Source organism: Acinetobacter sp. YH12142 (assembly GCF_013418435.1).
Classification (GTDB): Bacteria; Pseudomonadota; Gammaproteobacteria; order Pseudomonadales; family Moraxellaceae; genus Acinetobacter; species Acinetobacter amyesii.
In genome coordinates, this window is sequence record NZ_VPCB01000003.1 from 57,672 (window position 1) to 173,014 (window position 115,343).

Sequence of the window (115,343 nt, forward strand, 5' to 3'; positions counted from 1 at the left end):
ATTTTGCCTTCAGGGACATTACGAACCACGAAGCCTGTTAAACGATTGCCCGGCTTTGAACTAAACGAATACGAACGAGTTTCTTCAGTCCCCGGAATGCCGACATTGACGTATTGACCTGCCAAGAAGTTAATGTCAGGTTGACCTTCATCCAGTTGAATATCAAAGGTAATCGTAGAATCCGACATATTTTCAACACGAGACAATGTGCCTTGAAACTCATGAATTTCAGTTTTACACACGTCAGATGATGCACTGATTTGGAAAACAGCATCTGAACTTGGACGACATTGGCAAGCTAAAATATAACCTTGCTCAGCTTCTTCGGGGGTTAAAGCATCTTCGATATAAGATTCTTCAGGCATGTCGTAAGTACCCGACTCACAAAATGCACGGCATGTCCCGCATGCGCCATCACGGCAATCTAGAGGGATATTGATTTTTTGACGATAGGCTGCGTCGGATAGGGTTTCACCTTGAGCAACACTAATAAAACGAGTAACGCCATCTTCAAATTGAAGTGCAACATTATGGTTTGACATGGCTGAATATCCTTTTGAAAATCTGGTATAACGTGTCCTTTCAGCCAAATATCCTTCTGGCTGAAAGTAAAACCTTGCTTAGTGAAATAAGCTTTTAGAGGTGATAAATATCAATAACTTGGTTGATATAATCGTTTTTCAGAACAACATATTTGCTGAGGATTTTTGGCTGCTCACCTGAAAAATCAATTTCATAACGTGACATGCCAAAGTAGCTATAGTTGGTTTTGTAGCGGAAACTTAAGGTGTTCCAGTTAAAACGCACCGTTACGTTGTCGCCATCACGTTCAATAATCTCGACGTTATTAATGTTATGGCTGGTTCGTGTATCCGGCATCGTGGCAGATGAACGCTCGGTTTTAATGCGGAAGACACGGTCTTCTAAACCTTGACGGTCTGGATAATAAATCAAAGAAATCTCAGACTGTGGATCTTCCGTGAGGCGGTCATCGTCATCCCAAGCCGGCATCCAAAATGATGCAGATGGGGCATAGCACTCTAGCCATTCATCCCACTGTTCATCATCTAAAAAACGCGCTTCGCGGTAGAGGAACTGAGATACAGCTTCAATGCTTACGCTGTCTAAATGTGCAGTTGCATTCATGCGACATCTCCTTGTTCATTTGCGACTTGTTCAGCTAGTTCTTTTTCTTCAGCGATGGCATGTTTCATGGTTTTTAACCAATATTGATGCTGAGCAAGGTAAAGACCTTCATCTTCGGTTTTGATGCCACTTAATAGTGGTTTTAATCCAATTTCATTGGCTGCATCATCCGGTCCATAAATCCAGTGTTTTGAACCACGGCACATGTCGTTCCATTCCAGTTCAATCCCTGCATAACCTGCTTGGCAGGCACGGAATTCTTCTAAATCGTCAGGTGTTGCCATGCCTGAAGCATTAAAGAAGTCTTCATATTGACGAATACGACGTGTACGTGCTTCTGGCTCTTCACCGACAGGGGCGATACAGTAAATGGTGACTTCAGTTTTATTGACAGAAATCGGACGTAAAACTCGAATTTGTGAACCGAATTGATCCATCAAATAAACGTTTGGATAAAGACATAGGTTACGTGAACGTTCAATCATCCATTTCGACATCGGTGCGCCGAATTTTTCGGTATATTCATCGGCTTTGCTAAAGTTTGGCCGGTCTTCTGGGTTAGCCCATTGTGTCCACAACAACATGTGACCACTGTCAAAACCATAAGAACCACCGCCTTGCTTGCCCCAAGAACCCGCACTCATGGCACGAATATTATCTGCCGCTTGTGCTTCTTTACGGTGCTGAGTGGTCGCTGCATAGTTCCAATGCACGGCTGATACGTGATAGCCATCTGCGCCATTTTCAGCTGTCAGTTTCCAGTTACCTTCATAGGTATAGGTAGATGAACCACGTAAAACTTCCAAACCGTTTTCCGACTGACCTTCGATCATGTCGATAATTTTGGTAGTTTCACCTAAGAATTCTTCAAGGCTTGGCACATCAGGATTTAAGCTACCAAATAAAAAGCCTTTATAACTTTCAAAGCGCGCGACTTTTTTCAAGTCATGTGAACCATTTTGGTTAAAGCAATCTGAATAACCCGCTTCGGCAGGGTCTTTAACTTTGAGCAATTTACCTGAGTTATTAAAAGTCCAACCATGGAATGGACAGGTGTAGGTTGCTTTATTGCCTTTTTTATAACGACATAACTGTGCGCCACGGTGTGAGCAGGCATTGATCATGGCATTCAGTTCACCATTACGGTTACGTGCAATGATAATGGGCTGGCGACCGATATGAGTCGTGTAATAATCATTGTTATTTGGAATTTGGCTTTCATGTGCCAAATACACCCAGTTACCTTCAAAAATGTATTTCATTTCAAGATCAAACAACGCTTGATCGGTAAATACTGAGCGGTGCAGTTTAAATTCACCAGTGTCAAAATTATCGACAAGAAGTTCATCAATACGATCTAGATGGCTAGTGTTAATTACAGGAATACGTGGCATGTCCATTCTCCGACTGTCCAATGAGGGGATAGTCGCCGAGTTGTCAAACTTGGATGAGACAGCTCGGCTTCCTTTGAGTGAGTAATTAAGCGCTAGCGCGTCGACGATCAACTTCAGTATTTGGTGCAGCAGCTTGTTCTTTAACTAACTCAACATTAAAGCTAATGTGTTTAAACGGTTGGTTTAGACCACGACGTGCAATTTCAGCTTCGTCTGTGATATCAACAGCAGTTGCCACCAGACCATCACGAGTTGCAAAGGCAAAATCGTCCCAAAGGTATTTATCACCTTCGATGTTGAATTGAGTGGTTAACTTGCGGTAACCCGGTGCAGAGATAAAATAATGTACATGTGATGGACGGTTACCATGACGGCCTAATTTGTCTAAAACAAATTGAGTTGTGCCTTCTGGAGGACAGCCATAACCAACTGGCATCGTGGTTTGTGCAACATATTTACCGTCTTGGTCAGAAAGAATCGTACGGCGAAGGTTGAAGTTAGATTGAGACTTATCAAAGAAAGAATAGTTACCTAGACTGTTGGCATGCCAAATTTCAACTTTAGCGCCTTCAATGATGTTGCCTTCGGTATCTGTCACTGTACCTTCAATAAACAGTGTTGGAATTTTATCGGTTTCCGTACCATCATCCATACGAGCAAAGCCCACTGATTCAGGTGCGCCAGCCACATATAAAGGGCCTTCAATGGTACGTGGTGTACCACCTGTAATACCTGCTTTCGTATCAGCTTCATCGGCACGTAAATCTAGATAGTGCTCTAAACCTAAACCTGCGGCTAAAAGACCCAATTCGTTCGCTTGACCCGCGTCTGTAAAATACTCTAGACCTTTCCATAGTTCAGTTTGAGTAATATCCAGATCTTCAATCGCTTGGAATAAATCACCCAATAAACGTACCACAACTTGCTGTACACGTTGGTCAACAGGCCCTGTCGCTGTATCTACGTTCATTTGTTTAACCAGAACATCAATCTCTTGACGGTTCATACTATATCTCCTTAAGTATGCATTTAAGTATGGGTGGCTATCACTCGATAAAAGAGGTCTTTGGCTGCCACGTTCCTTGTTTGGTTGTCTAACAATACTTTTTAAGTTGTTTCGTGTAGCGGCTGAAGCTTCTTTCAGGTAATGCACTGCACGATGTTTTTGATCTGTTGGATGGGATTAAATTTGCTTAATCCTGTCTATGTGATATACCTTAAAAGAATAAAATCTTCACGTCGAAGATCAAATTTGCATTTTATTATACTTAATAGGTATCGATAGCCATGGAACTAAGACACTTAAGATACTTTGTCGCAGTGGTTGAAGAGCAGAGTTTTACCAAAGCGGCAGAAAAACTATATATAGCTCAACCACCTTTGAGTCGGCAGATTCAAAATTTGGAACATGAGCTTGGAATTCAGTTATTTGAACGAGGTAGCCGTCCGCTTAAGACTACGGAAGCAGGCCAATTTTTTTATCATCATGCTTTAAAACTTTTGTCTAATGCAGAAGAAATAAAATCGATGACGAAACGAATCGGTTTGACAGAACGGACCGTGACGATCGGTTTTGTGAGCTCTTTATTGTTTGGTTTACTCTCGAATATTTTGTATTTATTTAAACAACAACATCCACATTTAAAAATTGAAATGGAGGAAATGGCCACCACTGAACAAATCAAAGCATTAAAAGAAGGTCGTATAGATGTCGGCTTTGGTCGATTGCGTATTTCAGACCCCGCGATCAAACGGGTTTTACTGCGCGAAGAACGCTTAGTGGTAGCCTTACATGCAAGTCATCCTTTGGCACAAAAAAAGGAAGGGGTCTATCTTGCAGATCTGATCGATCAGCAATTGATTTTTTATCCAAATCACAACAAACCAAACTTTTCGACCCAAGTGCGTGGCATATTTTCAGAGTATGGTTTGGAGCCTAAAAAAGTACGTGAAGTACGTGAATTACAACTGGCACTAGGCTTTGTTGCAGCCAATGAAGGGGTTTGTATCACCCCAATGAGTGCCCAAAGTGTGCAATTAACACATTTAACCTTTGTTCCTATCTTAGATGAAGCCGCGATCAGCCCTGTATTTATGGCTGTGCGTAATATGGATGAAAGCGAAGATATTCGTGGTTTATTTGATAGTGTTTATCAAGTGTATGATTTAGAAGCGATTCCATATGATCGTGCTGTGTTTTGAGTATGCTGTCGCTAGACGTTCAGATGAACTGCACATATGAAATGATCTATTTAAATAAAGCGGAATCAAGGGATTAATTTGTATTCAACTTTTTAGGTATACAAACATGCCTAATCGGTTTTGGACATTAAGCACCGACTTATTCATTGTGAAAAGCGAATTTTACAAGCTTCACAATTAGGAGGTGGGCTATGCAAAACCAGAAAATTAATATTAATACCTTGGTTGATGAAGCCAAATTTACGCCATTTCATTGGGGTGTTTTGATTTGGTGTCTTTTGATTATTATTTTTGACGGTTATGACTTGGTGATCTATGGCGTTGCCTTACCGTTGTTGATGCAAGAATGGTCCTTATCTGCGGTACAAGCCGGCTTACTGGCAAGTACGGCTTTATTTGGCATGATGTTTGGTGCCATGTGTTTTGGCACACTGTCCGATAAAATTGGTCGCAAAAAAACCATTATGATCTGTGTCGGTATCTTTAGTGGTTTTACCTTCTGCGGCGCTTTTGCAAGTACGCCAGTCGAGTTTGGTATTTTACGCTTTCTTGCCGGTCTAGGCATTGGTGGCGTTATGCCGAACGTTGTGGCATTAATGACAGAATACGCGCCAAAACGTATACGCAGTACCTTAGTTGCACTGATGTTTAGTGGTTATGCCATTGGTGGTATGGCTTCAGCGTTATTGGGAGCTTGGTTAGTGCCAGTATATGGCTGGAAAATCATGTTTTATATTGCGATTATTCCATGTCTTGCACTGCCTTTAATCTGGAAATTCCTCCCTGAATCATTGATGTATTTAACTTCAAAGCATCAAACAGATACGACTCGAACGATTGTCTCAAAAATTGCCCCTGAACAAGTCCTCACAACAGATACTCAATTTGTACTCAATGAGGTTTCTGAAGAAGACAAAGCTCCGTTAAAAGCATTATTTCAACAAGGCCGTAGTTTCAGTACGTTCATGTTCTGGATTGCATTTTTCATGTGCTTATTGATGGTATATGCACTTGGAAGTTGGTTACCAAAATTGATGATTCAAGCTGGCTATTCGCTTGGTGCAAGTATGATTTTCCTCTTTGCGCTGAATATTGGTGGAATGGTAGGTGCTATTGGTGGTGGTGCTTTGGCAGACCGATTCCATATCAAAAAAGTACTGAGCATCATGTTTATGTGTGGCGCGTTGGCTTTAATCTTACTGGGCTTTAACAGTCCGCAAATGGTTCTGTATACATTAATTGCTGTAGCAGGCGCAGCTACCATCGGTTCACAAATCTTACTTTATACCTTTGTCGCACAATACTACCCAACCACGGTACGTTCTACAGGTATGGGCTGGGCATCGGGCATTGGACGAATTGGTGCAATCGTTGGACCGGTACTTACTGGTGCGCTGTTAACCATGAATTTGCCGCATCAAATGAACTTCTTGGTGATAGCCATTCCCGGTGTCATTGCTTCTTTAGCAATATTTATGGTGAATTTGCAAGCGTCAGTAGAAGCGTCTACTCAAGGTCAATCGCCAAAACTCAATACGCAAGCTATCAAAAATCCAGCGAATTAAGCCGATATTTAAAGATTTAACATTACCCCAAAATTTTAAGTTTCTAGGCCCTGATGCACAGCATGAGGGCTAGTGGGAAATTGTGACAAAAAATAAGGAAAGGGCATCGCCCAAATCGAGGTCAGGATGAAAACTCAAAAGCTAAATTTAGTCAAAAAAACCTTTAAAATTAAACCGATGATACTAGCTTGTGCAGTCGCGTTCCCCATGTGGACACATGCGGCAGTCAGCGAAGCTGAAGTTGAACAGTTGCGTGATGAAGTCAAAGCATTAAAAGCCATGATGCAGCAATATGTTCAGCAGCAAAACACTTTGTCGAGTGAAATCAAAGACGTAAAACAAGGATCTGTAGTTGCTGCGCAGAATCAAAAACCGACTCAAACACCGAGCCTGAGTTTAAATACCAAATCGGGCGCTGAGTTTAGCTTGTATGGCAATGTGCGAGCAGATGCATCTTATCAGACAGAAGGCGGCAGCTTATCTCGCCTGTATAACCAAATGAATAGTGTTCCGCTAGAAGGGAATGCTGAAAGTTCAGATCGTTTAAAAGCAACAATTGCTGCCACACGTTTAGGACTAGACTTTAAAACGCCGACTCAAGTGGGACATGTAGGTGGTAAAATTGAAGTCGACTTTTTGGGTGCAAATGATGGACTACGTATTCGTCATGCCTATTTAACCTATGGTGATTGGTTGGTGGGGCAAACATGGTCTAACTTTGCTATACCTGATTATATGCCTGAAACTATTGATGCATTGGGCTATGTTGGTGGTGCTGTTAAACGTACACCTCAAGTTCGCTATAGTCACAAATTTAGTCCTGAGACAAATCTTGTGCTTGCAGCAGAAGATTCTAAGGATGACAGTTCAAATATGCGTTTGCCTGCATTAACAGCGCGGTTAAACCATAAAATGACAGATACACTCATGTTGAGCGCACGTGCGATGGGTGCTGAAAAGAAAACGGATACGGATACAGAAACCGCATGGGGACTTGGTCTGGGCGCAAAGCTAGATTTGACGGATAAAACAGTGCTCAAAGCGGATTATTACCATGTCAAAGGCGACAGCAGTTTTGTGTCATGGACCAACCAAGGTTTTGTGACCAATGCGGATAAAGACATCATCGCCACCAATGAATTTGACTCGATTACAGTAGGTTTAACTCAACAAATTTCAGCACAATGGCGCGGAACATTGGGCTATGGTTATATGAAAGCAGATAACAATGCAGATTATGTCAACTCATTAGTCGACAAAACCAAGGCCAATAAAAACTTGTGGCAAGCATGGGCAAATGTATTTTACAGCCCTGTTAAGCCGATTAGTTTAGGTCTGGAATATGTCTATGGTGAACGTGAAGCTTTTGGCGCCGCACCAAATGGCAGTACTAAGGGGGAAGATAACCGAATTAATGCGGTCGCGATGTACAACTTCTAATGCCGTTACAGAGAATTGTTTAATTTAAATTGCCTTAGAAATTTCAATATCAATTTAACGAGAGCGGGATTGGAAGTATGTTCAGGTTTTGACATCTAACTTTCCGACAATCTTTCAATGCGTACTCTTAATCAATACACGCCCTTGATCTTTATCTATTGAGGGCTTTTATCTTATTTAGAAACTTTTATTTTTGACTAAAAAATATAATTATCTGTTTTATTTCATTTGACAAATCATTTGAATATAAAAATACGAAGAAGGATATTGATAAAAATCATGAATTTTGAAATATTTTGATACATACATGACGATAAAACACACTACAATCCTTGCCGTCAATTTCGTTTCACTTAGAAGACGCAATCATGGATGTCCCTCAATTTTCCAAATATAACAACACGTCACTTAAGCTTTTAAGCCTGATGATGCTTACTGCAATGGCACAGTATAGTGTTGCAGATAGCAATGTATTACCTGAAATCACCATCAACGTTAAACAAAGTTCAATGGATGAAAAAATAAAAAAAGCACTGACCAAAGTAAATGGTGCAACCAATGCAATCGTTGTAGCAGACATTCAAGATATACCCAAGCGAACAAATGCTGATTTATTTAAAAATCAACCGGGGATTTACGCAGCATCTTCAGGAAATGAAGGGGTAAAACTGTCGATACGTGGCTCGGGGATCAATCGTGCACCGGGGGCGCATGCTTCAGGGTTGTATGTGACCTTAGATGATTTGCCATTTACAGGGCCAGGAGGAACACCTTATGAACTGCTTGAGCCGCTGTGGGTAGACCATATAGAGGTTTTACGGGGGGCTAATGGTTTAACACGTGGTGCATTAAGCTTGGGTGGTCTAATTAACTATGCTAGCCCAACTGGAAAAAATGCAGCTAAATTGTCAGTGCACCATGAAATGGGTAGCCACGGTTATCAAAAAAGTGAAATCAATTCAGGACAACAAATTGGCGACTTAGACTATTATCTTTCCTTAACGCAAAGTGATGATGACGGTTTTCAAGATCATGCTTCAAGCCAGAGCAAAGGTTTATCGGCCAATGTGGGATATCAAATAAATCCAAACCTAGATACACGTTTTTATCTGCGTTACCGAGAGACTGAACACCAAACGCCGGGACGTCTAACCCAACAACAGATTGAACAAAATCCAAAACAAGCAGTAGCCCAAAATATCTCGCTGAATAATAATCGTCCGCAGCCGGGAAGTCTTTGGTTGGCGAATAAAACCAATATGACTTTGGACTCAGGCGATCACTTACAGTTGGGTCTAGCTTATCATCATTATCCGATGGATTTGCAAGAAGGTTTGTATAGTACCGATGTTGACTATGACGATATCATTACCTTATTTAACTACCAATTTGACCGAACGCTATGGGGGCATGAAAGCCAAAATACTTTAGGTTTTCGTAGTACCACGCATTTGCCAGATGGTCAGGTCGTTGAACGCTTGCGTGTAGCGCAAGGTGCCTATGCTGCGGATACAGAAACGCGGCATTATACCTACCAAGGTGGTGACTATGTTTTACATTATGCCAATGCCTTGGCACTACACCCACAGTTTTGGCTCGATAGTCGAGTTGCATTGGCGTACACCCATCGTGAAAGTGAAGTGACATGGCCTGTGCAAAGTCATAAAGAAAATATTCGTGAATGGAATGTCCTGCCATCGCTTGGTTTTCGATATCAAATCCAACCTGAAACACAGCTCTTTGCCAATGTCAGTCGAAGCTTAGAAGCACCACATCCTTGGGCTTTAATTTGGGGTTCGGATCAAAAGTTCCCCGACGAAAGTGGCGCAGCGACGGGACGCCAAAATGCTCCGATTCATTTGAATAGTCAGACAGCGAATACTCTTGAACTAGGTGGGCGTGGTCAACATGCACTGGGTGAGTGGAATATTGCATATTACTATTCACAGGTTAAAAATGAACTATTGGCCGTTGAAATCCAATCAGAGCCTAAAAAGATTATTGCTGAATCAAATGCTTCAGACACCATCCATCAAGGGATTGAAGTCGGTTTAAACAGTTCACTTTGGCAAAATGATACATATGGACAAGTTCAACTAAAACAAGCCTATACCTTGAATGATTTTCACTATAAAAATGATGCGGTATTTGGAAAAAATGAGCTGGCAGGAATACCTAAACATATCTATCAGGCTGAACTTAAATACGAACATCCTTTAGGCTTTTATGCTGCGGTCAATACACTTTATGCCGCAAAGGTCGCAACTGACTATGCCAATAGTGTCTATACAAAAGATTGGCAAATTTGGGGAGCATCGTTCGGTTATATACAACCGCAAAAACAGTATATGGCGTGGTTGGATTTCAGAAATATAGCTAATAAAAAATATGCATCTACCGTCACACCGGGTTATAACGATGCCGGCAAAGATCCTGCTCGTTTAACACCGGGTGAAGGTCGGGCGGTATATGCAGGACTGACGTATCATTTTAATTAAGCATCTTGTATTCAAATACAGTGATCCCTTAAAAAGCCTTATTCTGCGGATTTAAAAATAAAAAAGGGAGCCAATCAGCTCCCTTTTTTTAAATCTTTGATTAGTTTGTTAAGCAGTTCGAGGCATATCCTGAATACGTCGCCATGGCTGAGCTTCTTCAATTTCATACGCCAGTTCAATCAAGGTTTTTTCATCTCCGACATCGGCTGATATTTGCATACTGATCGGTAGTCCGTCGTTTTGCGTTTCTCCCATAGGAATCGACATACCCGGCGCACCCACCACATTTTGAATAGGTGTAAAAGTCACATAGTTCTGAATACGTTCAAATAATTGGTCAAACGGTAATTGAGGTGACAAATAGCCGATTTTCGGTGTGGTATGTGCAAGTACAGGCGATAGCAAAACGTCATAATGCTTAAAGATTTCATGATATTGCTGCTGCATTTTCTTTAATCGATACAGAAATAGCGGGGTTTTATAAAAGTTCTTTTTATACAACTTCGATAAACCAACGGTTAAGTGATCTAACTCTTTTGGATTAAAGTCAGCGCCAAAGATTTTCTTGCCAAAGGTACTCAGTAAAAAGGATAACATCCCCCAATATTCACTAAAATCTTCAACAAAGCTTAAGGAAAAAGGTAATTGAAGTTCTTCAACATGATGGCCTAATTTTTCTAAGAGTGCTGCACTATGCATTAAGGTTGCAGTTGTTTCGCTATCTATTTGCCCTGTAATCGATTGCGGGACTAAACCGATGCGTAATCGACGTTTAGAAGGCCCATGAATCATGCCTATGCGTGGCAGCTTTTTATTGTAATAACTTGATTCCATTCCTGCATAGAAATGAGCAGTATCTCGTATGCTACGGGTTAGGACACCTTCACTGATGATATTAATCGGAAGAGAGCCTGCTGCTTCACTGTCATAAGTACGGCCACGGCTAGGCTTTAATCCAATCAAACCGCAGCATGCAGCAGGGATACGAATCGAACCACCGCCATCATTGGCATGGGCAATCGGCACTACACCGGCTGCAACGAGAGCTGCGGAACCCCCTGAAGATGCACCGCAGGAATAACTTAAATGCCAAGGGTTATAGGTGGCTGATCCATCTTTATATTCGGTGCTGGCATTTAGACCAAATTCAGGGAGCTTGGATTTTCCTAATACGACAAACCCTTGATCTAAGATTTGTTGGCTAATTTGAGGATTACGATCGGCTGGTTTTGAACCGATGGCCTTTGAACCATGGCGTGAGGGCAATCCTTGATAATCTAGATTATCTTTAAAGAAAAAAGGGACACCCGCAAAAAGACCATGTTCAACATATTGATTTTGCTCTAAAGCACGCTGAAAACAGTCCAGTTCAATGGCATTTAGATGCGGGTTCACTTGTTCCGCACGTGCAATGGCCGCTTGTGTTATTTCTTGCACGGAGGCTTCTTTAGATTTGATGAGCTGTGCAATCCCCACAGCATCCAGATCTGTGAGTACATCCGAACTAAAGGCATGTATGCGTTGACTGTGTTTTTGATCTTCCATGAACGAACCTATTTGTTTTTTGAATTTTGGTAAATGTTGAATGAACTCGGTGTTATCTCAACAACAAATATATGTATTTGAACAATATCTGTTTGAGCATAATAATGACAATAAAAATTGTCAAATATTCCTCTGATCTGAGGAAAGTGCAGAGATTGTACTAAGGAGGGCATCTAAAGCCTGTTGAATCTCATCCTTCCATGCAAAGGAACAATTTAAACGGATATATTGAGTTTTGGCTTCCGCAACATTAAATAAACGGCCTGGAGCAACGCCAATCTGCTGTTGAATTAGGGCTTCATAGACTGCCATACTTTCAACATTTTCCGGTAGTTTTAACCAAAGAAAATAACCACTTGGATGATATTGTAATTTGCATCCAGTCGGTAGGCGGCTTTCTAAATAACGGTAAAACTGTAATTTATGTTGCTGTAGACTTTTTCTTAAGACCCGTAAATGTTTTTCATAATGATAATTTGAAATAAATTCCACCAAGGCATTTTGCAATAAGGTATTAACGGAAATCGTGCTCATGAGTTGTAAGTGTTGAATCGCTTGAGAGTATTTACCGGCGTGTACCCAACCCACTCGAAATGCAGCGCCCAACGTTTTAGAAAAAGATGAGCAATGTAAGACCATATTATTTTGGTCAAAATATTTCATTGATACGGGTTTCTTAGACGCATAATGCATTTCTTCATACACATCGTCCTCAATTAAATGCACATGATATTGGTGTAAGAGCACGGCAATTTTTTGCTTGATTTCATCACTCACTGTGAAGCCCACAGGATTATGTGAATTTAGCATCAACCAACAGATCTTGACGGGATAAGTTTTTAAAATATGTTCAAACGCGGTTAAATCAAAACCGTCTTGTGGATGTTCAGGTAAGGTCACCACTTTAAGGCCTAAGCGCTCTGCAGCTTGCAAGGCGCCATAGAAAATATTTTGCTGTAACACGATATAGTCACCCGGTGAGGCAATGGCCTGTAAGGAAAGATTCAGTGCATCCATACAGCCTGAGGTAATCACAATATCCTCTGGATCTGTGGCAATGCCTTGCATGCAATAACGCTGTGCAATCAATTTACGAAGGGCTAAATTACCGGGTGGAAGATTATCAATGGCATCGTAACTTTTGGGATTTCGGGAAATTTGCCCCATGATTTGGGTTAACTTTTTAGAAAAAACAATGTCTTGAGCTGGAAAAGCTGATCCCAATGGAACGACTTTTTCATCTTGTATTGATTTTAAATACTTAAAGACTAGAGAGTTAATTTCAACCGGCGTGTTTAAGGACACAATCTGAGTTTGTTCATCCTCTATTTCGAGCAAGCCTTGCGCTACATAGTAGCCTGATTTTTCACGTGCATAGATTAAGCCACGCGATTCCAACTCCTGATAGGCATTCATGACCGTGATTAAACTAAAGCCAGACAACTGCACTTGTTCACGTAAAGACGGAAGTTTTTCGTGCGCTTTTAAAGTGCCATTTTCAATCAGTTGACGTAGGTGCTGAGCGAGCTGTTCCGATTTATACATAGTCATCAACAAGACAAAATTCTGTTATAAATATATCAGTAAATGAAACTTTACATTAAATTTTTATAACAGATGAGTCTATACTGTTATATGTTTTTTCAAAATCACTGTATCTAGTTTTAAGCTTGAATTTTTTATAAGGTGCATAGACCACAACACTTGTGGCGTCAAATGGTATGGAAGTTAGGGAGTTGAGTATGTTTAAAGCCAGTGAATTAGAACTGTTACAACATTTACTGGTGGATGTTCCATTGACAGATTCAACGCTGCATCTGTTGCAACAACAGCATACTAATTTAGAAGCGGTGCTTTTACGAAGTCGAATTTTGCGCCAAGTACAGCAAGTGGGCTATGTCAGTATTTGTCAGGAGTATATGCACGCCAAGGCTGAAAATGCGGCTTTTTTATTTGCACCCTTTATCTTAGCGAATTTGAATCAGAAGGTGATCTACGCTACACCACAAAGCCCTGAAAATGTTGCGATATTGAATCGTTATTATCATGCTGAGGCTAAACTTAGCGCATTTAAAGTTGATGATGTTTTATCGGGACTCAATGTCTACATTGAGCTAAATAATGAACAGCTATCGCCAGCAGAATACTTCTATTTTAGTTTGATCAATAGCTTATGTAATCCGAAAGTTTCCAAAATTATTTGTATTACACATCTACATATCGACTTAGAAAAATTAAATCAGCTTGCTGAATATTTAGATGTTGAAATCCATGTCTTGGCGGATAACGCTGAACCGATTGACTTTGATCTAAATAAAATCAATATGTTAAAGCTGCTATTTAAAGACAAAGATCAGCAATATAACGATTTATGTCAAAAATTTTCGTTTATTAATGCGCAAATTTTACAACGATTAGGTTTATATGAGTTTGACCGTGCGCAAGTCTTGGTAGAAGACATGTTTTATTCAGAACACATCTTTGAAAAAATGTCGGTATACGGTGAATATATTCAAACGCATCTACAGCACCAAGTTTAAAAAAACAGAGTCCTGCATAAGCGATTCAGAGGGGCAAGTAATTTTATAGCTGTAATTTGATCACTTTAAAAATGCAAAAAAGCTTGTAAATCTAGACTTACAAGCTTTTTTTAAATTCAAATTTAAACCAATTTATTTGGCCTAATGATCAATACAATATGATCTGATCACTAGCAAACATGAAATGTAAGATATACATGCAATAGCGAGTTGTAATAAGTGAATAGATTATCGCTTAAGGTATATAGGAATTATCTGCACCAACGACAAACGCTACACCAATACAGAATAAAAGCACATAGATTGAGAACCAAATAATGGCACGTTTAAAGGCCTTATCTGAAATTTCACTGTCTGCATATTTTTGCGGTTTTTTAGGCTCTTGATTGCTCATAAGATGTACTCTAAATCCCTAGTGGTTATAGGTGATTATTGGGGTATATCGCCTGAAAGCATAGATACAACATTCATCTAAATTTCTATAACAGTTATAGTTTGGAAGAAGCCATCCTGACTTAATCCATTAATAAACTATGATATTGGTCAGTTCTTTTTCTCAAAAAGTCCCAAACCAGTTTAATACGCGGCTCATGCTGTAAATCGACTAAGGTCAGCATCCAAAAGGTATGCACAAAACGAACATCTTGCGCCAAGACTTGTTCTAATTCGGGTTTTTCCTCGGCCAAAAACTTGGGCAATATTGCCAATCCTGCACCCGCACTCACAGCAATTTGTTGAGCCAAAATACTACTACTTCTAAAGTTTGCATTGAGCTGAATAGGTAAACGTTCTAAACAATACAGTTCTGGGCTATAGACTAGATCATCTATATAGTTCACAAAAGTGTGTGATTTTAAATCTTCTAATGTATGAATGGGTTGCGTGTTTTTTAAGTATTCTTTACTGCCATAAATCTTTAAACAATAGTCTGCTAGTCGAGTAATGATATAGGGGCCTGATTTCGGTCGATCGATGGAAATAACAATATCTGCTTCACGATGTGAAAGCTTGATCATTTTCGGTACAGGAATAAGGTCGATAGTCAGCAGAGGGTATTTTTTGGACAATTCTGCCAAGAGCTGTGTCAAAAATGCCGTTCCAAACCCTTCGGGTGTGCCAATTCGCACACGACCTTGCATAGGTTGGTTGGGTTTTTCGATTTGTAAAAATGCCTGTTCCATTTGTTCAACGCGAGGAACCAGTGCCAAACCTTCTAAAGTGAGTTCATAACCTGTGGCTTCACGTTTAAATAATGGCGTGCCTAAAGCCAGTTCTAGCGCATGTATACGTCGAGAAACCGTACTGTGCTCAACACCGATAATACGTGCGGTATTGGTTAGGGTTTTCGCACGAGCCAAAACCAAAAAATACTGTAAATGATCCCAATCTACTTTCATTGTTATTGTCATCCCTGTGCATATTTGCACATCAATCGTGCGTGAATCTCTATTGGTAGTCAAAATTTTCTTTGCTAGTTTGAAGTGAATTGGAAAATATAAATATAAGGCTTTTGGATATTTTCTAAGTCAGTACAAAACAATAAGTGCCTATGGAGAGGTCATGAACACAATGTCAAATATTCAGTCAGCGACGGCTAAATTATTAATTAACGGTAAATTTGTAGAGTCAAACACTACAGAGTGGCAAGACATTCTAAATCCAGCAACTCAAGAGGTTTTGGGTCGTGTTCCAATGGCGACTATGGAAGAAGTGGATGCAGCGATTGCTTCAGCGCAAGAGGCTTTTAAAACTTGGCGCTTAACACCCGTTCAAGCACGTATGCGTATTATGCTGAAACTACAAGATCTGATCCGTAGCAATATGAAAGACATTGCCCGGGTACTGACTGCTGAGCAAGGAAAGACGCTAGCAGATGCTGAGGGTGATATTCAACGTGGTTTAGAAGTCGTTGAGCATGCATGTTCGGTTGGCACACTTCAAATGGGCGAATATATAGAAGGTGTTGCACGTGGTGTGGATACCTATACTTTGCAGCAACCTTTGGGTGTATGTGCAGGAATTACGCCATTTAACTTTCCTGCGATGATTCCACTGTGGATGTTCCCAATGGCCATCGTCTGTGGAAATACCTTTGTTTTAAAGCCATCTGAACAAGATCCATTATCGACCATGATGCTTGTCGAACTTGCGATTGAAGCCGGTATTCCAGCAGGTGTATTAAACGTAGTGCATGGTGGTAAAGACGTTGTTGATCGTTTATGCACACATCAAGCTATTAAGGCCATTTCATTTGTAGGCTCTACAGCCGTTGGTACACATGTATATAACCTTGCAGGACAGCATGGAAAACGTGTGCAGTCGATGATGGGGGCCAAAAACCATGTGGTGGTAATGCCGGATGCCAATAAAGAACAAACTTTAAATGCCCTCGTTGGTGCAGCATTCGGTGCGGCAGGTCAGCGTTGTATGGCTTTGTCGGTTGCTGTCATGGTTGGTGAAAGTAAAGAATGGGTCAATGAACTGGTTGAAAAAGCCAAAACGCTGAAGGTCAATGCAGGGCATGAGCCGAATACCGATATTGGCCCAGTTATTTCACCTCGCGCAAAAGCACGTGTACTGGATTTAATTCAAAGCGGTGTAGAACAAGGCGCAGAACTGTTGCTGGATGGTCGTGATGTTCAAGTCATTGGCTATGAGCAAGGAAACTTTGTCGGAGCAACGATTTTTAATCAAGTTTCAACCGATATGCGCATCTATACCGAAGAGATCTTTGGGCCCGTGTTAGCCATTATTCATGTCGATACTCTGGAGCAGGCGATTGAATTGATTAATGCCAATCCATTTGGCAACGGTGTTGGACTATTTACACAAAGTGGTGCAGTCGCTCGTACATTCCAAAGTGATATTGATATTGGTCAAGTGGGTATCAATATTCCAATTCCTGTACCAGTTCCTTTCTTTAGCTTTACAGGATCGCGTGGTTCAAAACTGGGGGACTTAGGTCCATATGGTAAGCAAGCGGTTCAGTTCTATACACAAACCAAAACGATCACCAGTCGTTGGTTCGAAGATACACAAGAAAAAGGTGAAGTGAATACCACCATTAACCTACGTTAATTTAGGAGTTCAAGGATGAATATTACCTTTATCGGTTTAGGAAACATGGGCGGAAAAATGGCCCAAAACCTACTCAAAGCAGGTTTTACGGTTTACGGTTTCGACTTAAGCGAAATTGCGATTCAGCATTTTACTGAAGCAGGTGGCATTGTTTGCCAAAGCCCACAAGATGCAGCGAAACAAGCAGATGTTGTAATTAGCATGTTGCCTGCTGCCAAGCATGTCAAAGAGGTGTACTTGGGAGAAAATGGTGTGTTGGCGGTAATGAAAGCAGGAAGCTTATGTATCGATAGCAGTACCATTGATCCGCAAACCATTAAGGATATAGCCGAGGCGGGTGCTGCACATCAGATAAAAATCTGTGATGCACCTGTTTCAGGCGGAACTATTGGTGCTCAGGCAGGTACATTAACCTTTATGGTCGGTTCGGATGATCAAACCTTTGAAAAAACCAAAGCGGTATTGGGCCACATGGGTAAAAACATTGTGCATTGTGGTGATGTGGGTGCAGGTCAAATTGCGAAAATTTGCAATAACTTGATTCTTGGTATTTCCATGGCAGCCGTTGCTGAAGGTATGGCACTCGGTGCGCGTCTGGGGATTGATCCTCAAGCCTTAGCGGGTGTGGTGAATAGTTCGAGCGGACGTTGCTGGAGTTCGGATGTATGTAATCCATGGCCGGGTATCTCAGCAAATGCACCTGCGGGACGTGGTTATACCGATGGTTTTGCAACGCAGTTGATGTTGAAAGATTTAGGGCTGGCTGTAGAAGCCGCAGGACAAGTCAAACAGCCGATTATTTTAGGCGGACTGGTTCAGCAAATGTATCAACAGCTGTGTTTACAAGGTAATGCTCACTTAGATTTTTCAAGCATCGTGCAGCAATATTTACCTAAGGATGCTGAATAATCGCATTGAACACCAATCAGGCCTAGGGATGGCTAACAATACAAACACTCGTGTCGGAATAACAATAAATTGAGACTGAGGTAGAGAAGATGTCGAATTATCAAGATGTTGCTAAGGCATTTGACTTAAATCATGCTGCCAAAGAAATGTTATCAGGCTCTTTAGAGCAATTAAATGCATGCTATGAATGCTGTGACCGTTATGCGATTGATCAAGATAAGGTCGCACTGTATTGGCAAGGTAAAGATGGGCGGAAAGAACAATATACCTTTGCAGAGCTACAACAGTGGTCGAGCCAATTTGCCAATTTTTTAAAGTCACAGGGTGTGCAAAAAGGTGATCGTGTATCGGGTTTATTACCTCGTACAGTTGAATTACTTGTGGTGATTTTAGGGGCTTGGCGAATAGGTGCTGTATATCAACCGCTGTTTACCGCCTTTGGCCCCAAAGCCATTGAACATCGTTTACACCTTGCACAAAGCAAATTGGTGATTAGCGATGTTGGTAATCGCAGTAAATTAGATGAAGTTGCACATTGTCCCCAAATCGTTACTGTTGCAGATCTAGCGGGTCAAGGGATTCAACAGGGAGATTTAAACTTTTGGGATGAAGTAAACGCACAGTCTACAGATTGTGAAATTATCCTACAGAGCATCAATGATCCATTTCTTCTAATGTTTACTTCAGGTACTACAGGTCCTGCAAAACCCTTAGAAGTACCCCTTAAAGCCTTAATCGCTTTTGGTCAATATATGAAAAATGCGGTAGGACTGCGTGAAGATGATTCATTTTGGAATATTGCCGATCCGGGTTGGGCTTATGGTTTGTATTATGGAATCACTGGGCCACTTTTACTGGGACATGCAACGCTCTTTTACGAAGGTGGTTTTAGCATTGATAGTTTGTGTCAGATTGTAGATGACTACAAAGTGACGAACCTTGCAGGCGCACCGACAGCGTATCGGATGATGATGGCGGCTGATCCTGAACAAATGGCAAAACTCAAAGGGAAATTCCGCGTCGTCAGTAGCGCTGGTGAGCCGCTTAACCCTGAAGTGTTCCGCTGGTTTAAACAAGTCCTCGATGCACCGATCTTTGACCATTATGGTCAGACTGAAGTTGGTATGGTGGTGTGTAATCACCATGGTTTACAACATGATATTCGCGCAGGTGTCGCAGGTTATGCCAGTCCGGGATATCGCGTGGCGGTTGTTGATGAACAAGGGCAAGAGTTAGCTGCAGGAACGCCGGGAGTACTGGCTGTTGATATCAGTCAATCACCGATGATGTGGTTTGGTGGCTATAAAGAAAGTCGTAAGTCACCCTTTGTAAAGCATTATTACCTCACGGGTGATACCGCAGAATTACACGCAGATGGCAGTATGAGCTTCGTTGGTCGTAATGATGATGTGATTACAACATCCGGTTACCGTATCGGGCCATTCGATGTAGAAAGCGCTTTACTTGAGCATGATGCAGTGATTGAAGCTGCGGTCATTGGTGTGCCTGATCCAGATCGGACAGAAATCGTAAAAGCTTTTGTAATTTTAGCTGAGCATGTCACAGCGTCCGAAGAATTAGCAGAGCAGCTAGGGCAATTTGTGAAAAAGCGCCTATCTGCACATGCTTATCCACGATTGGTGGAGTTTGTTCAAGAACTACCGAAAACTCCAAGTGGAAAAATTCAGCGTTTCTTATTAAGAAATCAAGAGATTGCGAAACAATCCACGCAGCATGCAAGTTAAATGACGTAACGATTAACCCTAAATGAATGCCGAACAATCAGGATCAAAATCAAGCTTTCATTCAGTTTTAGTCATTTTCAAACTGGATGAAAGCAAATGATTGATGTACAGGAAGATAAGATGCAATTTACCGAAGAACAATTATTAATTCAGGACATGGCACGCAGTTTCGCGCAGGAACAAATTAAACCTCAAGCGGCTGAATGGGATAAAAACGGTACCTTTCCCAAAGCGGCTTTAGCACAGATGGGTGAACTGGGTTTATTGGGCATGCTGGTATCAGATGAATGGGGTGGTTCAGATACAGGTAATCTTGCCTATGTTATGGCTTTAGAAGAGATTGCCGCGGCAGATGGAGCAACCTCAACTATTATGAGTGTACATAACTCGGTAGGCTGTGTTCCTATTGCTAAATTTGGCACAGAAGAACAAAAGCAGAAATATTTAGTGCCTTTAGCACAAGGCAAAATGATCGGGGCATTTGCATTAACTGAGCCGCATACGGGTTCAGATGCTGCTGCCATTAAAACTCGTGCAGTCAAAGATGGTAATGAATGGGTGATTAATGGTGCTAAGCAGTTTATTACCTCTGGACATAATGCAGGGGTCATTATTGTCTTTGCTGTGACTGACCCAAGTGCAGGGAAAAAAGGCATGAGTGCTTTTATTGTCCCTCGTGAAACAGCTGGCTATGAAGTGATTCGTACTGAAGAAAAGCTTGGATTACATGCCTCAGATACCTGCCAAATCGCACTCACAGACGTGCGTGTGCATGAAAGCCTGATGTTAGGAAAAGAAGGTGAAGGTTTGAAAATCGCCTTATCAAATCTAGAAGGCGGTCGTATTGGTATAGCGGCGCAAGCAGTTGGTCTTGCACGAGCAGCATTAGAAGAAGCAACCCGATATGCCAAAGAGCGTATTACTTTTGGAAAGCCGATCTTTGAACATCAGGCAGTTGCGTTCCGATTGGCAAGTATGGCAACAGAAATAGAGGCCGCACGCCAATTGGTCTATCACGCGGCACGTTTAAAAGAAGCAGGACAACCTTGCTTAAATGAAGCGTCTATGGCCAAGCTTTTTTCATCTGAAATGGCTGAACGTGTTTGCTCCGCAGCATTACAAGTCTTTGGAGGTTATGGCTATCTCAAAGATTTCCCGATTGAGCGCATATATCGTGATGCACGTATTTGCCAAATCTATGAAGGCACGAGTGATATCCAACGCTTAGTAATTGCCCGCAGCTTATAACGTTGTCATTAAGACATTTAAAACGACAAGGCTTCAGACGAAGCCTACTTATAAATATTGAACATATATAGGGATCTCACATGCAATTTGAAACGATTCTGCTCGAAAAGAACAATGGTGTTGGACTTATTACTTTAAATCGTCCTCAGGCCTTAAATGCGTTAAATAGCACATTAATTCAAGACCTTAATACTGCCTTGGATGATCTAGATCGAGATCCAACCATCGGTTGTATGGTTATTACAGGTTCAGAAAAAGCCTTTGCCGCTGGTGCAGATATTAAAGAAATGGCTGAACTGAGTTTTCCGAATATTTATTTGGATGATTTTTTTCATCTGGCAGATCGAATTGCTCAGCGCCGTAAACCTTTAATCGCAGCTGTCTGTGGTTATGCGTTAGGTGGAGGCTGTGAGTTAGCACTCATGTGCGACTTTATTTACTGTGCCGACAATGCAAAATTTGGTTTACCAGAAGTAACTTTGGGTGTAATCCCGGGGATAGGTGGGACACAGCGTTTAACGCTTGCTATTGGTAAGGCCAAAGCCATGGAAATGTGTCTGACTGCCAGACAAATGGGCGCAGTAGAAGCAGAGCAGAGTGGTTTAGTTGCTCAAGTCTTCCCTAAAGAGGAGTTAGTCGAAAAGACCTTAAATGCTGCTAAAAAAATAGCCGAAAAATCTGTAGTGGCAACCATGATGATCAAAGAGTCAATTAACCGTGCATTTGAAGTCAGTTTGCAAGAAGGTTTACGTTTTGAACGTAGAACATTCCATTCGATTTTTGCAACTCAAGACCAAAAAGAAGGCATGCAAGCATTTGTTGAAAAGCGCCAAGCCAATTTTAAAAACAATTAAAAATAAAAAAGGATTATATGGATATGAGTACAAATAACTTAATGATTGAAGAACATGGACATTTAGGCCAAATCAGTTTAGATCGCGTGGCAAGTTTAAATGCCTTGTCTTTGGAAATGATTCAAGGGATTCAACAGCAATTAGCACTATGGGCTGATCAAACTAATATTCATGCTGTACTTATTCGCTCAAATAGTCCTAAAGCATTTTGTGCAGGTGGCGATATTCGTTATCTCTATGATAGTTATATGAATGGTAAAGAAGATCATCAAGCTTATTTTCAAGCTGAGTATGAAATGCTGAATACCATTCGTGCGTATGAAAAACCCATTATTGTCATACTTGATGGCTATGTACTTGGCGGTGGATTTGGCTTGGCCCAAGCATGTCATGTGCTTATCAGCAGCGAAAAATCTAGATTTGCCATGCCTGAAACTGCCATTGGATTTTTCCCAGATGTGGCTGCGACACACTTTTTATCACGTTTAGATGATATTGGTGTGTACATGGCAACTACAGGCGATCAAATCAGTGCTAGCGATGCGTTGTATCTAGATTTGATTGACTACCATGTTCCGAGTGAGCAACTTGTTCAATTAGAAGAAGAATTAAGAAATTCCAAGCAACTCAGCAAGGAAAATATTGAACAATTGATTGCGAAATATATTACTCGACCAGCGGAAAGTGAACTTAGTCAAAATGCAGATTTAATTCGTAAGCATTTTGGTTTTGAGAGCATTGATGCCATTGAAAATAGTCTTGAAAATGAACAGCATAATGATGCTCAAGTGTGGGCGCTAAAAATACGCAATACCTTGGAACAACGATCTCCAATCGCGAAAAGAATCAGTTTACAACTCCAGCATTTAGGTCGTGGTCTTTCACTGAAGCAATGCATGCAAATTGAACGACATTTACAAGACGTTTGGTTTCAACATGGCGATATTGTCGAAGGTGTGCGCGCATTAATTGTGGATAAAGACAAACAGCCAAAGTGGCAACAGTCTAGTCCGACCTTAGATAAAATAATGGAGGAAATATCTATTTAATCAGTAATTTAAAAACATTCACGGTTCAAACACTTGGGTAATATTCATATTCAATTTCTTATTCAATATGAACAAGTGACTCAGCGTAAATTAAACATATATAAGATCTAAAAATATTGATTTTCATGAAGAAAATCATCACACAAATCAAGCATCGTGAAAATGCAACATAGAAATATCTTGCAGAATAAGGAAGATAACAATGCAAAATGTACAGGGAAACACAGCTCCACCAGCTAAGTCTTCGCATCGTTTAGCAGGTATTTCCAGCATGGTGGGTACAACCATCGAATGGTATGACTTTTTTATCTATGGTGCTGCCGCAGCACTCATTTTCAATCGACTTTTCTTTCCAAATCTTGATCCATTAACTGGCGTATTGGCAGCATTTGCCACTTATGCTGTTGGCTTTATTGGTCGACCACTTGGTGGAATTGTTTTTGGTCATTTCGGCGATAAAATCGGTCGTAAATCAATGTTATTGGTCACATTAATGTTGATGGGTATTCCAACGGTGATGATTGGGTTGTTACCGACATTTGAAACCATTGGTTATTGGGCAACGGTCTGTTTAATTATATTAAGATTTATACAGGGCATGGCCATGGGTGGAGAATGGGGCGGAGCAGTCCTCATGGCGGTAGAGCATGCGCCAGCGGGTAAAAAAGGCTTTTGGGGAAGTTTACCGCAAGCCAGTACAGGTGGTGGTTTATTGCTCGCTTCGGTAGCTTTAGGCTTAGTCTCAATGTTGCCTGAAGAAGCACTATTTAGCTGGGGTTGGCGTCTGCCATTTTTAGCCAGCATTATTTTACTGGCTGTAGGTTGGTATATTCGAGTGAAAGTGCCTGAGTCACCAGACTTTGAAAAAGTTAAAGCTCAAACCGAAACAATTAAAGTTCCAGCAAAACAAGTGTTTAAAAATCATCCTAAGCAGTTGATTACGATTATTTTATCTCGAGCTGCTGAAAATGCTTGGTTCTATTTAGCATCGACATTTGCTTTAGCCTATACAACCACACAGCTAAATATTCCTAGACAAGACATTTTGTTTGCAACGATTTGTGGTGCTGCGGTCATCATGGTCATTACGCCAATTTTTGGGCATTTGTCTGATAAAGTTGGGCAAAAAAACATGTTCAGATTTGGTTTATGCGTACTGGCTTTATACAGCTATCCATTTTTTGCAATGTTAAATACCAAGGATCCTGTATTGGTTTGGACGGCCATTGTGATTGGTATTGGCGTAGTTTTTCCTTTGATGTATGCGCCGCAGTCACAGTTATTTTCACGCCAATTTCCAGCAGAAATACGTTATAGCGGTATTTCAATCTCAGTTCAATTTGCAGGCGTGCTAGGTGGTGGTTTAGCTCCATTAATCGCGACGAAATTGTTGAGTATTGGTGATGGAAGCCCCAATTTAATTATTGCCTATATTTCAGGCTTTGCAGTGATTGCGATTATTGCGTCGTCATTTTTAAAGCCGGATCAAATAGAGCAAAAAACAAAAGCATTTAGCAGTAAAGAAATTAAATCTTCATAAATCAAAAATCAGGTAAACAGTAGGCTGATTTAAATATAGAAATTAATGTGAATTAGCCATAGCAATCGTTGTTATGGCTTTTTTCTTGTCTGAGGATTGTAGCAGGACAAATAATATTGTCAGTATTGCGTAGGATCTTGGCGGCACAAAATATGTTTGATGTGTAAGAGCAACAAATCAAGTTTGTTACACAGATGAAAGATTTAAGCACCAATAAATTAAAAAATATTAAATATCAAAGTCTTAATTATACTATTTCGTATAATATATATTATGTTAAATAGAATATTATTTAATTCTGAGGAATAAACACCTATTACTTAGCTTCAGCACATTGTGCTCAAAAAATTAGCCCAACGTCATTAATTTAATATTGCTGAGCTAACGCCATACATCTTCATCGAAATGAAGAGAAAAAATATAATTTAAATTTGATATGCACGCATTAAAACATCAACTGCTCTTTCCGTTGCCGCCTTAATCCATTCTTCAGTAATTTTATTCTCTAAACTAAATGTAAAAATTTGACTAAATTCTGAATCCACTAATGCACGAAAATGTGCCTCTACAACGCGTGGTTCAGCTTTCATCAAAATACCATCATCCATCGCTTTTTGAAAAACATCGCACATCATGCGTTCACCACGCTTGGGTCCTTTTTCATAACACAGCTGTCCTAGATTTTTATGCGATGCATTTGCCACAAGCATACGACGCGTAGCAATAATATTTTTTGAATAAGCTACAGTAATCATTTGTTTTGCTAAAATTTTTAATGCAACTGTTAGTTCGTATTTTTCAAATAAATCAAATTCTGGCACGCCATGCTGCTGTACCATTTCATACATCATAACTTCTAAAAATAATTCTTCTTTAGATGGAAAATAGTTATAAAGTGTGGCTTTGGATACACCAGATTCATCACGGATCATATCCATGCTGGTCGAGCTATAACCTTGTTTTTTAAAAGCAGATAAAGCAGCTTTTAAAATTTTTTGCTTGGTTATTTCACTCTTTGCTCTAGCCATTCAGCCACCCCTTAAGTAATTTCATAGCGTAGTCTAAGTTTGACAGTGTTAAACTGTCAAACTAAACTAAACCGTCTAGTTTAGTTATTGGTGCTATTTTGAATATTTCAAGTCAGACCAAGTTTGGCTGTCTGATGATTTTATTTCCTTTACTGCATGGATGTATTGCTTCGGGAAGCTACCAAGCGCCTGCTGCAAAAGTATCAGCTCAGTGGAATTCATCACCTGATCCAACCTCAAACAGTGTTGAGTTAACCCAATTTTGGCAATCATTTCATGATATTGCTTTAACACAATTGATTCGTACCACCCTTGAAAACAACCAAAGTTTAGTCAAGGCTTTAGCCAATATTGACGCTGCCCGTGCAAATTTAACCACGCAACGTGCCAGCTTATACCCTACATTGTCTGGAAATGGCTCTGTCAGCCGTGTGAAAGATGCGAGTGGTCAATCTAATCAAAACTCGATTGGCTTAGATGCCAGTTGGGAAATTGATTTATGGGGAAAGTATCGAAATCAAAGTGATGCAGCAGCTGCACGTTTACAAGCGCGTACCGCGGATATGCATAGTATGCAGATTTCTCTGGCTGCTGAGATGGCGGATTACTATACGCAGTATTTAGCATGCCGTTCGATACAGCGGGTGTACTCAACAGAATTAAGTTCCATTCAAAAAACTGAAAAAGCCACTGCCCTTTTAGTTAAAGCTGGTTTTACAGCCCCTATGGATCACGCCCTTATTGTGGCAAATTTAGAAAACACACGCTCGAACAGCATAAATCAAAATAAACAGTGTGAAATCTTAATTAAATCAATGACGGCTTTAGCCAGTATTGATGAATCAGAATTGCGTCAAATCCTTGCCCAATCATCACTTAAATTTCCGCTGCAGCATGGAAGCTTTGTTATTAGCGAAGTTCCTGCTGATGTCATGCGCAGCCGCCCAGATATTGCTGCTTTAGAGCGTGAAGTATTTGCAAGCTATGCCGAAATCAAAAGTGCCGAAGCAGATCGTTATCCAAATTTGAGTTTATCTGGTGTCATTAATGCTGCGTCATCTGGCGGAGCCAGTTTAAATACATGGTCAATTGGCGCAAATCTATTACAGCCGATTTTTGATGCAGGTAAACGTAAAGCTACTGTTCAAAGCAACATTGCTAAATACAATGCTGCTGTTGCTGATTATCAGTCAGGTGTTATTAATGCTGCCGCTGAAATTGAAAAACAGCTGGTCACGATTCAAGCCCTGAAAAATCAAGAAAAAAGCGCACAAAGCAGTTATGTGCAATACCAAAAATATTTTAATGCACTCGAAATCAGTCAAAAAGCCGGCTCAGCCAATTTATTAGATTTAGAAGCTGCACGCCGTTCGGCCCTTAATGCGCAAATCAGTGTGGTGAACATTCAGCAACAATATACACAAAGCTGGATCAGCTTGTATAAAGCCTTAGGTGGCACATTCACGCCAAAAACATCAGTACATATCGCTCAAAATGGTGAAATTCAATGAAAATCTCTAAAAAAATGGCCATTTTGATTGGTGCCGTAATCATCATTTGCTTGGTCATTGCCTTAATGTTCAATAAAAAAGAAGACAAAAAATCCGAGCAGAATACTGAAAATGCCGAGCAACAAGCATCCATGACGGTCAATATCGTCAATGTAAGCCAACACATTTGGCCTCAAGAGTTTTTAGTGACTGGTTTAATTGCACCCTATGAAGAAATTATTATCAGTCCAGAAATTAGTGGTTATCGCCTCTCAGACTTGTATTACAACGTCGGCGCTTCAGTTAAACAAGGCCAGCTTTTAGCTAAACTTTCTGATCAAAATTTGAAGCAGGAATTAGCAAAACAAAAAGCAGCTGTGACACAAGCGCAAGTGAATTTAGAAAAAGCAGCTTCAGATGTACGCCGTGCCGCGATTGTGGGGCAAAGCGGCGCCTTATCTGCACAGCAGATTGAAGAATATAAAATCAATCAAGATGTTGCAAAAGCCAACTTAGATGCAGCCAAAGCAGAATTAGAAATGATTCAGCTAAAAATCAGTCAAACCTCTATTAAAGCACCTGCAAGCGGAATTATTTACAGCAAGCAAGGTGTGGTCGGTAATGTAGTGAGTGCAGGCAATGAGCTGTATCACATGATTAAAAATGGTGTGATTGAATGGCGTGCTGAGGTAGATGCATCACAGTCGCATTTAATCAAAGCTGGAGATCTTGCAGAAGTGACACTGCCAGATCAAACAAAGTTAACCGGTACAGTTCGAACAGTTAGCCCTTCTGTGTCAACGGAAACGGCGCGCAGCATTGTATATGTGACTTTAAAAGGCAGTAAAACGGCCAATGTTGGTACTTTTGTCGACGGAAAAATTACTGTTGGTCAAAATAAAGCATATGTGCTACCTCAAACTGCAATTGTGATGCGTGATGGCCGTTCATATATCTATGTGGTCAATGATAAAAACATTGCCAATAGTCAAGTGGTTGAAACCGCACGCCGTAAGGATGGTTTTGTAGAAATTGTGAGTCCATTAGCAAGTAATTTGAAAATTGTTGAAACTGGCGGCGCATTTCTCACCAATGGTATGACGGTCAAAATCGCACAGAAAACGACCGTACAAAATACGCAGCATGGAGTGAATGAATGAACATTTCCTCCCTGTCTATTAAAAACCCAATCCCAGCGATCGTCCTATTTATAATACTGACGATTATGGGGCTGTATGGTTTTATGAAGCTGGGCATTCAAGATATGCCCGACATGGATTTGCCCACCATTACCGTCAGCGCCAGTCTAGAAGGCGCTGCACCTGAGCAGCTTGAAACTGAAGTTGCACGTAAGATTGAAGATAAACTCACTTCACTGACCAAGCTTGATCACATCACCACGACTATTACCGACGGTTCTGTAAATATTTCCGTGAGTTTTGAGTTGGAAAAAGATGTAGAAGTCGCTTTGTCTGAAGTCCGCAATGCGGTCGACGGAGCCAAAGCCGATTTGCCTGCAAGCATGAATTCACCCACGGTGTCTAAAGTGACTGCGGCAGGCTCTAGCTTACTGACTTATAGCATTACTTCAGACAATTTAGATGAGCAAGACTTGTCTTGGTTTGTCGATAATGACGTCAGCAATGCCATTATGACAGCCAATGGCGTTAATAGTGTTTCACGTGTTGGCGGTGTAGACCGTGAAGTACAAATTGACTTAAACCCGACGCTCATGGCGGGTTTAGGTGTAATGCCTTCAGATGTCTCTAAACAGCTTAAAGCTGTGCAGCAAGAAGCCTCTGGCGGTCAAGGACGCGTTGGCGGAGAACGCCAATCCATCCGTACCCTAGCAACAGTAAAAACAGCAGATGATATACGTGAAATTTCTATACCGCTGCAAGATGGCCGCTATATACGTTTAGATCAAGTTGCACAAATTCACGATACCACAGCTGAACGTACTACTCGTGCTTATTTGAATGGCAAACCAATTATTGGTTTTCAGGTTGAACGCTCAAAAGGCTATTCAGATGTTGAAGTCGTCAAGCATGTCCGTGAAGCGATAGCAGCATTTCAACAAAAAAATCCTGCCGTTAAAATTGAAGAAATCAGCAACAAAGTTGATTCCATTCAAGACAATTATGATGGCTCAATGACCATGCTGTATGAAGGTGCATTGCTTGCAATCATCGTGGTCTTTATCTTCCTTAAAAACTGGCGTACCACGTTTATTTCTGCTGTGGCTCTGCCCTTATCAATTATTCCAGCCTTTGGTGTGATGTATTATCTCGGTTATTCGCTGAATGTCATTACCCTATTGGCGCTGTCTTTAGTCGTCGGGATTTTGGTCGATGATGCAATTGTAGAAGTCGAAAACATTGAACGACATTTGGAGCAAGGCAAAACACCGTATCAAGCAGCCATGGAAGCTGCTGATGAAATCGGACTTGCTGTGGTTGCAACCACACTGACGCTTGTCGCGATTTTCCTTCCAACCGCATTTATGGGCGGTATTGCAGGACTAGTGTTTAAGCAATTCGGTATTACCGCTTCGGTTGCGATTTTATTTTCTTTATTGGTTGCCAGACTGCTGACACCAATGATGGCAGCATATATGCTGAAACCCAAAAATAAGAAGGATGAAACCAAAAAACAGCCGGATGGCTGGGCTATGCGACACTATAAAGCCATCGTGAATTTCACTTTAAATCACAGAAAAACCACGATACTCGGTGCATCTGCATTCTTTTTTGTGACGCTATTTATTGGTATGCAAAACAGCATCACCTTTATGCCTGCACAGGATAAATCGCAGACTACTGTTACCGTTGAGCTGCCTCCAGGCTCTACATTAGATCAAACAGCGAAGGCTGCTGAAGAAGCCAGTAAAATCATCCAGCAAAATCCAAATGTAAAACAAGTTTTCAGTTCTGTCGGCACAGCTTCAAGTGGTTCTGGCATGGACAGCTCTTCTACTGCTGATGTGGCCTCAGCAACATTAACAGTAGAACTGACACCGTATGATGAGCGCGATACCCGTCAAAGCGCAGTTGAGCAAGATATTCGTGAAAAATTAAAACCTTTGGCTGGCGTTAAAATCAGTGTTGGCGGTGGCAATACCGGCGAAAAACTCGATATAACCTTAGCCAGCGACAATGCAGATTTACTAACTGAGACAGCCAACAACCTTGAAGTGCAAATGCGCGGTTTAAAAGGCATTGGTAATGTCAGTTCTAGTGCTGCCATTGAACAGCCTGAAGTCCAAATCACGCCAGATTTTGCCAAGGCTGCACAGCTAGGCGTTACATCTGAAGCACTCTCCGATGCCATTCGTTATGCAACATACGGTGGATACTCAACAACCTTGCCAAAATTGAACTTAGACCAGCGCCAAATTGCAATTCGTGTCCGTTTAGACCCATCTGTACGTAATGATTTATCGTCTATTGCAGCAGTACGTGTGCAAGGAAGCAATGGTTCAGTCAGTTTAGGAAGTATCGCAGATATTCAAATTCAGGGCGGTCCTACTCAAATTAGCCGTATGGACCGTATGCGTAATGTCACATTGTCTATTGAACTAAATGGTTTAAGTATTGGTGAAGTACAAAACCAAGTGATGCAGCTTGAAGCAATGAAAAACTTGCCTCAAGGCGTGAAACAAATTCAGCAAGGTGAGCTGCAAAACATGTCAGAAATGTTTACCAGCTTTGGTTTAGCAATGTTTATCGGCATTGTCTGCGTTTACGCTGTACTGGTGCTTCTATTCCATGACTTTTTACAGCCGGGAACAATCTTGTCTGCTTTGCCGTTGGCTTTGGGTGGTGCATTTGTTGCGCTGTATATCTGCAGCATGCCGTATTCAATGCCAGTAGTCATCGGTATTCTGATGCTGATGGGGATTGTGACGAAAAACTCTATTCTGTTGGTGGATTACACTATTATCGCCCGTAATGAACACGGTCTTAGTCGTTATGCTGCCGTAATGGATGCCTGTTCTAAACGTGCCCGACCAATCATTATGACCACAATTGCAATGGCTGCCGGTATGATGCCGAATGCTTTGGGGCTTGGTGCTGAACCAAGCTTTAGACAGCCAACAGCGGTTGTTGTGATTGGCGGGTTAATCACCTCTACCGTGTTAAGCCTTGTGGTGATTCCTGTGATCTTTACTTATGTCGATGATTTACATCATTGGATTAAGTCCAAGTTTAAATGTAAAGCACAAGTTTAACCATTCACTGAAAAAGGAGCTTAACAGCTCCTTTTTTTATGCATTTAAATACGTCTAAATCCTACAGTTTGAGTCTTTAATATTTATAAAGGTTTTTTTAGTAGGAAAAATGTGTATTCATCGCTAGGTTCATGAACAAAATATTTTATAAGTTATAATTTTAATTCTCTAAGTAATTAAACTTATTGTTTATTTAACATAAATTTAATTGTGAATTAGATTTTAGGTAAACATAAGTTAAATAAATAACACATACTAGTTTGTTCATTATTTTTGATATAGATTAAATCAGGTTTTATTATCTGTCAAATTAGTAATGCACTTTTATGTTTGCTTCAGTTAAATAGGTTTTCTTTAAGATCTTATTCTATAAAAAGAAAGGTCTACATTTTAAGACACCAAATCAAATGGCAGAAGATTTTTACAAGTCGGCTGACTAGAATCTTACAAGTGAATGTCTCCTGCTATTTCAGCACACATCAATGTTAATTATGTTTAAATTTCAACCCTCCCATTTTTCAACTAGCTCAGGTTATAATAATGGTCTCCCAAAATATGATTGATCTAATATGAGCACCTCCAATGACCCTTTACACGGCAAAAAACTTGCTGACATCTTGGATGAATTATTGGATTACTACGGTGGTTTTGAAGACTTAAGCCGCAAAATTGAAATTAGATGTTTTTGCATAGATCCAAGCGTTAAATCATCACTACGATTCTTACGTACTACACCTTGGGCACGTGAAAAAGTAGAAAGCTTATATTTGTATGTCTTACGCCAAAAAGCCAAACAGAAAGCGTAACGATGAATGCCTATGCTCGAATAATTTTGTATAGCAGTTTATGGTTTAAGATAGAATAAAACTGCTTAATCCTTCTAGCACTTCCTTGTACGCAGTATCTTCGCCTCAGATTTAAATTGATCCCTATTATGAGCAATACTTTTTCCCAGCATCCTCAAATTGGTGTAGTCACTACATTTTCTGAATTGATTCATAGTCATTTCGAAGGTCAAATGAATGCGCTTTGCTGGCAACGCAGCATACAAGGCGACTTTAAAGAAATAGTCGAAAAACTCGAACTGATTGAAAATATAACCGAAATTTCTATAGATGATCTGATGAAGTTAACACTTTCATCGCAAGGCCATTTAGCCAGAGAAGTTATTTTAAATGATCTGCAACAATTAACAGAATTTGGTGCATCACCTTCGTTGAACTTGCTCAAATGTTATGAACGAGATGATGAATTCGATTTCATCTCAACCGATGTTTATTCCTTTCATGTCGATCGATCACCTATCGCTACCGATACCTTTTTATGTACATATTATGGTGCTTCCAGTGATATTGTGCCAAATGATCAAGTGACACAAAGAATCTTAATTCCTAAAATACGAGAACAACTTAAAGATTTGTACGATGGCCCTACCTCAGAATTTGATGATTTTTTAGCGGAATATTTTTTTGATTTACATTATCAGCTCAAAGAAAATGCTGTGCCTGTAAATCTAGGCAATGGTCATCTTTGGCGTTTAGCGGTGGATCATCCTACACAGCAAGTTTTGCCTTGTGTACACCGTGCACCTGTAGAAAATGTAGGTGAATATCGGCTTATACTGATTTGCTGATTTTAGCTGTGTTTAAATATTGATAAATCGTAAGTCCATACGATCCATTCTGTCTAATGAATGAACCGTATGGGTTAATGCAATATCGTTTTAATCAAAATTGCTTAGTCTAGATTATTGAGATCGAGCTGTATTAAGCCAGCGGTAAAGCACTGGCAATAGCACCAAGGTCAGCAAGGTGGAAGAAAGAATACCGCCGATCACAACCGTGGCTAAAGGCCGTTGCACTTCCGCACCTGTACCTGTTGCCAAAGCCATTGGTACAAAACCTAAAGAGGCAACACAGGCAGTCATGAGTACTGGGCGTAATCGAAGTACAGCGCCCTGCCATACGGCTTCATGCAATGGATACTTGTCCCCCAGTTCTTTAATGAAGGTCAGCATGACCAGGCCATTCAGCACAGCAACACCTGAGAGTGCAATAAATCCAATCCCTGCAGACATCGAAAGCGGAATATCTCTTAACCAAAGAAACAATACACCGCCCGTTAAGGCAAAGGGTACGCCAGTAAAGACCAGCAGACTTTCTTTCACATTATGAAATACTGCCATTAATAAAATAAAGATGGTCAGTAGTGCTAAAGGAATGACAATTTGCATTCTTGCTTTGGCAGATGCAAGGTTTTCAAATTGACCGCCATATTCAATCCAATAACCGCTTGGTAATGCATATTGTTTCAGCTGAGTCTGCATATCCGCCACAAAAGAACCTAAATCACGGCCTTCAACATTGGCAGTCACTACAATACGGCGTTTACCATTTTCACGGCTGACTTGATTGATCCCATCTACATTAGACACTGTGGCAACATTTGAGAGTACAATACTGCCACCATTTGGCAACTTTAACGGTAGTTGTGAAATCGTGCTTACATTACGGTCTTGATCATTTAAACGAATAACAAAGTCAAAACGGCGATCGCCTTCTAAAATCTCCCCTACACTTTGTCCACCGACACTGGCTGCCACAGTATCCTGTATAGATTTAACGCTTAAACCATATTGCGCAGCCAAAGCCTTATCTATTTCAATATTTAATAAAGGCAAACCTGAGGTTTGTTCAACTTTTACGGCGCTACTCCCCGCAACTTGCTGCATAATTTTGGCAATTTTAGTGGCTTCTGTGTTAAGCACTTGCATATCATCGCCAAATATTTTAACGCCCACATCACTACGCACACCTGAGATCAACTCATTAAAGCGCAGTTCAATAGGTTGGGAAAACTCACTGTTATTACCTGGAATTGTAGCCACATAAGCCACCATACGGCCACGCAGTTCATCCACACTTTCTTTAGGGTTTGGCCATTCATTACGTGGTTTGAGCATGATATAACCATCGGAAATGTTCGGAGGCATTACATCGGTTGCCACTTCTGCTGTACCTGTACGAGCAAATACAGCCTGAATCTCTGGAAATTTTTTCAGCAGCAATTTCTCAGCGTTCTCCTGCATTTTTAATGATTCTTCTAGGCCTGTGCTTGGTGAGCGCATCAACTGAACTGCAAAATCACCCTCACTCAGCTGTGGTGCAAACTCACTGCCAATTTTGGTGCTTAAAAGCCCAGTAATGAGCAGTAAACACAGTGCAAAAGTCATCACTACAGCCTTGTAATGAAAGGCTTTATTTAAAATTTGAAGATACTGCTTTTTCAGCCAATTCATCCAACGGCTTTCTGTTTCTTTAATTTCACCTTTCACCCAAAGCGCTACAGCAGCAGGTACAAATGTAATAGACAGAATGATCGCCGCCACAAGTGCCAATACCACAGTTAATGCCATCGGATGGAACATTTTTGCTTCTACACCACTTAAAGCAAAAATTGGCAAATAAACCACTAAAATAATTAACTGACCGAATATCAGCGGACGGCGCGCCTGACGTGCAGCCAAAAAGACTTCTTTAAAACGTTCATTTTGCGTTAATGGACGCTTTAATGTTTGCTGTGCATGCGCCAAGCGGCGGATACAGTTTTCAACAATGACCACAGCACCATCAACAATAATCCCGAAATCCAGCGCACCTAAGCTCATTAGGTTCGCGCTGATATTCTTTTGTGCCATGCCGGTTAAGGTAAACAGCATTGACAGCGGAATAACACAGGCCGTAATGAGTGCTGCACGGATATTGCCTAAAAAGATAAATAAAATGATGATGACTAGAATTGCGCCTTCAACCAAGTTCTTTTGAACGGTTTTAATCGCTTTCTCCACCAATGTGGTACGGTCATACACTGTTTCAATTTTTACCCCTTTGGGTAAGCTGGCTTGAATGTCTTTAATTTTGGAATCTACAGCTTTCGAGACAGTTCGGCTATTTTGTCCCATAGCCATCATGGCAATACCTAAAACCGTTTCTTCTCCGTTATAGGTTGCACCACCTGTGCGCAAATCATGCCCAATGGAGACTTGCGCAATATCACCCACCCGAATTGGACTGCCATTTGGGCTGTCAATCATGGTGTTTTCAATATCTGAAATGGTGTTTAAGGTTCCCGGCACTCGAACTGTTAACTGCTGACCATTTTCCTCAATAAATCCTGCACCACGGTTTTCATTATTTTCTGTAAGCGCTTGCTGTAATTGTTCTAATGACAGGTTCAGCTGTTGCATGCGGTTTAAATCAGGTGAAACCACGTAGGTTTTATTAAAACCACCAATACTGTTGACCTCGGCAACACCTTGTACACGCTGTAATTGCGGACGCACAATCCAGTCCTGAATTTCACGCAAATCCATCGCGCTATATGCCGTACCATCTGCTTTTTTTGCATTGGGTTCTGCTTTCAGCACCCATTGATAAATCTCGCCCAAACCTGTCGAAACTGGCGACATCGTCGGAGAAACCTGAGCTGGCAATGACGACTGAACTTCCTGTACCCGCTGATTAATTTGCTGACGTGCCCAGTAAATATCCGTACCGTCTTTAAAGACAATCGTGACTTGTGACAGGCCATAACGGGAAATAGAACGGGTCAACTCCAAATCTGGAATACCTGCCATCGCATTTTCAATCGGATAAGTAATCCGCTGTTCAACTTCTAACGCTGTAAAGCCATTGGCCTGCGTATTAATTTGCACTTGGGTGTTGGTAATATCAGGTACTGCATCAATCGGCAGTTTTTGATAACTGTAAATCCCGACGGCAATCCATGTGCAGACAAACAGCATCACCCAAATTGCATTTTGAATTGAAAACTGAATAATGCGTTCGAATAGACCTTCTGGCTTTGGTAAATCTGTGTTCGGGTTCTCTGAATTAGTGTTCATGGCCAGCCTCGTCTTTTTCCAGTTCAGATTTCAGTAAAAAACTGCCTTGGGAAATATACTTTTGCCCTGCCTCAAGACCCGAAATCACTTCTAGCCATTGCCCATCACTGGATGCTTGTCCAAGTTTTAGCGCTTGTGCTTTTAAATGCACTTGGCCTTTTAGCTCAGATTCAACAATAAAAATACTGTCTTGACCCTCAATACTTTGCACGGCGGACTTTTGCACCCGTAATGCTTTTTTAGTACCTGAATCAGCCAATAGCACGTTGACCATCACATTCGGGCGAAGCTCAGCAGATTGTTGTTTTAATTTGGCACGTACCACCAAGCGTCCCGTTTGCACATCTGCCTTTGACGTCAGGCTTTGTACCTCTGCGCTATAGAGCTGATCTGAGCCATTGATTTTGAAAGAGACGTTTTGACCCGTTTGTAATTGTGCGGAATATTGATGAGTTAAGTTAAATTCTAGCCACAAATCTTTTAGCTGTTCAATGGTGAACAATTGATCTGCCAATTGCACATTTTCACCCACCACAATATCTTTTTGACTAATCACGCCAGCGATTGGCGCACGAATAATAAATCGTCCGTTTTGACCGCTATTCGCGCCCAAAGCTTGTAAGCGCGATTGTGCTGACTGTACGCTAATTTGAGCCTGACGATAGGCATTTTCAGCACGCTGGAAGTCCTGTTTGGCAGAAATTCCTTGAGACCATAGCTTTTGCTCACGCTGATAATCTTGACGGGCTAAATCTAAATTGGCTTCTGCCATACGTAAATTGGCTTGCTGATCAATCAATTCAGGTACTGACAGCACAGCTAAAGTTTGACCTTTTTGTACAGTTTGACCGAGTGCTACACTGACTTGTTCGACATGACCGCTGAAGTTTGGGGAAATATGTGCCTGCTGATCTGTATTGACCGCCAATTTACCCGGCAATTGAATAATATTTTCGACCAGACCATTTTCTACAGTCGCAATTTTAATTCCTTGTTCCACCATTTGTTGAGTGGTGAGTTGCAGTTCACCTTCTTCCGCATGTTCTGCTTCAGTATCACTCTTTTTGGCTTCGCTATTTTCACCTTCCGACTCAGTTTTATCCGCATCGGATTTATTTGTACTTAACCAAATAGCAGTACACAGCATCAGCGTTAGGCCAACCAAAACTGCAATCATCAAAGGCTGTGAAATTTTTCCATCTTGTTTAATTTTCATGTGATTAACTGCCTTATTGTGCTGATGCGCTGTTGATGAGATTTTGGGATGCCTCAATGGCTTTTTTATTCAATTGGCTATAAGCATCTGAACGGCTGATTTCTTCATAACTGGTTCCAATACTTAAGGCTTCAGCACTGAGTGCGCTTTGCCAAGCCTGCGCCAAAATTTGCATTTGGCTAAGTCGAAGGTCTTGGAGTTGTTTTGTGGTTTGCTGTACGTCTGTAATAGCAAATTTACCTGCCTGAAAACCTTGCAAAGTTCGGTTTTGAACCTTTTCAGCCAAACCAATCTGATTGCCTGTGGCATCAAACTGCATACGCAGACCTTTAAGCTGGTGAATGCTATTGGCAATGTCCAAAACTTGCTGTTTTAACTCGCGCTGTTGCTGATGATTTAATAAAATTTGCTGTTTTTGCGCCATTGGAATGGCATATTGCTGGCGGTTAAAAATATTGAGCGGAATATCCACACCAAGTACCAAGGCCGTATCATTGGCGTCAGTTGGAGACTTGGTACGTGACATGCCCATATTTAGGGTTGGGTTTGGACGTGCCTGTACTTTTAAATGTTCAATTTGCTGATTTGCCTGCTGAACATTCAAGGCATACAATTTTTGTAGCCAACCTTCCGATAAATTACGCTCAACTAAACTTTGGCTCTGTTCAGGCCAAGGCGTAACGCTGTTATTCAACGCAATTTGCGACGTAGTTTCACCCCATAAATTAGAAAGCTGACGCGCCACAGTTTGCTGTTTTAAAAGCGCCTGTTGGTATAGACGCTGTATTTCCAAAGCTTCAATTTGAGCGCGCTCTACATCCACCAAAGCAATACTGCCTGCCTGATAGCGTTTTTGCGCGCTGTCCAAATTAGATTTACTGAGTTTGAGCTGTGTAGCGTAAATCGATTGCTCATTTTGAGCGATGGCTAGCTGTGACCATGCAAACTTCACAATCAACTGACTTTGCGCATTCCAAATTTGCTGTTGCAACTGTATTTGCTGTGCAGAGGTACTCGCGAGTGCTTGATTGATTTTACGCTGACCGAATACATCCATTGGCTGGCTGATTCCGATACTGAGCTCTTGATCTTGATTTTTACCAAAACCATTTTGTTCAATCGATAGACTTGGGTTTTGCCAAAGCTTGCTTTGGCGCACATTAAAATCTGAGATTTGCTGTTGTTGTTGCCAAATATCTGTTTGGGCTTGGTAGTTTTGTACTTTGGCAAATGCAGATTCAAAACTACTGACATTTTCCGCAAAAGTACTTTGTAAGGCCGTCGAAATACCGACAGCTAAGCCTAGACGTATAAACGCCATAAAATATAAAGACATGATTTTTCCCACTCATTTATTAAAAAAAGTGGCGGGAATGTTTTAGGCTACCCCGCCATTAGCGGGGCATAAACAGGAGGAGGTGTTTGCAGTAATAAATCAGGGGCTTGATAAAGATTCTTCCAAACAAATTTTGGCGAATATTCAAAGCTCTGATGTGCAATAAAAAGAATCGATTGTTGGTTTTGTACAATCAAATGCGTCATAGACGGTAAATGGTCTTGATGATCTTCACCGAGTTGCAGATCGTTAGCGGTATTTTTGACTGGTTTGCTACTGGATTCAGATGCTTGATGCAACGAATGCTGTGGATTGGTTTCACTGCTGACGCATAAGGTATTTTGATGATGACCAAAATGATAGCTTTGAACAACTTGAGTTTGCTCTTCATGCACACAGAAAGCGGCTGCCACGTTCCAAAGGCTTTGGAACATGAACAATCCAACTAAGACTGTTATCCATGTCGCAGAACGCATATTGCATCAATCAAGAAAATTTTAACGATTATAAAGCTTGGAGTCGGTCGAAGGTCAAGTGAATCTTTGAATTTGTCTTAAAAATGGATTGCCATAGAGATATAACGTAAGGCATTCGCTTTAATCCCCTGACACGGCACATGCTAAAGACAATCCATTGGTTCATGATTACGATTTTTATCGGCGAAACCTTTATTTTTAATTCAGTTCGGAATCATTCTTCAACTTAGCTTTTCTTGTCACAACTAAGCCGCAGAGAACCACCAATGTCGTAACACCTAAAGATAATGAAGTTTCATAACTGTAGGCTGGAGATAAAAACATATAGATCAGCACACTTAAGATCACCAAAATGACTGCCCATGTCAGCCATGGAAATAGCCACATTTTAAACGCAACCTCAGTTCCATTTTTTTCGATTTGTGTTCTCAATTTAAGCTGTGAAAATGCAATCACTAAATAAACCAATAAGGCAATTGAACCTGTTGTAGACAGTAAAAATCCAAATACTTGGCCTGGAAATAAATAATTGACTGCACAGCAAATTAAGCCCACTACAGACGATGCCAATACTGCAATTGCAGGCACACCAGAGGCATTAATTGATGTGACCCATTGAGGTGCTTCTTTGCGTGTCCCCAATGAAAATAGCATCCTTGATGAACTATAAAGTGCAGCATTCATACAACTTGCAACCGCAATAAAGACCACACTATCAATAATCAATTTTGATTGAGGGACATTTAAACTGACCAAGACATATTGGAAGGTGCCTAATTGTTGTAATTGCGGTGAACGCCAATCTACCAGTGCAACCGTTATAAAAATTGAAACCACAAAAAATAAGATGACCCGATACAACACTAAATTGGTTGCGCGTTTAATTTTTTGCTCAGGATCTTTTGATTCTGCTGCAGCGATCGATAAGATTTCAACACCAAAGAATGAAAATGCTGAAATCAATATTGCTGAAAGTACACCACCCAGGCCATTTGGCATAAATCCATCATTTTTAAACAGATTTTCTACACCACTTACATTAGGTGCTAAGGGCCAAAACCCCAATATGGCGGTGAGTCCAATGGCGATAAAAATTACAATAGCCAAGACTTTTATCAGAGAAAACCAAAATTCAAACTCACCAAAACTCCGAGTACTAAAAAAGTTCGATAAACTGAGAAGCACAATAAAGAATGTCGCAAATACAGCACTTGATATTGAAGGAAACCATGCATGCAGAATTTCTGCACCAGCGATTGCTTCAATTGGAATAACTAAAACCCAAAACCACCAATATAACCATCCGATGGTAAAGCCCGCCCAAGGCCCAATGGCTTTTCTTGCATAGGTTGAAAATGAGCCGGTGTCAGGTTGAGCTACAGCCATTTCTCCCAACATTCGCATGATTAAAAAAACCAAAATACTGGTAGTAATATAAGCAAGAACGGCGGCAGGCCCTGCTTTTGCAATCGCAGCAGATGATCCAACAAACAGTCCAGCACCAATTACACCACCAATACTGATCATTGTAATATGCCGATTAGATAGCCCTGCACCCAGTTTTGCAGTTGAATTATGTGTGGCTAAGCTATCATCATGCATCGATTAGATTCCCTGTCTGCACGGTCAGTCGTACAAATCATTATTTCCAAGATCATTAGGAATAAAAAAGGGAAAACGCTGTGTTCTCCCTTGTTTTGTAACAATTTAATCTAGAAAATGAGTTTTTCATAGTTCTAAACAAAACTTTAAGATGCAGCTTAATACCATTTTTTCATCTAATTCACTGTTATTACTTATATAATTTATATTTATTTAAAAACTTATTTGACCATTTTCTAGATACAAAATATGGGCTTTTAAATAATCTAACTCATCGCCATGATGCGTAACATATATCATCGGCAGCGCCAACTGTTCTTTCACCGTGTTTAAAAATGGCAATATTTGATCTTTCAGCCTGCGGTCCAGTCCTGTCAGCGGTTCATCTAACAGCAGTAAGTCAGGCTGTGACAGCAATGCGCGTCCTATGGAAACGCGCTGCGCCTCACCGCCAGAAAGTTCATGCGCCCGCCGTTTGAGCAGTGGCTGTAACTCAAGCAGATTAGTCACTTGCTCAAATTTAAATTTCGCATTTTCCTTAGCGCCTAAGTTCTCCGCATATTGCAGATTTTGCTGCACATTCATATGCGGAAAAAGCCATGCTTTTTGAAAAATCAGCGCAATACTGCGTTTATGCATTGGCAAGTTAATCTTTTGCGCCGTATCGAACACTTCACGCGTATTCAGCGATATATAACCTTGCTGCGGCTGCAGCAAACCAACCAAATTTTTCAGCAGCGTAGACTTGCCGCTGCCTGATGGCCCCATAATGCCAAGCAGCTGTTCTTGCATCTGCAGCCGAGCCTGCAACTTAAAATCTGCATATTGAAACTGAAAATCACACTGAAGCATGGCCGGCTCCGAGTTTTCGCTGATAGCGCTGTAAAATATAATAATTGGCAATCAATGCGCCAAAAGCCGCCAGCAGTGAAAGGATCACTAAACGCATTGCGGATTCTTCGCCATTGGGCTGCTGTATCAGCGAATAGATAGCAATTGGAATGGTTCGGGTTTCATCAGGAATATTACCCACAAAGGTAATGGTTGCGCCAAATTCGCCTAAACTTCGGCTAAATCCTAAAATGCTCCCGATTAAAATGCCCGGCAATGCCAGCGGCAGGCTAATTGATGCAAATACCCGTAACGGATGCGCGCCTAGTGAGCCTGCAACCTGCTCCAGCTGCTGATTAATCATTTGAAAAGACAAACGGATCGGCTGCACAATCAGCGGAAATGACACAATCATCGATGCTAAAACGGCGCCTTTCCAATTAAAAACCAGCTGAATTCCCCATTCAATTAGCATCTTGCCGATCCAGCCATTTGAACCAAACAGCACCAATAGCAGATAACCTAAAACCACCGGCGGCAGCACCATTGGCATTTGTAAAAGTGCTTCGACCAAAAATTTTAAATGAAACTCATAGCGCGCCAAAACCCATGCCAGCCCTATAGCAAATGGTAAGCAAAATACAGTGGCGCAAATGGCAACCTTAGCCGACAGATACAAGGCGCTCCACTCTTCAGGGCTTAGCATGCTTTAGCCCTTCACACCAAAGCCATAATTCTTAAACAGCATTTTGCTTTGCGCATGGTCTTTAAGATAACGGTAAAACTTCACGGCCTCAGGTTTAGCTGCGCCTTGCTGTGTTAAAGCCAATGGGTAAATGATGGGTTGATGGGTATGGTTTGGAAAAATCCCGGCTATTTTAACTTTAGAACTGATCATCGCATCGGTACGATAAACAATCCCCGCTTGGCACTCACCTCGTTCGACAAAAGCCAAAGCCGATCGTACATCATCTGTCCCGACAATCCTTCCATTCAAACTTGATAGCCAGCCCAACTTGGTTAGGCTTTGTTTGGCATATTTTCCAGCAGGTACAGACTCCATTTGCCCTGTACATAAGTGACCTTTGAATGCCTTGGCAAAATTAAACTGCGGCACGGCTTTAAATTGCATATTCACCGCTTTAGGCGTAATCAGCACCAAATCATTGCTTAGCATGTTGAATACTTGCTTTGCAGGTATTTTCTGTTTTTGCACCAAATAATTCATCCAGTCCACATCTGCTGAAAAATACAAATCACTTGGCGCACCGGCTTCAATCTGTTTGGCTAAAGCAGATGACGCGCCAAATACCGGTACAATTTTGATGTCTGGATTCTGTGCCTGATATTGCTTTGCAATATCGCTGATAGCATTGCTTAAACTGGCTGCAGCATAAATTTTGACTATTTCCGCCTGAGATGCGCCAGCAATGAAGCTCAGTCCTACTGCTAAAATAAATTTGAATCGCATAGCAAACTCCTAATGCTGAATAAATACGCCTTGAAGAATTTGTCCTGCTTGCACAGACTGCCCTGCAGGAATCCGAACAATGCAATTGGCTTGCATTAAATTGCTCAACATATGCGACTGCTGTTTAGACAGGCTGGTTAGTTGAAGCTTGCCTTGCTTATCAAAGTGCGCCGACATTCTTAAAAACCGCTCACGTGCATCTGCTTTTAGGTCATGTGTCATGACTGCGCTGAACCAGTCCAGCGCAGGTGTTTGACCTTGTAGGGCTTTCAATAATCTATCTGTATAAATTTGCATGCCGACATAGACTGCAGCGGGGTTGCCCGGCAGTCCGAGTAAATAACAGGAACTGCTGTCAGGACGTCGATATTGTGCAAACAGCATCGGTTTGCCGGGTTTTTGTTTCACTTTCCAGAAAATTTGCTGAAAACCGATGTCCAAGGCTGCCGGCCGAACAAAATCATAATCACCGACAGATACGCCGCCAGTCGTTAAAATTAAATCAAAGCTGTCTTTTAAACGGTTGAATAAATCTAAAACCGCCTGTTTTTCATCTGCAATATGAATCACTTCAACTTGGACGTGCTGCGACTGAAACCATACTAAAATCAGCGGCGCATTGGCATCAAATATTTTACCTGCACGATAATCTTCTATATTTTGTGCAACTTCATCACCTGTAATGACCACCGCAACTTTAGGGTAAGCGTAGACCTCACAATGAGAAATACCTGCCATACTCAGTGCTGCAATTGCGCCCACAGAAAGTTTTTGGCCTTTTCTTGCCAATATTTGACCCTCTGAGAATTCCTCACCTGCATCACGAATATCCGCATGCTTATTTAAAACTGAAGTCAATTCAATTTGCTGTGCATCCGCTTTCACAATTTCTTGCCGTGCTACTGTAGTCGTGCCTTCAGGAATCGGCGCGCCAGTAAATATACGGACAGCTTGGCCTGCTTTTAAAATAGTTTCAACCGTTTGCCCTGCGCGGATTTCTCCAATGAGCTCAAATTGCGTACCTGCTTTAATTTCACCCGCCGCGCAAATGGCATAGCCGTCTACAGCGCTTTGAGCAAATAAGGGCAGCTGAATTTGTGAATGCACATCTGCCGCCAAATAACGGCCTAAAGCGTGTTGAAGTTCCAAAGTTTCATGCGCCAAACTTTGCGTATGTGTCTGAATCAGCGCAAGAGCCTCGTCAACTGAAATCAGTCCAGCCTCAGCACCGCAGCCTGTATGCAATACAGCTTGGTTCATTGATAGCCTCCTGCATGCGGAATATTCTTCTGCACATCAAATAGATGTACCAAGGCAGGTAAAATGGCAATAAGTGATTCTTTTGCGCCTTGTCTGCTGCCCGGCAATGTAATGACAAGGCTGTTATCTATATAGCCCGCAACACCACGGCTAAGCGCAGCATAAGGCGTGCGTTTTTGACCAAAACTGCGTGAAGCCTCCATCAAACCCGGAATTTCACGTTTTAACAGCGGCTGTATCGTTTCTACAGTTAAATCTTTTGGCCCTAAACCCGTACCGCCAACCGTCAATATCAGCGGGTATTGATTTTTTTGCTGCTCAATCAAGGCAAGCAGTTGTTCAGGACTGTCTGGTATCACTTGATAGCTGATATTGCTGAAGTTTGCTTCTTCCAATATTTCGAGGACATTTTGCCCAGCGGTATCCGGTTTTTTACCAGCTGCAACTGTATCTGAAAGCACAATAATTGATGCCGATAAGCTTTCTTTAAGCACACGAGTAAAATGTGATTTACCGCCTTTTTTCTTTTGCAGTTTTACCTGATCTAGGCACAAATTCTCTGGTTCACAGTGCGGTTTAAGCATGTCATACAGCGTTAAACCCGCAAGGCTGACAGCAGTTAAAGCTTCCATTTCCACACCCGTTGGGCCAATGGTTTCAACCACTGCGCTAATTTCAACATGCGCCTCAAACAATTCATATTCAACATCTGCACGGTAGATTGGCAGCGGATGACAGAGCGGAATCAGTTCATCGGTACGTTTAGCCCCTAAAATACCCGCAATACGTGCAGTTTTCAGCGCATCGCCTTTTTCTGTATTGCCATTACGCAGCAGTTCAATGCAATGTGGCGGTGCATGCAGTATTCCAGTTGCAATGGCTGTACGGTAACTTTCCGCTTTCATGCCCACATTTTTCATTGCTTTATCCTTATTTTGTTCATTTTCAGCTGTAATATTGAAAATATTGAATTTTGGGTTTTATAAATGCCATTGGTAAATATTGGCGTTCAAATGCATGGTCTGGCTATTTTGATGTGAATGTTCGCATGACTCGCTATGAACATGAGCATGCTTCGTTTCGTGATCTGCCACTTCAGGCGCGTGATCCTTACGAATACAGCAGCCCTCTACATATTGACTGCTGCCATCCATATAAAACTCTTCTTTCCAAACAGGCACTTCATGCTTTACACGTTCAACCGCTTCTTCGCAGGCTGCAAAAGCTTCACGGCGGTGCGGTGCATAAGCCATAGCAATAATTGCAGTATCACCAATATCTAAACTGCCAATACGATGCACAACCCGTACATATGACACGTCGTATTTGGCTTGAATTTCCTGTTCAATTTGTCGGATCATTTTCTCAGCCACAGGCGCATAAGCTGTATATTTCAGGGCTTTTACCGCTTTGCCTTCATGGTGATTACGAACCGCGCCAATAAATACACCTATACCGCCGCATTCAGGAAATGCCTTAATGCTGTCAAAATCGGCTTGGCTGAATACCGTGTCTTGTATGCGTGAAATATACTTGAGCTCCATATTCAGCCTCCCGCCACAGGTGACAACAGCACAACGGTACTGTCCTGCATCAATGCGGTTTGCCTTGGCACAATGTCTTCTCCCATAGCGCAGGCGCAGCGTTCAAGCATGCTGAACGACTCCGGAAATTGATCTGTAACTTGCTGCAAAACCTCTGCAATCGACTGCTGTGCGAAGCAAGTCAGACTCAAATTCTCTGGCAGCAGGCGTTCAATAGCGCCAAAAGATTCAATTTTGATGGTGATTTGAGTCATCATTAACCTCCAATCATATGCATGCTGATTTTTCTGGTATTGCTAGTACTAGACGCTGTAATCGTGTGAAAGCCCTGTTCTTTTTGCCAAATATAGCTGCCAAGTTTGTTTTGCATGTTCAACGTATCCAGCGGATTTTCATTTTCAGCCAGTGTGCTTTTAAGTGAGCGTATGTCCTTGCTCAGGTCTAAGCCTTTTTTTGCAAATAAACAGTTAAAAAACTCGCCTTGCGCATTCAGTCTTAGACGGTCGCAGCTGCCGCAAAAAGAATTGCTGATGGTTGAAATAATACCTATAGGCAAGCCGTTGATTAAGTAAGATCTGGCTGGTGACGCACCTTGACCGTGCAATGTTTGCACGTCAAAAACAGTCTTGAGTTTATCCAGTATGTCTTGTTCGGTAACGACCGCAGCTTTAGACCAGTTTTGATCACCATCCAGCGGCATAAACTCGATAAACCGCAGTTCGAAACCTTGTTGCAGCGCCCATTTTGTTAATGGAATGATTTGCTGTTCATTTAGACCTTTCATTAACACAGCATTGATTTTTATTTCAAAGCCCGCTTGCTGAGCAGCTTCAATCCCGTCTAATACAGGCTGTAATTGTTTTTGTGTCAGCTGGAAAAATTGCGCTTCATCCAAACTGTCCAAGCTGATATTTATGCCATCTAGGCCAGCTTGTTTTAGGGCCTGTGCATATTGCTTCAGATAATGTCCATTGGTTGTCATGGAAATACGTTTAAGGCCTAGCTTTCTGAGGTGCTGCAGCTGTTCAATAAAATGTACAACGCCTTGACGCATAAGAGGTTCACCGCCGGTGATCCGGATTTGATCAATCCCGCGCAGTACCATAAACTCACAAAAATTGTAAAGTGATTCAAAACTAAGAAGATTATGTTTTTTCATCCATTCAGGATGTTCAGGCATGCAATAGACACATTTAAAATTACAGCGGTCTGTCACTGAAATGCGCAATTTGCGTTTTTCACGACCAAACTGATCCTTAAAAATGGTCGCTGGCTGTAATTGTGTCATGCTGTTCATGTTTTTCTTCCATGGTGCTGTCATTTGCCCTGTCTTAGCTCAGTACAAATTTTGCGCCCTCTTTTCTTGCAGTAAAAATTGCAATAAGTGTTCCAACTTTGCGCTTTTTTGAATATTTATTTCAGAGGATTTGGTTTGTTTTTTTGACACAAAAAATCAATAACTTATAAATAACTAATAGCAATTAAAAATATAAATTGCCGTTAAGCCCATTATCTAAGGTATAAAAGCAGTCTGTTTTATCGCTATATATCATGCTCAAAAGCTTCATATTGGCTGTAGATTTTCTCTCTGGGTTCAAAAACAGCACATTAGGCTCATCATTTAAAATGAAAGCTCCGCAAAAGGTACAGCTTTTAGAGAAAATTCAGCTGACGGTGCTGCTGCAGCTCATCTAGAGAGTTAATACTGTGAAAAAAGAGTGCATTATTTTGAAAACGTGCAACTTGCATGTGCATTTTACTGAAACACCCCTTCAAACTGCGCTGTTTTTGATCAAGATGGGCTTGCAGCATTGTGAGACTGCTTCGTTTCAGCAAACAAAATGGATACAGCGCTTTGCCATTAATTTCCACAACTGCCACTTCACACAAGGGATCCCGCTGCATAGCCTGATGTAATCTCGAAAGCACTTTCTTCGGGATATAGGTCACATCGCACGGGACAAACAAAACATAATCCGACTGTACATGTGACCACGCGCTTTTCATGCCCATCAACGGCCCTAAAAAACCCGCTTCATCATCTTTATACAGCTTTATTGAAGGAATCATGCATTCATAGATTGAATGGTCACGATGGCTGTTAATCCAGACATTTGCAGCCCGTGACTTTAAACACTGATGAATCTTAATGAGCTGAATTTCATCATCAAATTTTTGTAAAACTTTATTTATACCGTTCATTCTGCGGGCTTGACCGCCCGCCAAAATAACCAAGTCTGTTTCTGGATAGCTTACTGATTTGGTGATTTTTTTCATCATTCTGCGTACTCCGTCTGACAGGCTTTAATTAAGCCTCGAATTTCTGATAAGCACGAACCGCAATTGCCGCCAGCCTTTAAACATGCAGTAACTTGTTTTTCATGGGTAATATTCTTTTCTTTAATGGTTTCGATAATGGTATTTTTACCGACTTTAAAGCAGCTGCACACCAGCGGACCTGCACTGTTGGTCATGTTCATCTGCTGACCTGCAAGCAGCGCTTTGCGGTGCATTGCGCTGAGTCGTTCACGCTTAAACATGCCAGCAATCCAATCACGGTCTGGCAGCATAGAGCGTTGCGCAATATATAGACTGGCAATTAAATGCCCATCTTGCAGCACCACGGTATGACTCAAATCGGCAGTTTGATCTTCCAAATTCAGCCATTCAAAGCTTTCATCGGTAAATGGCAGTAATGTTTTCAGCTGCTGAACCGTGTTTCTAAATTTTTTACGATCTGCCAACTCAAAACGTGTCGCTTTCGCTGTTTTAATTTTGGTCCACCACACCGTGTTTTGAATGGTGTTTTGCACCATTTGCTCAAAGCCGTCACGTACATACAGTACACCTTGCCACTGTGTATAAAACGGCTGTACAAATACAGGTGTATGTTTAAATTCAGGCTCACCAGATAGTGCATCGACCACAGGATTCACCACTTTGCCAATACGCGCATCCGATGCGACTTGGTCATTCCAATGAATTGGCGCAAAAATTTGACCGCGTCGAATTTTACTGCTGACCTGTGCACGTAAAATACATAAGCCCCAGTTAGATTTCACCTCAATCAGTTCACCATCTTTAACACCAAACTTCAGTGCATCTTGCGGGTGTATTTCACAAAATGGTTCGGCGATATGTGTACTCAAGTTTGCAGATAAACCCGTACGGCTCATGGTGTGCCATTGATCACGGATACGGCCAGTATTTAAAACCAGCGGATATTCGCCGCAAATCTTGTTCAAAGGGTCAATAGCGGTTGTTGCTACAAACTTAGCTTTGGCATCGGCATGGCTGAATTGGCCTGCTGCAAACAAACGGCTGACTGCATCAGCGCTCTGATCTAACTGCCAAACTGGCCATTGCACGGGCTTTAATTCAGCATAATCTTGTGCAGATAACTTACTTAAACCCTGCAAATTAAAGTAGCGAAAAGACTCAGTGGTATCACGTTGATCTAAAGGCGCATTTTGATAAGCAGATAATTTTGCATGTTCAATAAATATGTCATAGCTGCTGCTGTAGTCAAAACCGCTATAACCCATCTTTTTCGCAACTTGTGCAATAGACCACCAGTCTGCTCTGGCTTCACCCGGCGCATCTAAAAAAGCAGTTTGACGTGAAATACGGCGTTCAGAATTGGTAACGGTTCCGTCTTTTTCACCCCAGCCCAATGCAGGTAAAAGCACATCTGCATATATTGCTGTGTCTGTGTCTTTGCAAATATCCGACACCACTACAAACTCGCATTGCTCTAAGGCACGTTTGACTTGATCTGCATCTGGCAAGCTAACTACAGGATTAGTAGCCATAATCCAGATGACTTTTATTTTGCCGCTTTCAACCGCCTGAAACAGATCAACCGCTTTTAATCCCGCTTTATTGGCAATAAATGGACTTTGCCAAAACGCTTGTACTAATGCCTGATGCGCTGTGTTATCGACATCTAAGTGCGCAGCCAGCATATTGGCTAAGCCGCCAACCTCGCGGCCACCCATTGCATTGGGCTGACCTGTCATAGAAAAAGGCGCTGCACCTAATTTTCCGATTTTGCCAGTCAGCAAATGGCAGTTAATAATACTGTTGGCTTTGTCTACACCACGCGAAGACTGATTAACCCCCATCGAAAATAGCGACATAACTTTGTCAGTTTGCGCAAATTTTTCAAAAAATAGCTGTAATTTTTCTAAAGAAATACCTGTACGCTCAGCAACTGCTGTCATAGAAGTTTCTGTTTCACTTTGCTCCAGCGCTTGCATCAAACCTTGAGTATGTTTGGCGATAAAATCTACATCACTATGATTATTTTGTACTAGATACTGCAGCAAACCGTTGAACAGTGCGACATCTTGCCCCGGTAAAATCGGCAAATGCAAATCTGCAGCCTCACAGGTACTGGTAAAGCGCGGATCAATGACCACCACGAACAAATCACGTTCTTCTTTGGCTTTCATAATGCGCTGATACAGCACGGGATGGCACCATGCTGTATTGGATCCGACCAGCACCACCATATCTGTATGCTCAAAGTCTTCATAGCTTGCTGGTACAAGGTCTTCACCAAATGCACGCTTATGTGCCGCCACAGCCGATGACATGCAAAGCCGTGAATTGGTGTCAATATTTGCCGTACCTAAATAGCCTTTGACAAATTTGTTAACGGCATAGTAATCCTCCGTCAGCAGTTGGCCCGACACATAAAAAGCGATGCTTTCACGTCCGTAAAGATCTATACATTGCTGAAATTTTTCGGCAATCAAAGCTGTTGCTGTGTTCCAGTCTGTAGCCTGACGAGTATTAAATGGTGATGTTTGACGCCCAAGCATTGGCTGTAAGACACGTGTTTCTAATCCAATCGTATCGGCTAAGTTACTGCCTTTAATGCACAGCTTGCCATAGTTTGATGGATGGTTCGTATCGCCAGTCACACTGACTTTTTGCCCTAAAGCAGTCTGTTCAACTGTTGCGCTCACGCCGCAGCCGACACCACAATATGGACAGGTGGTTTGCGTTGTTTTAATTTTATTTTCTGTGGAGCTATGCAGTTCCACGATCGGGATGCTATTCACTTCTGCTGGCTCCTTTTTCCAAACTCAATTAATTGAGTGTTACGACCAATTTCAAAAGATGACTAAATTATTTAAATTTAAGTTAAAACTAACTATCGTGTGGTGGCATGGATGCCATCGTTGGGCGGGGTATAGGATGTACCCTTCGCCCAACAAAGGATTTTTGTCACTTTTGATCCTTCAAAAGTGAGGCAACACCTACGCAAATACAAATTTCTTAAAAATGAAATTGCGCGGTCGTGACTATATTCTTTGATTAATAATGAATCACCCTGCTTTCTTTAATGCAAAATCCTTACCAAACAGCAATTTGTTTCGGATGCTTGAAATTGGAGTTTGATCTGAAATCAATTCTGCATACCATGCACCGTCTTCAGTATCGCCAAACAGCACAGCGCCAATCACTCTATCTTTTTGAATAATAATGCGTTTATAAATCTGACGCTTTTCATCATTCAAAATAATATCTTCAAAATCTTCTAACGGTTCAAAATTGCCTGCAGAAAAAACATCACAGCCGCTGACTTTTAACTGTGTCGGAACCGTAGGCGCTTTAAAGGTTAAGCTGCCATGTTCGGCCAAATGCGATGCACAAATGAATGCCTGTCCCCAAAGCGGTTCAACTAAACCGAAAGTTTGGCTGCGGTGTTCAATACATTCACCCACCGCATAAATACTCGGATCAAACGTTTGCATGGTGTCATTCACCATGACACCGCGGCCGCAGCGCAGTCCTGCACTTTGAGCAAGCTCAATATTCGGACGAATACCCACCGCAAAAACCACAAGATCTGCATCTAAAACAGTACCGTCCTGCAAACGCAGCTGCTTGACATGGCCATCTTCACCCATCAACTCTTGGGTATTGGCTGCAGTCATGATTTTTATACCTTTTTGTTCAATCGCATGATTGAGCATTAAGCTGGCTTTTTCATCCAGCTGGCGGTCCATAATGCGGTCCATCAAATGCAGCACTGTGACATTCATGCCACGCTGTTTCAGGCCGTACGCAGCCTCCAGGCCAAGTAAACCGCCGCCAATCACCACTGCATTTTGCTTAGATTTACAGTAATCCAGCATGCGGTTTACATCATAAATATCACGGAAGCTGAGAACACCTTTTAAGTCAGTTCCCGGTATAGGCGGAATAAATGGCTTAGAACCTGTCGCTAAAATCAGACGGTCATAATCGATGACCAAGCCTTTTTCTGTGTATACCTGCTTGCGCGGACGGTCTATGCGTACCGCCGCATCACCTGCTACAAAACGGATATTTTTGTCTTTATACCAAGCATGTGAATGCAGCATGATATCTTCAATGGTTTTATCACCTGAAAGCACAGGTGAAAGCATAATGCGGTTGTAATTGCCCCAAGGCTCTTCGCCTATGACTGTAATTTCATAACGCTCTGGCGCCATATCCAGCAGATCTTCTAAGCAGCGCATACCCGCTAAGCCATTGCCGACCAAAACTAGTTTCATCAGTTCAGACGATGGCGCGTTATTGGTAATATAGGTTTTTTGAGCAGTTGGACTAATCAGCACACGGCCATTTTCAATTTTGCTTGGAAAAACCAAGAGTTTTTGGTCTTTATCTTCTAAGCAGCGTCCAGTAGCAAGGCTGAAATGCTGTTTATAAATGGGTGATGCAATAACACGTTCACCCTGCAAGTCACCAATAATACCGCGGGACATAACATAGGCTTGGCTAAATGGGTCTTGATTGCTGAGCGCATAAACCCGCTTTTCTTCACCGACACGGAATATCGCAATTTGCTGATTTTCAATCAGTGCGCCCACACCTGTATTTGGCGTAATATCATCTAATGCACAAACATCAAACCAGTCTAAATCATTCATTTCTTTTAAAATTGTCATATTCTTGATCCTTTTTAAACTTCTTTTAGATCACTATCTTTTCATTTTCGCCTTAGCGAGAAACCGAATAAGGATGTAAATCAAATAAAAGAAGTTTTAAATTCGTTATTCTCTTAAGCTTCAACCACTGGAATGCGTGTCGTATCGCGTTCAGCTTCTGTTTTGGGTCTGATTTGACCGCGAACGGATGCAAACTGAATATGCGGATCATTTTGCTGTTCTGCTTTTGCATTCACGAAAGTCACAAAGCGTTTACGTACTTCAGGATCTTCTACAGCAGTACGCCATTCATCTTGATATGTACCCACAACATGGCTCATACGGCGTTCAAGTTCAGCAGCTACGCCAAGCGAATCATTCACAACGACATCTTTCAGGTAATCTAAACCGCCTTCCATGTTGTCGCGCCATACAGAAGTACGCTGCAAACGGTCTGCTGTTTGAATGTAGAACATAAAGAAACGGTCAATGTATTTGATCAATGTTTGCGTATCTAAGTCTGATGCCAAAAGCTCTGCGTGACGCGGCTTCATACCGCCGTTGCCGCATACATAAAGGTTCCAGCCTTTTTCAGTCGCAATCACGCCAACATCTTTACTTTGCGCTTCAGCACATTCACGGGTACAGCCTGATACTGCCATTTTCAATTTATGCGGTGAACGCAGGCCTTTGTAGCGGTTTTCTAGGAAAATCGCCAAACCCACAGAGTCGTCTACGCCATAGCGGCACCAAGTACTGCCGACACATGATTTCACTGTACGCAATGATTTACCGTATGCATGACCAGACTCAAAACCTGCAGCAATCAATTTTTCCCAAATTTCAGGCAACTGATGCACTTGTGCACCAAACATATCGACACGCTGACCACCTGTCAGTTTGGTATATAGACCATATTCTTTCGCAATTTGACCTACGGCAATTAATCCATCCGGAGTAACTTCACCGCCTGCCATACGTGGCACGACTGAATAAGAGCCGTCTTTTTGTATGTTGCCTAGGTAGTAGTCATTACTGTCTTGCAAGCCTGCATGGCTTGGTTTAAGTACAAAGTCATTCCAGCATGACGCTAGGATATTGGCTGCCGTCGGTTTACAGATGTCACAGCCTAAACCATGGCCATGCTGTTGAATCAGGTCATCAAAGGTTTTGATTTCGTTCACACGTACCAAGTGATAGAGCTCTTGGCGTGAATAAGCAAAGTGTTCACATAAATGGTTATTTACAGTGACACCTTGACGCTGAAGCTCAGATTTGAGGACTTGAGTGACTAATGGTGCACAGCCGCCGCAAGCTGTTGCAGCTTTGGTGCATTTTTTCAATGCGCCTAAAGAAGTCGATCCGTCAGCAATGGCTGAACAAATGTCTGCTTTAGAGACGTTGTTACATGAACAAATCGTTGCGCTGTCTGGCAACAGATCGACACCGCTTCCGCCCGATTTACCTGTAGATTGTGCATAGCCAGGCATGATTAGGCTTTCTGGGCTTTCAGGAACGTCTAAGCCATTCAGCATCATTTGCAGCAGGTCATTGTATTCTTTAGCACAGCCCACCAATACTGCACCAAGTAGCTTGGTTTTATCAGCATTCACGACAATTTTTTTATAGACCTGAGCTGCTTCATCTGCATAGAAATAGCTTAAGGCATTGGGTGTCATTGCATGCGCATCGCCTACAGATGCAACATCAACACCCATCAGTTTCAGCTTGGTGCTCATATCTGCACCAGCGAAAAGCGTGCAGTTTTGTTCCATCACATGCTTTGCTGCAATACGCGCCATGTCATAGCCCGGTGCAACTAAGCCATAAATTTTATTCTGCCAAAGCGCACATTCACCAATGGCATAAATGTCAGGGTTTGAAGTTTGGCAATAGTCATTAATCGCAATACCGCCACGTTCACCAATCGCTAGACCGCTTTGGCGCGCTAATTCATCGCGCGGGCGGATACCTGCAGAGAATAAGATGATATCGGTTTCCAGTTCAGAACCATCACCAAACTTCATCACGTGCTTCGCATTTGCACCATCTTCGATGCAAGATGTCGCTTTTTGCGTATGGACTTTAACACCTAGATTTTCAATTTTAGAGCGTAAAACTTTACCGCCTAGATCATCAATCTGAACTGCCATTAAGCGTGGTGCAAATTCAACAACATGGGTTTCTAAGTTTAAATCACGCAGCGCTTTTGCTGCTTCCAGACCCAATAAACCGCCGCCGATCACCACACCTGTTTTAGCATTCAAGCTTGCGGCACGGATGGCATCCAAGTCTTCAATGGTACGGTACACAAAGCAGTTTTCACGCTCATTGCCTGGAATTGGCGGCACAAATGCATATGAACCTGTTGCGAGCACCAGCTTGTCAAAAGAAAGAATATCACCGTGATTGGTCGTGACCGTTTTATTACGCTGATCAATTTCAACCGCTTTGGTGCTCAGGCGTAAATCTATACCGTATGCATCAGCAAAGTCGCTGCGGCACAGGGTTAAATCTTTAGCCGATTTACCGCTGAAATATTCAGTTAAATGCACACGGTCATAGGCTAAACGCGGCTCTTCAGCCAAAATGGTTAATTCAACATCATCACCTGCGTGTTCCAGTACAGATTCGATAAATTTATGGCCAACCATGCCATGTCCAATCATGATGATTTTCATATTCTTTCTCCGCAAGATTTTTTTATTTGCCCCTAAATCGCGATGTTTAGAGGCAACTTTTCAGTATTAGTTTTGAGCTTCAGCTAAATTTCGTTCATTTACAGCTTGTTCAAATAGGCGCTGTTCTTTTTCTTTATGCTCTACAGAGAAGCGGATCATCAGTACACAGCTTGCAGCGATAACCACTAGACCGCCCAACACCATAAGCGTGGTTTGAATATCCAGCATGCCTTTAAGCAAGAAGCCTGCAGCCACTGCACCTACGTTACCGCCTGCACCGATAATGCCTGCCACGCCGCCTAAAGCATCACGGTCAATGAATGGCACCAAGGCATAGGTTGCGCCGCACGCCATGTGAGTGAAGAGTGCGAATACTGTCATTGCAAGAATGGCGAAGATTGGCGTGCTCATTTGCGAGAACAGAATTAAAAACAGCCCTTCGAGCAGAATCATGGCGAATAACACTTTGGTACGGCCATCCAAGCCTTTTTTAGTCGCTACTTTGTCCGAAACAATGCCGCCAAGCGCACGAGCAAACAATGCAAGCAAACCAAAGATACCTGCTGCCATACCCGCCTCTTTTAATCCAAAGCTGAAATGGTCGACGTAGTACATTGCTACAATGTTGTGAATAAAGATTTCAATACCGAAACAAGCTGCGTAAGCGCCAAATAGAATCCATACACGGTAATTGCGTGCTGCATGCATTAGAATTGCCAAGCCGCCTTTTTTGTCACTGCCAACACTGATGCCTTGTTCGCGAAGTTCTTTAAAGTTGCCTTGCGGACAGTCTTGTGTGAACTTCCAGTAAAGCGCACCAACAATCAGCATCATCACACCGGGTACAATCAGCGCAATACGCCAGCCCATTGCTTGCTCTACACCAAACATAACGAGTGCGCCAAGCAGTAAAGGCATAAGGGCTTGAGTTGCACCGCCGCCTGCATTGCCCCAGCCTGCTGTTGCAGCATTGGCTGTACCCACAACATTAGGCGCAAACATAATGCTTGTATGGTATTGAGTGATGACGAAGCTTGCGCCAATCGCGCCGATCAGCAAGCGGAAGAAAAGAAAGGATTCATAGCTGCTCGCAGATGCAACCCCAAAGACTGGAATACTGCCGATGATTAATAAAGCTGTATAGGTTTTACGCGGGCCATATTTATCACATAAAGGACCAACGATCAGACGGACTAAAATCGTGATCGCAACAGCGGCAATATTAATATTGGCAATTTGATCTTTCGTGAGGTGAAATTCGCCAGCAATCACTGGCATCAACGGTGCACAGGCAAACCATGCAAAGAAGCAAACAAAGAATGCGAGCCAACTCATGTGGAAGGCCCGCATTGCTGCTGAAGAAAAATTAAATAGACTTATTTTTGTGGCTTTTTTGGCATTTAAATTTGAAGACATAACCTTCTCCTGACTGAACTGAACGCATGAATTACTCGGTTATGTCGCTAACACATAACAGAGTCGATCAGAACGGACGTCGTTGGCCGTCTAACAAATTTTTAGAGTCTTCTTTGACTCAATAAGTATTAAGCACGATACGTGCCAAGTTTTTATTTCAATCGTAAATTTCATCTCTATATTTAAGCATTGAGCGCCGATCTATCCGAAAATAAGCGAATTAAGGTAAATAGATAGTCAATATGCCTATAGAGATGCGGCTGAATGTTCAAACGTGGTTCAGCCCTGCACAAGATCAGTGCACGGAAATGGTTCAATTTTAAAATGTGCATATAACCAAGCTAAAATTTAGAAGCAGATTTATATTTTGTATTGTCTTAAAATTTGGCATTTAAATTGCTTAGAAAACTCAATACGTATTTGTTTGGCTCTGTCTGAGTGTTTGCATGCCAAAACTAAAAATAGCCCTAATTGATGATGATCAAGAACGCGCTGAATTTATTCAAGCCTCATTAATTCAACATGACTTTGATGTGGTCGCTAGTTTCATGATTGATCATTTAAATATGTCATATCTGCAAAATATTCAGGCAGATGTGATTTTATTGGATATGGATCATCCACATCGCGATGTCATTGAAAGCTGTGTCAGCCAATTTGACTTACCGACTGTTCTGTTCACTAAAAATTCGAGTCTTGAAATCATCCGAAGCGCGATTGATGCGGGTGTCACGGCATATATTGTCGATGGTATTGACCCTGCACGTTTGAATAGCATTTTAGAAATTTCGATTGAACAATATAAAAAGCATAAAAAACTGCTGAATGATTTGGCTGAAACCAAGTGCAAATTGGCCGATCGAAAAGATATTGAAAAAGCCAAAGTGCTTTTAATACAAATGCATGGTTTAACCGAAGATCAAGCATTTAATTTGCTGAGAAAAAATGCCATGAGTCACCGTATGACGATGGGTGAAATGGCGCGCCGACTGCTTGATGCGCAAGCGCTGTTACAGTCTCAATTTAAGGAATAAACCATGCAAAAGCTTGAAAAAACTGATATTCAATTGGGCTATATTCCTTTACTTGACTGTGTTGCTTTGCTCTGGGCAGAACATCAAGGCTATTTTGCGGAACAAGGCTTGAATGTGACACTGACTCAAGAACCATCTTGGGCAAGTTTACGCGATCGTCTAGCTTTTGGTTTTTTAGATGCAGCACACTGTTTATCGGCCATGCTGCCTGCATCTGTGACGGGCAAAGATCATCTCGGCATCCCTTTGCAAACATCAATGACGCTCAGTACTAATTGTGCTTATATTAGTTTAAGTCAAAAGCTGTGCTATAAATTAAATATCCATGCTTTGGATCTTCCAAAAAATTCAGTAGAGAAAATCGTATCTGCGATAAAACAGAATCAAACGATTCAGTTGGCGCATGTTTTTCAGCATTCGATTCATCATTATATTTTAAGAGAATGGCTGGCACTTGCAGACACAGAAATTGCTCAAACTCAGACCTTTTCAACTCTACCACCGCCTTATATGGTGGAAGCAATATCAACGCAACGAATTGATGGATTTTGTGTCGGAGAGCCGTGGAATACGCAAGCTGAAATACAAGGCTATAGTCGTATTATCGTCAATAGCCAAGATATTATTGAGCCTATACCAGATAAGGTTTTGGCTTTTACCCATGATTGGGCAGAAAAACATCCCAATACCTTAAAGGCAATCCATCTTGCCATCCAAAAAGCCCAAAACGATCTACTTCAACAAACGCATTTTTCTGAAATATTTTCTTTGTTAAAGCAATATCACATCATCCGGTTTGATTGTTCTGAGCAGATTCACGTCGAGGCTTTTCATCGGATCAAAAGCATCATTCAAAATTTTGGCAAGAGCCAAGCGCCACAAACTTCAGACTTTGAATGGATGATTCAAAAAATGCAGCAATACGATCAATTAAATATTGAAGATGAAAAGGTTTTTGAAATAGCTCAGTCTTGTATTTATCAGGATGCTTTGGGCTGAAGTGATTGATATTTCATAAGACCCTATCATTTGAATAGTGGATCTTGTGTTACATCGACCATGAAACCTTGATTAGTTATGCATCTGCATCGATGGCGCGTAAATCGATATTTTCTTCAACAAAGACTTCACGAATACAATCCAGTATCTTTGGAATGTAATTGCTATGATCCATATTGCGCACCGACAAAGAGATTGGACTATAGGCTTCCAAATCTAAGATTGGGATGTACATCAAATTTTTCATGCCAATATCACTGGCACTTTCAGGAATCAGGGAAATGCCCTCTCCTGACGCCACCAAGCCCAAAGCCATATGAATTTCACGCACTTCGGTTAAATGTTTAGGTACAAGTCCTAATTCGGTAAATATCGATTGAATGAGAGTGGAAAAATTCGGTTTCGGTGTTGTTGGATAGGCAAAAATTGGTTCATCTAAAATTTGAGAAAGATAAATGCCTTTGTCTTTAAATTCAGCCAAATGATGGTTTTTATGAATAGCTAAACGTAGCGCTTCTTTTCTTAATAAAACACGTTTAATGGACGGATCGGTTAATCGAAGTCGTCCAAAACCAATATCAATTCGACCGGTTTTTAAGGCTTCAATCTGGTCGCGTGTGCCACATTCTATTAGTTCAACATGAATATCTGGGTTGCGTTGTCGAAATAGATAAATAATTTGCGGCAATAATGCGTATAAAAGCGAACTGACATAACCAATGCGGACAGTTTTATCAACGGCATTAATTCGCTGTGCCATGGTTGTGGCCTGGGCGGTATGCGTCAATATCTGCACAGCATGCTCATAAAAGAACATACCAGCTTCTGTGGTTTTCACGGGTCTAGAACCACGCTCAAACAAGGTAATGCCCAGTTCTTCTTCAAGCTTTTGAATTTGGCGGCTCAAAGGCGGCTGAGCAATACATAATTTTTCTGCTGCCTTGGTAATACTTTGCTCTTCAACCACGGTGACAAAGTAACGTAAGTGCCTTAATTCCATTTATATACCTTTTAAGTATCTAAAAATACCAAAATCGCTCTAGTTAAAGATATTACATTAAATTAGGGTATATAAATAGTTGGATAGATAAGAAATACGCAAGATGTATAAGTCGATTGAAACCCTGCTCGTGGAAATCCCAACAGTCCGTCCGCACAAGATGGCTGTTGCAACCATGCAAACGCAAACCCTTGTTTTGATTAAAATCATCACCGAAGATGGTTATATCGGTTGGGGTGAAGCGACGACGATTGGTGGTCTAGGCTATGGTGAAGAAAGCCCTGAAAGCATTCGTACCAATATTGAAACTTATTTTAGTCCTTTACTGAAAACCCTCACTGGTTTGAATGTAGCTCAAACCATGCAAGCCATTAAACGTAATATTAACGGCAATCGCTTTGCTAAATGTGCCATTCAAACGGCTCTACTCGATATTTTGGCGCAGCGTTTAAATCTGCCTTTGAGTGAATTATTGGGCGGTCGTTTACGTGACAGCTTGCCTGTTCTTTGGGTACTTGCGTCTGGCAATACAGAAAAAGACATTGCCGAAGCACAAAAAATGATTGCGGCAAAACGACACAATATTTTCAAACTTAAAATCGGTTCACGCCCCGTTGAAGCCGACGTTGAACATGTTTTAGCCATTAAAAAAGCGTTAGGTGCGGACATTTCTATCCGTGTGGATGTTAACCGTGCTTGGTCTGAATTAGATGCCATTAAAGGCATTCAGTTGTTACAAGATGGTGGTGTTGACCTGATTGAGCAGCCTTGCGCAATCGATAACATTGACGCGATGCGCCGTTTAACTCGTCGTTTTGATATTGGGATTATGGCAGATGAATCACTGATGGGGCCTCAAACGGCATATCAACTTGCGCGGCACAATTCTGCCTCTGTTTTTGCAGTCAAAGTTGCACAGTCTGGCGGTTTAATCGAAGGCTGTGAGGTTTCTAAAATCGCCAAACTTGCGGGTATCGATTTATATGGTGGAACCATGCTTGAAGGCCCTGTGGGCACTATTGCATCGGCACATGCATTTTCTACATTTGACAATTTAGCTTATGGCACAGAGCTTTTTGGTCCATTGCTGCTAACTGAAGAAATTTTAAAAACCCCACTTCAATATCAAGATTTCGAACTCAAGATTCCGACCACAGCGGGTTTAGGGATTGAAATTGATGAAAACAAAATTGATGACTTACGTCGCAAATAACATTTAGCTAGGAGTGAGAAATGCTTTTCCAAGTACGCATGGATGTCAATATTCCATTAGATATGCCAGTCGAAAAAGCCAATGAAATTAAAGCTGTAGAAAAGGCTTATTCACAAGATCTACAACGTCAAGGCAAATGGCGTCATATCTGGCGCATTACTGGTCAATATTCAAATATCAGTATTTTTGATGTTGAAAGCAATGAAGAGCTACACAACATTTTACAAGGATTGCCCCTTTACCCGTATATGAATATTGAAGTCATGGCTTTAAATCGTCATCCCTCTTCTATTCGTAGTGATGACAGCTGATGTGATTGGATTCCAATTGTGTAACACATGATTGAAATCCATTTATCTGCTTTTTAAGTTAGTAAACATTTGAAATAAAAGATTATCTGCCTTGTATAGCTGAAGTGGTTAGTCAGGTAAATAGTTTTATCGTTCTTGATGAAGGATCGTAGCATGATTGATAAAAGTACCGCTTCCTTAACAGAAGCACTGTCTCAAATTAAGGATGGATCAACCATTATGATCGGCGGCTTCGGTACGGCTGGTCAGCCTGCTGAACTGATTGATGGACTGATAGAACTTGGGATCAAAGACCTAATCATCGTCAATAACAATGCAGGTAATGGTGACTATGGACTGGCTAAATTACTCAAAGCTGGTGCTGTCCGTAAAATGATCTGTTCTTTCCCTCGCCAATCGGACTCTTGGGTGTTCGATGAATTATACCGTGCAGGAAAAATAGAACTTGAGCTTGTACCACAAGGTAATTTAGCTTGCCGTATCCAGGCGGCAGGCATGGGTTTGGGTCCAATTTATACACCAACAGGTTTTGGTACGTTGTTGGCAGAAGGCAAACCTACACTCAATTATGAAGGCAAAGATTTCGTCCTCGAAAATCCAATTAAAGCTGATTTTGCTTTAATCAAAGCACATCAGGGCGACCGCTGGGGCAACTTGGTTTACAACAAATCAGCGCGTAACTTTGGCCCCATTATGGCTATGGCAGCAGATGTGACAATTGCTCAGGTTTCTGAAGTTGTTGAACTTGGTGCATTAGACCCAGAGCACATTATTACCCCTGGCATTTTTGTACAACATGTTGTGGCTGTTCAACCTGCACAGCTTGAGCAATCTGCATAAATCACGTGAGGAAAGAACCATGAGCTATACCAAATTAACCCGTGATCAAATTGCAGAACGTGTTGCACAAGATATTCCAGATGGTGCTTATGTCAATTTAGGCATTGGCTTGCCCACTAAAATTTCAAATTATTTACCAACAGATAAAGATGTTTTTCTACATTCAGAAAATGGACTTTTGGCTTTTGGTCCTCCTCCAGCTAAAGGCGAAGAAGACCCTGAGTTAATTAATGCAGGAAAAGAGTTTGTCACTATGCAAACGGGCGGCTGCTTTTTTCACCATGGTGACTCTTTTGCCATGATGCGTGGCGGGCATTTAGATATTGCAGTATTAGGCGCTTTTCAGGTTGCCCGAAATGGTGACTTAGCAAATTGGCATACTGGTGCGCCAGATGCAATTCCTGCTGTAGGTGGTGCAATGGATTTGGCTGTTGGGGCGAAAAAAGTCTTTATTACTACAGACCATGTGACCAAAAAAGGTGAACCGAAAATTGTTGCTGAATTGTCATACCCTGCGACAGGCCTGCAATGTGTCGATCGTATTTACACAGATTTGTGCGTCATTGATGTAACAGTTGAAGGCATGAAAGTGATTGAAAAAGTTGAGGGTCTGAGCTTTGACGAATTACAGTCAATGACCGGTGCAAAGCTGATAGATACGACAGCATAAAGCAAAAAGTCCCTCCTTGATTAAAGGAGGGATTTAGGGAGGATTAATATTCAAAAATTAACTTCCTGTAAATCCCTCCCAACCTCCCTTTAAAAAGGGAGGAGCTGAGTTTTTAGGATTTATAAAATGAAAAATGCCTATATTATTGATGCAATCCGCACCCCTTTCGGTCGCTATGCGGGCGGTTTGGCAGCAGTGCGTACCGACGACCTCGGTGCCTTACCTATCAAGGCACTGATGCAGCGAAATCCAAGTATTGCTTGGGAGTCAGTTGATGACGTGATTTATGGCTGCGCGAACCAAGCCGGTGAAGATAACCGTAATGTTGCACGAATGTCGTCGCTACTTGCAGGTGTCCCTTTTCAAGTTCCTGCTACAACTGTAAACCGACTTTGTGGTTCATCACTTGATGCAATTGCGATGGCAGCCCGTGCAATTAAAGCAAATGAAGCAGACTTAATTATTGCCGGCGGTGTTGAGAGTATGTCCCGTGCGCCCTTTGTTATGGGTAAATCGGAAAGCGCTTATGGACGTAGTCAAAAGATTGAAGACACCACCATGGGCTGGCGTTTTATCAATCCAATACTCAAACAAATGTATGGCGTGGAAACCATGCCTCAAACCGCTGAAAATGTGGCAGAACAATTCAATATTAACCGTGCTGATCAAGATGCTTTTGCCTTAGAAAGTCAGCGCCGTACAGCTGCTGCACAAGCCAATGGTTTTTTTGAGAAAGAAATCATCTCTGTAATCATTCCACAGCGTAAAGGCGACCCACTGATAGTCGATACAGATGAGCATCCACGCGCATCGACGACAGCAGAAGGTTTGGCAAAACTCAAACCTGTGGTGAAAGCAGATGGTACGGTAACTGCGGGCAATGCTTCAGGAATCAATGATGGTGCAGCTGCACTACTGATCGCTTCAGATGATGCTGTTAACAAATTTAAGTTAAAGCCACGGGCCAAAATTATTGCGGCAACGGTGGTGGGTGTTGAACCCAAAATCATGGGCTTTGGTCCTGCGCCTGCCATCAAAAAGCTATTAGCTCAAACAGGTCTAAGCCTTGAACAAATGGATGTAATCGAGCTGAATGAAGCTTTTGCGGCTCAAGCCTTAGCGGTAACCCGTGAACTAGGTTTAGAAGATGGCGCTAAACATGTCAATCCAAACGGTGGCGCTATTGCTTTGGGGCATCCTTTAGGTGCATCTGGAGCTCGTTTAGTGACGACTGCGTTAAATCAACTTGAGGCAATTTCAGGTCAATATGCCCTCTGTTCGATGTGCATTGGTGTCGGTCAAGGCATCGCTTTGATTATTGAACGTGTTTAATCCTCAATAAAAGTCCTCCTTCTTATAGGGGGATTTAGGGGATTTATAAAATTAAGGATTCAAAACATGCCTACATTTATATCCAATGATGCAACGATTAATTACGCAACTTTTGGTGACCACACACAACCTGCGATTGTCTTTTCTAACTCTTTAGGCACAAAGTTCAGCATGTGGCAGCCTCAGATAGAGGCGCTGCAGCAGGATTATTTTGTCATTTGTTATGATACACGTGGCCATGGTGCATCTTCTTCCCCCCAAGGGCCATATAGCCTTGATCAATTGGGTACAGATGTCATCCATTTATTGGATCATTTAAGTATTCAACAAGCCGCATTTTGTGGAATATCGATGGGTGGTTTAACAGGCCAATGGCTTGCAATACATCATCCTAAACGCTTTAACCATGTCATTATATGCAATACCGCTGCAAAAATTGGGCAAGAATCAGCTTGGAATGAACGTGCGCAGTTAGTCCGTCAACAAGGTTTGAAACCAATTGCAGTAACGGCAGCATCACGATGGTTTACAGAACCCTTTATCCAAAGTAACACGGCAACTGTACAATCTTTGAGTAACGACCTCGGAGCTGGCAGCCCAGAAGGTTATGCAAGTTGTTGTGAAGCTTTGGCTAAAGCGGATTTACGCAATGAAATCTCGTCTATTCACGTACCTGTATTAATTATTGCAGGTCAACAAGACCTTGTAACTACAGTTGCAGATGGTCAATTTATGCAAGAACACATTGCAAATAGCCAATTATTTGAAATTAATGCATCGCATATTTCAAACATTGAACAGCCAGATGCATTTAATCAGGCTTTGCAGAATTTTATACAGCAATAATATGCAGCTGAACAAATTCAATGTAATGTTATTAAAATAGAGCCTTGCCATTGTGCAGGGCTTTATTTCGTTTGAAGGCTTTGATTTAATGTCCGTTCTTAAAATAAATGGACAATTAGAAGAATGGTTCATCTATATAAAAAACGGATCAATATTACTTTTTAGTTTAATCATTGGCTTTAGTTCTACGATTTCTTATGCAGATGTTAAAACTCAGCGTATTAAGGATATAAAGACTTATACTCTCGTCAATGGAGATGGTATCGAAATCTTTCTGTGCAATTAGTAGACTTGAAAAATAGGCATATAAATGCTTATTGCGTGCAGCATTGCGGAAATTGGTTTGTGTATAATCCAGAATTTGAAAGTTATAGCTTAAAGAAAAAATATCAAGGCGCAAAAGTATGGACATCTCTTTCATACAAAAAAATAAAGACCGTATTGCAGGCCCAAGCTTTGATGAATAATTATACTTTATCTAGAAAATTAACATTAAAAGCACTCCGTAAATGAATATTGATATTGAAAAAGACCGAAGTATTGGAGTCCTTCGGTCTAAACTTTTAACTCCACTCATTCCACATAGGCGTTTAAGCCCATATATTGAAGAATAGTTTGAAGAATAATCCCATGAAATTTTAAGCTGCAGGATGATTGAGTTGATCAATGATGCCTTGTGCAGCCAATTCATTTAATTCAGCTTCAGTTCTATATTGGGACAAAATTTCTGTCGTGTGCTGCCCTAACTGTGGAGGTGCATGACGGTATTCCACAGGCGTATCAGATAATTTCATCGGTGAACCAATCACTTTAAAATCATGATTTAAAGCATGTGGAATATTCACTACCATGTTACGGTGTTGAATTTGTGGTTCATTTAATGCGTCGTCTACAGAGTTGATTACACCGACTGGCACTTTTACCGCATGAATCGCATCGACCCAAACTTGAGCATCTTGAGTCAGAAAAAAGGCACTCAATAATGGAATCAATTCATCACGGTGTTTTACCCGATCTTGATTACGTAAATAGTTCGGCTGATCTAACAGTTCTGTATAGCCAATCGCAATACACAAGTCTTTAAATTGCTTGTCGTTACCACAGGCAATAATAAACTCCTTATCTTTGGCTTTAAAAGTTTGATACGGCACAATATTCGGGTGATTATTTCCCATACGCTTGGGTGCTTTACCCGAGGTCAAATAGTTCATGCCTTGATTGGCCAGAGCCGCCACCTGTACGTCTAGTAAGGACATATCAATATATTGACCACGGCCTGTATGCTGCCGCGCCAACAATGCCGCCTGAATGGCAATCGTTGAGTACAGTCCGGTCTGAATATCGACCACAGCGACCCCCACCTTTTGTGCGCCTCCACCGATTACATCATCAGATTCACCAGTAATACTCATCAAACCTGACATACCTTGAATAATAAAGTCATAGCCCGGTTCTTCCGCGCGTGGCCCATCCTGACCAAAACCTGTAATTGAGCAATATACGATATTTGGATTAAGCGCACTGAGCGATGCATAGTCCAAACCATATTTGGCCAGTGAACCTGCTTTGTAGTTTTCAATCACGACATCTGCCGTTTGGGCAATTTCACGGACTAGCACTTGTCCTTCTTCACTAGCAATATCAATGGCTACAGAATATTTATTACGGTTCGCACATTGGTAATAGCCTGATTCTTTCGTCGCTTGACCTTGCTGATTTGGCATCCAAGGTGGTCCCCACATTCGTGTATCATCCCCGACTTTAGGACGCTCAATTTTGATTACCTCTGCTCCTAAATCAGCCAATATTTGACCGCACCAAGGACCTGCCAAAACACGGCTTAAGTCCAATACACGAATTCCTTTTAATGCACCCATAGTTCACTCCAGATGTGCCATAGGATTGAGCTATGGCACAGATCTTTTTAATTATTTAACTGTTGCAGTTTTTGCAGACGCTTTTTGCTCTGCTTCAGCGACATGTGTATCTAAACTTGCAAGTTTTTCTTTTTCCGCATCTGAAGAAAGTGATGCTTGCTGCGGGTCATATTGACGTTCACGAATGAACAAGCCTGGAATAACACCTGCAATAAAGTAAGCAGCACCCATCACAATAAAGGCCATGGTGAACGATCCGCCAGCAGCAATCATGCCAATGGTTGCTGGTGCAATGGCTGCGCCTAAACGTCCCATATTGTAAGCACCGCCAATAGCCGTACCGCGTACATCCGTCGAGAAGCTTTCTGCCATATAAGTTGCATTTACACCGTATGGAATACCGTATAGGAAACCGAAAGTTACGAGTAAATAGGCAATGTTGGTTGGTGTGTTATAGAAAATGATGATCGGTAAAAATGCTGCCGTGGCTACCGTACCAAACACAAAGGTTATACGACGTCCGAACTTGTCAGCGGCATAGCCGGCTAAAATTTTGCCCAGAATCATGGCGGTATATGCACCTACCATATAGCCTGTCATGGCTTTAAAGTTCATGCTGAGTTCGGTTTCTAGATACGTTGGCATCCAGTTGTTAACACCGTAATAACCGAATTGTAGAAATGCAGCGGTCGACATCCAAAAGAAGAACATTTTGCGATGATTAGTGTGTCCAAAAATACGTTTATAAATACTTTCAGAAGGTGCATTTTGATTGACTGCAGCTTGCTGCTGTACAGGTTCAAGTTTTAATTCACGGCGTTTTAGCTGCTCAATTTTTGCTTCCTGCCAAGATTTTGGTTCAGGAACAAAACGCATAAAGATCAGGGCAAAAGCAGCAGGAATAATGGTGACATAAAATAGCATCCGCCAGCCGTGATCTGGAATAATGGCACCCGCCAGCAGCGTTGCAACGATATAACCCACGGTTTGACCGGTTTGCAAAGTCCCAAGTACCGTTGTTCGATATTTGGTTGGCACATATTCTGCCATGAGCGTATTACACGCCATGTAAAGAGAACCCAGTCCAAAAGCGCCAATAAAACGTAAAATTAAAAATTGTTCATAGCTTTGGGTAAAGCCTAAGATACAGGTCATGATCGAGAAAAATACGACCGACCAAGCAATGGTTTTCACACGGCCGAATTTATCGCACGCCCATCCACCCGAAATACCACCCAGCGCCATCCCTGCTAAAGAAGAACTACCGAGCATTCCAGCTTGAAATGTACTTAAACCAAATTCAGCCTTTAAACTGGTCAGGCTGAATGACAGCAACATGATGTCTACACCATCAATCACCAAGGAAATAAAGGCAAAAATAAAGGCCATTTTCCAAGTGTTGCTGGTAATCCGATGCATCGTGCCCACGTTAGAAGGCAATTTGAGCGTTCCTGCTCCGTTTTGCATTTCGTTATTCATTTCCTTGTTCCTCATTTTCCCAAATGAGTCATCGGCATTCCTATGTCTGCACATTTGCCTTTTTTATTCTTTTTATTTCATCACTGCTCAGGCTATTGCACAGAGTTACAAGAGTGTTTCACGATGAATCCTTTATTGATTAAGTTTATTTTTGCATAAAAAGTCTCTAAGGCACTCTATGCAGAGCACCTTATCGATATATAATTCAATTAGTTACCAAAAGCCGCGATGCCTGTTTGCGCACGACCTAGAATCAGTGCATGTACATCATGTGTGCCTTCATAAGTGTTGACGACTTCGAGGTTAACCAAATGGCGGGCAACACCAAACTCATCAGAAATACCATTTCCGCCCATCATGTCACGCGCTACACGGGCAATATCTAAAGCCTTGCCACAGTTGTTACGTTTAATGAGTGATGTGCCTTCTACTGCAGCTAAACCTTCATCTTTCATACGTCCAAAGCGAAGCGCAGCTTGTAGCCCCAAGGCAATCTCAGTTTGCATATCCGCCAATTTCTTTTGAATTAACTGATTCGCTGCCAATGGTCGGCCAAACTGTTTACGGTCCATGGTGTATTGGTGCGCTGTATGCCAGCAGAACTCAGCTGCGCCCATTGCGCCCCAAGCGATACCATAACGTGCACTGTTTAGACAGGTAAATGGGCCTTTTAAACCACGTACTTCTGGAAAAGCGTTCTCTTCAGGAACAAAGACATTGTCCATGACAATTTCACCGGTAATTGATGCACGTAAGCCAACTTTACCGTGAATCGCAGGCGCTGATAGACCGTCCCAGCCTTTTTCTAAAATAAATCCGCGAATGTCTCCTACATGACCTTCAGGCGATACTTCTTTCGCCCAAACCACAAACACATCGGCAATTGGGCTGTTGGTAATCCACATTTTTGCGCCAGTTAGACGGTAACCACCATCCACTTTTTTTGCACGAGTAATCATGCTACCCGGGTCAGAGCCATGATCAGGCTCAGTCAGGCCGAAACAGCCAATGTACTCGCCTGTTGCCAACTTTGGCAGGTATTTCTGTTTTTGCTCTTCAGAGCCAAATTCATTAATTGGCACCATCACCAAAGAACTTTGCACGCTGGCCATAGAGCGGTAGCCAGAATCTACATATTCAATTTCACGTGCAACTAATCCATAGCTAACATAGTTTAGACCTGCGCCGCCGTATTGCTCTGGAATCGTTGGGCCAAGTAAGCCAAGCTCACCCATTTCTCGGAAAATTGATGCATCAGTTTTTTCATGTCGAAATTGTTCGAGTACACGTGGCTGTAAACGCTCTTGGCAGTAAGCATGTGCAGTATCACGGACCATGCGTTCTTCTTCAGTTAATTGCTGTTCCAAAAGAAACGGGTCTTGCCAGTTAAATTGTACTTTTGCTTTTTTTACATTGACCATTTGATTCATCGCATCCTCTGCTTTTTCAAGTTTTCGTTGTTTTATTCGATGCTATGTGTGAAAAGTGATTCATTCAAACGATTAATTTGCATGTAGATATGCGCCTTTCGCATACCTAAGCTTGGCTCACAGCGTGTTAAGCACTTTAGCCACTGATTTGAACTGCGGATTGCTTTATTTATAGACTATAGTGGTATATGAAAATCATTCTTATATGCCATTTTGTGATACCTATCGATAAAAAGGACTTTATCTATGCGGCGCAATATTCCGTCATTGCAAAGCTTAATCTGCTTTGAATCTGCTGCGAAACACGCAAGTTATACGCATGCTTCTCAAGAGTTATTTATTACGCAAAGTGCCGTGTCGCGCCAAATTCAACAGCTTGAAGAATATTTAGGGGTCATGCTATTTAGCCGAACACGTCACGGTGTAGACCTCACAGAAGCTGGCAAGCAATATGCAAAAAGTATTAAACCATTTTTGCAAGGCATCGAAAAAAGCACTTCAGATATCATGACGCACAAAGGATTGGGCGGTACTTTAAAGCTTGGTGTTGTGCCAACCTTTGCCACACGTTGGCTGTTGCCAAAATTACATAAATTAAATGCGCAACATCCTGAAATTACCGTGCATTTGGAAACTAGTACCAAACCTTTTTTGTTTAATGAAAATGTCTTTGACGCGGCGATTTTTGCAGGAACGCAACAGCAAATTGAGCATTGGCCGGGTATTCAAGCGCATTATTTAATGGATGAAGAAGTGGTTCCCGTTTGTTCCCCCAAATTGATTGAAAACAACTTTCCCGATGCGGAAATGACCGATGATCACAGTTTTAATTTAAGCGATGAAGAGTTACTTCAATTGCCCTTATTACAGCAAACCACCCGTCCAAGTATTTGGCAAGAATGGTTTCAAGCCCATCAGCTTCAGCATTCCAAACCATTTGATGGTCAGCGACATGAACTATTTTCTATGCTTTCTGTGGCAGCCAGTCATGGCATGGGTATGGCTCTCATTCCACAAATGCTGATTGAAGCAGAACTGAGAAAAAAAGAATTGGTGATTGCATCAAATAAAAAATTGCACGGTAGCCGAAAATATTATTTAGTCCACTCGAGCCAAGACAGTTCACCACAAATACAAAAATTTGTCGATTGGGTGCTACAAGAATTGCATCAACTAAGTTGAAGTAATCGCTATATTTTGAGTACAGTAAATTCGCTGAATTATTCGTTCAATACATGCAACCGTACGCATTGGACTCATCAATTAAAATATAAGGCTAAATATCTATGCAAAAAATTGTGGTGTTTTCAGGTGCCGGCATGAGCGCAGAAAGCGGCATCAATACCTTCCGTGACAGTGATGGTCTTTGGGAGCAGCATCGTATTGAAGATGTGGCCACACCTGAAGCTTGGGCACGCGATCCAGCTTTAGTACAGCGTTTTTATAATGAACGCCGTAAACATATTTTAGCCGCAGATCCTAATGCAGCGCATAAATTGATTGCTGAACTCGATGATTTTTTTGATGTACAAGTCATCACACAAAATATTGATGATCTACATGAACGTGCAGGCAGTCACAATGTACTGCATCTGCATGGCAATATTCGTTACGCAAAAAGCTCTGGCCCTCAGGCGCAATATACGCAGGAATTGTTTCCCATTGAAGGTGCAGATTTAAACTTAGACACCGACAAATGCCCTGAAGGATATCCTTTACGGCCACATGTAGTCTGGTTTGGCGAAGCAGTTCCTGCCTATGAAGATGCCAGTTTAAGTGTACAAACGGCAGATATTTTTATTGTGATTGGCACGAGTCTGGCCGTCTATCCTGTGGCTGGATTGATTCACAAAATCCCTGCCAATTGCCGTGCATTTTATATCGACCCGAAAGCAGATTATCAGCGTGTACCTGAGCAGTATCAATTGATTAAAGCAGGCGCGAGTGAAGGAATGAAAAAACTGTTTTTGCAATTGGTTGCGCCATAAAAGCACATTTTGGCATCAGTATCGATCAAAAAAACTAATATTGCCTGCTTCTTTTGCAGGCTTTTTGCTGTTTATAGCCTATCTAACTTGGCTTAAGTCCAATAAATCACGCCATACATGTGTTTGGCATTCAAATTGCTTAATAGTATTACGTTTTATTAAAAAAGTAATATTGGGGCTTGGTCAGTATGGGTTATGTCGCAAGAGAGCTCAGTCCAAAAAGCAAGCTATTGCTTGGCTTAGGATCATTTTTAATCCCTGTGCTCATTTGGTGTGCAGTGAGTTATTTGCCATTTTTATGGCATCCGCAGGTGCAAATTACTCAGTCTGGCAGTGTGCCTTATTTTCAGGTCGATAGCCGTGTAGACAAAGCGGTGTTTTATGCTGAAGCGCAATCTGCGGTCAATGCAGGCGCAGAACCGCCGCAAGGTAAACTGGTCAATCCAATCTATCTACCTGCACCGCATGAAGTGGCAAAAGCATTAGTTACGGCTTTTATAACTCCACCAGCTCAGCCTGATGCCCCATGGTTTCATCAAAGCTTATGGCACAGTATTAAAATTGTGTTCAGCGCATTTTTTATTGCCTCTCTCATCGGTATTCCGCTGGGTATTCTTTGCGGTTTTTCTCAAAAAATATCACAACTGACCGAACCCTTTGTTGAGTTTTTCCGCTACTTGCCCGCTCCTGCTTTTGGTGCATTAGCCGTTGCGATTTTAGGTATTAATGATGCACCTAAAATCGCCATTATCGTGATTGGTACGCTGTTTCAGCAAATTCTGATTATTGCCAATACCACACGGATGGTTGACCGTGGCCTGATCGAAGCAGGTTTTACGCTGGGCACCAATAAATTGAAAAGCTTATTTCATGTGGTGATTCCAGCAGCGCTTCCTGATATTTACCGCGACTTGCGTGTATTACTCGGCTGGGCTTGGACCTATCTGATCGTATCTGAACTGATCGGCACAACCTCTGGGATTACCTGGTTTATCACCCAACAAGCGCGTTACCAAAACTTTGACAATGTCTATGCCGCGATCCTCATCATTGGGGTGATTGGTTTGGTGTGCGATGTGGTGCTAATGAAACTCGGTCAACGTCTATTTAAATGGAAAGCAGGAGCAAAATAATGAACAGCACAGAGTTTAATGCCACCACTTATTTCGATGCAATTTATGCACGCCCTGTCATTTTAGAAGCAAAAAAACTTACACAAAGTTTCAAGCACGGCAAAACTAAACGCACTATTTTAAATCAGTTGGATTTAAAGATTCATAAACGTGAATTTATCTGCGTGATTGGCCCATCGGGTTGCGGTAAATCGACCTTTAGCCGAATTGTGGCTGGGCTTGATCCTTACAGTAGCGGCGAATTGCTGGTCGATGGACAAGCCATTGAAGGCCCAAGCCCTGAGCGTGGCATGGTGTTTCAAGGCTACACGCTTTTTCCATGGAAAACGGTCAAAGAAAATGTAATGTTTGGCCCTTTAATGAAAGGTGCCAGCAATGCTTCGGCTGAATCCAGCGCCCGCGAATGGATTGATATTATTGGTCTAGAAAAATACCAAGATCAGTACCCGCATCAGCTGTCTGGCGGAATGAAACAGCGCATTGCTATTGCCCGCGCATTGGTCAATGAACCCAAAATATTATTGATGGATGAGCCGTTTGGCGCGCTTGACCCGCATACCCGTCAAAAAATGCAAAAACATTTAATGGATCTTTGGCAAAACATTGATATCACCATCATTTTTGTGACCCACGACATGGATGAAGCCATTTTATTGGCGGATCGTATTGTGGCGCTCAAAGCCAATCCTGGTGAAATTAAAGAAATTATTGAGGTCGATTTACCCCGTCCTCGTAATCCTGAACTCATGCTGAGTCCTGAATTTAAACAACTGCGCGAACGGGTGGATTTCTTGGTACATGCGCAGGAAGACGAGCTCGACCCAGCGATGGAAAACCTACCGAAAATTCCGCGTATGACTCAAGTCAGTACGCAAAAATAACTGGATTAATCCCTCTTCATCTTTAGGACGGCCTAAATGATGTACTACAGCGTTGGACGGCCAACTTTATAGGAATTGAAGATGAATGAATCTTATGTTTTGCCACTTGTAGATATTTCAAAAATGCAAAGCACGGTACTGTCAGAACGCTTAGAGGTGGCAACCGCGTTGGATCAAGCCTGTAAAGATGTTGGTTTTCTATATTTAAAAGGTGATCAGTTCAATTTTGATTTTGCGACATCATTGATTCAGGTGGCAAAGCGCTATTTCCAACAAGATACCGCCAGTAAAATGCAACACTATATTGGGCTGTCGAAAAATCATAGTGGCTATGTGCCAATTGGTGAAGAACAATTTGCAGGCAACAGCTATGACTTAAAAGAAGCCTATGACGTCAATTATGATTACCACGGCGAAACTAAGGCATTTCCTTTAATTGGCCCTACTTTATGGCCAGATGATGCCACATTTAAAAGTACAGTCAGTGATTATTACCACCATTTACGCAGTATTAGTGAGCAGATTTTTCAGGCCTTTGCTTTAGCTTTGAATGTAGATGAGCATTTTTTTGAGCGCAAAATTACCCATCCGACCAGCCAACTGCGTCTAATTCATTATCCGTATAACCCTGAAGTGAAAGATGCCGAAGGTATTGGCGCGCATACAGATTATGAGTGCTTTACACTGCTCTTACCGACTGCACCAGGTTTGCAGGTACTAAATAAACAAGGTGAATGGATGGATATTCCATTGATTGAAAATACCTTGGTGATGAATATTGGCGACATGATGGAAATTTTGTCGAATGGCAAATATTTGGCCACCAAACACCGTGTTAAAAAAGTCTCTGAAGAACGCTACTCTTTCCCCTTATTCTGCGCCTGCAATTACGACACGATCATTGAGCCAGTACATTCAACTGAAGCGCCTAAATATCAGCCCTTAATTGGTGGTGAACATTTATTTAATCAAACCGCGCAAACCTTTAGTTATCTCAAAAAACGTATCGCTTCAGGAGAGCTAAGTCTTAGAAATGCTGTGCCATTGTCATCATTTGGTATGGATGAAAATACAGAAGCACAAGGAGCAAGCGCATGAATCTATTTCAGGCTTTAGCACAACTTCCAGCCAGCCAAGAGGTTTCAGGTCCTATTCCAGACTATTTATATGGTGCTTTTCGCCGTAAAAGCATTAGTTTTTCAAATGGTTTGACGGATGAAAAGACCATTGTGTATTGGTTTCAGTCACGTAGTTTCACCATCGATCTACGTTTAAAAAGCCAAGAAAATACGCCAGTGAATGAGCGTCAAGGCTGGATTGGTAACACCCTATGGGATGCTAAACAACAATTATTGTCTTGGGACGTTAAAGCACACTCAAATTATCAAAATCATGTGCAATGGCCAGAACCTGCAAAACTACATGCGATTGGCAACTGTATTTTAGAATTCTCTCCAAGCAATGCGTATGTCGAAGACTGGCGTCAACAAGTGCATGAAGGGTTATTTTTAGGCCTGCGCTTGAAGTCAGCTTTAGATGTAGAAAGCCATCAGCCATTGCAGATGGATGGCGGTTTAATTATTTGTGATAAGCATGTGGCCTTTGCACTGAGTCGTTTACCTACAGATCAGCAAACTGTTGCCAGCATCGATATATCATCTGCACCTACTATGTATGAAACGGTGATTGAAAGCTTTGAAGTATCCATCGCTGTAGATGGTCTGCATAAGCACTATACAACGACTTCATCTCAGCAAGATCAACCACTTAACTTTGATCATTTCAAAGTTATTGATGAAACACATTTAATGCAAAACGTCATTATTAATGGTCAAGCAATACAGCTGATGTTCGAGGTGGATATTTATGTTCCACATTATGCATTTCAGCGTCGCACTGATACCACGACAGAAAGTACAGATTGGTTGCAAAATGAAAAACAGCACCTCTTGTACCATGCCGTAGAATGTCTATAGGAAATCAATGTCGTTTATATATTTGCTCATCGCAATCATTGCTGAAGTGATTGCCACGTCCGCCTTAAAAGCCAGCAATGGCTTTACTGAACTAGTACCGATTATTTTTACCGTATTGGGCTATGCCATTGCACTCTTCTTTTTAGGTTTGACCTTTAAATCGATTCCAATGGGATTGGCCTACGCCATGTGGTCTGCTGCAGGCATTGTACTGATTTCTTGTGTGGGCTGGATTGTGTTTAAACAAAATTTAGACCTGCCTGCCATGATTGGTTTGGCCTTTATTTTATTGGGTATTGTGATTATTAATGTTTTTTCTAAAAGCACAGAGCTTTGAAATGTCAGTTTTAAAATGAAGTTTTTAAATAATATCTCTGAAATTTTAAAGACTTAAATTGCTATAGATAAAAATGCTCTAGCTTGCTGTTGCACACTAGAGCATATGTTTCGAATGAATTAACTGTGATCAGTCGGCTTCTATAAAATGCCTTTCACTAGAAAAAAGCATCCAACAATACATAACAGCACAGCAAAACATTTTTTCAGTACTGCTGGTGAAAGCGCATGCGCAGTTTTCGCGCCATATTTAGCCGTAAAGAAACTCATCACACTAATGCCCAAAAAGGCATAGATATGAATAAAGCCAATGGTATTTGGAATTTCAACTTGCTGTTGCATACCAAAAAACATAAAGCCTAATGCACCAGCAATGGCAATGGGTAAACCGCAAGCCGCAGACGTCCCGACCGCTTTTTGCATCACCACGCCATTTGCCGTTAAATACGGTACCGTAATACTGCCGCCGCCAATCCCGAAGATGGCCGATGCAACGCCGATACCCGAACCTGCTGCAATTTGTTTAGCTGTAGATGGTAGTGTTTTATTTGGATCGACTGGCTTTTTTGCACCCATAAACATGGTATAAGCCACCCAAAGTAAAAACACACCGACAATCATTTGCAGATGTAAGCCTGACAGCCAGCCTGCAATACCCGCGCCTGCAAAACAACCAATCGCCATAGACGGAGCTAAATTTTTAAATACAGGCCAAATCACAGCACCATTTTTATTGTGCGCCATCAAGGAGCTGATCGATGTCACAACAATCGTAGCCAAAGATGTGCCGAGCGCCAAATGCATAATCACATCGGGGCTATAGCCCATTTGGCTAAAAACAATATAGAGCAATGGCACAATGATGGTACCGCCGCCAACGCCAAACAGCCCTGCAGCAAAACCAGCAAATGCGCCAATAATTAAGAAAGTAATGAGTTCCACGAAATAGATACTTTTAAAGAGATGTATTGAAGAAGTTGACTGGTTTAAGCCAACTCCACTTGACCCACAGCATGATAAGCACGGTTGAAATACACCAAACTTTCCTCCTGCTGACTTTGCTTGATTGCAACCACACGGCACATAAACACACTGTGCGTACCCACTTCTTGAATCTGTTCAATCTGACAGTCAAAACTAACTAAAGCATCTTTTAATATTGGTGAACCTGTTTCTAATACAGTCCAAGAACCCAATTTAAAACGCTCTTCAGAGTTTAATTTGCTTGAAGCAAATGCATTGGAAATGTGTTCATGCTGTGCGCCCAAAACATTGACAGACAGAACTTTATTTTCAAGAAAATGCGCATGAGAACGAGAGGATTGATTCATACAAACCAGCAAAGTTGGCGGTGTATCTGTCACACTGCATACTGCTGATGCTGTAAATCCATGCATGCCTGCTTCACCCTCAGTCGTAATCACGTTGACTGCAGTCGTCAATAAAGACATTGCATTTCTAAAATCAGTTGCTTCAATCATCTCTTCAATCTCAATGGTCTATATGGCTTATCTCTTTCTCAGGTTTGGGCAATAGCAAATTTAATTTCCTTATTGCCCTTACATGAAACCGAGTCAGCTCGAATTTATGCGGTCAATTCTTGGCGAATAATGGCAGCGCCTGCGCTTAACGCATTTAGTTTGCCTTGCGCCACTTGGCGAGGTAAAGGCGCCATACCGCAGTTTGTTGAAGGATATAGCTTGTCGGCATCTACAAACTGAAGCGCTTTGCGTAATGTATTTGCTACTTCTTCTGCTGTTTCAACCTGATTGGTTGCTACATCAATGGCGCCAACCATCACTTTTTTACCGCGGATGAGTTCGATTAAATCCATCGGTACACGAGAGTTTTGGCATTCAAGCGAGATGATATCGAGCTTAGATTGCTGCAGTTTCGGGAATGATTCTTCGTATTGGCGCCATTCATTACCCAAGCTTTGTTTCCAATCGGTATTGGCTTTAATGCCATAACCATAGCAAATATGAACGGCTGTTTCGCATTTCAAACCTTCAAGCGCACGCTCTAATGTCGCAATACCCCAGTCATTGACTTCATCAAAAAATACGTTAAACGCAGGCTCATCAAATTGAATGATATCTACGCCTGCCGCTTCAAGCTCTAAAGCTTCTTGATTCAGGATTTTAGCAAATTCCCAAGCCAATTTTTCACGGCTCTTGTAATGACCATCATACAAAGTATCAATCATCGTCATCGGGCCTGGCAAAGCCCATTTGATCGGCTGATTGGTTTGGCTGCGTAAGAATTTTGCATCATCAACAAACACTGCTTTCTTACGCGATACTTCGCCCACCACAGACGGTACACTTGCATCATAACGATTACGAATACGCATCGTTTCACGCTTTTCGAAATCTACCCCTTCAAGATGTTCAATAAATGTGGTCACAAAATGCTGACGGGTTTGTTCACCATCACTGACAATATCAATGCCTGCATGGATTTGTTCATGCAAAGATAATTTCAACGCATCACGTTTTGCATCTAATAATTCTTCGCCTTCAAGTTTCCATGCTGACCACAATTTTTCAGGTTCAGCCAGCCAAGATGGTTTAGGTAAGCTGCCAGCAGTTGAAGTTGGGAGTAAAATGGCCATATTCGATCTTCTATCTCTATATTCTAAATTTCGCAAAAACAAAATGTCATCAATTGATTATTAAATTCATATTGAAAGTCCCTTCTCCCTATGGGATGAGGAGCATGCTCCGCAAGAGGATGAGGGCACTTTTCATATAAATCCTCTCCCTAACCCTCTCCTTAAAAGGAGAGGGAAATTTCTTTATGAAATAAATATTGATCAAAAATTAACTGATGCATGAAACATATTCTTTAAAACAGCTGCTTTAAATCACTCGTGATTTAAAATTAAGCTGCGTCTGCATTTTCAATACTATAATTAGCCGCCCACTCATTCAGAATGTCTTTATATGGCTGGATAAAGTTCTCTTCTGTCCATTTGCCCTGTTTAACGGCTAACTGACCACGTTCAACACGGTCATACACAATACGGGTTAATGAGTAATCTCCGAAGCTTAAGCTTGGCTGATACACCAAACCAGCTGCCGCATTGGTGTTATAAATTTCAGGACGATAGATTTTTTGGAAGCTTTCCATGGTGCTGATCGCGCTGATCAACTCGAAATCTGTATAGTCGCTCAGCAAGTTATTTGCTGAATAGAATGCCAATGGCGCAGTCGCATTTTCAGGTTTGAAGTAACGAACGCTTAAGCCCATTTTTGCAAAATAGTCATCGGTACGTGAGCAGTCATCATTGGTGTATTCCACACCTAAGATCGGATGCACATTTGCAGTACGGTAATAAGTTTTAGTGGTTGAAACACTTAAACAGATGACAGGCTGCTTTTTAAATTCAGCTTTGAATACGTCTGAATTGATCAAGTGTTGATATAGCTTGCCGTGTAAATCGCCAAAATCTTCTGGTTTTTCATTGAACTTACAGCCCAGCTCAGGCAATACCACGCTGAAATCATAATCACGCACATAAGATGAAAAACTGTTGCCGATCATGCCTTCAATGCGTTCATTGGTTTTATGGTCGATGATGGTGCTCTTTAAAGTTTCAATAAATGGGAAAGTTTGACCATTGCCTTCCACATCGAGTTCAGCCGAAATGATGTCAATTTCAAGTGAATAACGATCTGCATTTGGGTTGTCACAAGTAGCTAAACTATTGAAACGGTTATTAATCATTGCCAAAGTACGGCGCAGATTCTCTTCACGGTGTTCACCACGTGCCAAATTGGCAAAGTTCGTTGTTAGACGTGTATTGTCAGCTGGTTTATAGTTTTCATCAAAGCGGATACGTTTGATTGAACATGCAAATTTATGACTCATGGAGATTCACTACCCTAAAATTAAAAATAATCAAAATTTCTGTATGAAGTAATTTATACGTGAAACTTAAGATGAATAAAAATGATTTAACCTCAACTCAAAGTGAGATAAATTCATGTTTAAGATTTAAATACAATGAATTTTCTTCAACTATGCATCATTCAACTGGCGATAAAAAAACTGCCACCCAGGTAGCATTTAAATTTTATTTAATATAAATAAGGGCTTAAAAAAAATTCAATGAAAATTTTTTCATTCAAACACACATCTGAAATGTGTAGAATCGTACAGATTGGCTCAAAATCTCCACTCTCAAAATTTAGCGATTTATTCATTAGGGTGAATTTTTCTAACTTTAAAATGAAAAAAGATCAAATCACTAATTGTTTTAATATTGAATCTGTAACACTAATATACTTTTGTCCTGAGCTATAAAGTTCTTAAACCTTGCCATAAATAGATAAACAAAATATGAAATAAGCATATATTCATGTCGTTTCAGCTTTTTAGTCAATATACTGAATATGACTCAACTTGTACTTAGAAAAAATCAGCATATTCGAGCTTTGGTATGTTAAGGAATCGCTAAAATATTCGGTTTATACTTATACCTTCTTAAAATCATGTCTAATAAATTAGAACCTCAGACACTGACTCTCCCAGTAGGTCATGACAAGCTTTTACTCCACTCTTGCTGTGCACCATGCTTTGGCGAAGTCATGGAAACATTAATTGGATCAGGTATCGATTTTTCAATTTTCTTTTACAATCCCAATATTCATCCTGTGAAAGAATATGAAATCCGTAAAGAGGAAAATATCCGCTTTGCAGAAAAACACAATATTCCGTTTATCGACTGTGATTACGACACAGACAATTGGTTTGCTCGCGCTAAAGCTATGAAAATGAGCCTGAAAAAGGCCTCCGCTGTACCATGTGTTTTGATATGCGCTTTGAACGTACTGCATTATATGCGGCAGAACATGGCTTTAGCCTAATCAGCAGTTCATTGGGTATTTCACGCTGGAAAAATATGCAGCAGATTAATGACTGCGGGCATCGTTCAGCTTCACATTATGACGGAATAACCTATTGGGACTATAACTGGCGTAAAAATGGCGGTGCTGTACGTATGCTGGAAATCAGTAAAAAAGAAGAATTTTATCAGCAGGAATACTGCGGCTGTGTCTATTCACTGCGCGATACCAATCGCTGGCGCATGAGCCAAGGCCGTGACCGAATCAAATTAGGGGTGAAGTTTTATTCCAATGCGATGGATGAAGAAGCTTAAGTTCTACTCTTCGTTATTTTTCACTGATATTAATTTGATGTTGTTAAGCCCTGAAGTATTTACACCATTCAGGGCTTTTTTTTAGCTATATTTCAACTTATTTCAGTTCTTCAACCAAAGCTGGATATATTGATCCATCCACATCCATTTCAGTTTTATAAATGCCATTGCCAACATTAAATTTATTCACGTGGTAACTAGAACCATAAATCGAGTCAAAACCAGTTCCTTTTTTAAAGACTTGTTTATTGGCAGCTAAATCCAGTAAATGTGTCCCTCCAATAAACTGTTCATATTGTGCAGGATCAACGCCAACACGGGTCGACATGATTTTCACTGCATCGGCATGCGTTGCAGGGTCATTGATGTATTTAACCGTTTTATCCCAAACTTGAATGATTTTTTTCCATTCTTCTTTGTTGGCAGATAAATGCGTCATGTTGACGGTTAATGTGTCGTAAATCAGACCGGGTTTATCTTTCGATGTATAAATGATTTTAGAACCTGCTACCGCTTTCAAAGCTTGATTTGCGACCGGTTGCCACACGGCAATCGCTGCAATATCAGGACTTGCAAATACTTGTGGCAGCTCATTGGTCATGGTATTGACCAACTTCACTTCAGAAGCTTGAATTTTTGCATCATCCAAAGCCGTCGCCAAAAGCAAATGATCAACCAAGCCTTTTTCTGTTGCGACACTTTTTCCTTTTAAATCAGTTAAGCTATTGATGCCATCTTTAGCAATGATGACATCATTACCCGCAGAATAGTCCGTCGCCATAATCATGACGCCTTTTGTGCCGCCAGAACCTGTGACTAAGTTGTCACCATTGGTGACTAAAACAGCATCCAACTGATTTGCCGCAAATGCAGATAGTGAAGCTGAATAATCAAACCATTTAAAGTCTACATTGACGCCGGCTTCTTTCAACCAGCCTTTTTCGATAGCAACTTGCCATGCGACAAAACCAGGCCAGTCACTATACCCGATCGTAATGGCTTTTGTATTGACTGTGCTTTCTGCCTGAGCATTTGGTTCTGGAGTTTTTGCTGTATTGTCACAACCAACTAGTAAGATAGCAGTCACAACGGATGCAGATAAGCAGGCTTTTTTGATCATAGTGTGATTTCCCCGATGGCATTACAGTTAAATTTGGTATTGGTGTACAAAAACGATGGTGTATTCGGATTGCTGACAGATTGAGCATTGTGCTTTGCACGATTTGGTCTTTGGTTACCTGCATTAGCATGTGCTTGCTGTTGGTCTGTGATTCGGTCTTTAAACTGACCTTGCGATCGATATAATTGGCCCATTTTAAAACTCCTTAATTCTTTGCATTTTGCGGAATTGGCGGCATCACAGCGTCCATCAACTCCAAATGTCCTTTAATCACACCCTTAAGTGCTGAAAAATGCTGACTGATAACTTTGAGCTCTGAACTGACGCCTTGCAGAATCATGACTTCTAAAATTTTGTGGTCATCGAGTTGAATATGCAGCGAGCTCACTACTTGTTCTAAAAACTGCTGCTGTAAATCTAAAAGCTGAATACGTAGCGCCGTACTACTTGCGTCATAAAGTAAGGTAAATGTGCCAACCATCACTTCGTTGCGCTGCTCCTGATCGGCAATCAGATGCTTATTGATCATGTCTACAATGGCCTGAGAACGGCTTTCATAATGCTGATCGACAATTTTTTGATCCAAAGCATCGACTGTTTTTTCAGGCACTGTAATACTGATACGCGCCAGCTTTTGTTTAGGCACTGTTTTTCCTTATTTTTTTTGCTGAATATAGAAACCCGCGCGGGCGCTCAGTAGCTCAATAAAAAACTGCTTTAATTGATGCAGAAATGTTGCAGATTGATGTCGGTTCATATGCATCTCCTGTTTGAGTAATACAAAACATTTATTTCGTAATATCGATAGAAAAGCAGAAACTGTGCCAAGTGAGGAGCATGAAAAATGGTCGATTTTTTGGACTTTTAACTTTCTTTTAGATTTTACTGTTCATCATTTGTGCAATAAATGCACTAATAGCGACTTATTTGCACTATTGCTGCGATGTGTCATTTGATGAAGGACCATTTATTAAGGGCGTTGTTCTTAAGCAAGAGCATTGACCGACAAGCAACAAACTCTAAGTTCAATTTATTTCATCAACATTGAACATCATTTATACTGATTGATCATTCTATTTATCACTCAACGCCTATGAAGTATTTCAGCTGCGCGGTATGTTCTAACCAAATCTTTTTTGCCAATTCACACTGTGTCAATTGTCAGACTGCGCTAGGTTATATTGCCTCTGAAAAGCAAATGGGCTGTTTTGAAAAGCACAGCAGTACGTTATGGCTTGCCTTAAATCCTGAAATAAAGGGAAAGCGCTTTAAACCTTGTCATAATTATCAGCATCATCAGGTATGTAACTGGATGGTGCCTGCTGACAGTGAGGAAATTTATTGTGAGTCTTGCCTGCTCACGCACACCATTCCCAACTTAGATAACCCAGACCATATTGTGTACTGGGCACGATTGGAACATGCTAAACGGCGTTTTTTGTATTTAATGCAGCAGCTCAATACCATGCCGCGTCCTAAACGCAGCCAAGATGACCGTTTTGGACTTCGTTTTGATTTTCTGATGCCAACAGAAAATACACCTGTTATGACCGGTCATGCCAATGGAGTTATTACCTTGAATGCCAGTGAAGCAGATGTGATTTACCGCGAAACAACGCGTATAAAAATGGGTGAAAACTACCGTACACTTCTAGGTCATTTTAGACATGAAAGCGGTCATTATTATTTTGATTTGATCAAACATTTACACCCTGAACTGATTGAGGAATTTCGAGAACTGTTTGGTGATGAACGACAAGATTATAGTGAAGCTTTGAAACGTCATTATAATGACGGTGCTCCGCAAAATTGGGCGGATTACTATGTTAGTTCCTATGCCAGTACGCATCCTTGGGAAGATTGGGCGGAAACATGGGCGCATTATTTGCACATGATGGACACTCTTGAAACCGCCTACTATGCAGGATTAGTGGTCAAAACCAATAAGTCAGATTTGAATAATTTAGAACTGAAAGAGAACCCGATTGGCGCTCAGGATTTTGACCTATTGCTGCAACACTGGATGACCTTGACCTTTAATTTAAATGCGTTGAACCGCAGCATGGGCTTAGATGATGCTTATCCATTTACGTTGTCGAATCCGGTATTGGATAAACTTAGATTCATTCATCATAAATTGCTCAATATGACCTTAAAAAATCAGCAGCACAATTAGATTAAATTTAACACGTGACAGTGTTTGAATCTCAAATCAACTTTTCGGTATCACAGCATTCGAACATTAGCTTAGTTAGAAAGGATACATACGTAGTAATTTTCTAGGATTGAGCGCTGTAACACCTGCCCTATTTTTACTATTTTATAAAGGTTAAAATAACAAAAAATAGATGCCTGTGACCTTTCCAATGATGCCTTTCACGCATTTACCCGCTCGTTTTATGTGTATCATCAGCCTGAGTTTGCTTAGTGGATGCCAATTGGTCAAATTACAAGAAAATCAACTCAGTGCGTCACTAAATAATAAAACAGATAGCATATTAACCCATCAGAAGCTCAGTACATTTAGCCATCAAATCCTGTTAATGGTGAATGAAAGCGACCAATCTTGTTTAAATGCGCTTGAAAGCTGTATTCACAAAATGCGTAATAATGAAACTTTAGATATTGCTCAAGTCTATGCAGCAGCAAGTGAGCTGTACATAGCACGTGCTTTAAGCGCCGAACAAAATCCACAATGCAAAAAAAGCTTAAAACAACACAGCGGAAAATTAGCTTCAAGCAAAATTAAAATGTGTATGGATCAGCAGCTTGCAGACTTTGATTTCAGTCTGCGTTACAGCTATGTCTATCTATTTAAATCCGCTCAAGCCCCTGAAGAACGGTTATTTGATTTGCGTCAGGGACAAGTCCGCACCTTTTATAATGTGGCTTTATCACGTTTAATCACCTCATCATTCACCCGTTTTGACTATCAGCAAATGCCTGAAAGTTTAATGCTGGGTTCATCGCTTTATCATTTTAACTATGAACATTATCCTGAAATCAAAAATGCGGACATTGATAAATTACAGTCGAGCTATAATTTTAATTTTTCAGGCTTAAAAACCATTAACCGTCAGGAAGGCATAGGCTCTGAATTTGTCTTAGTCAAAAAAGCCACGGATCTGTCTGCTGCGCAGCCTTTTATATTAGATCCTGAACAATATTATTCAAATAAATCCAACCCCAATATCCATACAGCACGCTATTTATCTGTCAGTGCGATAGCAGAGCCTGCAAAGACCAATAGCAGCATTAGTGAAATTTTGTCGCCGCAATCAGACTTTAATGTTGAATTATTTAATCCCTATCAATTTAAAAAGGCAAAAATTGAATCTCAGCCCTATACCCTAACAGCCAATTATTCTGTGCCTTATGGTCTTTGGTTAGCCGAAAATAAATTAGGACGATCTGGCTATTGGACACTATTGAATAAGGAAGAACATTTGCGCATGCCACATGTGTTTATGTTAGAGCCGTATCAACCTAATAAAAAGATTATTGTCATGGTTCACGGATTAGCCAGCAGTCCTGAAACTTGGATCGGCCTGACCAATAACATTATGGGTGATCAAAAACTACGTGATCATTACCAAGTTTGGCAAGTGTTTTACTCAACCAATATGCCAATATTTGAGAGTCGTTTTCAAATCAATGCTTTACTCAAACAGGCATTTGCAATTGTTCAACCCAATACGCCTTCGGCTCAAGATGCTGTCATTATCGGACATAGTATGGGCGGCATCATTAGTCGTTTATTGGTTAGTGATGCAGATATTTCCGCTCAAGCTATTCCACTCATGAACTATGAACAAAATACACAGTTACAACGTCATCCAATTATCCGCGATCGTTTTGTCTTTAAAGCCTTGAAGCCAGTTAGTCGTGCAATTTTCATTGCCGCACCGCATCATGGTACTGACTATGCAGACCGCTGGTTTACCAATTTGGCGAAAAAAATCGTGGTATTGCCTTTAAGTTTTTTAAATGATGTCAATGTTGAAATCCCGAATGCAAAAAATTCAACGATGGGCCTGATTAAGTCTGGGCCAGCAGATTTAAGTCAACAATCACGTTTTATGCTGTTGTCTGCTGACATCATGCCAAATAAAGATATTCCTTATCATTCTATTATGGGAAATCAGACGCAAAGTACTGAACCGAGCAAAATGTCGGATGGCATTGTTCCCTATACAAGTTCTCATTTAGATGGCGCGGTGTCTGAAAAAATGTTCAATGGTGGGCATTCCATCCATGAGTCTCCAGATGCCATTTTAGAGTTGCGACGCATTTTGAGAGAGCATTTGGATAAATAAGCGTTGAATCAATAACGATTAAATTGCTTTATGTATTTATAAATTATCTTTTAAAAGCAGTGTTTTATTGCTAAATTAGCTCTATATTTTGGGGGCTATATGACAGAAAAATTATATTATTGGGCAGAAAATTTAGAAAACTACACATCAGATAATGATAAAGAGACGAATAATTATGAAGTTATAGAAATAAAACGCTTAAATTTCTTTATTGGGAAAAATAATGCAGGCAAAAGTCGATTTTTAAGAAATCTTTTTCAAAATACTCAAGGTCAACAAATCTATAATTCTCTTCAATTTAGAAAATTACAAGCTTTTACAAACCATTTAATTCACAGTAACCAATATAATAATCACACCTACTTTACACATTTTATAAATACCGTAGAGCAAATTAAGCCATCAAATATAGGCTCTGCTAATTCTAATTTTTCAAATTCACTCAATTACTTATCAAGATTTGGTCAACTATCTAGTCTTTACACAAATAATAATAAATCACAAGCTGAAACTACTTTTAGTCAAGAAATTGAGCAAAACTTAAACCCTATATTTACTAATCCTAAATTTTATATCCCTATCTTACGTGGTATGCGCCCTGTAACCGATTTAGACGAAAAATATCCTTATATAGAGCGTGCACAAAAAGACTATTTCAAGAATCAGAATAAATTTAATCATGAAAATATAATTACAGGAGAACGCCTATATCATGAATTAAAAGTTCATTTATTAGGTAAACCGCAACAGCGCGAGCTAATAAAACAATATGAAGAAAAGTTAAGTCAGTATTTTTTTGATAATGAAACCGTCACTCTAATTCCATATATTGGTAAAGATGATAATGGTCATGACAACGATGTTGTACATATTAAAATTGGTGAGGATGATCAGTTTCCAATTCATAAATTAGGTGATGGCTTGCAACAAGCCATAATCTTAACTTATGAAGCTTATATAAAAAGTAAAGACAAAGAAGGAAATACAGAAATACATGCATTTTTTATAGAAGAGCCTGAATTGCACATGCATGCAGGTATGGTTCGTCAATTGATGAACTTTTATCTCAATGAAACACCACATTATTATTTTTTTACTACTCACTCAAATCACTTACTTGATATGGCAGATGAATCAGATCAAGTCATGATTCAAAAATTTGTAAAACAACCTAAAAAAGAAGATCCTACGAAATTTGATTTTAAAATTTACCGTTGTGACAGAGATCGAGATTTACTAGCTTCATTAGGTGTACGCCCTTCTTCTGTATATTTGGCTAACTGTACAATTTGGGTTGAAGGCATTACTGATCGACTTTACATCACTAAATATATGGAAAAATATTTGAGTGAACTTGAATCCTCGAATGTAGAACTTTATAAAAAATATCGTCGCTTTATGCCGAACTATCACTATACATTTGTGGAATATGCTGGCAGTAACTTAGTACATTGGTGTTTTAGTGATGATTACGCAGATCAATTGGAAGATAAAGGTTTGAGTGCTAAAGCAGTTGCAAGTGAAATGTTACTAATTGCAGATGGTGATATTCAGGGTAAAGCTGATCGGGTTCATGTTTTAAAAAGTGAGTTAAAGAAAGAAAATTACATAATTTTAGAATGTAAAGAAACTGAAAATACGTTACCTAAGGATTCAATCATTAGAATAGCTCAGAAGAAATTCAGTAAAATGAAATCTAAGACTAAACAAGGATTTAATATTGAAAAATTAAAGGAAATTAATTCATTAGATTATTTTGATCATAAAGATTATGGCATAGGAAAATTATTGGATGATCAAATACGAAATCCAAGAACTTCTGCTGAAAAAACTGCTTTTGCCGATGGTACAGGTGTAGGAACCATTAAATATAAACTAGATTTTTGTCGTGAAATCATCAAATATTTTGATGAAAATCCTGATTGGGAAATGACACCAAAAGCAAAGGATCTATGCATCCGAATTTTCAAACATATTGAAAAGTGTAATTCAAATTAGAAAAAGACCGCCTAAGCGGTCTTTTTTAATTAAACATTAAATCCAATATGTTTACCTGTAGGTAATTCGACATCAATACGAAGTTTTCCCCCCATTGCTTCTACATATTTTTTCATGGTTGATATTTTTAAATCATTACCACGGTTTTCGATTGCAGAAAGCGAAGGCTGTTTAATCCCTAAAGTTTCTGCTAATTCTTTTTGAGAAATTTCCAACTCTTCACGAATCATGTGAAGATGCTGTTCAAGCATCAGTTCTTCTGCCATTTGCTGAATACGAGCTTGGCTTTCAGCAGAGCGAGCTGCCAATAACTCTTGTAAACTTTTTGCCATGTTAGGAATCTCCTAAACTCTTTAAATGCAAAGTGTATTGCTCATCTGCAATTGCCAGCATTTCTGTATAAAAACGCTTTTTACCGCTTTTATCACCAATGCATAACACAATCGCTTGTCTTAACGGATCAAAAGCAAAGAAAGCTCGAATCGGTTTGCCACGGTGTTGCACACGAAGTTCTTTCATATTGGTATATTTAGAATCATATACAGTGTCCACCAAAGGTCGACCTAAGCTTGGTCCTTGTGATTGCAACACAACTAAAGCTGCCAAGACCTTTTCTTGTGTCGAATCGTCTTGCTGAGCAAGCCATTCATTAAATACATCTGTGGTCAATACTGTCCACATAGCACAACCAAAATATAGACTATAAGCTATATCATAATTTAATCGAGTAAACACTGCAAATAAAAAACCGCCCTCACGGACGGTCTTAAAATTGCCTCCTTTTTTAAAGGAGGGTTAGTGAGGATTTTTTATGCCACAGGCGACAACGTAAACAAAACTTGCCCTGTTTTCACTGTTTGCCCTTTTTCAATGGTAATTTCAGAAACCTTCATCCGCTCAGGCGCAATAATTGGAATCTCAATCTTCATCGCTTCAATCACCGCAAGCGTTGCACCTTCTTCAACAATATCACCTGACTTGCATTCAATTTTCCAAATACTTCCCGGCATATGCGATTCCACAGCACAGCCCCCTTCAGGTACGTCAACCCGTTCACCATCATCCACAGCATCAAGGCTTTCAGAGACATATTCTGCAAGTCCTGCCTCATGCCAGCGACGACGTTCTGCATCAAAGTTAGCCTGTTGCACAGACTTAAATGCAGAAATGGATGCTTGGTTTTCAGTTAGGAAGTCGTTGTACTCTTTTAAGTTCAGCACGCCTTCTTCAATACGAAGTTTTAAGCGACCTGCTTTAAAGTCCTCACGCATTTGCATGAGTTCAGTTTCAGACACTTCATAGAATTTAATTTGGTCAAAGAAGCGTAGTAACCAAGGCATACCTTGTTCAAAATCAGGGTTTTTACGATAACGAGACCACATTTGCGTAGTACGACCCACAAACTGATAGCCTCCCGGACCTTCCATACCATAAACACACATATACGCACCGCCAATACCGACAGCATTTTCAGGCGTCCATGTCCGTGCAGGGTTGTATTTCGTCGTCACTAAACGCTGGCGAGGATCAAGCGGTGTTGCCACAGGTGCACCTAAATACACATCGCCCAAACCCATGACCAAATAACTCGCGTCATATACCACATCTTTGACCGCTTGTTTGTCTTTTAAACCATTAATACGACGGATAAACTCAATATTGTCAGGACACCATGGTGCATCTGGACGTACCGTTTGCATATAACGCTCTGTCGCTAGCTGGGTTTGTGAATCCTCCCAAGCGAGTGGTAAATACACAGTCCGTGACGGTACTTGCATTTGGGTCACATCAGGCAGTTCAGCTTCCGCGACTTGTAGTAAACGCAATAAATCCAATTGATCAAGCTTGATCGAATCAAAATGAATTTGCAGTGAACGAATCCCCGGTGTGAGATCAATAATTCCTGTGATATTTTGCTTTTCAACCCATTGCATGAGTGCATGAATACGGAAACGTAGGTTTAAATCTAAAACCAACTCACCATATTCCACCAACATGTAGTTGTTGCCCGCAGGACGATACACCACATCTGGCAAGCCATTCTGACCTTTTAAAGTATCAAGCACCGCATTTTTTAAGGTGGAAAGTTCAGGATAAAATGACTCATCAAATGCCACAACCTGCGTATCAGATGCTTCTAATTGCGCATGATATTTTTCATTTAAGAGCTTAGCTTGATGATAACTCACAGGTATAAATCTGACTTTGTCTCCTGCTTTCAATTGACCAAGCTTCCAAAGCTCAGAATTAATCACCACGGCAGGACAAACAAAGCCTCCTAAACTTGGACCATCTGGACCCAAAATAATCGGCATATCACCCGTAAAGTCGATAGCACCAATGGCATAAGCATTGTCATGAATATTCGATGGATGCAAACCGGCTTCACCACCATCCTCACGTGCCCATTCAGGTTTTGGACCAATCAAACGAATACCTGTACGGCTTGAGTTAAAGTGAATCTCAAAAGTATTGGCAAAGAAGGTATCAATGTCTTTTTTAGTAAAGAAGTCTGGTGCACCATGCGGGCCGTACATCACCGCAATTTCCCATTCATGACTAAACGTTGGCACTTGTTCAGGCGCAAGCGCTGTCACTTGTTCAGATGTAAATGCCATGATTGGCAACATATCTCCAATCAATAAATTACGACCAGCATGACCACCAAACTGACCAAGGGTAAAGGTTGCTTGTGAGCCTAAATATTCAGGTACATTCAAACCGCCTTTAATGCCGATATAGGTACGGCAACCTGTGGCGATTTTTCCACATTTTAAAATCTGACCTTTACGCACATTCACGGTTTGCCACATTGGTACAGACATACCATCAAGCGTTGATGGCATATCACCACCCGCCAATACAATTTGGCTATCACAGTGGAATTTTAAACTTGGGCCTTGCAAAGTGCATTCAAGCCCTGCCGTGTTATATGCATTGCCTAACAATTGATTCGCAACATTAAGTGACAGCGGATCAATCGCACCTGATGGTGGCACACCCACATCCCAATAGCCCAAACGACCTGTGACATCTTGCACAGAAGTTTGAATGCCTGATTGCAACACTTCAATTTTTTGGGTTTTCCACTCAAATGTATTTAAGAATCGTGTGGTTTGCGTACCGGCTTTAAATACATCGCAGTTGATAATATTTTGTAGATATTCAAGATTAGTTTCAATGCCTGCAACCGATGTTTTGGCGAGTGTTTCGGTCATTGCAGCAATTGCAGAGTCACGATCATCCGCTGTGACAATGATTTTCGCAATCATCGGGTCATAAAATGATGAGACATTTGAACCGGTTTCTACCCAAGTTTCATTGCGTGCCTGCGGATCAAAATCGACATAGGTCAACAGCCCTGCACTCGGTTGGAAGTTTTTAATTGGGTCTTCTGCATATAAACGTACTTGAATTGAATGACCTTTCGATTCAAGTTGTGCTGTTGGTGCAATCCAATCCCCACTACCGAGAGTCACCATCCATTCCACAAGGTCTACACCAAACACTTGCTCTGTCACACCATGTTCAACTTGCAGGCGGGTATTCACTTCTAAGAAATAGAATTCCTGTGTGTCGGTATCCATCACAAACTCAACTGTACCTGCCGAACGGTAACTCACCGACTGCATCAGCCCAATCGCAATCGATTGAATATAAGCACGTTGATCATCATTGATATGTGGTGCTGGGGTTTCTTCCACGACTTTTTGATTACGGCGCTGTACCGAACAATCTCGCTCGCCAAGTGCTAAAACTAAGCCATTGCCATCACCAAAAATTTGCACTTCGATATGACGGGCATTTTGTACAAATTTCTCTAAATATAAACCTGCGTCTTTAAAGTTGGCTTGGGCAAGATATGACACTGTAGAATAAGCATCTTTCAGCTCTTCTTCATTCCACACCAAACGCATACCAATACCGCCACCGCCCGCGGTACTTTTCAGCATCACAGGATAACCAATACGATTGGCTTCAAGCAGTGCTTCAGCTTCATCTGCCAAAAGCTGACTGCCCGGAAGAAGTGGTACATTGGCTTGAATCGCGAGTTGACGCGCGGTATGTTTTAAGCCAAAGGATTTCATTTGCGCCGAATTTGGCCCTAAAAATACAATGCCTTGCGCTTCACACAGATCACAAAATTCTGCATTTTCAGACAAGAAGCCATAGCCCGGATGAATCGCTTCTGCGCCTGTTTGTTTCGCGACTTCTAACATTTTATCGACATTTAAATAACTTTGGCTGGCAGGACTATCACCAATAAATACCGCTTCATCAGCTAAGGTCACATGCAAAGAATCACGGTCTGCTTCGGAATACACTGCAACGGACTGAATGCCTAATTTTTTCAGTGTACGGATCACACGACACGCGATTGCACCACGGTTGGCAATGAGGACTTTATTAAACATGCTATTACTCCTCACCTTCACGGATGATCAGTTGAATTTTTGTTGGGTTATAGGCATTACATGGGTTATTCAGTTGTGGACAATTGGAAATGAGGACAATGAGATCCATTTCAGCTTTAATTTCAACATATTTACCCGGTGCAGAAATACCATCATCAAATTTCAAATGTCCCTCAGCGGTCACAGGCACATTCATAAAGAAGTTAATATTTGGGCCGATATGGCGCACATTTAAGCCATGTTTTTTGGCAATCGGATGTTGCGACAGAGCAATCATGAAATTATTACGGCAACTGTGCATTGGAAATTTGTCATGTGCATAGCGAACAGTGTTGCTTTCACATGAACATGCACCGCCTAAGGTGTCATGACGACCACAGTTATCGTCATGGATGGTGGCAATTTTATTGCCAAAGTTGGTGTATAGAGCTGTGCCTTTTTCTAAATAGATTTGTTGATTAATAGCCAATGTATCGGTTGCGCTATAACGCTCTTCACGGTTTAGGCTTGAAATAAATAAGGTATCGACAGCTTGATTACCTTCGAGGTCAACGATACGAAAATATTGCCCTTTTTTGACTTCGCACATCCATGCTTCACCAGCAGGACATACTTCGCTTAACACTGATTTTTCAAAATTTTGTGTTGGGTTTACTAATGCAGTCATGATCATCCCCCTCAAGCCGTTAAAGCGTAATAGCGTTTATTATTTTGAAAAGCACGTTGATTTTGCGGGCAAGAATCACGGCAAACATCGGTGTCTGCCAAAGGCAACGCCTTAAATAAACTTAGTTGTACATCAGCAGGGTTATATTCTTCTGCTTGAGATAATCCATGTGGTGCACTAGATAAAAAGACCAAACAATCCATTTCAAAGCGCAGTTCAATGACTTGATTTGTATTGTCCGATGCAACATAACTTAAGTTGCCATTGTCATCAGGTTGAACTTTAGAGAATAAATTTAAGGTACTGCTGAGGTCAGTTGCAGATAAGCCAAACTTGGTCATTTCAAGCAATAAGCTATCTTTGCCATTACGGTACATATCATTACGGGCATCTTGGAAAGTTTTTGAACCAAATTGTTGTTCGATTTGTTGTGCGGTGCTTGGCGCACAGAACGCATCATTCCAGCCATGGTCATCTTTAACAATCGAAATCATCGCGCGACCTAAATCCGACGCCAAAATATGACCTGTACTTAAATAAGCCGTGTGCTGCCCCTTAAGACTATCTGGCATGTTGTAGCGTTCAAGCTTATCTTCACTATTTACACAGTACAGTGCCACATTGGCATTTTGCCCTAGCGATTTAAGCTGTAATACTGCCCCACGCTGAATACGCGCTGACCAGTGGTGTCCACCCGGTAAAAGTTCAGTCCATAGTGCTTTATCGTCATGATAATGTATTGTGCTCATTGCAGCCTCTGCCTAATTCTTAACTGTTTACCTCCCGGGCTTTTATCCCTCCGTGCAGCTTTGCTTTGAATTAAAACGAAGCCGTGAACTCTCGGTCGCGGTCATACATGAAGATGTATCGGAACCCTAGATCACTTTATGATGTATGTAGAAATGCAAAGGCTGTGCCAATTTAGTATTACCAATTTATATAAACGTAATACTGCTATTTATTAGACTTTTTTATAGTATTGAGCTATAGCATGACCAAATCGGGTGCAGCCCATGCACAAAATTGCTGCAAAAATTGCAAAAAAAAGCCCAAAATCATTTTTGGGCTTTATGTAATGCATAAAAATTATTTTACCAATATCTCGTGGAACATATGACGTAGCCATTGATGGCTGGTTTTATGATGGCAAGACATATGCCAATATTGCTTCACGCCATAGGTTGGAAATGCAATCGGTGCGTCAAATATTTTTAAGTTGCCGCGCGAAAGCAATACTTCACTCAAGTAATACGGCACAGTAGCAATCGCATCAGTGTCTTGCACGACTAAGCCTACACCTAAATAACTAGGTAAACGCATCAAAATATCACGTTTTAAATCAAGGTTAAGCAGCTCATTTTCAATATGGTAGTGCCCCATCCCTGCATCAATATCAATGTGCGACTCTGATAAATATTGCTCAGTTGTAATGGTGTCACCCTTTAATCGCGGATGATCCTTAGCTGCAATCACCACATAATATTGCTCAAACAGTTTTTGCTGATAAAAGCCGCTTTCCAAATGCGGTAAAAAACCCAGTGCCAAATCAATTTCACCATTCGCCATTTGATAACTGGTTTCAGTGGTAATCGGTCGTACATTTAGACGTATTTGTGGCGCGTGTTTTTTTAGATATTGGCTGATTTTAGGCAATAAAACCAAATGAGAAACATCGGTCATGGCTAGAGTAAATTGTTGATCTGAAATGGCTTGATCAAAATTAATTGTAAAATTATTAATGGCTTCGACTTTACTCAAGGCTTCGCTGACTAAAGGAAATAACTGACGCGACAACTCCGTAGGCACCATTTCATTGCCGATACGTAAAAATAAGGGGTCGTTATAATGCTGTCGTATTTTATTTAAAATATTACTGACTGTAGGCTGACTCATCTGCAAGTGTTCAGCAGCTTGTGACACATTTTTGTACTTATAAACATGAAAAAAAATGCTAAGAAGTTTACAGTCCAATTCAAACACGAAAGATTTAATCCCTAATTAAATATTGCAAGTTATGCTGTGCATCATCTGCTGAATTATACAAAAAGCCAATAACGAAATATTACTTTTATTGCAGATGAAACGCCAGTTTAGCCTGCTCAGTTGCAATCAGCTTTTCAACACTCCAATCCGTCCGCATAATAGACACAGCTCGAATTTGGATATCAACATGCTTCAAGGAAAAAAACTGGTTTGTTTTGATTTAGATGGCACACTTATCGACTCTGTTGGCGTGTGGAATCAGGTCGACGCAGATTTGATTCAACAGTTAACTGGACAAACCATCCAACTGGGTTTAATTCAACGTGAACGTGACATTCAGCTGCAATTATTTAAAAACACACCAGACCCTTACTTAATGTACTGTAACTATCTAAAAGATACTTATAAAATTGAACAACACACGGCTGATCAAATCAAACAGCAACGATATGCCATTTCACAACATTTTTTAGAACATATCATCTTGCTTAAACCACATGCAGCGTTATTTGTTCAACAGCTCATTCAGCAAGGCATTCAGGTGGCAATTACCACCACGACCAGCTTGCAAAATATTTATCGATATCAAAAAAATATCAACATTTATCCAAAGCTGCATTTTGAAAATACTTTTGATCTGATCCTGACCCGTGAAAGTGTCAAAAATATTAAGCCGCATCCTGAAGTCTATTTACAGGCGATTCAACATTTTGCCGTTCAACCTGAAGAATGTTTAATTTTTGAAGATTCGCTCATTGGTGTAGAAGCCGCAAATGCCGCAGGCATTGAAGTCGTTGCCGTGTATGACGCATATTCAGAGCACGAAATTGAGCAAATCAAAAATAAAGCGGATTACTTTATCCATGATTTCTCTTCTGTCTTAAACTACTGACTAGTAATCAATCATTCGCTTTAGAGTTAAAAAAAGCAGCCCAATTTAGAGGCTGCTTTTGATATTTTTGCATCAATAGATAATTGATCTATTTTACTTTTTTATAAATTGATCCAGATCCGACTAAATTTCCAGTTTTTTCGTCAATCGCAAATTCAACAGCACCTGTCCCAGAGTTTACAGCCAGTAACCCAGATTCAGCAACAGACGCAGGTACAGGATTTTTCTTTTCAGATTTACCACTTTGTTTATCTTTTAAAGTATTGGTAATGAAATAGTTTTCACCATTTTTACTAATAATCAACGCATTTTCAAGTTGCGGATCTACTGCGGTATTTTGCCATGTTCCAGCATAATCAGGCGCTGGACTTTGTTTACATGCAGTGAGGAGAACTGCGAACAACATCGCAGAAAATAATTGAATCTTTTTCAAAATACTGACCTTCTTTGTCAATGAATTTTGCATTATAGAAAGCCTTGAAGAGAACTTTAGACCGTTCGTGTTGTGCAAAAGTTTCAAACAAAGTGCTGCTGTTTTTCTTTTGTCATGTTTTGAAACATTTGTAGTCTTTCATAATAAATAAGCCCACTTAATCGTGGGCTTATTTAAATATTTTCAATCTTTAGATTTATACGATTTGACGCATTGAACCTGTTTCTTCAAAAGTGGCATGCCAAGACAAGGCCTCTTTTAAAATATGCGGCGTTTGACCACCACGCTCACATGCACGTTCAAAGTAGCTCAACAATGCTGCGCGATAATCTGGATGCGCACAGATTTCAATGACTTTACGTGCACGCTCACGTGGTGAAAGACCACGTAAATCTGCCAAGCCCTGCTCTGTAACTACGATGTCAACGTCATGGTCAGTATGGTCGGTATGACTCACCATTGGCACGACAGATGAAATCGCACCGCCTTTTGCAATCGACTTGGTTACAAAAATGGCAATGTGCGCATGACGAGTAAAATCTCCTGAACCACCGATACCGTTCATCATTTTGGTACCCGTCACATGGGTCGAATTTACGTTTCCGTAAATATCAAACTCAAGCGCAGTATTAATCGCAATAATGCCTAAACGTCGAATGATTTCAGGGTTATTGGATAGCTCTTGTGGACGTAACACAATTTTGTCTTTGTACTGATCAAAATTGTTCATCACATGCTGTGCACAAGGCTCAGACAGCGTCATTGAACAGCCTGAGGCAAATTTCATTTTTCCAGAATCAATTAGCTGGAAAGTACAGTCTTGTAGTACTTCTGAATACATTTCCAAATCATGAAAATTCGAATGCTCAAAACCGGCAAATACAGCATTGGCAATCGAACCCACACCTGACTGTAGCGGGCCTAAATTTTCAGGCAAACGCCCTGCTGCTACTTCACCTTCAAAGAAATCAATCAGGTGCTGAGCAATCGCTAGGGTTTCAGCATCAGGTTCATCCATTTTAAACTGGGTATCTGGCAGATCATTCAACACAATAGCTGAAATCTTATCGGGGCTGACATTGATCCCAATCGTACCAATACGTTCACCGACCTGAGTCAGTGGAATTGGCCCACGGTTTGGTCGCGCTTTCGGCACATAAATATCATGTACACCTTCGAGCACTGGGTTAATCGTATTATCAATTTCAATAATCACATGATCTGCCATTTCAATGAAATTGGCTGAGTTACCACATGAACCTGTCGGAATAACTTGACCATCTTCTGTAATTGCAGTCGCTGCAATAACGGCCACATTAATGCGCGGTAAATTATGATGACGAATATTATCGGCCATTTCAGACAAGTGTTGGTCAATATACATGACCTCGCCAGCGTTAATGGCTTTACGTAAACCAGGATCTGCCTGATACGGATAACGACGTTCTATCGCATGCGCCGCATTGAGGCGACCATCGATACTATTTCCTAAACTAGCACCCGTTGCCAACGTGATACGAAGAGGATGTGAAACTGCATGATCTGCAAGTGCCAATGGAACCGTCTTTGCCTCACCTGCACCACCAAAACCACTTAAACCAACCACTGAACCATCTTGAATTAACTCAATCGCTTTTTCAGCAGACATTACTTTGTCGCGAAGGGAGAGTAAGCGAATGCGATCTAAACCATTCATAATTAAATCTCAAAAAATAAATATCTCAAAATAAACATCTTTTTTCGCCATCCCAGCGAACTGAGATAGCGTTTGTTATTGCTTATCTAAAAACGTACTTATCTAAAAGCTTACTTATATAAATTGAGGCAAATTAAATCAGTTCAACCGCAATTGCAGTTGCTTCACCGCCACCAATACACAGTGCTGCGACACCTTTTTTACCGCCAGTGCGTTTTAAGGCATGAATCAGCGTCACAATAATACGTGAACCTGATGAACCCAGTGGGTGACCAAGTGAGCAAGCACCACCATGAATGTTCACTTTTGCTTCATCTAAGTTAAATCCATCAATCGCCAGCATCGTAACCATGGCAAATGCTTCATTGACTTCCCATAGATCGACCTCTTGTGCATCCCAACCGGCTTGTGCAAGTACTTTCTCAATAGCACCGACTGGAGCAATCGTGAACTCTGACGGATGCTGTGAATTTGTAGCATAAGCAACGACTTTTGCCAGTGGTGTTAAACCACGTGCTTGGGCCGTTTCTTCTGATGTAACCACCAAAGCAGATGCACCGTCAGAAATTGAGCTGGCATTGGCAGCTGTGATCGTGCCGTCTTTTTTGAATGCAGGACGCAGTGTAGGGATTTTTTCAGGCTTAGCACTTAAAGGCTGTTCATCTGTGTCAACAACGACGTCACCTTTACGGCTTTTAACGGTAACCGGCACGATTTCATTTTTAAAGAAACCACCTTGAATCGCTGCAACGGCTTTATTGAGTGAGTTGATGGCAAAAGCATCTTGCTGTTCACGGGTATAGCCTTTTTTATCTGCCATATCTTGTGCAAGGATGCCCATCGACAAACCTGTCTCAGCATCTTCTAAGCCTTCTTGAAACATGTGGTCTGTGGTTTTACCATGACCCATACGATAGCCTGAACGCGCTTTTTCAAGTAAATATGGCGCATTTGACATCGATTCCATACCACCAGCAACCACAATATTAGCAGAACCGGCTTTAATCGCATCAGCTGCTTGCATCACTGCCTTCATGCCTGAACCACAAATTTTATTAATCGTGGTGGCACCCGTTGTATCTGGTAATCCTGCTTGACGCATCGCTTGGCGTGCAGGACCTTGTTTAAGACCAGCCGGTAATACACAGCCAAAAATAACTTCGTCAATATCTGTAGCTTCTAAACCTGCACGTGCAACAACAGCCTGAATCGCTGCAGCACCTAAGTCTGGGGCTGTACAAGATGAAAGTGAACCCTGAAAACCACCCATCGCTGTACGTACGCCATCTACAATTACAATCATTTCTTATTTCATCCTGTTTTAAATCTTTTAACCCCAAGGAACCATGACTGGTTCCTCAGATTTTCCATCTTAATGTTTTTCACAGTGGTTTCGATGAAACCTTAAGATTGAGCGGTGAAGTATTCTTCAGATAGCTGCATGATAAGTTCAGAACCTGCTTTAATGCGTTGAGCACGGGCAGCAAGGTCAGGTAGAACTTTCTCAACATAGAAATCTGCGAGTACTAGTTTGTTTTGGAAGAAGCTCTCTGGTTTTGCAGCCGCAGCTTTGCTAATACGCGCAAACATATACACAAAGCTGAGTAAACCAACAGCGTGCAGGTAATCGACTGCCACCGAACTGCTAAAGTCTGGGGTGGTCTTAGATTGTTCTACAATGAATTGCGTTAATGCTTCAACTTCGTCAGAAACTTGCAATGCTGCAGATTTAACTTTTGAATCAGCCATGGTTGCAGCAAAGTCACGAATTTCAGCAATGTATTCGGCAATAAATGCACCATTACATTTCGTGGTTTTGCGTCCAATTAAATCAATCGCTTGTACGCCATTTGTGCCTTCGTAAATCTGTGAAATACGTAAGTCACGAATGCATTGCTCCATACCCCATTCACGGATATAGCCATGACCACCAAAGCACATTTGCGCTTCTAAAGTAGCTTGTAGGGCTGTATCTGTTAGGTAGGCTTTTGCAATAGGTGTCAATAAAGCCACGCGGTCATTGGCTTTTTTCACAGCAGCTTCGTCAGTTGAATATTTTGTAATATCCAGTTGCTGGCCAACATACACAGCAAATGCACGAGATGCTTCGTTGTTGGCGCGTACATTCAACAACATACGACGTACATCACCATGTACTAAAATAGAGTCTGCTGGTTTTTCAGGAGATTTCACACCTGTCGCAGAACGACCTTGTAGACGATCAGTCGCATACTGTGCAGCATTTTGGTAAGCAAATTCTGCAGCGCCAATCCCTTGGATACCCATCGATAAACGTTCATAGTTCATCATGACAAACATCGCCGCAAGACCTTCGTTTTCTTTACCAACGATATAACCTTTGGCACCATCAAAGTTCATAACACACGTTGCAGAACCTTTAATACCCATCTTGTGTTCAATTGAACCCGCTGAAACAGCATTACGTTCACCGACTGAGCCATCGGCATTGACATGGAATTTTGGAACGATAAACAATGAAATACCACGTGAACCCGCAGGTGCATTTGGCGTTTTTGCTAACACAAGATGGATGATGTTTTCACACAGATCATGTTCACCACTGGTGATGAAAATTTTCGTGCCTGTAATATTAAATGAACCATCTTCATTCGGCTCTGCTTTGGTTTTAATGATCCCCAAATCAGTCCCTGAATGTGGTTCAGTTAAACACATAGTGCCTGACCATTCACCCGTATAAAATTTTGGAAGATAGGTTTCTTTTTGCTCTTGCGAAGCACGGTCATTAATCGCCATACCTGCACCCACAGTCAGTAGTGGATACAACATAAATGATGGATTGGTACTCCAAATCATTTCGTCAGCAAGTACTGTCAACATTTTCGGCATGTTTTGGCCGCCCCATTCTTCAGAAGCGCCTAAACCCACCCAACCACCTTCAGCGAATTGTTTAAAAGCGTCTTTAAACCCTGTAGGCGTAGTAACAACACCATTACTAAACTGCGCGCCACCTTCTTCATCTGCAGTACGGTTCAAGTCTAGAATAACGTTTTTAGAAAACTTAGCCATTTCTTCTAAAATGGCATTTGCAGTCGCCATATCAATATGAGCTAAGTTTTCATTTGACTGCCAGAACTCATCTGCATTGAATACATCATTTAAGATGAAGTCCATGTCCTTTAACGGCGCATTGTATATTGGCATTGTACTTTCCTTTTCTACAGGCTTTGTCAGCGTCTTTGACAAAGTACTTTTTTAAAGTTGCACGCTCCCGCACAAAATCATCAAATCAATTTTGTGTGGATTTTTTAAAGATCTGTTTTTTCAGATAGATATCTAAAATGGATATAGATAATGTGTTTTTACCGACAAGTGGAAAATAACCACCTGATATTTTGAGCAGCATTATTTTATTACAATTAAATAAATTTATTGAGTTGACTAAATTTATAATTGGTAATTGATTAAAACCAAACATAATAGTACCTATAATCATGTTTAATTTAGGTTGTATTAATAACATAACAACCAAGACCGTTTTGTTAAATGCTGCTTTTGTTGTAAAAGCGAAAAGACAATAAATTAAAAAAAATAAAAATGGAATTTTATTTCAAAAAAATGACCTCAAGGGTTCAGTTTTATTGACATTAATTTTATGCTATGAATTCTATATGTTTTACGCACCCTACTAATGTGTTTATTTTTAAACCAATTTATGTAATATTTGAGACCATAGTGGAATGTAAGATTCACAAGATTTAGCTTAAGCTAGGCTTGTTCACCCTCAAGATGTTTATGGAACAGTTATCATGAGTTCAGTACGCCAACAAAATTTTATCCTTCGCAAGGAAAAAATTTTAGCCATGGCAGAAACCCTGCTATTAGATAATAATCAAGACATCACCTTAAGTGAGTTAGCTTGTGAACTAGATATTGCCAAAGGCACGATTTATAAACATTTTAAAAGTAAAAACCAATTATATTTAGAACTGATTATCTTAAATGAAAAACGATTATTAGAAATTTCAAAAAAATATAATCATGATATTAAAACTTATGTTTCACAATATATGCTTTACAATATGTTGAATTCTAATCGAACTATATTATTACATGTCATTGAAGAACGCTTAACCAATAATGAACGTAAATTAAAAGAGTTATTTGAAGAGCTCTATCGTGTTCGTGAAGAACGTATTATTGAAATTAAGGATATGACCAGTGATTATTTAAAATCACTTGAAAGCGCAATGTCGATACGTGATTATTTATCCTATATTTGGACGGTCACTTATGGTGCATCCCTACTCCTTAATTCGACGCATTATCAAAAATCAATCGGTTCACGTGAACGTTTAATCAAGCTATATATTAATCAGGCGCTGATGACGCCAGATAAAATTTCAGCCGTATAAAATTGATTTATAAATAAAAAAATCCGAACAATTGTTCGGCTTTTTTTATACATTAGACAATATCTAAGTTATGCAATCACAGGTGGGAAACCATCTTCGGTTAAAGCGCTAATCAATTGCTCTGCACTGGCACTGGATTCAACCTCAACTAATTTAGTGGCTACATCAATAGTGACCGTTGCATTTTCATCTAAGTCTTTAATCGTTGCTGTCACGCTACGTGCGCAACCACCACATGTCATATTATCAATACGAAATTTCATGCTGTTCATCCTTCTTTTCTAATAACAACACTATAAACCTTGCCACGATTGTAAGGTCAAGCGGGTTTAAATCTTTGCTGTATGGCAGCACTCAGCCATGCCCGTTTCGATTTGATTTAAAATCGTACAATCGGCTTGATCATTACCGGCACAGCCATCGACGGACTGTTGCAAGATCTCAACCATGGCCTGTAAGTCTGCGATTTTTTGATTTAAGGTCTGGATATGTTTTAACGCCAATGATTTAACTTCAACACTTTGCCGACTTTGATTTTCCCAAAGTCCAAGTAAATCTTTCATTTGTTCAGAAGAAAAACCTAAATCACGTGCATGTCTCAAGAAACTCAAGGTTTTAATATCGGCTTCCGAGTAAATTCGATAGCCTGCATCGGTGCGCTGCGCATTATTTAACAGCCCAATCGATTCATAATAGCGGATCATTTTTGCAGAAATGCCCGATGCTTTCGCTGCTTGTCCAATATTCATCTCAAGACTCCTGAAAAACTGGCCCTTTAAATGCTTTTAAACGTAAGGCATTCGACACAACAAACACCGATGAAAGTGCCATTGCACCTGCTGCGAACATAGGTGAAAGTAGTATGCCAAAGAATGGATATAACACACCTGCAGCGACAGGAATCAATGCTGCATTGTAAATAAATGCCCAAAATAGGTTTTGGCGAATATTATTCATCGTCGCTGTGCTCAGTGCGATTGCTGTCGGCACCATTTGTAAATTACCCGACATAAGCACAACGTCCGCGGCCTCTATCGCCACATCTGTCCCTGTACCAATCGCCATGCCCACATCTGCTTGCGCAAGTGCAGGCGCATCATTAATACCATCGCCAACAAAACATACAACACCATGTTCTTTTTGCAACTGTTGTACAGATTGCACTTTTTGATCTGGCATCACTTCAGCAATCACATGATCAATTTTCAACTGTCGTGCTATGGCAGTGGCAGTGTGTCGGTTGTCGCCTGTAATCATGGCCACTTTCAGCCCTAAATCATGCAAAGCTTGAATGGCTGCGAAGGTTGTGGCTTTGATCGGGTCGGCTACAGCAACAATGGCAGCAAGCTGTTGATCGATCGATACATATAGCGGGGTTTTCCCTTCATTGCCCATGCGTTCTGCCAGTGCTGAAAAGATTTGTGTTTCTAAACCAAGTTTATGCATCAAATGATCTGCACCAATATAAATGCTTTGTCCTTCAACAACCGCCTGAATCCCAGCACCAGTCACGGAATCAAACTGTTCAACTTCTAAAAGTTGCACTTGCATCTCTTTCGCAGCTTGTACAATGGCATAGGCAATCGGATGTTCAGATTTCTGCTCTACAGAGGCCAATAACTGAAATACGCGATCTTTATCAAAAGCTTCAGTGACTTCAAAATCTGTCAGTTTCGGTTTACCTTCCGTCAATGTCCCTGTTTTATCGACTGCAACCACTTGAGTATTTTTGAGTTGTTGTAAGGCTTCACCTTTACGGAACAATACTCCAAGCTCTGCACCTCGCCCTGTACCGACCATGATAGATGTTGGCGTTGCCAAACCCATTGCACATGGACATGCGATGATCAGTACTGCTACAGCATTGACTAAGGCATAGGTTAAACTCGGTTCAGGTCCAACTACATACCAAACTAAAAAGGTGATCAACGCCAACGCCATTACCACCGGTACAAACCATAACGTGACTTTATCCACCAAAGCTTGAATCGGTAATTTTGAACCCTGAGCCTGTTCGACCATATGGATAATTTGTGCCAAAACAGAATCTTGACCTACCGCAGTGGCTTGTATTTTCAATGCCCCATTTTGGTTAATCGTTCCACCGACAACTTGATCACCGGCTTTTTTCTCGACAGGAATTGGCTCGCCACTGATCATGGATTCATCAATATAACTGTTCCCAGACACTACAGCACCATCGACTGGGCAACGTTCACCAGGCCGTATTTCAATCAACATACCTGTTTCAACATCACTAATCGGCAAATCTATATAGCTACTAGATTGCTCAACACGTGCTGTTTTGGGTTGCATGCCGACTAAGTATTGAATAGCTTGCGAGGTTTTACCTTTGGCTTTCGCCTCCATAAAACGACCCAAAAGAATCAACGCCACAATTACTGCGGCTGCTTCAAAGTACACATGAACCGTACCTTGCGGTAATAATTGCGGAGCAAATGTTGCAACACAAGAAAAACTATAAGCAGATAAAGTCCCGACTGCGACCAAAGAATTCATATCTGGGGCAAGTCGCGCAAGTGCTGGTATGCCGTGCTGATAAAAGCGTCTTCCGGGTAGGATTAACACCAAAGTGGTTAATATAAACTGAATATACCAACTATTTTGTGTCCCTAAATTATGTGCAATAAAATGATGAAAAGCTGGAATCATATGTGATCCCATCTCCAAGATAAAAACAGGAACAGCGAGTACCAATGCGATGATTAAATCACGTTTGAGCAACCGAGCTTCATCGGCTTTTTTTTCTGCCATTGTCGGTTGTAGTTGTGTAGCAACGGTCGCACTGTATCCCACTTTTTTAACTGCCGCGATCAATTCCTGTGTTTTTGAAACTGGCGCCTGAACAAAGGCTTTTTCACTGGCTAAATTTACCGTTGCTTTATTGACACCGTCTACAGCGTTTAAGGCTTTTTCAACCCGTGCCACACATGAAGCACAGGTCATTCCATCAATATTTAATTCAATATTGGGCTGTGCAATATGAAAACCTGCTTTTTCTACAGACTTCGCCAATGCAGAATTTTCAACAGATGCCAATGCCGTAATCGTGGCTTTTTCAGTTGCCAAATTCACTTTTGCATCGATGACTTCTGGAACTACCTTTAAGGCTTTTTCAACACGTGCAACACACGATGCGCAAGTCATTCCTTCAATTTCAAGTTCAATCTGCTTTTGTGCAACGCCAAAACCTGCCTTTTCAACGGCCTGAATTACAGCAGAATAATCCACATTTTTATCACTCTGAACATGTGCTGTTTCAGTGGCTAAATTCACTTGAGCATCAGTGATGCCATCGACTTTTTTTAAGGCTTTTTCAACCCGTGCCACACAAGAAGCACAGGTCATCCCTTCAATAGCAAGTGTGCCATCAAAAAGTTTGCGTTCTGTCGAATCTGTCATGGCAACATCCCAATCATATGTGCTTGTTTTAGGCTATAGCTTAAACTTTACCACAATGGGAAGGTCAAGTTTTTCTGACTCACAGCAAGGCTTTTCTTTAAGGTATAAAGAATTGCGAAGATTTAAAAACATAATCAATAATATTGAATAATGATTATTCAATTAGTTTATTTTTCTGATATTAAAACTACACCTTTCCTCATTATTCAGTAAGATAGAGATTCGTGACCACCAAACGAATTACTCTCTTTCGCATGTACAAACTGTCGAACATTTGCTTTAACTGCGCATATTTGTGTGCTTTTTTATTTTTAATTTTAAGTTGGAGTCTAGATCATATTGATGTTTGGCTCACTCAAGTGGTTATCCCTGCTGTCACGATATGCATACTCTTAGGCTTCCTGTTTAAATATATCGCTCGAAAGTTAGGATATGAACCGCCTAAACGAAAAATTAAACAACAAAATGCCAAAAACGATGATCAAGACGCGGCTTAAGACAAGTATAAATAACAAAATCATCAATAAAAAAGCCCATTCAAATGAATGGGCTTTTTTTCATGTCAGACCTATTAGTCAGCACTAATATCTTCAAATAAAACGGAAGAAAGGTAACGTTCACCACCATCCGGTAAAATGACCACAATGGTTTTGCCTGCATTCTCAGGACGTGCAGCAAGTTTTGCCGCCGCAGCCATTGCCGCGCCACTAGAGATACCCACTAAAATACCGTCGTGAGTAGCCGTTTTACGTGCCCACTCGATCGCTTCAGCACTTTCAATACCGATCACTTCATCAACAAGGTCTAGATCTAAGTTACCCGGAATAAAGTTAGCGCCAATCCCCTGAATTTTGTGTGGCCCAGGAGTCAGTGTTTCGCCTTTTTTCGCTTGGGCAATAATCGGAGATTCAGCCGGTTCAACCGCAACAGAATAAAGTGGCTGATTTTTCACTTTTTCAAAATAACTTGAAATGCCAGAAATCGTACCACCTGTACCTACACCCGATACTAAAATATCCACTTTACCACCAGTTGCTTCCCAAATTTCTGGGCCAGTGGTCAATTCATGAATTTTAGGGTTTGCAGGGTTTTCAAACTGTTGTGGTAAATAATACGTTTCAGGATGTTCGGCAACGAGGCGCTGTGCTTCTTCGACTGCACCTTTCATGCCTTTAGCAGGTTCAGTCAATACGAGATTTGCACCAAAAGATTTTAACACCTTACGGCGTTCGATACTCATACTTGCTGGCATGGTTAATGTAATTGCATAACCTTTCGCAGCTGCAACAAATGCCAAAGCAATCCCTGTATTACCACTTGTAGGTTCTACAATATGCATACCCGGTTTTAATAAACCTTTTTCTTCTGCATCTGCAATGAGAGCTGCACCTACACGACATTTCACTGAAAATGCTGGGTTACGGCTTTCAACTTTAGCCAAGACCGTTGCTTCTGACTGAATCGCACGATTAATACGAACTAAAGGTGTATTACCAATCGCTTCAGCGTTATTACTATATACTGCGATACCTAAATTACTCGTTGCTGGAAAAGCTGAATCTGTTGTCATGACTATTTATCCCTTGTGTATTTATTGAATACGATCTTTAGATGATACAATTATTTTCAAAGTGTGCATGATTTTTTAAGCTAATGTCTTATATTTATGTGCATTTTGTGAAAGCTTGCACTAAAATCAAGCAATAAATTTAACTGATTAACTAAATTTAAACTTATAAAAATTAATGATATTTGATTTCATAAAAAACCATAGAAATTGTCTTATTTATTCAATGTATTAAGCCGTGATATCCGTATACTTGAGCTGTTGTTAATCGTATGGACATATCCAATGAATACCGATCTGGAAATCACTACTATGCGTGATTCTGCCGAATTAGTCGTGGGCGTTTTAAAGTCGCTGGCAAATACGGATCGTCTACTAATTTTATGTCATCTAGCACAGCAAGAATTGAATGTGTCTCAGATTGAAGAAATCACTGATATTAAACAGCCAACCCTCTCACAACAACTGATGATGTTACGCAAAAGTGATGTTGTGACCACGCGTCGTGATGGAAAGCAAATTTATTATTCAATTAAAGATGCAAATTTAGTTCAAGTTCTCAATACTCTTTACCAATTGTATTGCAACCAATCTTATAAATAACACTTAGTTATTTTAAAATTTCAAGCCAGACATGCTGTTCTTGCACCACTATAGATGAATTATCGCAATGGGCAGCAATTCAATACCTCAATTTACCCGCAATACTTCTTCAAAATTTCAATATCTATATCTATTTCGAATATCCAAAGCTTTAAATCAGCTCATACTTTTCATTAATTCATTTAAAATGATGGTTTCTTACATATCCCGTAAATAAGCAGCGATATTGAACGGTCAAAATTTATTGCACAAGACTTCTTAGCACTTTTTGTGCATAATATATATGAAATTGTGATTTATATAAGTTTATGTCAGATTTAAAACCTCATTTCTTACAGAAATTTCCTGCTTGGCAGTGGTTACAGCACTACAGCCCCGTGAAATTTAAATCTGATGTACTTGCTTCGCTGATCGTGATTGCCATGTTGGTCCCTCAAGGTATGGCGTATTCCATGCTGGCAGGTTTACCTCCAATCATGGGTTTATATGCCAGTATTTTACCGATGATTGTCTACGCCCTCATTGGTGGAAGCTCAACTTTATCGATTGGCCCTGTGGCAATCATTTCGATGATGACCTTCGCCACGCTCAATCCGCTATTTGAAGTTGGTTCGCCTGTTTATATTGAAGCAGCGACACTTTTGGCCTTAATGGTCGGGCTGATTTCTCTACTTTTGGGTGTATTCCGTTTCGGTTTTTTAATTCAGTTGATCAGTCATCCTGTCATTAAAAGCTTCATTATTGCTTCGGCACTGCTCATTGCACTGGGTCAGTTTAAGTTTCTCGTCGATGTCCCGCTTAAAGCCAATAACATCCCTGAGTTTGTTTTAAGTTTGTGGGAATACCTGAGTTTGACTCACTTTGCTTCACTCATCTTTGGTGTGCTGGCCATACTGTTTTTAATCTATGTGCCGAAAATATTGGCCACTCAATCGATTCAATCCCGATTCGGCTCTACAGCCTTTCTAAGTAAAGCACTGCCACTGATACTCGTGGTGATCTCGATTGCATCGGTGATGTTATTTGACCTGCAAAATGTCGGCATTAAAACCGTCGGTGAAATTCCTTCAGGTTTTCCACCCTTAAGCTTTCCACATTGGAACTGGGAACTGGTACAAACCTTACTGCCCGGTGCAACAATGATTGCCATGATCAGTTTTGTTGAGTCACTGTCTATCGCCCAAGCTACTGCCTTACAACAACGAAGCCAACTTAATAGTAACCAAGAGTTGATCGCTCTAGGTTTAGCCAATCTAAGCGCAGGTGTTAGCTCTGCCTTTCCTGTGACAGGTAGCTTATCGCGTACAGTGGTTAATGCAGATGCAGGTGCAAAAACACCGATGGCTGGCGTGTTGTCGTCATTGCTGATTATCGTTGTCAGTCTTTACTTCACTGGTTTTTTCCAAGACTTGCCCTTAGTGATCTTGGCGGCCACGATTATTGTTTCTATTTGGAAATTAGTCGACTTTAAACCTTTTGTGGATACTTGGCGTTATTCAAAAGCTGATGGTATTGCGATGTGGGTGACCTTTTTCGGTGTGGTGTGTATCGATATTTCTACGGGTCTCATTATTGGCATTATTTCTACCTTTATTCTGTTGTTATGGCGCATTAGTCGTCCACATATTGCGGTGATCGGCTTGGTTGAGGGCACACAGCATTTCCGTAATGTACAGCGTCATCATGTCTATACCGCACCACATATACTCTCGCTCCGTATAGATGAAAATATCTCGTTTTTAAATGCCAATACGCTTAAAGGTTTCCTGATCAATGAAGTCAGTCAAAATATTGACCTAGAGCATGTTGTTATCAATTGCTCAAGCGTCAGTTCAATTGACTTAAGTGCCTTAGAAATGTTGGAAGAGTTAAATGCTGAATTATCAAAATTAGATATTCGACTGCATTTTTCTGAAGTCAAAGGTCCTGTCATGGATAAATTGCAGCACTCAAAATTACTCACTCATTTGAGTGGTCAAATTTTTCTCACCCATTATCAAGCCATGACAGAGCTTGCTACAGCCAGTTCTGAATACCAAATTTAAAGGTGTATTCGCTCACTGTTTAATCAAACCAAATTTGATAAACAGTGAGTTTTGAAAGGCTTACATTTTAATACACAAAAATAGATTATAAAAAACAAAGATTTATTTTTAAATAAAATTATTTTATAAGCATTCTATATTTTCGTATAAAATACAGCACTAATTTTCATCATTTTGTCATTGTAATTCTGACAAGGCTCTCCTATGTTTTCAGCATTTACACGCTTGAGTTTAGTAACCCGAATTATTATCGCCATTATTTTAGGTGTATTGGTTGCTGTTGTGGCTCCGGGCGTTGCACCCTATTTAAGTTTGCTTGGTGATTTATTCATTAAGGCATTGAAATCCGTAGCACCGATACTGGTCTTTGTACTTGTACTGTCATCCATTGCAAATTTCAAAGTGGGTAGCAGTAATTCTTACATTAAACCGATTATGTTGATGTACGCTATTGGTATGTTCCTTGCTGCTTTAAGTTCAGTAGTAGCAAGCCTTTTATTCCCTAGTACATTAATTCTTGATGTTGCTGCAGAAAACCTTGTGCCGCCAGGCAGTCTTGCTGAAATATTGAAAAACTTATTATTAAGTTTTGTCGCAAACCCTGTTACAGCAATTTCTGAAGCAAATTTCATTGGTATTTTGGCTTGGGCTGTTGCCTTAGGTATTGCATTTCGTCATGCATCAGAGAACACCAAAGTCTTTTTATCTGACGCTGCTGATGCAGTGAATAAAGTAATCCGTTTAGTGATTAACTTTGCACCTGTCGGTATCTTCGGTTTGGTTGCTGTTACATTTGCCGACTCAGGTCTAAAAACGCTTGTTAGTTATGCGCACTTACTTGCTGTATTACTCGGTACCATGTTTTTTGTAGCTTTGGTCATTAACCCACTAATGGTGGCATTTATGACTCGCTCAAACCCGTTCCCATTGGTTTTCCAATGCCTACGCGAAAGTGGTATCACTGCATTCTTTACACGTAGTTCAGCTGCAAACATTCCTGTAAACCTTGACCTTGCAAAGCGTCTTGGTGTCCCCGAATCAACTGCAAGTGTAGCAATTCCTTTAGGTGCAACTGTCAATATGGCAGGTGCATCAGTCACAATTACAGTCCTCACTCTAGCAGCAGTTCATACTTTGGGCATTTCTGTTGATTTCAGCACCATGTTGATTTTATCAGTCGTTGCTACCGTTTCTGCATGTGGTGCTTCAGGTGTTGCTGGTGGTTCATTGCTACTTATTCCAGTGGCTTGTGGCCTGTTTGGTATTTCAAGCGATATCGCGATGCAAGTTGTTGCCATTGGTATGGTCATTAGTGTACTTCAAGATTCAACTGAAACAGCTTTAAACTCTTCGACTGACGTATTATTTACAGCTGCAGTAGACCGTGGTTTAAGATAATATCCTGATATTGGATACTTTTTAAGGCGAGGCCATGCCTTTTCAAACTTTACCGCTTTGGATACAACTGGGTGCTTTTTTTCTCGCAGTGAATGCAGGAATGATTAATGTACTCGGGCTGGTGACGATCTTGCACCAGTCGGTATCTCACATGACGGGTAATGTCAGTATGTTAGCCATGGCCTTCATTGCATGGCAGCCAGCTACGATTATTTATTTGATTTTAGTCTTGCTCTGTTATGTGATTGGCTCATTTTATAGTGGGCTTATTCTTGGAAATAGTCACTTTAGCTTAACCCGACGTTATGGCGTCCCATTAAGCTTGGTGGCTTTTTTTATTGTCCTGTGTTGGCTGCTATTACCCTATTTTCCACGTTATGCTTTGCTTTGGGCATGCGTGGCGATGGGTGTACAAAATGCAATGGTCAGCCACTATAAAGGCACCATTATTCGTACCACACACCTCTCTGGTGTTTTGACGGACTTAGGTTTGGCTTTGGGTTATAAAGCTCGTGGACTTTCGGTTGAGTCTAAACGTGTGGTCTTACATTTATTAATTTTAGCGGGATTTATCGTCGGTGGCATACTTGCCAGTTGGCTTTATCCTTATTTAAAATTAAACGCATTCCTGATTCCTGCCGCACTCAGTTTAGTCATGAGCGCAGTATATTGGATCATCTATTTTCATTATCGACATATACACGATTAGTTGGAACGTACTATGGTTAAAAATGCATTACAGGCGCAACTGCTTAAAGCAGGTCTGGTCGATAATAAAAAGGCAAAAAAATTGTCTAAACAAGCCGTACATGAAAAACGTACCGGTGAAAGTAAAGATGCTGAAATCAAGGCGAAAATTGAGCAAGATCAGCAGCAGAAAATGGCCAAAGATCATGCTTTAGAGCAAGATCGTAAAGTAGTTTTGCAAGAAAAAGAATTAAAAGCTGCCATCATGCAAATGATTAATCAGCATAAAATCCGTGATACCGATGGCGAATCGACCTATCAATTTATCGATGATGCAAAGATCAAAAAGCTTTATATCAATCAGCAAATTTATAATGCCCTTGTTGCGGGTAGTCTTGTTATTGCACGTGAAAATAGCAACTATGCTTTTCTACCAAAAGAATTAGCCGACCGTATTAATGCAAAAATGGAAGGCTTTATTATTGTGAATAATTCTGAAGTCAATGAACAAACCACGGATGAAGAAGATCCGTATGCAGCATATGTGATTCCTGATGATTTAATGTGGTAAGCACTTCAAATCGCCAATGAAGCTCCCGATTCGGGGGCTTTTTTTTATCAACATTAATCTTTTTCAGTCCATAAATATCGGTTATATCTTCAAAAAATCATTCCTTAACACCCAATAAGTAACATTATGGACTATACATGTCGTAACTCCGTAAATTTTACGAGTATAAAATTGCTTATATAATCACCACAATTACAATAGTTTGATCATTAACCCTTTCATTTACATCAATAAGAGTAGAATGATTTTGGAAAAATTTCAGTTCATTAAGAATATTCAAGACTGGTCAGATCAATATCCGTGGCTAGAAATGCTGACTTCGCTCAGTCTTATTATTATTTTTGCCATTATCGCAAATTTTATCGCCAAGCAAATTGTGGTACGTGGTATTCGTAAGCTCGTGTCTAAAATGGCCTTTAGCCACAGTCAAATTTTGTCAGAACATAGTGTGATAAAACGCTTTGCCAACATTGTTCCAGCAATTGTGATCTTAAATGGTATAACCACAGTCCCGCATTTATCTGTGAAGTTTATCTCAATCGTTCAAATGGCTTGTCAGGCCTTTATCTTCCTGACCATTGCTTTAGCCATTTCTGAATTACTAAATATTTTTAATCTGATTTATCAACGTAATCCAAAATCTAGAAACAAACCAATTAAAGGCTATTTGCAGTTGGTCAAATTGATCATCTTTTTGGTTTGTGGTCTAATGATCTTAGGTACTTTTCTGAAAAAAGATGTATTTACATTACTCGCAGGCTTCGGTGCTATGGCGGCTGTACTGATGTTGGTCTTCCAAAATACCATTTTGTCACTGGTCGCTTCGGTACAAATTTCTTCTTATGATATGGTGCGAATTGGTGACTGGATTGAAATGCCCTCGCTCAATGCGGATGGCGATGTCATTGATATGTCATTACATACCATTACTGTACAGAACTTTGATAAGACCTTTACCACGATTCCAACCAATAAACTGGTGACAGACACCTTTAAAAACTGGCGTGGTATGGCACAGTCCGGTGTACGCCGCATCAAACGCTCACTTTATATCGATCAAAGCTCTATTCATTTCATGACTCAGGATGAGCAAAATAAACTCAAAGAATTTTTATTATTAGATCAATATCTTGACCATAAACATGAAGAGCTTGCTCAGTTTAATCAGCAACTTTCAAATCAGTCGCAATATAATCAGCGCCGTTTAACCAATCTTGGGACCTTTCGTGCCTATGTAGAATTCTACTTACAACAGCATTCAGGCATTGCCCAACACCAAACGATTTTGGTGCGTCAGTTACAACCCACGAGTGAAGGCATTCCTTTAGAGATTTATGCTTTTAGTAAAACCATTGCATGGAAAGATTATGAAGCGATTCTATCGGATATCTTTGACCATCTGATCGCAATCACACCTGAGTTTGGACTTAAAATCTATCAAGCCCCTTCTAGTGCCGATTTT

96 protein-coding genes, 2 pseudogenes and 1 riboswitch (2 of these 99 cut by a window edge) are annotated in these 115,343 nt (G+C 40.9%); of the genes and pseudogenes, 45 read left to right on the forward strand and 53 right to left on the reverse strand.

What is annotated here, in order from left to right:
• The 4 genes from benC to catA form a co-directional block, all read right to left on the reverse strand.
• A protein-coding gene (benC, locus tag FTU77_RS03610; protein ID WP_078190731.1) for a benzoate 1,2-dioxygenase electron transfer component BenC crosses the window boundary here: on the reverse strand, positions 1–542 show its 5' portion. It extends 475 nt beyond the left edge of the window; the window shows 542 of its 1,017 coding nt (coding positions 1–542); its start codon is at positions 540–542; its stop codon lies off the left edge, out of view.
• A gap of 94 nt (positions 543–636) precedes the next feature.
• A complete protein-coding gene (gene benB / locus FTU77_RS03615) occupies positions 637–1,146 on the reverse strand; it encodes a benzoate 1,2-dioxygenase small subunit (RefSeq protein WP_180004503.1) in 510 nt (169 codons plus the stop codon).
• Entirely contained in the window at positions 1,143–2,540 is a 1,398-nt protein-coding gene (gene benA, locus FTU77_RS03620) for a benzoate 1,2-dioxygenase large subunit (protein WP_180054686.1), read from the reverse strand. The genes benB and benA overlap by 4 nt, the downstream gene beginning before the upstream one ends.
• Before the next feature lie 85 nt (positions 2,541–2,625).
• Entirely contained in the window at positions 2,626–3,546 is a 921-nt protein-coding gene (catA, locus tag FTU77_RS03625; RefSeq protein ID WP_180054689.1) for a catechol 1,2-dioxygenase, read from the reverse strand.
• A gap of 281 nt (positions 3,547–3,827) precedes the next feature.
• Between catA and FTU77_RS03630 the strand changes: the two genes are divergently transcribed.
• The 4 genes from FTU77_RS03630 (at position 3,828) to FTU77_RS03645 (ending at position 10,245) form a co-directional block, all read left to right on the forward strand.
• Positions 3,828–4,742, forward strand: coding sequence for a LysR family transcriptional regulator (locus FTU77_RS03630; protein ID WP_180022865.1), 915 nt, complete (start codon positions 3,828–3,830; stop codon positions 4,740–4,742).
• A 191-nt stretch (positions 4,743–4,933) separates the two neighbouring features.
• Complete coding sequence (locus tag FTU77_RS03635) at positions 4,934–6,307, forward strand: MFS transporter (protein WP_180054691.1); 1,374 nt, start codon at positions 4,934–4,936, stop codon at positions 6,305–6,307.
• A 126-nt stretch (positions 6,308–6,433) separates the two neighbouring features.
• A complete protein-coding gene (locus FTU77_RS03640; RefSeq protein ID WP_180054693.1) occupies positions 6,434–7,747 on the forward strand; it encodes a DcaP family trimeric outer membrane transporter in 1,314 nt (437 codons plus the stop codon).
• A 368-nt stretch (positions 7,748–8,115) separates the two neighbouring features.
• Positions 8,116–10,245: a TonB-dependent receptor domain-containing protein gene (locus FTU77_RS03645; protein ID WP_180054695.1), complete on the forward strand. Its 2,130-nt coding sequence runs from the start codon at positions 8,116–8,118 to the stop codon at positions 10,243–10,245.
• Positions 10,246–10,353: 108 nt separating this feature from the next.
• Here FTU77_RS03645 and FTU77_RS03650 read toward each other — a convergent pair whose 3' ends face one another.
• Positions 10,354–11,790: an amidase gene (locus FTU77_RS03650; RefSeq protein WP_180054697.1), complete on the reverse strand. Its 1,437-nt coding sequence runs from the start codon at positions 11,788–11,790 to the stop codon at positions 10,354–10,356.
• A 120-nt stretch (positions 11,791–11,910) separates the two neighbouring features.
• Positions 11,911–13,335, reverse strand: a complete 1,425-nt coding sequence (locus tag FTU77_RS03655; protein WP_180054916.1) for a PLP-dependent aminotransferase family protein — start codon at positions 13,333–13,335, stop codon at positions 11,911–11,913.
• A 197-nt stretch (positions 13,336–13,532) separates the two neighbouring features.
• On the opposite strand from FTU77_RS03655, the gene FTU77_RS03660 reads away from it, so the two are divergent.
• Positions 13,533–14,330 carry a hypothetical protein gene (locus FTU77_RS03660; RefSeq protein WP_180054699.1) on the forward strand — a complete coding sequence of 266 codons (798 nt, stop codon included), beginning with the start codon at positions 13,533–13,535 and terminating at the stop codon, positions 14,328–14,330.
• Positions 14,331–14,565: 235 nt separating this feature from the next.
• On the opposite strand, the gene FTU77_RS03665 is transcribed toward FTU77_RS03660, so the two are convergent.
• Together FTU77_RS03665 and FTU77_RS03670 are read right to left on the reverse strand one after the other, a co-directional pair.
• Entirely contained in the window at positions 14,566–14,724 is a 159-nt protein-coding gene (locus tag FTU77_RS03665; protein ID WP_180054701.1) for a hypothetical protein, read from the reverse strand.
• Positions 14,725–14,845: 121 nt separating this feature from the next.
• Positions 14,846–15,727: a LysR family transcriptional regulator gene (locus FTU77_RS03670; RefSeq protein ID WP_078193328.1), complete on the reverse strand. Its 882-nt coding sequence runs from the start codon at positions 15,725–15,727 to the stop codon at positions 14,846–14,848.
• A gap of 163 nt (positions 15,728–15,890) precedes the next feature.
• On the opposite strand from FTU77_RS03670, the gene FTU77_RS03675 reads away from it, so the two are divergent.
• The 7 genes from FTU77_RS03675 (at position 15,891) to FTU77_RS03705 (ending at position 24,753) form a co-directional block, all read left to right on the forward strand.
• A complete protein-coding gene (locus FTU77_RS03675; protein WP_180054704.1) occupies positions 15,891–17,408 on the forward strand; it encodes a CoA-acylating methylmalonate-semialdehyde dehydrogenase in 1,518 nt (505 codons plus the stop codon).
• A gap of 15 nt (positions 17,409–17,423) precedes the next feature.
• Positions 17,424–18,317 (forward strand): 3-hydroxyisobutyrate dehydrogenase, encoded by an 894-nt coding sequence (mmsB, locus tag FTU77_RS03680; protein WP_180054706.1) that lies wholly within the window; start codon positions 17,424–17,426, stop codon positions 18,315–18,317.
• An 89-nt stretch (positions 18,318–18,406) separates the two neighbouring features.
• Positions 18,407–20,062, forward strand: a complete 1,656-nt coding sequence (locus FTU77_RS03685) for an AMP-binding protein (protein WP_180054709.1) — start codon at positions 18,407–18,409, stop codon at positions 20,060–20,062.
• Between the two features lie 120 nt (positions 20,063–20,182).
• Positions 20,183–21,310, forward strand: a complete 1,128-nt coding sequence (locus tag FTU77_RS03690) for an acyl-CoA dehydrogenase family protein (protein WP_180022887.1) — start codon at positions 20,183–20,185, stop codon at positions 21,308–21,310.
• An 80-nt stretch (positions 21,311–21,390) separates the two neighbouring features.
• A complete protein-coding gene (locus FTU77_RS03695) occupies positions 21,391–22,164 on the forward strand; it encodes an enoyl-CoA hydratase (protein WP_180054712.1) in 774 nt (257 codons plus the stop codon).
• A gap of 23 nt (positions 22,165–22,187) precedes the next feature.
• Positions 22,188–23,213 carry an enoyl-CoA hydratase/isomerase family protein gene (locus FTU77_RS03700; protein WP_180054714.1) on the forward strand — a complete coding sequence of 342 codons (1,026 nt, stop codon included), beginning with the start codon at positions 22,188–22,190 and terminating at the stop codon, positions 23,211–23,213.
• Positions 23,214–23,415: 202 nt separating this feature from the next.
• Positions 23,416–24,753, forward strand: coding sequence for an MFS transporter (locus FTU77_RS03705; protein WP_180008152.1), 1,338 nt, complete (start codon positions 23,416–23,418; stop codon positions 24,751–24,753).
• 425 nt (positions 24,754–25,178) lie between these two features.
• On the opposite strand, the gene FTU77_RS03710 is transcribed toward FTU77_RS03705, so the two are convergent.
• A complete protein-coding gene (locus tag FTU77_RS03710) occupies positions 25,179–25,781 on the reverse strand; it encodes a TetR/AcrR family transcriptional regulator (RefSeq protein ID WP_180051030.1) in 603 nt (200 codons plus the stop codon).
• A gap of 98 nt (positions 25,782–25,879) precedes the next feature.
• Between FTU77_RS03710 and FTU77_RS03715 the strand changes: the two genes are divergently transcribed.
• The 5 genes from FTU77_RS03715 to FTU77_RS03735 all read left to right on the forward strand — a co-directional run bounded on the left by FTU77_RS03715 (position 25,880) and on the right by FTU77_RS03735 (position 33,135).
• The gene (locus FTU77_RS03715; RefSeq protein ID WP_180054716.1) at positions 25,880–27,292 is read left to right on the forward strand and encodes an efflux transporter outer membrane subunit; all 1,413 of its coding nucleotides are present in this window, start codon (positions 25,880–25,882) and stop codon (positions 27,290–27,292) included.
• Complete coding sequence (locus FTU77_RS03720) at positions 27,289–28,431, forward strand: efflux RND transporter periplasmic adaptor subunit (RefSeq protein WP_152342377.1); 1,143 nt, start codon at positions 27,289–27,291, stop codon at positions 28,429–28,431. The genes FTU77_RS03715 and FTU77_RS03720 overlap by 4 nt, the downstream gene beginning before the upstream one ends.
• The gene (locus tag FTU77_RS03725) at positions 28,428–31,502 is read left to right on the forward strand and encodes an efflux RND transporter permease subunit (RefSeq protein WP_180054718.1); all 3,075 of its coding nucleotides are present in this window, start codon (positions 28,428–28,430) and stop codon (positions 31,500–31,502) included. The genes FTU77_RS03720 and FTU77_RS03725 overlap by 4 nt, the downstream gene beginning before the upstream one ends.
• A gap of 569 nt (positions 31,503–32,071) precedes the next feature.
• The gene (locus FTU77_RS03730; RefSeq protein WP_180054720.1) at positions 32,072–32,308 is read left to right on the forward strand and encodes a VF530 family DNA-binding protein; all 237 of its coding nucleotides are present in this window, start codon (positions 32,072–32,074) and stop codon (positions 32,306–32,308) included.
• Positions 32,309–32,436: 128 nt separating this feature from the next.
• Positions 32,437–33,135 carry a DUF1826 domain-containing protein gene (locus FTU77_RS03735; protein ID WP_180004439.1) on the forward strand — a complete coding sequence of 233 codons (699 nt, stop codon included), beginning with the start codon at positions 32,437–32,439 and terminating at the stop codon, positions 33,133–33,135.
• A gap of 114 nt (positions 33,136–33,249) precedes the next feature.
• Here the strand turns inward: FTU77_RS03735 and FTU77_RS03740 are convergent, their stop codons facing one another.
• The 18 genes from FTU77_RS03740 to FTU77_RS03825 all read right to left on the reverse strand — a co-directional run bounded on the left by FTU77_RS03740 (position 33,250) and on the right by FTU77_RS03825 (position 57,164).
• On the reverse strand, positions 33,250–36,405 hold the full coding sequence (locus tag FTU77_RS03740; RefSeq protein ID WP_180054723.1) for an efflux RND transporter permease subunit: 3,156 nt from the start codon (positions 36,403–36,405) through the stop codon (positions 33,250–33,252).
• On the reverse strand, positions 36,395–37,621 hold the full coding sequence (locus tag FTU77_RS03745) for an efflux RND transporter periplasmic adaptor subunit (RefSeq protein WP_180054725.1): 1,227 nt from the start codon (positions 37,619–37,621) through the stop codon (positions 36,395–36,397). Before FTU77_RS03745 ends, FTU77_RS03740 begins: the two co-directional genes overlap by 11 nt.
• A 13-nt stretch (positions 37,622–37,634) precedes the next feature.
• A complete protein-coding gene (locus FTU77_RS03750; protein ID WP_180054728.1) occupies positions 37,635–38,957 on the reverse strand; it encodes a TolC family protein in 1,323 nt (440 codons plus the stop codon).
• A gap of 47 nt (positions 38,958–39,004) precedes the next feature.
• Positions 39,005–39,433, reverse strand: coding sequence for a cation efflux protein, CzcI-like (locus FTU77_RS03755; protein ID WP_218945786.1), 429 nt, complete (start codon positions 39,431–39,433; stop codon positions 39,005–39,007).
• Positions 39,434–39,631: 198 nt separating this feature from the next.
• Positions 39,632–41,035 carry an amino acid permease gene (locus FTU77_RS03760; protein WP_180054730.1) on the reverse strand — a complete coding sequence of 468 codons (1,404 nt, stop codon included), beginning with the start codon at positions 41,033–41,035 and terminating at the stop codon, positions 39,632–39,634.
• A 213-nt stretch (positions 41,036–41,248) separates the two neighbouring features.
• Positions 41,249–41,887 (reverse strand): ATP-binding cassette domain-containing protein, encoded by a 639-nt coding sequence (locus FTU77_RS03765; RefSeq protein ID WP_180054732.1) that lies wholly within the window; start codon positions 41,885–41,887, stop codon positions 41,249–41,251.
• Positions 41,874–42,572, reverse strand: coding sequence for a molybdate ABC transporter permease subunit (gene modB, locus FTU77_RS03770; protein ID WP_180054735.1), 699 nt, complete (start codon positions 42,570–42,572; stop codon positions 41,874–41,876). The genes FTU77_RS03765 and modB overlap by 14 nt, the downstream gene beginning before the upstream one ends.
• Positions 42,573–42,575: 3 nt before the next feature.
• Positions 42,576–43,337, reverse strand: coding sequence for a molybdate ABC transporter substrate-binding protein (gene modA / locus FTU77_RS03775; RefSeq protein WP_180054737.1), 762 nt, complete (start codon positions 43,335–43,337; stop codon positions 42,576–42,578).
• A gap of 9 nt (positions 43,338–43,346) precedes the next feature.
• On the reverse strand, positions 43,347–44,597 hold the full coding sequence (locus FTU77_RS03780) for a molybdopterin molybdotransferase MoeA (protein ID WP_180054740.1): 1,251 nt from the start codon (positions 44,595–44,597) through the stop codon (positions 43,347–43,349).
• Complete coding sequence (moaCB, locus tag FTU77_RS03785) at positions 44,594–45,517, reverse strand: bifunctional molybdenum cofactor biosynthesis protein MoaC/MoaB (RefSeq protein WP_180054741.1); 924 nt, start codon at positions 45,515–45,517, stop codon at positions 44,594–44,596. The genes FTU77_RS03780 and moaCB overlap by 4 nt, the downstream gene beginning before the upstream one ends.
• Positions 45,518–45,577: 60 nt before the next feature.
• On the reverse strand, positions 45,578–46,141 hold the full coding sequence (locus FTU77_RS03790; protein WP_180054743.1) for a molybdenum cofactor biosynthesis protein MoaE: 564 nt from the start codon (positions 46,139–46,141) through the stop codon (positions 45,578–45,580).
• Positions 46,142–46,143: 2 nt separating this feature from the next.
• Positions 46,144–46,395: a MoaD/ThiS family protein gene (locus FTU77_RS03795; RefSeq protein ID WP_180054918.1), complete on the reverse strand. Its 252-nt coding sequence runs from the start codon at positions 46,393–46,395 to the stop codon at positions 46,144–46,146.
• 2 nt (positions 46,396–46,397) lie between these two features.
• Positions 46,398–47,438: a GTP 3',8-cyclase MoaA gene (gene moaA / locus FTU77_RS03800; RefSeq protein WP_180054745.1), complete on the reverse strand. Its 1,041-nt coding sequence runs from the start codon at positions 47,436–47,438 to the stop codon at positions 46,398–46,400.
• 356 nt (positions 47,439–47,794) lie between these two features.
• The gene (locus tag FTU77_RS03805) at positions 47,795–48,418 is read right to left on the reverse strand and encodes a molybdenum cofactor guanylyltransferase (RefSeq protein ID WP_373685806.1); all 624 of its coding nucleotides are present in this window, start codon (positions 48,416–48,418) and stop codon (positions 47,795–47,797) included.
• On the reverse strand, positions 48,418–51,210 hold the full coding sequence (locus tag FTU77_RS03810) for a nitrate reductase (protein ID WP_180054749.1): 2,793 nt from the start codon (positions 51,208–51,210) through the stop codon (positions 48,418–48,420). The genes FTU77_RS03805 and FTU77_RS03810 overlap by 1 nt, the downstream gene beginning before the upstream one ends.
• Positions 51,211–51,477: 267 nt before the next feature.
• Positions 51,478–53,088 carry a nitrite reductase small subunit NirD gene (gene nirD, locus FTU77_RS03815; protein WP_180054751.1) on the reverse strand — a complete coding sequence of 537 codons (1,611 nt, stop codon included), beginning with the start codon at positions 53,086–53,088 and terminating at the stop codon, positions 51,478–51,480.
• Positions 53,089–53,201: 113 nt separating this feature from the next.
• Positions 53,202–55,748, reverse strand: coding sequence for a nitrite reductase large subunit NirB (nirB, locus tag FTU77_RS03820; protein ID WP_218947248.1), 2,547 nt, complete (start codon positions 55,746–55,748; stop codon positions 53,202–53,204).
• Positions 55,749–55,814: 66 nt separating this feature from the next.
• The gene (locus FTU77_RS03825; RefSeq protein ID WP_180054753.1) at positions 55,815–57,164 is read right to left on the reverse strand and encodes an MFS transporter; all 1,350 of its coding nucleotides are present in this window, start codon (positions 57,162–57,164) and stop codon (positions 55,815–55,817) included.
• Between the two features lie 446 nt (positions 57,165–57,610).
• Here FTU77_RS03825 and FTU77_RS03830 point away from each other — a divergent pair, with 446 nt between their 5' ends.
• Together FTU77_RS03830 and FTU77_RS03835 are read left to right on the forward strand one after the other, a co-directional pair.
• The gene (locus FTU77_RS03830; protein ID WP_078190882.1) at positions 57,611–58,198 is read left to right on the forward strand and encodes an ANTAR domain-containing response regulator; all 588 of its coding nucleotides are present in this window, start codon (positions 57,611–57,613) and stop codon (positions 58,196–58,198) included.
• Between the two features lie 3 nt (positions 58,199–58,201).
• Entirely contained in the window at positions 58,202–59,197 is a 996-nt protein-coding gene (locus FTU77_RS03835; RefSeq protein ID WP_180054755.1) for an ABC transporter substrate-binding protein, read from the forward strand.
• Between the two features lie 76 nt (positions 59,198–59,273).
• Here FTU77_RS03835 and catM read toward each other — a convergent pair whose 3' ends face one another.
• Complete coding sequence (catM, locus tag FTU77_RS03840; protein WP_180023667.1) at positions 59,274–60,197, reverse strand: cis,cis-muconate-binding transcription regulator CatM; 924 nt, start codon at positions 60,195–60,197, stop codon at positions 59,274–59,276.
• Positions 60,198–60,300: 103 nt separating this feature from the next.
• On the opposite strand from catM, the gene FTU77_RS03845 reads away from it, so the two are divergent.
• The 7 genes from FTU77_RS03845 to FTU77_RS15950 all read left to right on the forward strand — a co-directional run bounded on the left by FTU77_RS03845 (position 60,301) and on the right by FTU77_RS15950 (position 65,922).
• Positions 60,301–61,410 (forward strand): muconate/chloromuconate family cycloisomerase, encoded by a 1,110-nt coding sequence (locus FTU77_RS03845; RefSeq protein ID WP_180054757.1) that lies wholly within the window; start codon positions 60,301–60,303, stop codon positions 61,408–61,410.
• A 20-nt stretch (positions 61,411–61,430) separates the two neighbouring features.
• The gene (gene catC / locus FTU77_RS03850; RefSeq protein WP_180009435.1) at positions 61,431–61,721 is read left to right on the forward strand and encodes a muconolactone Delta-isomerase; all 291 of its coding nucleotides are present in this window, start codon (positions 61,431–61,433) and stop codon (positions 61,719–61,721) included.
• Positions 61,722–61,874: 153 nt separating this feature from the next.
• Positions 61,875–62,561 (forward strand): 3-oxoacid CoA-transferase subunit A, encoded by a 687-nt coding sequence (locus FTU77_RS03855; RefSeq protein ID WP_078193765.1) that lies wholly within the window; start codon positions 61,875–61,877, stop codon positions 62,559–62,561.
• 19 nt (positions 62,562–62,580) lie between these two features.
• On the forward strand, positions 62,581–63,231 hold the full coding sequence (locus FTU77_RS03860; RefSeq protein WP_180026995.1) for a 3-oxoacid CoA-transferase subunit B: 651 nt from the start codon (positions 62,581–62,583) through the stop codon (positions 63,229–63,231).
• 126 nt (positions 63,232–63,357) lie between these two features.
• Positions 63,358–64,563 (forward strand): 3-oxoadipyl-CoA thiolase, encoded by a 1,206-nt coding sequence (pcaF, locus tag FTU77_RS03865; RefSeq protein WP_180054759.1) that lies wholly within the window; start codon positions 63,358–63,360, stop codon positions 64,561–64,563.
• Between the two features lie 66 nt (positions 64,564–64,629).
• Positions 64,630–65,409 (forward strand): 3-oxoadipate enol-lactonase, encoded by a 780-nt coding sequence (gene pcaD / locus FTU77_RS03870; RefSeq protein ID WP_180054761.1) that lies wholly within the window; start codon positions 64,630–64,632, stop codon positions 65,407–65,409.
• A 276-nt stretch (positions 65,410–65,685) separates the two neighbouring features.
• Complete coding sequence (locus FTU77_RS15950) at positions 65,686–65,922, forward strand: hypothetical protein (RefSeq protein WP_257222993.1); 237 nt, start codon at positions 65,686–65,688, stop codon at positions 65,920–65,922.
• Between the two features lie 125 nt (positions 65,923–66,047).
• On the opposite strand, the gene FTU77_RS03880 is transcribed toward FTU77_RS15950, so the two are convergent.
• From FTU77_RS03880 to FTU77_RS03890, 3 genes are all read right to left on the reverse strand, one after another.
• Complete coding sequence (locus FTU77_RS03880) at positions 66,048–67,286, reverse strand: CaiB/BaiF CoA-transferase family protein (RefSeq protein ID WP_180054763.1); 1,239 nt, start codon at positions 67,284–67,286, stop codon at positions 66,048–66,050.
• Between the two features lie 51 nt (positions 67,287–67,337).
• Positions 67,338–68,765: an MFS transporter gene (locus FTU77_RS03885; RefSeq protein WP_180054765.1), complete on the reverse strand. Its 1,428-nt coding sequence runs from the start codon at positions 68,763–68,765 to the stop codon at positions 67,338–67,340.
• 209 nt (positions 68,766–68,974) lie between these two features.
• Positions 68,975–70,195: an acyl-CoA dehydrogenase gene (locus FTU77_RS03890; protein WP_180054767.1), complete on the reverse strand. Its 1,221-nt coding sequence runs from the start codon at positions 70,193–70,195 to the stop codon at positions 68,975–68,977.
• 246 nt (positions 70,196–70,441) lie between these two features.
• Here FTU77_RS03890 and FTU77_RS03895 point away from each other — a divergent pair, with 246 nt between their 5' ends.
• The 7 genes from FTU77_RS03895 (at position 70,442) to FTU77_RS03925 (ending at position 76,510) form a co-directional block, all read left to right on the forward strand.
• Positions 70,442–71,377, forward strand: a complete 936-nt coding sequence (locus FTU77_RS03895; protein ID WP_180054769.1) for a LysR substrate-binding domain-containing protein — start codon at positions 70,442–70,444, stop codon at positions 71,375–71,377.
• Between the two features lie 104 nt (positions 71,378–71,481).
• On the forward strand, positions 71,482–72,183 hold the full coding sequence (locus FTU77_RS03900; protein WP_180054771.1) for an NAD-dependent deacylase: 702 nt from the start codon (positions 71,482–71,484) through the stop codon (positions 72,181–72,183).
• Positions 72,184–72,371: 188 nt separating this feature from the next.
• Positions 72,372–73,316 (forward strand): ABC transporter permease, encoded by a 945-nt coding sequence (locus tag FTU77_RS03905; protein ID WP_180054773.1) that lies wholly within the window; start codon positions 72,372–72,374, stop codon positions 73,314–73,316.
• Positions 73,316–74,197, forward strand: coding sequence for an ABC transporter ATP-binding protein (locus FTU77_RS03910; protein ID WP_180054775.1), 882 nt, complete (start codon positions 73,316–73,318; stop codon positions 74,195–74,197). The genes FTU77_RS03905 and FTU77_RS03910 overlap by 1 nt, the downstream gene beginning before the upstream one ends.
• 81 nt (positions 74,198–74,278) lie before the next feature.
• Positions 74,279–75,295 carry an isopenicillin N synthase family oxygenase gene (locus FTU77_RS03915; protein WP_180054777.1) on the forward strand — a complete coding sequence of 339 codons (1,017 nt, stop codon included), beginning with the start codon at positions 74,279–74,281 and terminating at the stop codon, positions 75,293–75,295.
• Complete coding sequence (locus FTU77_RS03920) at positions 75,292–76,173, forward strand: hypothetical protein (protein WP_180021811.1); 882 nt, start codon at positions 75,292–75,294, stop codon at positions 76,171–76,173. Before FTU77_RS03915 ends, FTU77_RS03920 begins: the two co-directional genes overlap by 4 nt.
• A 7-nt stretch (positions 76,174–76,180) precedes the next feature.
• Entirely contained in the window at positions 76,181–76,510 is a 330-nt protein-coding gene (locus FTU77_RS03925; protein ID WP_168377505.1) for a multidrug efflux SMR transporter, read from the forward strand.
• A gap of 140 nt (positions 76,511–76,650) precedes the next feature.
• Here FTU77_RS03925 and FTU77_RS03930 read toward each other — a convergent pair whose 3' ends face one another.
• From FTU77_RS03930 to FTU77_RS03945, 4 genes are all read right to left on the reverse strand, one after another.
• A complete protein-coding gene (locus tag FTU77_RS03930) occupies positions 76,651–77,451 on the reverse strand; it encodes a sulfite exporter TauE/SafE family protein (protein WP_180021809.1) in 801 nt (266 codons plus the stop codon).
• A gap of 44 nt (positions 77,452–77,495) precedes the next feature.
• Complete coding sequence (locus FTU77_RS03935) at positions 77,496–77,990, reverse strand: flavin reductase (RefSeq protein WP_180021806.1); 495 nt, start codon at positions 77,988–77,990, stop codon at positions 77,496–77,498.
• 104 nt (positions 77,991–78,094) lie between these two features.
• Complete coding sequence (locus FTU77_RS03940) at positions 78,095–79,123, reverse strand: methionine synthase (protein WP_180048945.1); 1,029 nt, start codon at positions 79,121–79,123, stop codon at positions 78,095–78,097.
• A 269-nt stretch (positions 79,124–79,392) separates the two neighbouring features.
• Positions 79,393–80,382: a putative oxygenase MesX gene (locus FTU77_RS03945; protein WP_180054780.1), complete on the reverse strand. Its 990-nt coding sequence runs from the start codon at positions 80,380–80,382 to the stop codon at positions 79,393–79,395.
• Positions 80,383–81,005: 623 nt separating this feature from the next.
• On the opposite strand from FTU77_RS03945, the pseudogene FTU77_RS03950 reads away from it, so the two are divergent.
• Positions 81,006–81,673 (forward strand): annotated as a pseudogene (locus FTU77_RS03950) (epoxyqueuosine reductase QueH).
• Positions 81,674–81,770: 97 nt separating this feature from the next.
• Here FTU77_RS03950 and FTU77_RS03955 read toward each other — a convergent pair.
• The 3 genes from FTU77_RS03955 to FTU77_RS03965 are packed head-to-tail and all read right to left on the reverse strand — an operon-like array spanning position 81,771 to position 83,439.
• A complete protein-coding gene (locus tag FTU77_RS03955) occupies positions 81,771–82,793 on the reverse strand; it encodes an ABC transporter substrate-binding protein (protein ID WP_180054782.1) in 1,023 nt (340 codons plus the stop codon).
• Complete coding sequence (locus tag FTU77_RS03960; protein ID WP_180054784.1) at positions 82,790–82,987, reverse strand: hypothetical protein; 198 nt, start codon at positions 82,985–82,987, stop codon at positions 82,790–82,792. Before FTU77_RS03960 ends, FTU77_RS03955 begins: the two co-directional genes overlap by 4 nt.
• Before the next feature lie 11 nt (positions 82,988–82,998).
• Positions 82,999–83,439: a CopG family ribbon-helix-helix protein gene (locus tag FTU77_RS03965; RefSeq protein WP_078190923.1), complete on the reverse strand. Its 441-nt coding sequence runs from the start codon at positions 83,437–83,439 to the stop codon at positions 82,999–83,001.
• Between the two features lie 447 nt (positions 83,440–83,886).
• On the opposite strand from FTU77_RS03965, the gene FTU77_RS03970 reads away from it, so the two are divergent.
• The 3 genes from FTU77_RS03970 to FTU77_RS03980 all read left to right on the forward strand — a co-directional run bounded on the left by FTU77_RS03970 (position 83,887) and on the right by FTU77_RS03980 (position 89,107).
• The gene (locus FTU77_RS03970) at positions 83,887–84,969 is read left to right on the forward strand and encodes a putative zinc-binding metallopeptidase (RefSeq protein ID WP_180054786.1); all 1,083 of its coding nucleotides are present in this window, start codon (positions 83,887–83,889) and stop codon (positions 84,967–84,969) included.
• A gap of 190 nt (positions 84,970–85,159) precedes the next feature.
• On the forward strand, positions 85,160–87,109 hold the full coding sequence (locus tag FTU77_RS03975; RefSeq protein ID WP_180054788.1) for an alpha/beta fold hydrolase: 1,950 nt from the start codon (positions 85,160–85,162) through the stop codon (positions 87,107–87,109).
• 99 nt (positions 87,110–87,208) lie between these two features.
• Positions 87,209–89,107 carry an AAA family ATPase gene (locus tag FTU77_RS03980; protein ID WP_180054790.1) on the forward strand — a complete coding sequence of 633 codons (1,899 nt, stop codon included), beginning with the start codon at positions 87,209–87,211 and terminating at the stop codon, positions 89,105–89,107.
• 29 nt (positions 89,108–89,136) lie between these two features.
• On the opposite strand, the gene FTU77_RS03985 is transcribed toward FTU77_RS03980, so the two are convergent.
• From FTU77_RS03985 to FTU77_RS04010, 6 genes are all read right to left on the reverse strand, one after another.
• On the reverse strand, positions 89,137–89,439 hold the full coding sequence (locus tag FTU77_RS03985) for a helix-turn-helix domain-containing protein (protein ID WP_078190926.1): 303 nt from the start codon (positions 89,437–89,439) through the stop codon (positions 89,137–89,139).
• Position 89,440: 1 nt separating this feature from the next.
• A complete protein-coding gene (locus FTU77_RS03990) occupies positions 89,441–89,788 on the reverse strand; it encodes a type II toxin-antitoxin system RelE/ParE family toxin (RefSeq protein WP_168377514.1) in 348 nt (115 codons plus the stop codon).
• A gap of 128 nt (positions 89,789–89,916) precedes the next feature.
• Positions 89,917–93,522: an urea carboxylase gene (gene uca, locus FTU77_RS03995; RefSeq protein WP_180054792.1), complete on the reverse strand. Its 3,606-nt coding sequence runs from the start codon at positions 93,520–93,522 to the stop codon at positions 89,917–89,919.
• 4 nt (positions 93,523–93,526) lie between these two features.
• Entirely contained in the window at positions 93,527–94,189 is a 663-nt protein-coding gene (locus FTU77_RS04000; RefSeq protein WP_180021788.1) for an urea amidolyase associated protein UAAP2, read from the reverse strand.
• Between the two features lie 11 nt (positions 94,190–94,200).
• On the reverse strand, positions 94,201–94,938 hold the full coding sequence (locus tag FTU77_RS04005; protein ID WP_180054794.1) for an urea amidolyase associated protein UAAP1: 738 nt from the start codon (positions 94,936–94,938) through the stop codon (positions 94,201–94,203).
• 29 nt (positions 94,939–94,967) lie between these two features.
• A riboswitch (guanidine-I (ykkC/yxkD leader) is annotated at positions 94,968–95,079 on the reverse strand.
• Positions 95,080–95,275: 196 nt separating this feature from the next.
• The gene (locus FTU77_RS04010) at positions 95,276–96,169 is read right to left on the reverse strand and encodes a LysR substrate-binding domain-containing protein (protein WP_168377518.1); all 894 of its coding nucleotides are present in this window, start codon (positions 96,167–96,169) and stop codon (positions 95,276–95,278) included.
• Between the two features lie 190 nt (positions 96,170–96,359).
• Here FTU77_RS04010 and FTU77_RS04015 point away from each other — a divergent pair, with 190 nt between their 5' ends.
• Positions 96,360–97,064, forward strand: a complete 705-nt coding sequence (locus tag FTU77_RS04015; RefSeq protein WP_180054796.1) for an HAD family phosphatase — start codon at positions 96,360–96,362, stop codon at positions 97,062–97,064.
• Between the two features lie 88 nt (positions 97,065–97,152).
• Here FTU77_RS04015 and FTU77_RS04020 read toward each other — a convergent pair whose 3' ends face one another.
• From FTU77_RS04020 to FTU77_RS04035, 4 genes are all read right to left on the reverse strand, one after another.
• Positions 97,153–97,470, reverse strand: coding sequence for a hypothetical protein (locus FTU77_RS04020; RefSeq protein WP_111884393.1), 318 nt, complete (start codon positions 97,468–97,470; stop codon positions 97,153–97,155).
• A gap of 223 nt (positions 97,471–97,693) precedes the next feature.
• Positions 97,694–99,193 carry a succinate CoA transferase gene (locus FTU77_RS04025; protein WP_180054798.1) on the reverse strand — a complete coding sequence of 500 codons (1,500 nt, stop codon included), beginning with the start codon at positions 99,191–99,193 and terminating at the stop codon, positions 97,694–97,696.
• Between the two features lie 133 nt (positions 99,194–99,326).
• Complete coding sequence (locus FTU77_RS04030) at positions 99,327–100,496, reverse strand: thiolase family protein (RefSeq protein ID WP_180054801.1); 1,170 nt, start codon at positions 100,494–100,496, stop codon at positions 99,327–99,329.
• Positions 100,497–100,597: 101 nt separating this feature from the next.
• Entirely contained in the window at positions 100,598–102,376 is a 1,779-nt protein-coding gene (locus FTU77_RS04035) for an acyl-CoA dehydrogenase C-terminal domain-containing protein (protein WP_180041492.1), read from the reverse strand.
• 605 nt (positions 102,377–102,981) lie between these two features.
• Between FTU77_RS04035 and FTU77_RS04040 the strand changes: the two genes are divergently transcribed.
• On the forward strand, positions 102,982–103,587 hold the full coding sequence (locus FTU77_RS04040; RefSeq protein ID WP_078190941.1) for a TetR/AcrR family transcriptional regulator: 606 nt from the start codon (positions 102,982–102,984) through the stop codon (positions 103,585–103,587).
• Between the two features lie 68 nt (positions 103,588–103,655).
• Here FTU77_RS04040 and FTU77_RS04045 read toward each other — a convergent pair whose 3' ends face one another.
• From FTU77_RS04045 to cysK, 5 genes and pseudogenes are all read right to left on the reverse strand, one after another.
• Positions 103,656–103,850 (reverse strand): heavy-metal-associated domain-containing protein, encoded by a 195-nt coding sequence (locus FTU77_RS04045; protein WP_180003680.1) that lies wholly within the window; start codon positions 103,848–103,850, stop codon positions 103,656–103,658.
• A 66-nt stretch (positions 103,851–103,916) separates the two neighbouring features.
• On the reverse strand, positions 103,917–104,336 hold the full coding sequence (gene cueR / locus FTU77_RS04050; protein WP_180054803.1) for a Cu(I)-responsive transcriptional regulator: 420 nt from the start codon (positions 104,334–104,336) through the stop codon (positions 103,917–103,919).
• Position 104,337: 1 nt separating this feature from the next.
• Positions 104,338–106,776: a copper-translocating P-type ATPase gene (locus FTU77_RS04055; protein WP_373685807.1), complete on the reverse strand. Its 2,439-nt coding sequence runs from the start codon at positions 106,774–106,776 to the stop codon at positions 104,338–104,340.
• Between the two features lie 72 nt (positions 106,777–106,848).
• Positions 106,849–107,010, reverse strand: a pseudogene (locus tag FTU77_RS16140) (cation transporter); the annotation flags it as partial.
• Between the two features lie 571 nt (positions 107,011–107,581).
• Positions 107,582–108,580: a cysteine synthase A gene (gene cysK / locus FTU77_RS04060; protein WP_111884368.1), complete on the reverse strand. Its 999-nt coding sequence runs from the start codon at positions 108,578–108,580 to the stop codon at positions 107,582–107,584.
• Between the two features lie 282 nt (positions 108,581–108,862).
• On the opposite strand from cysK, the gene FTU77_RS04065 reads away from it, so the two are divergent.
• The 6 genes from FTU77_RS04065 to FTU77_RS04090 form a co-directional block, all read left to right on the forward strand.
• On the forward strand, positions 108,863–109,180 hold the full coding sequence (locus FTU77_RS04065) for a helix-turn-helix transcriptional regulator (protein WP_078193801.1): 318 nt from the start codon (positions 108,863–108,865) through the stop codon (positions 109,178–109,180).
• Between the two features lie 308 nt (positions 109,181–109,488).
• Positions 109,489–111,225 carry a SulP family inorganic anion transporter gene (locus tag FTU77_RS04070; RefSeq protein ID WP_180054807.1) on the forward strand — a complete coding sequence of 579 codons (1,737 nt, stop codon included), beginning with the start codon at positions 109,489–109,491 and terminating at the stop codon, positions 111,223–111,225.
• A gap of 204 nt (positions 111,226–111,429) precedes the next feature.
• Positions 111,430–112,623, forward strand: coding sequence for a serine/threonine transporter SstT (gene sstT / locus FTU77_RS04075; protein WP_180054809.1), 1,194 nt, complete (start codon positions 111,430–111,432; stop codon positions 112,621–112,623).
• Positions 112,624–112,657: 34 nt separating this feature from the next.
• Positions 112,658–113,332, forward strand: a complete 675-nt coding sequence (locus FTU77_RS04080) for a YoaK family protein (protein ID WP_180003692.1) — start codon at positions 112,658–112,660, stop codon at positions 113,330–113,332.
• A gap of 12 nt (positions 113,333–113,344) precedes the next feature.
• Positions 113,345–113,881 (forward strand): DUF2058 domain-containing protein, encoded by a 537-nt coding sequence (locus FTU77_RS04085; RefSeq protein ID WP_180040346.1) that lies wholly within the window; start codon positions 113,345–113,347, stop codon positions 113,879–113,881.
• A gap of 247 nt (positions 113,882–114,128) precedes the next feature.
• Positions 114,129–115,343, forward strand: partial view of a mechanosensitive ion channel family protein gene (locus FTU77_RS04090; protein WP_180040356.1) — the 5' portion only. 36 nt of this gene lie beyond the right edge of the window; only the first 1,215 of its 1,251 coding nucleotides appear in the window; the start codon lies at positions 114,129–114,131; its stop codon lies beyond the right edge, outside the window.

Coding starts and splice junctions, on each gene's coding strand:
- benB (WP_180004503.1), bottom strand. CDS start 1,146: ATGAATGCAACTGCACATTTAGACAGCGTAAGCATTGAAGCTGTATCT.
- benA (WP_180054686.1), bottom strand. CDS start 2,540: ATGCCACGTATTCCTGTAATTAACACTAGCCATCTAGATCGTATTGAT.
- catA (WP_180054689.1), bottom strand. CDS start 3,546: ATGAACCGTCAAGAGATTGATGTTCTGGTTAAACAAATGAACGTAGAT.
- FTU77_RS03630 (WP_180022865.1), top strand. CDS start 3,828: ATGGAACTAAGACACTTAAGATACTTTGTCGCAGTGGTTGAAGAGCAG.
- FTU77_RS03635 (WP_180054691.1), top strand. CDS start 4,934: ATGCAAAACCAGAAAATTAATATTAATACCTTGGTTGATGAAGCCAAA.
- FTU77_RS03640 (WP_180054693.1), top strand. CDS start 6,434: ATGAAAACTCAAAAGCTAAATTTAGTCAAAAAAACCTTTAAAATTAAA.
- FTU77_RS03645 (WP_180054695.1), top strand. CDS start 8,116: ATGGATGTCCCTCAATTTTCCAAATATAACAACACGTCACTTAAGCTT.
- FTU77_RS03650 (WP_180054697.1), bottom strand. CDS start 11,790: ATGGAAGATCAAAAACACAGTCAACGCATACATGCCTTTAGTTCGGAT.
- FTU77_RS03655 (WP_180054916.1), bottom strand. CDS start 13,335: ATGTATAAATCGGAACAGCTCGCTCAGCACCTACGTCAACTGATTGAA.
- FTU77_RS03660 (WP_180054699.1), top strand. CDS start 13,533: ATGTTTAAAGCCAGTGAATTAGAACTGTTACAACATTTACTGGTGGAT.
- FTU77_RS03665 (WP_180054701.1), bottom strand. CDS start 14,724: ATGAGCAATCAAGAGCCTAAAAAACCGCAAAAATATGCAGACAGTGAA.
- FTU77_RS03670 (WP_078193328.1), bottom strand. CDS start 15,727: ATGAAAGTAGATTGGGATCATTTACAGTATTTTTTGGTTTTGGCTCGT.
- FTU77_RS03675 (WP_180054704.1), top strand. CDS start 15,891: ATGAACACAATGTCAAATATTCAGTCAGCGACGGCTAAATTATTAATT.
- mmsB (WP_180054706.1), top strand. CDS start 17,424: ATGAATATTACCTTTATCGGTTTAGGAAACATGGGCGGAAAAATGGCC.
- FTU77_RS03685 (WP_180054709.1), top strand. CDS start 18,407: ATGTCGAATTATCAAGATGTTGCTAAGGCATTTGACTTAAATCATGCT.
- FTU77_RS03690 (WP_180022887.1), top strand. CDS start 20,183: ATGCAATTTACCGAAGAACAATTATTAATTCAGGACATGGCACGCAGT.
- FTU77_RS03695 (WP_180054712.1), top strand. CDS start 21,391: ATGCAATTTGAAACGATTCTGCTCGAAAAGAACAATGGTGTTGGACTT.
- FTU77_RS03700 (WP_180054714.1), top strand. CDS start 22,188: ATGAGTACAAATAACTTAATGATTGAAGAACATGGACATTTAGGCCAA.
- FTU77_RS03705 (WP_180008152.1), top strand. CDS start 23,416: ATGCAAAATGTACAGGGAAACACAGCTCCACCAGCTAAGTCTTCGCAT.
- FTU77_RS03710 (WP_180051030.1), bottom strand. CDS start 25,781: ATGGCTAGAGCAAAGAGTGAAATAACCAAGCAAAAAATTTTAAAAGCT.
- FTU77_RS03720 (WP_152342377.1), top strand. CDS start 27,289: ATGAAAATCTCTAAAAAAATGGCCATTTTGATTGGTGCCGTAATCATC.
- FTU77_RS03725 (WP_180054718.1), top strand. CDS start 28,428: ATGAACATTTCCTCCCTGTCTATTAAAAACCCAATCCCAGCGATCGTC.
- FTU77_RS03730 (WP_180054720.1), top strand. CDS start 32,072: ATGAGCACCTCCAATGACCCTTTACACGGCAAAAAACTTGCTGACATC.
- FTU77_RS03735 (WP_180004439.1), top strand. CDS start 32,437: ATGAGCAATACTTTTTCCCAGCATCCTCAAATTGGTGTAGTCACTACA.
- FTU77_RS03740 (WP_180054723.1), bottom strand. CDS start 36,405: ATGAACACTAATTCAGAGAACCCGAACACAGATTTACCAAAGCCAGAA.
- FTU77_RS03745 (WP_180054725.1), bottom strand. CDS start 37,621: ATGAAAATTAAACAAGATGGAAAAATTTCACAGCCTTTGATGATTGCA.
- FTU77_RS03750 (WP_180054728.1), bottom strand. CDS start 38,957: ATGTCTTTATATTTTATGGCGTTTATACGTCTAGGCTTAGCTGTCGGT.
- FTU77_RS03755 (WP_218945786.1), bottom strand. CDS start 39,433: ATGCGTTCTGCGACATGGATAACAGTCTTAGTTGGATTGTTCATGTTC.
- FTU77_RS03760 (WP_180054730.1), bottom strand. CDS start 41,035: ATGCATGATGATAGCTTAGCCACACATAATTCAACTGCAAAACTGGGT.
- FTU77_RS03765 (WP_180054732.1), bottom strand. CDS start 41,887: ATGCTTCAGTGTGATTTTCAGTTTCAATATGCAGATTTTAAGTTGCAG.
- modB (WP_180054735.1), bottom strand. CDS start 42,572: ATGCTAAGCCCTGAAGAGTGGAGCGCCTTGTATCTGTCGGCTAAGGTT.
- modA (WP_180054737.1), bottom strand. CDS start 43,337: ATGCGATTCAAATTTATTTTAGCAGTAGGACTGAGCTTCATTGCTGGC.
- FTU77_RS03780 (WP_180054740.1), bottom strand. CDS start 44,597: ATGAACCAAGCTGTATTGCATACAGGCTGCGGTGCTGAGGCTGGACTG.
- moaCB (WP_180054741.1), bottom strand. CDS start 45,517: ATGAAAAATGTGGGCATGAAAGCGGAAAGTTACCGTACAGCCATTGCA.
- FTU77_RS03790 (WP_180054743.1), bottom strand. CDS start 46,141: ATGGAGCTCAAGTATATTTCACGCATACAAGACACGGTATTCAGCCAA.
- FTU77_RS03795 (WP_180054918.1), bottom strand. CDS start 46,395: ATGACTCAAATCACCATCAAAATTGAATCTTTTGGCGCTATTGAACGC.
- moaA (WP_180054745.1), bottom strand. CDS start 47,438: ATGAACAGCATGACACAATTACAGCCAGCGACCATTTTTAAGGATCAG.
- FTU77_RS03805 (WP_373685806.1), bottom strand. CDS start 48,418: ATGAAAAAAATCACCAAATCAGTAAGCTATCCAGAAACAGACTTGGTT.
- nirD (WP_180054751.1), bottom strand. CDS start 53,088: ATGACAATTTTAAAAGAAATGAATGATTTAGACTGGTTTGATGTTTGT.
- nirB (WP_218947248.1), bottom strand. CDS start 55,748: ATGAAAATCATCATGATTGGACATGGCATGGTTGGCCATAAATTTATC.
- FTU77_RS03825 (WP_180054753.1), bottom strand. CDS start 57,164: ATGTCTTCAAATTTAAATGCCAAAAAAGCCACAAAAATAAGTCTATTT.
- FTU77_RS03830 (WP_078190882.1), top strand. CDS start 57,611: ATGCCAAAACTAAAAATAGCCCTAATTGATGATGATCAAGAACGCGCT.
- FTU77_RS03835 (WP_180054755.1), top strand. CDS start 58,202: ATGCAAAAGCTTGAAAAAACTGATATTCAATTGGGCTATATTCCTTTA.
- catM (WP_180023667.1), bottom strand. CDS start 60,197: ATGGAATTAAGGCACTTACGTTACTTTGTCACCGTGGTTGAAGAGCAA.
- FTU77_RS03845 (WP_180054757.1), top strand. CDS start 60,301: ATGTATAAGTCGATTGAAACCCTGCTCGTGGAAATCCCAACAGTCCGT.
- catC (WP_180009435.1), top strand. CDS start 61,431: ATGCTTTTCCAAGTACGCATGGATGTCAATATTCCATTAGATATGCCA.
- FTU77_RS03855 (WP_078193765.1), top strand. CDS start 61,875: ATGATTGATAAAAGTACCGCTTCCTTAACAGAAGCACTGTCTCAAATT.
- FTU77_RS03860 (WP_180026995.1), top strand. CDS start 62,581: ATGAGCTATACCAAATTAACCCGTGATCAAATTGCAGAACGTGTTGCA.
- pcaF (WP_180054759.1), top strand. CDS start 63,358: ATGAAAAATGCCTATATTATTGATGCAATCCGCACCCCTTTCGGTCGC.
- pcaD (WP_180054761.1), top strand. CDS start 64,630: ATGCCTACATTTATATCCAATGATGCAACGATTAATTACGCAACTTTT.
- FTU77_RS03880 (WP_180054763.1), bottom strand. CDS start 67,286: ATGGGTGCATTAAAAGGAATTCGTGTATTGGACTTAAGCCGTGTTTTG.
- FTU77_RS03885 (WP_180054765.1), bottom strand. CDS start 68,765: ATGAATAACGAAATGCAAAACGGAGCAGGAACGCTCAAATTGCCTTCT.
- FTU77_RS03890 (WP_180054767.1), bottom strand. CDS start 70,195: ATGAATCAAATGGTCAATGTAAAAAAAGCAAAAGTACAATTTAACTGG.
- FTU77_RS03895 (WP_180054769.1), top strand. CDS start 70,442: ATGCGGCGCAATATTCCGTCATTGCAAAGCTTAATCTGCTTTGAATCT.
- FTU77_RS03900 (WP_180054771.1), top strand. CDS start 71,482: ATGCAAAAAATTGTGGTGTTTTCAGGTGCCGGCATGAGCGCAGAAAGC.
- FTU77_RS03905 (WP_180054773.1), top strand. CDS start 72,372: ATGGGTTATGTCGCAAGAGAGCTCAGTCCAAAAAGCAAGCTATTGCTT.
- FTU77_RS03910 (WP_180054775.1), top strand. CDS start 73,316: ATGAACAGCACAGAGTTTAATGCCACCACTTATTTCGATGCAATTTAT.
- FTU77_RS03915 (WP_180054777.1), top strand. CDS start 74,279: ATGAATGAATCTTATGTTTTGCCACTTGTAGATATTTCAAAAATGCAA.
- FTU77_RS03920 (WP_180021811.1), top strand. CDS start 75,292: ATGAATCTATTTCAGGCTTTAGCACAACTTCCAGCCAGCCAAGAGGTT.
- FTU77_RS03925 (WP_168377505.1), top strand. CDS start 76,181: ATGTCGTTTATATATTTGCTCATCGCAATCATTGCTGAAGTGATTGCC.
- FTU77_RS03935 (WP_180021806.1), bottom strand. CDS start 77,990: ATGATTGAAGCAACTGATTTTAGAAATGCAATGTCTTTATTGACGACT.
- FTU77_RS03940 (WP_180048945.1), bottom strand. CDS start 79,123: ATGGCCATTTTACTCCCAACTTCAACTGCTGGCAGCTTACCTAAACCA.
- FTU77_RS03945 (WP_180054780.1), bottom strand. CDS start 80,382: ATGAGTCATAAATTTGCATGTTCAATCAAACGTATCCGCTTTGATGAA.
- FTU77_RS03955 (WP_180054782.1), bottom strand. CDS start 82,793: ATGATCAAAAAAGCCTGCTTATCTGCATCCGTTGTGACTGCTATCTTA.
- FTU77_RS03960 (WP_180054784.1), bottom strand. CDS start 82,987: ATGGGCCAATTATATCGATCGCAAGGTCAGTTTAAAGACCGAATCACA.
- FTU77_RS03970 (WP_180054786.1), top strand. CDS start 83,887: ATGAAGTATTTCAGCTGCGCGGTATGTTCTAACCAAATCTTTTTTGCC.
- FTU77_RS03975 (WP_180054788.1), top strand. CDS start 85,160: ATGATGCCTTTCACGCATTTACCCGCTCGTTTTATGTGTATCATCAGC.
- FTU77_RS03980 (WP_180054790.1), top strand. CDS start 87,209: ATGACAGAAAAATTATATTATTGGGCAGAAAATTTAGAAAACTACACA.
- FTU77_RS03985 (WP_078190926.1), bottom strand. CDS start 89,439: ATGGCAAAAAGTTTACAAGAGTTATTGGCAGCTCGCTCTGCTGAAAGC.
- FTU77_RS03990 (WP_168377514.1), bottom strand. CDS start 89,788: ATGTGGACAGTATTGACCACAGATGTATTTAATGAATGGCTTGCTCAG.
- uca (WP_180054792.1), bottom strand. CDS start 93,522: ATGTTTAATAAAGTCCTCATTGCCAACCGTGGTGCAATCGCGTGTCGT.
- FTU77_RS04000 (WP_180021788.1), bottom strand. CDS start 94,189: ATGACTGCATTAGTAAACCCAACACAAAATTTTGAAAAATCAGTGTTA.
- FTU77_RS04005 (WP_180054794.1), bottom strand. CDS start 94,938: ATGAGCACAATACATTATCATGACGATAAAGCACTATGGACTGAACTT.
- FTU77_RS04015 (WP_180054796.1), top strand. CDS start 96,360: ATGCTTCAAGGAAAAAAACTGGTTTGTTTTGATTTAGATGGCACACTT.
- FTU77_RS04020 (WP_111884393.1), bottom strand. CDS start 97,470: ATGTTGTTCGCAGTTCTCCTCACTGCATGTAAACAAAGTCCAGCGCCT.
- FTU77_RS04025 (WP_180054798.1), bottom strand. CDS start 99,193: ATGAATGGTTTAGATCGCATTCGCTTACTCTCCCTTCGCGACAAAGTA.
- FTU77_RS04030 (WP_180054801.1), bottom strand. CDS start 100,496: ATGATTGTAATTGTAGATGGCGTACGTACAGCGATGGGTGGTTTTCAG.
- FTU77_RS04035 (WP_180041492.1), bottom strand. CDS start 102,376: ATGCCAATATACAATGCGCCGTTAAAGGACATGGACTTCATCTTAAAT.
- FTU77_RS04040 (WP_078190941.1), top strand. CDS start 102,982: ATGAGTTCAGTACGCCAACAAAATTTTATCCTTCGCAAGGAAAAAATT.
- FTU77_RS04045 (WP_180003680.1), bottom strand. CDS start 103,850: ATGAAATTTCGTATTGATAATATGACATGTGGTGGTTGCGCACGTAGC.
- cueR (WP_180054803.1), bottom strand. CDS start 104,336: ATGAATATTGGACAAGCAGCGAAAGCATCGGGCATTTCTGCAAAAATG.
- cysK (WP_111884368.1), bottom strand. CDS start 108,580: ATGACAACAGATTCAGCTTTTCCAGCAACGAGTAATTTAGGTATCGCA.
- FTU77_RS04065 (WP_078193801.1), top strand. CDS start 108,863: ATGAATACCGATCTGGAAATCACTACTATGCGTGATTCTGCCGAATTA.
- FTU77_RS04070 (WP_180054807.1), top strand. CDS start 109,489: ATGTCAGATTTAAAACCTCATTTCTTACAGAAATTTCCTGCTTGGCAG.
- sstT (WP_180054809.1), top strand. CDS start 111,430: ATGTTTTCAGCATTTACACGCTTGAGTTTAGTAACCCGAATTATTATC.
- FTU77_RS04080 (WP_180003692.1), top strand. CDS start 112,658: ATGCCTTTTCAAACTTTACCGCTTTGGATACAACTGGGTGCTTTTTTT.
- FTU77_RS04085 (WP_180040346.1), top strand. CDS start 113,345: ATGGTTAAAAATGCATTACAGGCGCAACTGCTTAAAGCAGGTCTGGTC.